At 71.7% G+C, this 114256-nt stretch carries 102 protein-coding genes and 1 pseudogene (2 of these 103 cut by a window edge); 61 read left to right on the top strand and 42 right to left on the bottom strand.

Features of this window, described 5'->3' with window-relative positions:
- Nucleotides 1-339, top strand: the end of a protein-coding gene (locus ACQPYD_RS20130; RefSeq protein WP_433697144.1) for an AfsR/SARP family transcriptional regulator. It extends 435 nt beyond the left edge of the window; 339 of the gene's 774 nt are visible here — the last part of the coding sequence; its start codon lies beyond the left edge, outside the window; it ends in the stop codon at nt 337-339.
- 92 nt (nt 340-431) lie between these two features.
- Here ACQPYD_RS20130 and ACQPYD_RS20125 read toward each other — a convergent pair whose 3' ends face one another.
- Nucleotides 432-1070 (bottom strand): TetR/AcrR family transcriptional regulator, encoded by a 639-nt coding sequence (locus ACQPYD_RS20125; protein ID WP_433697143.1) that lies wholly within the window; start codon nt 1068-1070, stop codon nt 432-434.
- Between the two features lie 60 nt (nt 1071-1130).
- Between ACQPYD_RS20125 and ACQPYD_RS20120 the strand changes: the two genes are divergently transcribed.
- From ACQPYD_RS20120 to ACQPYD_RS20090, 7 genes are all read left to right on the top strand, one after another.
- The gene (locus ACQPYD_RS20120) at nt 1131-1958 is read left to right on the top strand and encodes an ABC transporter ATP-binding protein (protein ID WP_433697142.1); all 828 of its coding nucleotides are present in this window, start codon (nt 1131-1133) and stop codon (nt 1956-1958) included.
- The gene (locus ACQPYD_RS20115; RefSeq protein ID WP_433697141.1) at nt 1948-2703 is read left to right on the top strand and encodes an ABC transporter permease; all 756 of its coding nucleotides are present in this window, start codon (nt 1948-1950) and stop codon (nt 2701-2703) included. Before ACQPYD_RS20120 ends, ACQPYD_RS20115 begins: the two co-directional genes overlap by 11 nt.
- 564 nt (nt 2704-3267) lie before the next feature.
- Nucleotides 3268-4074, top strand: a complete 807-nt coding sequence (locus ACQPYD_RS20110) for an AraC family transcriptional regulator (RefSeq protein ID WP_433697140.1) — start codon at nt 3268-3270, stop codon at nt 4072-4074.
- A 200-nt stretch (nt 4075-4274) separates the two neighbouring features.
- Nucleotides 4275-5153, top strand: coding sequence for an ABC transporter ATP-binding protein (locus ACQPYD_RS20105; protein WP_433697139.1), 879 nt, complete (start codon nt 4275-4277; stop codon nt 5151-5153).
- Complete coding sequence (locus ACQPYD_RS20100; RefSeq protein WP_433697138.1) at nt 5150-6205, top strand: iron-siderophore ABC transporter substrate-binding protein; 1056 nt, start codon at nt 5150-5152, stop codon at nt 6203-6205. Before ACQPYD_RS20105 ends, ACQPYD_RS20100 begins: the two co-directional genes overlap by 4 nt.
- On the top strand, nt 6202-8304 hold the full coding sequence (locus tag ACQPYD_RS20095) for an iron ABC transporter permease (RefSeq protein WP_433697137.1): 2103 nt from the start codon (nt 6202-6204) through the stop codon (nt 8302-8304). The genes ACQPYD_RS20100 and ACQPYD_RS20095 overlap by 4 nt, the downstream gene beginning before the upstream one ends.
- A gap of 33 nt (nt 8305-8337) precedes the next feature.
- Nucleotides 8338-9435 (top strand): peptidase C39 family protein, encoded by a 1098-nt coding sequence (locus ACQPYD_RS20090; RefSeq protein WP_433697136.1) that lies wholly within the window; start codon nt 8338-8340, stop codon nt 9433-9435.
- Nucleotides 9436-9463: 28 nt separating this feature from the next.
- Here the strand turns inward: ACQPYD_RS20090 and ACQPYD_RS20085 are convergent, their stop codons facing one another.
- Nucleotides 9464-11263, bottom strand: a complete 1800-nt coding sequence (locus ACQPYD_RS20085) for an ABC transporter ATP-binding protein (RefSeq protein WP_433697135.1) — start codon at nt 11261-11263, stop codon at nt 9464-9466.
- Nucleotides 11253-13106, bottom strand: a complete 1854-nt coding sequence (locus tag ACQPYD_RS20080) for an ABC transporter ATP-binding protein (RefSeq protein WP_433697134.1) — start codon at nt 13104-13106, stop codon at nt 11253-11255. Before ACQPYD_RS20080 ends, ACQPYD_RS20085 begins: the two co-directional genes overlap by 11 nt.
- 579 nt (nt 13107-13685) lie before the next feature.
- Here ACQPYD_RS20080 and ACQPYD_RS20075 point away from each other — a divergent pair.
- Nucleotides 13686-14240, top strand: a complete 555-nt coding sequence (locus tag ACQPYD_RS20075; protein WP_433697133.1) for a hypothetical protein — start codon at nt 13686-13688, stop codon at nt 14238-14240.
- Between the two features lie 218 nt (nt 14241-14458).
- Here ACQPYD_RS20075 and ACQPYD_RS20070 read toward each other — a convergent pair whose 3' ends face one another.
- Entirely contained in the window at nt 14459-15388 is a 930-nt protein-coding gene (locus ACQPYD_RS20070) for an NADP-dependent oxidoreductase (protein WP_433697132.1), read from the bottom strand.
- A 75-nt stretch (nt 15389-15463) separates the two neighbouring features.
- Between ACQPYD_RS20070 and ACQPYD_RS20065 the strand changes: the two genes are divergently transcribed.
- From ACQPYD_RS20065 to ACQPYD_RS20035, 7 genes are all read left to right on the top strand, one after another.
- A complete protein-coding gene (locus tag ACQPYD_RS20065) occupies nt 15464-15844 on the top strand; it encodes a winged helix-turn-helix transcriptional regulator (protein ID WP_433697131.1) in 381 nt (126 codons plus the stop codon).
- 170 nt (nt 15845-16014) lie between these two features.
- Nucleotides 16015-16137 carry a hypothetical protein gene (locus ACQPYD_RS20060; RefSeq protein ID WP_433697130.1) on the top strand — a complete coding sequence of 41 codons (123 nt, stop codon included), beginning with the start codon at nt 16015-16017 and terminating at the stop codon, nt 16135-16137.
- 41 nt (nt 16138-16178) lie between these two features.
- Nucleotides 16179-16808 carry a hypothetical protein gene (locus ACQPYD_RS20055; protein WP_433697129.1) on the top strand — a complete coding sequence of 210 codons (630 nt, stop codon included), beginning with the start codon at nt 16179-16181 and terminating at the stop codon, nt 16806-16808.
- A 265-nt stretch (nt 16809-17073) separates the two neighbouring features.
- Nucleotides 17074-19164, top strand: coding sequence for a serine/threonine-protein kinase (locus ACQPYD_RS20050; RefSeq protein WP_433697128.1), 2091 nt, complete (start codon nt 17074-17076; stop codon nt 19162-19164).
- 368 nt (nt 19165-19532) lie between these two features.
- Nucleotides 19533-20000 carry a DUF2690 domain-containing protein gene (locus tag ACQPYD_RS20045; RefSeq protein WP_433697127.1) on the top strand — a complete coding sequence of 156 codons (468 nt, stop codon included), beginning with the start codon at nt 19533-19535 and terminating at the stop codon, nt 19998-20000.
- A 296-nt stretch (nt 20001-20296) separates the two neighbouring features.
- The gene (locus tag ACQPYD_RS20040; RefSeq protein ID WP_433697126.1) at nt 20297-21097 is read left to right on the top strand and encodes a GNAT family N-acetyltransferase; all 801 of its coding nucleotides are present in this window, start codon (nt 20297-20299) and stop codon (nt 21095-21097) included.
- 299 nt (nt 21098-21396) lie between these two features.
- Nucleotides 21397-21933, top strand: a complete 537-nt coding sequence (locus ACQPYD_RS20035) for a class IV adenylate cyclase (protein ID WP_433697125.1) — start codon at nt 21397-21399, stop codon at nt 21931-21933.
- 109 nt (nt 21934-22042) lie between these two features.
- Here ACQPYD_RS20035 and ACQPYD_RS20030 read toward each other — a convergent pair whose 3' ends face one another.
- The 3 genes from ACQPYD_RS20030 to ACQPYD_RS20020 all read right to left on the bottom strand — a co-directional run bounded on the left by ACQPYD_RS20030 (nt 22043) and on the right by ACQPYD_RS20020 (nt 25367).
- The gene (locus ACQPYD_RS20030; RefSeq protein ID WP_433697124.1) at nt 22043-23062 is read right to left on the bottom strand and encodes a LacI family DNA-binding transcriptional regulator; all 1020 of its coding nucleotides are present in this window, start codon (nt 23060-23062) and stop codon (nt 22043-22045) included.
- Between the two features lie 580 nt (nt 23063-23642).
- Nucleotides 23643-24113, bottom strand: a complete 471-nt coding sequence (locus tag ACQPYD_RS20025; RefSeq protein ID WP_433697123.1) for an NUDIX domain-containing protein — start codon at nt 24111-24113, stop codon at nt 23643-23645.
- Between the two features lie 24 nt (nt 24114-24137).
- Nucleotides 24138-25367, bottom strand: coding sequence for a helix-turn-helix domain-containing protein (locus ACQPYD_RS20020; RefSeq protein WP_433697122.1), 1230 nt, complete (start codon nt 25365-25367; stop codon nt 24138-24140).
- Between the two features lie 217 nt (nt 25368-25584).
- Between ACQPYD_RS20020 and ACQPYD_RS20015 the strand changes: the two genes are divergently transcribed.
- On the top strand, nt 25585-26778 hold the full coding sequence (locus tag ACQPYD_RS20015; RefSeq protein WP_433697121.1) for a methionine adenosyltransferase: 1194 nt from the start codon (nt 25585-25587) through the stop codon (nt 26776-26778).
- Between the two features lie 4 nt (nt 26779-26782).
- Entirely contained in the window at nt 26783-27685 is a 903-nt protein-coding gene (locus ACQPYD_RS20010) for a sulfatase-like hydrolase/transferase (protein ID WP_433697120.1), read from the top strand.
- A 1271-nt stretch (nt 27686-28956) separates the two neighbouring features.
- Here the strand turns inward: ACQPYD_RS20010 and gltX are convergent.
- The 3 genes from gltX to ACQPYD_RS19995 all read right to left on the bottom strand — a co-directional run bounded on the left by gltX (nt 28957) and on the right by ACQPYD_RS19995 (nt 32091).
- On the bottom strand, nt 28957-30324 hold the full coding sequence (gene gltX / locus ACQPYD_RS20005) for a glutamate--tRNA ligase (RefSeq protein ID WP_433702091.1): 1368 nt from the start codon (nt 30322-30324) through the stop codon (nt 28957-28959).
- 202 nt (nt 30325-30526) lie between these two features.
- A complete protein-coding gene (locus ACQPYD_RS20000) occupies nt 30527-31594 on the bottom strand; it encodes a DUF2332 domain-containing protein (protein ID WP_433697119.1) in 1068 nt (355 codons plus the stop codon).
- Entirely contained in the window at nt 31591-32091 is a 501-nt protein-coding gene (locus ACQPYD_RS19995; RefSeq protein ID WP_433697118.1) for an NUDIX domain-containing protein, read from the bottom strand. The genes ACQPYD_RS20000 and ACQPYD_RS19995 overlap by 4 nt, the downstream gene beginning before the upstream one ends.
- Between ACQPYD_RS19995 and ACQPYD_RS19990 the strand changes: the two genes are divergently transcribed.
- The 3 genes from ACQPYD_RS19990 to ACQPYD_RS19980 are packed head-to-tail and all read left to right on the top strand — an operon-like array spanning nt 32078 to nt 34708.
- Nucleotides 32078-32461 (top strand): hypothetical protein, encoded by a 384-nt coding sequence (locus tag ACQPYD_RS19990; protein WP_433697117.1) that lies wholly within the window; start codon nt 32078-32080, stop codon nt 32459-32461. The two genes, ACQPYD_RS19995 and ACQPYD_RS19990, sit on opposite strands and share 14 nt — an antisense overlap.
- Nucleotides 32454-33215, top strand: coding sequence for a GNAT family N-acetyltransferase (locus ACQPYD_RS19985; protein WP_433697116.1), 762 nt, complete (start codon nt 32454-32456; stop codon nt 33213-33215). Before ACQPYD_RS19990 ends, ACQPYD_RS19985 begins: the two co-directional genes overlap by 8 nt.
- Nucleotides 33216-33244: 29 nt before the next feature.
- Nucleotides 33245-34708 (top strand): phytoene desaturase family protein, encoded by a 1464-nt coding sequence (locus ACQPYD_RS19980; protein ID WP_433697115.1) that lies wholly within the window; start codon nt 33245-33247, stop codon nt 34706-34708.
- Nucleotides 34709-34787: 79 nt separating this feature from the next.
- On the opposite strand, the gene ACQPYD_RS19975 is transcribed toward ACQPYD_RS19980, so the two are convergent.
- The 4 genes from ACQPYD_RS19975 to ACQPYD_RS19960 all read right to left on the bottom strand — a co-directional run bounded on the left by ACQPYD_RS19975 (nt 34788) and on the right by ACQPYD_RS19960 (nt 40257).
- Nucleotides 34788-35705, bottom strand: a complete 918-nt coding sequence (locus ACQPYD_RS19975) for a cupin domain-containing protein (RefSeq protein ID WP_433697114.1) — start codon at nt 35703-35705, stop codon at nt 34788-34790.
- A gap of 70 nt (nt 35706-35775) precedes the next feature.
- Nucleotides 35776-36684: a zinc-binding dehydrogenase gene (locus ACQPYD_RS19970; RefSeq protein ID WP_433697113.1), complete on the bottom strand. Its 909-nt coding sequence runs from the start codon at nt 36682-36684 to the stop codon at nt 35776-35778.
- Between the two features lie 581 nt (nt 36685-37265).
- The gene (locus tag ACQPYD_RS19965; RefSeq protein WP_433697112.1) at nt 37266-38771 is read right to left on the bottom strand and encodes a multicopper oxidase family protein; all 1506 of its coding nucleotides are present in this window, start codon (nt 38769-38771) and stop codon (nt 37266-37268) included.
- 289 nt (nt 38772-39060) lie between these two features.
- Nucleotides 39061-40257, bottom strand: a complete 1197-nt coding sequence (locus ACQPYD_RS19960; protein ID WP_433697111.1) for an MFS transporter — start codon at nt 40255-40257, stop codon at nt 39061-39063.
- A 120-nt stretch (nt 40258-40377) separates the two neighbouring features.
- On the opposite strand from ACQPYD_RS19960, the gene ACQPYD_RS19955 reads away from it, so the two are divergent.
- A complete protein-coding gene (locus ACQPYD_RS19955; RefSeq protein WP_267945060.1) occupies nt 40378-40935 on the top strand; it encodes a helix-turn-helix domain-containing protein in 558 nt (185 codons plus the stop codon).
- A 180-nt stretch (nt 40936-41115) separates the two neighbouring features.
- Here the strand turns inward: ACQPYD_RS19955 and ACQPYD_RS19950 are convergent, their stop codons facing one another.
- A complete protein-coding gene (locus tag ACQPYD_RS19950; RefSeq protein WP_433697110.1) occupies nt 41116-43815 on the bottom strand; it encodes an AAA family ATPase in 2700 nt (899 codons plus the stop codon).
- Nucleotides 43816-43983: 168 nt separating this feature from the next.
- The gene (locus ACQPYD_RS19945; RefSeq protein ID WP_433697109.1) at nt 43984-44721 is read right to left on the bottom strand and encodes an NADPH-dependent F420 reductase; all 738 of its coding nucleotides are present in this window, start codon (nt 44719-44721) and stop codon (nt 43984-43986) included.
- Between the two features lie 154 nt (nt 44722-44875).
- Between ACQPYD_RS19945 and ACQPYD_RS19940 the strand changes: the two genes are divergently transcribed.
- Nucleotides 44876-45724, top strand: a complete 849-nt coding sequence (locus ACQPYD_RS19940) for a LysR family transcriptional regulator (RefSeq protein WP_433697108.1) — start codon at nt 44876-44878, stop codon at nt 45722-45724.
- Nucleotides 45725-45991: 267 nt separating this feature from the next.
- On the opposite strand, the gene ACQPYD_RS19935 is transcribed toward ACQPYD_RS19940, so the two are convergent.
- Genes ACQPYD_RS19935 through ACQPYD_RS19925 form a run of 3 tightly spaced genes read right to left on the bottom strand, consistent with a single transcriptional unit; the run spans nt 45992 to nt 48644 of the window.
- Nucleotides 45992-46651, bottom strand: coding sequence for a response regulator (locus ACQPYD_RS19935; protein ID WP_433697107.1), 660 nt, complete (start codon nt 46649-46651; stop codon nt 45992-45994).
- A complete protein-coding gene (locus tag ACQPYD_RS19930; RefSeq protein WP_433697106.1) occupies nt 46648-47811 on the bottom strand; it encodes a sensor histidine kinase in 1164 nt (387 codons plus the stop codon). The genes ACQPYD_RS19935 and ACQPYD_RS19930 overlap by 4 nt, the downstream gene beginning before the upstream one ends.
- Nucleotides 47808-48644: a lysostaphin resistance A-like protein gene (locus ACQPYD_RS19925; protein ID WP_433697105.1), complete on the bottom strand. Its 837-nt coding sequence runs from the start codon at nt 48642-48644 to the stop codon at nt 47808-47810. Before ACQPYD_RS19925 ends, ACQPYD_RS19930 begins: the two co-directional genes overlap by 4 nt.
- A gap of 459 nt (nt 48645-49103) precedes the next feature.
- Here ACQPYD_RS19925 and ACQPYD_RS19920 point away from each other — a divergent pair, with 459 nt between their 5' ends.
- The 3 genes from ACQPYD_RS19920 (at nt 49104) to ACQPYD_RS19910 (ending at nt 52931) form a co-directional block, all read left to right on the top strand.
- Nucleotides 49104-49361, top strand: a complete 258-nt coding sequence (locus ACQPYD_RS19920; protein ID WP_433697104.1) for a carboxypeptidase regulatory-like domain-containing protein — start codon at nt 49104-49106, stop codon at nt 49359-49361.
- Between the two features lie 518 nt (nt 49362-49879).
- Nucleotides 49880-50707 (top strand): helix-turn-helix transcriptional regulator, encoded by an 828-nt coding sequence (locus tag ACQPYD_RS19915; protein WP_433697103.1) that lies wholly within the window; start codon nt 49880-49882, stop codon nt 50705-50707.
- Nucleotides 50708-50879: 172 nt separating this feature from the next.
- Entirely contained in the window at nt 50880-52931 is a 2052-nt protein-coding gene (locus ACQPYD_RS19910) for a HelD family protein (protein ID WP_433697102.1), read from the top strand.
- A 160-nt stretch (nt 52932-53091) separates the two neighbouring features.
- Here the strand turns inward: ACQPYD_RS19910 and ACQPYD_RS19905 are convergent, their stop codons facing one another.
- Nucleotides 53092-54090, bottom strand: a complete 999-nt coding sequence (locus ACQPYD_RS19905) for a helix-turn-helix transcriptional regulator (protein WP_433697101.1) — start codon at nt 54088-54090, stop codon at nt 53092-53094.
- Between the two features lie 97 nt (nt 54091-54187).
- On the opposite strand from ACQPYD_RS19905, the gene ACQPYD_RS19900 reads away from it, so the two are divergent.
- Nucleotides 54188-55435 carry an FAD-dependent oxidoreductase gene (locus ACQPYD_RS19900; RefSeq protein ID WP_433697100.1) on the top strand — a complete coding sequence of 416 codons (1248 nt, stop codon included), beginning with the start codon at nt 54188-54190 and terminating at the stop codon, nt 55433-55435.
- Between the two features lie 74 nt (nt 55436-55509).
- Here the strand turns inward: ACQPYD_RS19900 and ACQPYD_RS19895 are convergent, their stop codons facing one another.
- The 3 genes from ACQPYD_RS19895 to ACQPYD_RS19885 form a co-directional block, all read right to left on the bottom strand.
- Nucleotides 55510-56478, bottom strand: a complete 969-nt coding sequence (locus ACQPYD_RS19895) for an alpha/beta hydrolase (protein WP_433697099.1) — start codon at nt 56476-56478, stop codon at nt 55510-55512.
- A gap of 369 nt (nt 56479-56847) precedes the next feature.
- Complete coding sequence (locus tag ACQPYD_RS19890) at nt 56848-57705, bottom strand: maleylpyruvate isomerase family mycothiol-dependent enzyme (protein ID WP_433697098.1); 858 nt, start codon at nt 57703-57705, stop codon at nt 56848-56850.
- A gap of 264 nt (nt 57706-57969) precedes the next feature.
- Complete coding sequence (locus tag ACQPYD_RS19885) at nt 57970-58416, bottom strand: hypothetical protein (RefSeq protein WP_433697097.1); 447 nt, start codon at nt 58414-58416, stop codon at nt 57970-57972.
- Between the two features lie 513 nt (nt 58417-58929).
- Between ACQPYD_RS19885 and ACQPYD_RS19880 the strand changes: the two genes are divergently transcribed.
- Nucleotides 58930-61014 carry a hypothetical protein gene (locus ACQPYD_RS19880; protein ID WP_433697096.1) on the top strand — a complete coding sequence of 695 codons (2085 nt, stop codon included), beginning with the start codon at nt 58930-58932 and terminating at the stop codon, nt 61012-61014.
- A 24-nt stretch (nt 61015-61038) separates the two neighbouring features.
- On the opposite strand, the gene ACQPYD_RS19875 is transcribed toward ACQPYD_RS19880, so the two are convergent.
- Nucleotides 61039-61842, bottom strand: a complete 804-nt coding sequence (locus ACQPYD_RS19875; protein ID WP_433697095.1) for a PQQ-binding-like beta-propeller repeat protein — start codon at nt 61840-61842, stop codon at nt 61039-61041.
- 617 nt (nt 61843-62459) lie between these two features.
- Complete coding sequence (locus ACQPYD_RS19870; protein ID WP_433697094.1) at nt 62460-63089, bottom strand: TetR/AcrR family transcriptional regulator; 630 nt, start codon at nt 63087-63089, stop codon at nt 62460-62462.
- A 70-nt stretch (nt 63090-63159) separates the two neighbouring features.
- On the opposite strand from ACQPYD_RS19870, the gene ACQPYD_RS19865 reads away from it, so the two are divergent.
- The gene (locus tag ACQPYD_RS19865) at nt 63160-64032 is read left to right on the top strand and encodes a ketopantoate reductase family protein (RefSeq protein ID WP_433697093.1); all 873 of its coding nucleotides are present in this window, start codon (nt 63160-63162) and stop codon (nt 64030-64032) included.
- 213 nt (nt 64033-64245) lie between these two features.
- On the opposite strand, the gene ACQPYD_RS19860 is transcribed toward ACQPYD_RS19865, so the two are convergent.
- Nucleotides 64246-64947 (bottom strand): hypothetical protein, encoded by a 702-nt coding sequence (locus ACQPYD_RS19860; protein ID WP_433697092.1) that lies wholly within the window; start codon nt 64945-64947, stop codon nt 64246-64248.
- A gap of 167 nt (nt 64948-65114) precedes the next feature.
- Nucleotides 65115-65714 carry a TetR/AcrR family transcriptional regulator gene (locus tag ACQPYD_RS19855; RefSeq protein WP_433697091.1) on the bottom strand — a complete coding sequence of 200 codons (600 nt, stop codon included), beginning with the start codon at nt 65712-65714 and terminating at the stop codon, nt 65115-65117.
- A gap of 121 nt (nt 65715-65835) precedes the next feature.
- Between ACQPYD_RS19855 and ACQPYD_RS19850 the strand changes: the two genes are divergently transcribed.
- From ACQPYD_RS19850 to ACQPYD_RS19820, 7 genes are all read left to right on the top strand, one after another.
- Nucleotides 65836-66489 carry a hypothetical protein gene (locus ACQPYD_RS19850; protein WP_433697090.1) on the top strand — a complete coding sequence of 218 codons (654 nt, stop codon included), beginning with the start codon at nt 65836-65838 and terminating at the stop codon, nt 66487-66489.
- 22 nt (nt 66490-66511) lie between these two features.
- On the top strand, nt 66512-67744 hold the full coding sequence (locus tag ACQPYD_RS19845; protein WP_433697089.1) for a DUF418 domain-containing protein: 1233 nt from the start codon (nt 66512-66514) through the stop codon (nt 67742-67744).
- Nucleotides 67745-68070: 326 nt separating this feature from the next.
- Complete coding sequence (locus ACQPYD_RS19840; protein WP_433697088.1) at nt 68071-68604, top strand: hypothetical protein; 534 nt, start codon at nt 68071-68073, stop codon at nt 68602-68604.
- A gap of 228 nt (nt 68605-68832) precedes the next feature.
- Nucleotides 68833-69516: an FG-GAP repeat domain-containing protein gene (locus ACQPYD_RS19835; protein ID WP_433697087.1), complete on the top strand. Its 684-nt coding sequence runs from the start codon at nt 68833-68835 to the stop codon at nt 69514-69516.
- A gap of 272 nt (nt 69517-69788) precedes the next feature.
- On the top strand, nt 69789-70640 hold the full coding sequence (locus ACQPYD_RS19830) for an SAM-dependent methyltransferase (RefSeq protein WP_433697086.1): 852 nt from the start codon (nt 69789-69791) through the stop codon (nt 70638-70640).
- A 243-nt stretch (nt 70641-70883) separates the two neighbouring features.
- Entirely contained in the window at nt 70884-71159 is a 276-nt protein-coding gene (locus tag ACQPYD_RS19825) for a hypothetical protein (RefSeq protein ID WP_433697085.1), read from the top strand.
- A gap of 281 nt (nt 71160-71440) precedes the next feature.
- The gene (locus tag ACQPYD_RS19820; RefSeq protein WP_433697084.1) at nt 71441-73207 is read left to right on the top strand and encodes a tetratricopeptide repeat protein; all 1767 of its coding nucleotides are present in this window, start codon (nt 71441-71443) and stop codon (nt 73205-73207) included.
- 479 nt (nt 73208-73686) lie between these two features.
- Here ACQPYD_RS19820 and ACQPYD_RS19815 read toward each other — a convergent pair whose 3' ends face one another.
- Together ACQPYD_RS19815 and ACQPYD_RS19810 are read right to left on the bottom strand one after the other, a co-directional pair.
- On the bottom strand, nt 73687-74496 hold the full coding sequence (locus ACQPYD_RS19815) for an alpha/beta fold hydrolase (RefSeq protein ID WP_433697083.1): 810 nt from the start codon (nt 74494-74496) through the stop codon (nt 73687-73689).
- Between the two features lie 271 nt (nt 74497-74767).
- Nucleotides 74768-75682, bottom strand: coding sequence for a helix-turn-helix transcriptional regulator (locus ACQPYD_RS19810; RefSeq protein WP_433697082.1), 915 nt, complete (start codon nt 75680-75682; stop codon nt 74768-74770).
- 137 nt (nt 75683-75819) lie between these two features.
- Between ACQPYD_RS19810 and ACQPYD_RS19805 the strand changes: the two genes are divergently transcribed.
- The 5 genes from ACQPYD_RS19805 (at nt 75820) to ACQPYD_RS19785 (ending at nt 80241) form a co-directional block, all read left to right on the top strand.
- Nucleotides 75820-77055, top strand: a complete 1236-nt coding sequence (locus tag ACQPYD_RS19805; RefSeq protein WP_433697081.1) for an MFS transporter — start codon at nt 75820-75822, stop codon at nt 77053-77055.
- Between the two features lie 64 nt (nt 77056-77119).
- A complete protein-coding gene (locus ACQPYD_RS19800) occupies nt 77120-78163 on the top strand; it encodes a zinc-binding dehydrogenase (RefSeq protein ID WP_433697080.1) in 1044 nt (347 codons plus the stop codon).
- A 261-nt stretch (nt 78164-78424) separates the two neighbouring features.
- A complete protein-coding gene (locus tag ACQPYD_RS19795) occupies nt 78425-78667 on the top strand; it encodes a hypothetical protein (RefSeq protein WP_433697079.1) in 243 nt (80 codons plus the stop codon).
- 29 nt (nt 78668-78696) lie between these two features.
- Nucleotides 78697-79368 (top strand): enoyl-CoA hydratase-related protein, encoded by a 672-nt coding sequence (locus ACQPYD_RS19790; RefSeq protein ID WP_433697078.1) that lies wholly within the window; start codon nt 78697-78699, stop codon nt 79366-79368.
- 201 nt (nt 79369-79569) lie between these two features.
- On the top strand, nt 79570-80241 hold the full coding sequence (locus ACQPYD_RS19785; RefSeq protein ID WP_433697077.1) for a histidine phosphatase family protein: 672 nt from the start codon (nt 79570-79572) through the stop codon (nt 80239-80241).
- A 193-nt stretch (nt 80242-80434) separates the two neighbouring features.
- Here ACQPYD_RS19785 and ACQPYD_RS19780 read toward each other — a convergent pair whose 3' ends face one another.
- Entirely contained in the window at nt 80435-80962 is a 528-nt protein-coding gene (locus ACQPYD_RS19780) for a nuclear transport factor 2 family protein (RefSeq protein ID WP_433697076.1), read from the bottom strand.
- Nucleotides 80963-81011: 49 nt separating this feature from the next.
- On the opposite strand from ACQPYD_RS19780, the gene ACQPYD_RS19775 reads away from it, so the two are divergent.
- Entirely contained in the window at nt 81012-81605 is a 594-nt protein-coding gene (locus ACQPYD_RS19775) for a TetR/AcrR family transcriptional regulator (RefSeq protein WP_433697075.1), read from the top strand.
- 410 nt (nt 81606-82015) lie between these two features.
- Here the strand turns inward: ACQPYD_RS19775 and ACQPYD_RS19770 are convergent.
- The 3 genes and pseudogenes from ACQPYD_RS19770 to ACQPYD_RS19760 form a co-directional block, all read right to left on the bottom strand.
- A pseudogene (locus ACQPYD_RS19770) lies at nt 82016-82147 on the bottom strand (IS630 family transposase); the annotation flags it as partial.
- 105 nt (nt 82148-82252) lie between these two features.
- The gene (locus ACQPYD_RS19765; RefSeq protein ID WP_433697074.1) at nt 82253-84382 is read right to left on the bottom strand and encodes an insecticidal delta-endotoxin Cry8Ea1 family protein; all 2130 of its coding nucleotides are present in this window, start codon (nt 84380-84382) and stop codon (nt 82253-82255) included.
- Between the two features lie 468 nt (nt 84383-84850).
- On the bottom strand, nt 84851-85102 hold the full coding sequence (locus tag ACQPYD_RS19760; protein WP_433697073.1) for a hypothetical protein: 252 nt from the start codon (nt 85100-85102) through the stop codon (nt 84851-84853).
- Nucleotides 85103-85485: 383 nt separating this feature from the next.
- Here ACQPYD_RS19760 and ACQPYD_RS19755 point away from each other — a divergent pair, with 383 nt between their 5' ends.
- Nucleotides 85486-86499 (top strand): protein kinase domain-containing protein, encoded by a 1014-nt coding sequence (locus tag ACQPYD_RS19755; RefSeq protein WP_433697072.1) that lies wholly within the window; start codon nt 85486-85488, stop codon nt 86497-86499.
- Between the two features lie 332 nt (nt 86500-86831).
- Here ACQPYD_RS19755 and ACQPYD_RS19750 read toward each other — a convergent pair whose 3' ends face one another.
- The 5 genes from ACQPYD_RS19750 to ACQPYD_RS19730 all read right to left on the bottom strand — a co-directional run bounded on the left by ACQPYD_RS19750 (nt 86832) and on the right by ACQPYD_RS19730 (nt 91673).
- Nucleotides 86832-87500, bottom strand: coding sequence for a hypothetical protein (locus ACQPYD_RS19750; RefSeq protein WP_433697071.1), 669 nt, complete (start codon nt 87498-87500; stop codon nt 86832-86834).
- A gap of 287 nt (nt 87501-87787) precedes the next feature.
- The gene (gltS, locus tag ACQPYD_RS19745) at nt 87788-88987 is read right to left on the bottom strand and encodes a sodium/glutamate symporter (protein WP_433697070.1); all 1200 of its coding nucleotides are present in this window, start codon (nt 88985-88987) and stop codon (nt 87788-87790) included.
- A complete protein-coding gene (gene hutG / locus ACQPYD_RS19740) occupies nt 88984-89922 on the bottom strand; it encodes a formimidoylglutamase (protein ID WP_433702090.1) in 939 nt (312 codons plus the stop codon). The genes gltS and hutG overlap by 4 nt, the downstream gene beginning before the upstream one ends.
- 5 nt (nt 89923-89927) lie before the next feature.
- A complete protein-coding gene (locus ACQPYD_RS19735; protein ID WP_433697069.1) occupies nt 89928-90668 on the bottom strand; it encodes an IclR family transcriptional regulator in 741 nt (246 codons plus the stop codon).
- Between the two features lie 261 nt (nt 90669-90929).
- The gene (locus ACQPYD_RS19730) at nt 90930-91673 is read right to left on the bottom strand and encodes a hypothetical protein (protein WP_433697068.1); all 744 of its coding nucleotides are present in this window, start codon (nt 91671-91673) and stop codon (nt 90930-90932) included.
- A 675-nt stretch (nt 91674-92348) separates the two neighbouring features.
- Here ACQPYD_RS19730 and ACQPYD_RS19725 point away from each other — a divergent pair.
- Both ACQPYD_RS19725 and ACQPYD_RS19720 read left to right on the top strand, forming a co-directional pair.
- Nucleotides 92349-93401: an STM4015 family protein gene (locus ACQPYD_RS19725; RefSeq protein ID WP_433697067.1), complete on the top strand. Its 1053-nt coding sequence runs from the start codon at nt 92349-92351 to the stop codon at nt 93399-93401.
- A 331-nt stretch (nt 93402-93732) separates the two neighbouring features.
- On the top strand, nt 93733-94476 hold the full coding sequence (locus tag ACQPYD_RS19720; protein ID WP_433697066.1) for a class I SAM-dependent methyltransferase: 744 nt from the start codon (nt 93733-93735) through the stop codon (nt 94474-94476).
- A 40-nt stretch (nt 94477-94516) separates the two neighbouring features.
- Here the strand turns inward: ACQPYD_RS19720 and ACQPYD_RS19715 are convergent, their stop codons facing one another.
- Complete coding sequence (locus ACQPYD_RS19715; protein WP_433697065.1) at nt 94517-95716, bottom strand: helix-turn-helix domain-containing protein; 1200 nt, start codon at nt 95714-95716, stop codon at nt 94517-94519.
- 205 nt (nt 95717-95921) lie between these two features.
- Between ACQPYD_RS19715 and fxlM the strand changes: the two genes are divergently transcribed.
- The 7 genes from fxlM to ACQPYD_RS19680 all read left to right on the top strand — a co-directional run bounded on the left by fxlM (nt 95922) and on the right by ACQPYD_RS19680 (nt 105003).
- Entirely contained in the window at nt 95922-97175 is a 1254-nt protein-coding gene (gene fxlM / locus ACQPYD_RS19710; RefSeq protein WP_433697064.1) for a methyltransferase, FxLD system, read from the top strand.
- A 16-nt stretch (nt 97176-97191) separates the two neighbouring features.
- Nucleotides 97192-97416, top strand: a complete 225-nt coding sequence (locus tag ACQPYD_RS19705) for an FxLD family lanthipeptide (RefSeq protein ID WP_433697063.1) — start codon at nt 97192-97194, stop codon at nt 97414-97416.
- A 107-nt stretch (nt 97417-97523) separates the two neighbouring features.
- A complete protein-coding gene (locus tag ACQPYD_RS19700; protein ID WP_433697062.1) occupies nt 97524-100457 on the top strand; it encodes a lantibiotic dehydratase in 2934 nt (977 codons plus the stop codon).
- The gene (locus ACQPYD_RS19695; protein WP_433697061.1) at nt 100454-101632 is read left to right on the top strand and encodes a lanthionine synthetase C family protein; all 1179 of its coding nucleotides are present in this window, start codon (nt 100454-100456) and stop codon (nt 101630-101632) included. Before ACQPYD_RS19700 ends, ACQPYD_RS19695 begins: the two co-directional genes overlap by 4 nt.
- A 365-nt stretch (nt 101633-101997) precedes the next feature.
- Nucleotides 101998-103044 carry a protein-L-isoaspartate O-methyltransferase family protein gene (locus ACQPYD_RS19690; protein ID WP_433697060.1) on the top strand — a complete coding sequence of 349 codons (1047 nt, stop codon included), beginning with the start codon at nt 101998-102000 and terminating at the stop codon, nt 103042-103044.
- Between the two features lie 167 nt (nt 103045-103211).
- A complete protein-coding gene (locus tag ACQPYD_RS19685) occupies nt 103212-104147 on the top strand; it encodes an AraC family transcriptional regulator (protein WP_433697059.1) in 936 nt (311 codons plus the stop codon).
- Nucleotides 104148-104238: 91 nt separating this feature from the next.
- Nucleotides 104239-105003: an SDR family NAD(P)-dependent oxidoreductase gene (locus ACQPYD_RS19680; RefSeq protein ID WP_433697058.1), complete on the top strand. Its 765-nt coding sequence runs from the start codon at nt 104239-104241 to the stop codon at nt 105001-105003.
- Nucleotides 105004-105113: 110 nt separating this feature from the next.
- On the opposite strand, the gene ACQPYD_RS19675 is transcribed toward ACQPYD_RS19680, so the two are convergent.
- The 3 genes from ACQPYD_RS19675 to ACQPYD_RS19665 all read right to left on the bottom strand — a co-directional run bounded on the left by ACQPYD_RS19675 (nt 105114) and on the right by ACQPYD_RS19665 (nt 106954).
- Entirely contained in the window at nt 105114-105794 is a 681-nt protein-coding gene (locus ACQPYD_RS19675) for a hypothetical protein (protein ID WP_433697057.1), read from the bottom strand.
- A 106-nt stretch (nt 105795-105900) separates the two neighbouring features.
- Nucleotides 105901-106017, bottom strand: a complete 117-nt coding sequence (locus tag ACQPYD_RS19670) for a DUF397 domain-containing protein (RefSeq protein WP_433697056.1) — start codon at nt 106015-106017, stop codon at nt 105901-105903.
- A gap of 97 nt (nt 106018-106114) precedes the next feature.
- A complete protein-coding gene (locus ACQPYD_RS19665; RefSeq protein WP_433697055.1) occupies nt 106115-106954 on the bottom strand; it encodes a helix-turn-helix domain-containing protein in 840 nt (279 codons plus the stop codon).
- 432 nt (nt 106955-107386) lie between these two features.
- Between ACQPYD_RS19665 and ACQPYD_RS19660 the strand changes: the two genes are divergently transcribed.
- The 9 genes from ACQPYD_RS19660 to ACQPYD_RS19620 all read left to right on the top strand — a co-directional run.
- Nucleotides 107387-107932 carry a hypothetical protein gene (locus tag ACQPYD_RS19660; RefSeq protein WP_433697054.1) on the top strand — a complete coding sequence of 182 codons (546 nt, stop codon included), beginning with the start codon at nt 107387-107389 and terminating at the stop codon, nt 107930-107932.
- Nucleotides 107933-107946: 14 nt separating this feature from the next.
- Nucleotides 107947-108456, top strand: a complete 510-nt coding sequence (locus tag ACQPYD_RS19655; RefSeq protein WP_433697053.1) for an ATP-binding protein — start codon at nt 107947-107949, stop codon at nt 108454-108456.
- A gap of 405 nt (nt 108457-108861) precedes the next feature.
- Nucleotides 108862-109233: a hypothetical protein gene (locus ACQPYD_RS19650; RefSeq protein WP_433697052.1), complete on the top strand. Its 372-nt coding sequence runs from the start codon at nt 108862-108864 to the stop codon at nt 109231-109233.
- A gap of 365 nt (nt 109234-109598) precedes the next feature.
- Entirely contained in the window at nt 109599-110024 is a 426-nt protein-coding gene (locus tag ACQPYD_RS19645) for a hypothetical protein (RefSeq protein WP_433697051.1), read from the top strand.
- 21 nt (nt 110025-110045) lie between these two features.
- Nucleotides 110046-110666, top strand: a complete 621-nt coding sequence (locus ACQPYD_RS19640; protein WP_433697050.1) for an SAF domain-containing protein — start codon at nt 110046-110048, stop codon at nt 110664-110666.
- Between the two features lie 32 nt (nt 110667-110698).
- Nucleotides 110699-111529 (top strand): hypothetical protein, encoded by an 831-nt coding sequence (locus ACQPYD_RS19635; protein WP_433697049.1) that lies wholly within the window; start codon nt 110699-110701, stop codon nt 111527-111529.
- Nucleotides 111526-112848, top strand: coding sequence for a CpaF family protein (locus ACQPYD_RS19630; protein ID WP_433697048.1), 1323 nt, complete (start codon nt 111526-111528; stop codon nt 112846-112848). Before ACQPYD_RS19635 ends, ACQPYD_RS19630 begins: the two co-directional genes overlap by 4 nt.
- Entirely contained in the window at nt 112845-113690 is an 846-nt protein-coding gene (locus ACQPYD_RS19625) for a type II secretion system F family protein (RefSeq protein WP_433697047.1), read from the top strand. Before ACQPYD_RS19630 ends, ACQPYD_RS19625 begins: the two co-directional genes overlap by 4 nt.
- Nucleotides 113687-114256 carry the 5' portion of a type II secretion system F family protein gene (locus ACQPYD_RS19620; protein WP_433697046.1) on the top strand. It continues 309 nt past the right edge of the window, so only the first 570 of its 879 coding nucleotides appear in the window; it begins with the start codon at nt 113687-113689; the stop codon falls past the right edge of the window. The genes ACQPYD_RS19625 and ACQPYD_RS19620 overlap by 4 nt, the downstream gene beginning before the upstream one ends.

Here is a 114256-nt window from a genome sequence, read left to right as displayed (position 1 = left end):
TCGGTGGCGCTCTCCGGAGCCGCCAGGGCGCTCGAGGAGGAGCGGGACGCCGCATACGGAAGGCTCATCGAGATCGAGCTGAACCTCGGGCGGCACTCCATGGTCGTCGGAGAGCTGTACCAGATGATCGCCCGCTTCCCCGGACGGGAGAAGCTGTACGAACACCTCATGGTCGCCCTCTACCGCAGTGGGAGAACGGCCGAGGCGTTGGAGGTCTACGCAGGGCTTCGCTCCCACCTCACGGACGAGCTCGGCATCGAGCCGGCGGAGTCCCTCCGGAGGATCCACGTGTCCATCCTCTCCAGGGCGGACGAACTGGACCTGACGACGAGCGCGTAGGCGTCCCGGGGCCCTCACGCTGCTACGTCGGCCGCACGTGAGAGCCTCGGCGCAGCCGGGCCGGCACCGTGCGGCCCCGGTCGCCCGGCGCCTCATGCGGGCCCCGTGCCCTCCGCCCCGACCATCGCCACCAGTCTCGCCAGTCCCTCCTCGAACTCCGCGTCCCAGTCGACCGGGAGGTCCAGCACCTCTCCCAGACGGTGGTGCGCCGGCAGTTCCCGGGGGTCCAGGCGCTCACGCCGCTCCCGGGTCCCGAGGTTCCCCTCCCCGAAGCGGCCGCTCACCTCCGAGACGGCGAAGCCCAGCACGAACGTGCTGAACATCCGTTCCCAGCCCGCCACCCGCTCGTGGGGGATCCCCGCCTCCATCAGGGCGCCGTACAGGGGATCCACCACGCGCATCGCCTCCGGCAGCACCACGGGCCTGTTCAGGAGCACCGAGAACGTTCGCGGGTACCGGTGCGCCGCGGCTCTGGCCCCGCGGGCGCATGCGAGCAGCCGCTCGCGCCAGTCCGCCTCCGGATCGGGCCGGGGCACCTCTTGCAGTACTCGGCCCACCAGCCAGTCCAACAGCTCGTCCTTGCTCGCGAAGTACCCGTACAGGGCCATCGGCGTCAGGCCGACCTCGGCCCCGATCGCACGCATCGACATGGCTGCGAGGCCTCCGTTCTCAGCGATGCGCAGAGCAGCGGAGAGGATCTCTTCCCGTCTTTCTTGATTTATCTTTCCCATGGCTATACTTTACACCATAGACAATGTTTCTATACACCGAACAGAACGGATGGTCATGGCATGTTGGAGGCATTAGGACTGGTGAAGGGGTACGGGTCGGTCAAAGCCCTGGACGATTTCACTCTGGTCGCCCGGCCAGGTGAGATCGTCGGACTCGTCGGGCACAACGGGGCCGGTAAGACCACCTTCGCCAACATCGTCTCCGGGCTTCTGCGCCCCGACGGCGGGCGGGTCCTCGTCGACGGAAAAGCCCCCGGCGCCGCACGCCACCTCCTCGGGCTCGCGCCCCAGCACATCGCGCTGTACCCGACGGTCACCCCCCGTGAGACCCTGCGGCTGTTCGGTGGACTGCAGGGGTTGCGCCGGCGTGAGCTCGGCCGGGCCGTCACCGAGATCGCCGAGGCCCTCCAGATCACCGACTTCCTCGACCGCAGGGTCGGGATCCTCTCCGGCGGCCAGCAGCGCCGGGTCCAGGCCGCCGCCGCCATGGTCCACAAGCCCGCGCTCCTCCTCCTGGACGAACCCACCGCGGGTGTGGATCCCGAAACCCGCCAGTCCCTGTTGGAGGTCGTACGCGACCACGCCCGGACCGGGGCGACGGTCGTCTACACCACCCACTACCTCCCCGAGCTCACCGACCTGGGGGCCAGCATCGCCGTCGCCCGCCACGGGCGGGTCATCGCCAGGGGCGAGGCCGGCGAGCTGCTCCACGGTCTTCCCGGAGAGGTCCGGCTCACCTTCGAGGACGAGGAGATGTGCGTCCCCACGACCGATCCCACCGCCACCCTGGCCAAGATGCTGGTCGAGGCCACCAAGCCCGTGCGTTCGGTGGACCTGCGCCAGCCCACCCTCGACGACCTCTACCAGGCGGTGGCCCGTGCGCACTAACCTTCCCCACCGCCTGGCCCTGCTGGTCGGCCACAACACCACGCTCCGGTTGCGCGACCCCGGTCACCTGATCAGCTACCTGGTCATGCCGATGGTGCTCATGCTCGTCTTCAGTCCGCTCTACAGGGCCGCGCTTCCCCAGGGCGGTGAGGCCCAAGCGGTCATCGGCATGCTGGTGATGTTCTCCGTGCTCTCCCTGTCCGTCGTGGGCACCGCCTTGCTGACCGAACGCACATGGCGCACCTGGAACCGGATGCGGGTCACCCCGGTCTCGGTCGTGGAGATGCTCATCGGCAAGGCGCTGCCCGTCTTCGTGCTGCTGGTCGTGCAACAGACGATCCTCATCGTCTTCGGGGCCCAGGTCGTGGACATGCCCGTCACCGGCTCCTTCGCGCTGATCCTGTCGGCGGTCTGCGTGTGGTCCTTCGCCCTGCTGGCCATCGGCGTGGCCCTGGCCAGCGTCGTGCGCAGCCACGGCGAACTCGCGGCCATCTGCGACGTCGGTGCGCTGACGGTGAGTGCGTTGGGCGGAGCCCTGGCCCCGATCACGATGATGCCCGCCTGGGCGCAGGCAGTCGCGCCCGTTTCCCCCGGCTACTGGGCGGTGACCATGCTCAAGGCCGCGGTCGCGGGGGAGGCCGACACCGTCGCGCGGGCGGCGCTCATCCTCGTCGCGGTCGGAGTGGTGGCGGGCGTGCTGGCCTGTATCCGCATCAGCCGGGGCCTGAAGGAACTCCAGGGGTAGAGACGCGCCTCACCGTCGCGGCCCCTCGGGGGAGGGGGCGCGCGAACGGTCCCACCGCCGGCGCGAGAGGCGCCGCACGGGGCCGGCGGGCAGCCGGGACCGGTCCGCCGGGCCGACGACGGAGAAGGGGCCGAGGGGAGAGGCCCCGAGGGCCTGCCGCGGGGCCGCGGGGACCCGCGGCACGCGGGCGCCGCCCCCCGCGGACCGCGGGACGTCGACGTGCCGCTGCGCCACCCCGAACGCCGCACCCGTCACCGCCTGCGACAATAGGGACATGCCGTCCATCTCTCCGTTCCCGGGGCGCACCGCCCGTGCCCACCGGGAGCGGTCGCGCCGCCGCGCCCGCCACGGCGCTCTCCGGCCGACCCCGCCGGAGACGCGCCCCGCGACTGCGGCCCCTCCGCGCCGTGCCGCCCGGCGGGTGCTTCCGTCGGGCGTCGGGGCGTGCCGCCCGTGAGCGCGGCCGGGGCGGACCCGTCCGGACGCCGTCCTCCCTCCGGGGAGCCCCCGCCCCCCGGCGAGGGCGCGGGCCTGGGGGCCTGGCGGCGTGAGCCTAGCACCCTGGTGAAGCAGGCCGCCCCGCTTCCGGGGGGCGCCGACGCGCCCTTCGTCATCATCGCGGAGTCGCACGCCCCGGGCGCCCCCACGGAGTGGGAGCCGCACGCCCACCCCGCGCACGAGCTCGTGTGGGTGCGCTGCGGGGCCGTGACCGCCCGTGTCGGCGACCGCGTCTTCACCGTCTCCGAGGGGTGCGGGCTGTGGGTGCCCACGGGGGAGGTGCACGCCGGCCGGCTGACGGCCAGGGCCGAACTCCACACCGCCTTCTTCGCCCCGGACCGCACGCCGGTCGCCTTCGAGGGACCGACGGCCATCGCGATGAGCCCGGTGCTGGAGTCACTGCTCCTGCACCTGGCCCGCACCGACATCGACGCCGGGGCGCGGGCACGGGCCGAGGCGGTCGTGTTCGACGTGCTGGAGCCCTCGCGCCCCCAGCCCGCCCTGCAGCTGCCGGGCGACCCCCGGGCCGACGTGATCGCCGAGGCCCTGCTGCGCGACCCCGCCGACGACCGCTCCCTGGAGGAGTGGGCGCGCGACCTGGGGGTCAGCCCCCGCACGATCAGCCGCGCCTTCCGCACCGCCACCGGGCTGTCGTTCGCGCAGTGGCGACAGTCACTGCGCATCCACCGGGCGCTCACGCTGCTCAGCGAGGGGTGCGAGGTGCAGGACGCCTCCGAGCGCCTCGGATACGCCCAGACCAGCACGTTCATCGACGCTTTCCGGCGCGTGATGGGCACCACCCCGGGGACGTACTTCGGCACGCCCCGCGCGACCGCTGGCCGGAATTCCGTATCCGGGGTCCGGAAGTCCTGATTGCAGCCGCGGAGTAGCCGTACCTATCCTGAGTGAGTGAAGGCTAACCTAATCTCCTCCTCGGGCGGGCTCGCGTGCGCACGGCCGAAACCGCTGCTCACGGGGCCCGCGCACACCGACCCCGGCGCAGCCCGCGCCCTGCCGCGGCCCTCCTCCACCGCGGCCGCCGGGGCCCCGGCGCGCGCGCCGCGCACAGCGCCGTGACGCGCGCACACGCCCTGAGCGGGGAACAGCTGGTCCTGAGCTACGGCAGGTCCACGGTCGTCCACGGAGCCTCCCTCACCCTGGAGGCCGGCCGCGTGACCGCCCTGGTCGGACCCAACGGCAGCGGCAAGTCGACGCTCCTGCGCTCGCTCGCCCGACTGCACCGCGTCGACGACGGCCACGTCACCCTCGGCGGCCGCGACGGGCAGCCCGACCGCCCGGTGTCCCTGCTCAGCGCACGCCGCTTCGCCAGGGAGGTCACCCTCTTCTCCCAGTCCCGCCCCACCCCCGAGGGACTGGCGGTCAGCGAGGTCGTCGCCTTCGGGCGCCACCCCTACCGGCGCGGCTTCGCCGGCCTCTCCGCCGAGGACCGCCGCGCGATCGACCACGCCATGAGCGCCACCGGCGTGCAGGACATGGCCGCCCGGGCCGCCGGAGAGCTCTCCGGCGGGGAGATGCAGCGCGTCTGGCTCGCCGCCTGCCTGGCCCAGAACACCGGCGTCGTCCTGCTCGACGAGCCCACCAACCACCTCGACCTGCGCTACCAGATCGAGACCCTCGACCTGATCCGCGACCTCGCCGAGGACCACGGCGTCGCCGTGGGCGTCGTCCTGCACGACCTCGACCACGCGGCCCGCATCGCCGACACGCTGCTCCTGCTCAGCGCCGGCCGCGTCCGCGCCGCGGGCGACCCGGCCGAGGTCCTCACCACCCCGAACCTCAGCGAGGTCTACGGCATCCGGGTCGAGGTCGCCCAGGACCCCCGGACCGGCCGGCTCCGCATCGACCCCGTGGGCCGGCACACGGCCCGCGCCCGAACCACCGCCTCGGACCACCCGAGCACACAGGAACAGAGCAGAGAGAACCACCGATGACCCGTCTCCGCCACCTCGCGGCCGCGGCCTCCGCCGCCGCCGTCCTCGCCGCGACAGCATGCGGCACCACCAGCGTCGAGGAGGCCGACCCCGAGGCCGTCGCCGCACCCGCCTCCGAGAGCTGCGCCGACGACACCACGGCCACCTCCACCGACCCGGTCTCCCTCACCGACGGCGTCGGCCGGCAGGTCGAGCTCGACAAGCCCGCCGAACGCATCGCCGTCCTGGAATGGCAGCAGGTCGAGGACGCCCTCACCCTGTGCGTCACCCCCGTGGCCGTCTCCGACACCGAGGGCTACAGCACCTGGGTGAGCGCCGAGGAACTGCCCGAGGGCGTCACCGACATCGGCAGCCGCGAGGAGCCCGACCTCGACACCCTCTACGCGCAGAACCCCGACCTGGTCGTCGTGGAGGCCTTCAGCGCCGACGACGAGATCATCGCCCAGCTCGAGGAGCGCGGCGTGCCCGTCCTCGCCACCCTGGGCGCCGACCCGGCCGACCCCATCGGGAACATGCGCGAGGTCTTCGGGATGATCGGCGAGGCCACCGGCCGCACCGAGCGCGCCGAGCAGGAGCTCCAGAGGTTCGACGACCACCTCGCCGACGCCAAGGAGCAGGTGGCCGCCCTCGACCTGCCCACCACGGACTTCCTCTACTTCGACGGGTGGCTCCAGGGCGGCAACCTCACCATCCGCCCCTACGGCGAGGGCGCGCTGTTCACCGCGCTCGGCGAAGAGCTCGGCATGACCCCCGTCTGGACGGACGAGATCAACGAGGCCTACGGCGACGGCGGCGTCAACCCCTCCTACGGCCTCGCGCAGACCGACGTCGAGGGCCTCACCGCCGTGGGCGAGGCCAACCTCTTCTACGCCAACGACGAAGGCGTCGGCGGCTACGTCGAGGAGCTGGAGAAGAACCCCATCTGGACCTCCCTCCCCGCCGTCGAGGAGGAGCGCGCGCACGCCTTCCCCCCGCGGATCTGGGGCGCCGGCGGTCCGCGTTCGACGGAGCAGGCGATCGACGGGTTCGTCGACGCGCTCACCCAGGGATGAGCGGAACACTCCAGGCCCCGCCCCGGCGGTCCCCGCTGCCGCGCATCGGCATGCGCGGCGGCACCGCCGGGGCGGCGGTCGCCGCGACCCTCACCGCCGCGATCCTCGCCGTCGGCCTGTGGCACCTCACCCAGGGCACCTCCGGCGTGGGCTGGTGGGACCTGGCGCGCTACGCGCTCGGCGCGCGCGAGGACGTCGACGGGGTGCCGGTCGGCGACGTGCTCACCGGCTCGCGCCTCCCGCGCCTGTTCGCCGGCGTGGCAGTGGGCTTCGCCCTCGGCGTCGCCGGAGCGCTGCTGCAGTCGGTCACACGCAACGCGCTCGCCTCACCCGACACCCTCGCCGTCACGGCCGGCTCCTACTTCGCGCTCACCGCCGTGGCCGCCTTCGGCCTCGCCGTCCCGTTGTGGGCCTCCGGCCTGGTCGCCTTCACCGGCGGACTGCTCGCCGCCGCCGTCGTCCTGGGACTCGCCGGCCACGCCGCCGGAACTGCCACGACGCGGCTCATCCTGGCCGGCTCGGCCATGGCGATGGCCCTGGACGCGGCCACCGGCGTGATGCTCATCCTGTTCAAGGACAGCACCACCGGCCTCTACGCCTGGGGGAACGGCTCCCTCGTCCAGCTCAACATCGACGCCTCCCTGCGCGCCATGCCGCTCATCGCCGCGGTGCTGGTCGTCGCGCTGCTGCTGAGCCGGCGGCTGGACGTGCTCGGCCTGGGCGACGACACCGCCGCGTCGCTCGGCGTGCCCCTGCGCTCGACCCGGAACATCGCGGTGCTCTGCGCCGTGCTCCTCACCGGGGTCTCCGTCACGCTGGCCGGACCGATCGCCTTCATCGGCCTGGCCGCCCCCGTGCTCGCGCGCCTGATCGCCGGACGGATCCCCTCCCTGCGCCGCCACCTCCTCCTCGTCACCGTCTCCGGGCTCCTCGGCGCACTCCTGGTCCTGTTCGCCGACGCCTCCCTGCGCGCCGTGCTCGGCGCCGAGGGCGCCGCCTCCATCCCCACGGGTGTCCCCACGGCCGTGCTCGGCGGCCTCCTCATCGTCGTCCTCGCCCTGCGCCTGCGCGACGCGGGTCCCGTGCGCCGGCCGCCCGGCGCCAGGGCCGGGACGCGCACCCGCCGGCGCTTCCTCGGCGTCCTCCTCACCGCGGCGGTCCTGCTCGTCGCGGCCGTCCTCGTCGGCGTGCTCGCGGGCAGCCTGTGGCTGCGCACCGGCGACATCGCCCTCTGGCTCCAGGGAACCGCTCCCGACCTCATCGGCCGCGCCCTCGACGAACGGGTCCCCCGCGTGAGCGCCGCCGTCCTCGCCGGCGCGGCGCTCGCCCTGGCGGGCAGCCTCGTCCAGAGCACCGTGCGCAACCCCCTCGCGGAACCGGGCCTGCTCGGCATCACCGCCGGCGCGGGCCTGGGCGCGGTCATCGTCGTGACCTCCGCCGCGGGCAGCGGCCTGCCCTCCCTCGTCACCATGGCGATCCTCACCGGCCTGGCCACCTTCGCCGTGATCGCCGCCCTGGCCTGGAGGGGCGCACTGCGCCCGGACCGGTTCGTCCTCATCGGCATCGGGCTCAGCTACAGCCTGAGCGCCGTCACCACGTTCCTCCTCCTGCGCGCCGACCCCTGGCAGACCCCGCGCATCTTCACGTGGCTCTCCGGGACGACGTACGGGCGCACCTTCCCCGACGTCGTACCGGTCGCCGTGGTGCTCCTGGTCGCGGCGCCACTGGTCATCGGCCTGGCCCGCCATCTCGACCTGATCGCCGTCGACGAGGACACCCCCCGCATCCTCGGCATGCGGGTGGAGCGGACGCGGCTGGCGCTGCTCGGCGTCGCCGCGGTCCTCGCGGCCGTCAGCGTGGTCGCGGTCGGGGTCGTCGGCTTCGTCGGACTGGTGGCGCCCCACCTGGCCCGCGCACTGGTCGGCGCCCGGCACGGGCGCAGCATCCCCGTCTCGATCGTGCTCGGAGGACTGCTGGTCTGCGTCGCCGACACCCTCGGCCGCACGCTCATCGCTCCCTCCCAGATGCCGGCCGGGCTCATGATCGCCCTGGTCGGAGCCCCCTACCTCATCTGGCTGCTGCGCCGCTCCCACATCTGAGCCCCGCCGCCCGCACCCCACGAGGAGACCCCGATGCCACCCCGCCTCCCGGACGCGCCCGCCCACGGCACCGTCCTCCCGTTCGACCCCGAAGCCCGGCCCGCGCAGCTGGAGCGGATCGCGCCCGCCCAGGTGCTGGAGCGCTGGGCAGCGGTCGACCGCTCGAACCACGGGCCCCGGATCGTGGCCGTCCCCGACGCCGCAGGAGAGGGCTGGGCCGGCGCCGCGCTGGTGACGGCGCGCCCGCAGGCCGCCTACACCAAGATCGTCGATGCCGTCGGCGACGTCCCCGCCGCCGTGGAGGCGGTCCTCGCCCACGCCCGCGACCGGGGACTCGTGCAGGTCAAGTGGGAGGGGTGGACGGCCGCCGCCGCGGACGCCGCCGCCCTCGGCTTCAGCCCGATGGAGGCCCCGCGCGGGACGGCGGACGGCGTGGCCCGCCCGCCCGCGGGCTACGTGCGCTGGCTGGACGGAGACGGGGGCGGTGACGGGACGGCGGAGCCTCCGTACTACCGCCAGTCCACGAACTTCACCTGCGGCGCCGTCGTCGCCCTGCTCGCCCAGGTCCGGGCGGGGGCGGTGCCCCGCGACTCCCTCGACCGCACGGCGGAGCTCACGCTGTGGCGCGGCGCCACCAACTTCCCCGCCTGCGAACCCGTCGGCCTGGGCGTCGCCGTGCGCCGGACCTGGCCGGCCTCGCCCGTCACCGTCTTCCTCGACACGGACCGGCCCGTCCTCCTCGACTCCTACACCGAGGCCGAACAGGAGTGGCGCGCCCTCCTCCAGCAGGCGTCGCGCACGGACGCGGCCCGGGCCGGGGTCCCGATCGACCCGCACCGCCTCACCCTGCCCGGGATCCGCGGCGCGATCGACCGGGGCGACCGCGTCCTGCTCCTGCTCTCCCTGGAAGCGATGCTGGGCTTCGACGTGCCGCACTGGGTCCTCTGCCACGGCGCCGTACCCGGCGCCGTCGTGATCGAGGACCCGTGGACCAACGACGCCACCGGCGACACCTGGGTCGACGCCCACCTGCTGCCCGTGCCCGACGCCGCGCTCGACGCGATGGCGGCGGTGGAACGGGGCGGCCACCGCGGCGCCGTGGTCATCGGAGCGCCGGAGGCGGCGGGGTAGTACCGCCGGTGAAGCGGGGGCGGCCGGCTCACCCCTCGACGCGGTAGGCGCGGGCCTGGATCCCGTACAGCTCGGCGTAGCGTCCGCCGAGCTCCATGAGCTCGGCATGGGTGCCCTGCTCGATCACCCGCGCCCCGTCCATGACGACGACGAGGTCGGCCGTGCGCACGGTGGAGAAGCGGTGCGAGACCAGGAGCGTGACGCGGCCCCGGTCCTTGAGGGCTCGGGCGCGCTCCGCGTACCGCTCGAACAGCAGGTGCTCGGTCTCGGCGTCCAGGGCGGAGGCGGGCTCGTCCAGGAGCAGGAGCAGGGGTCGGTCGCGCATGTAGCCGCGGGCGAGCGCGACCTTCTGCCACTGCCCCTCGGAGAGCTCGGTCCCACCGGCCCAGGCACTGCCGAGCTGGGTGTCCAGCCCCCGGTCGAGCCGGTCGACCAAGGCGCCGGCGTCGGCGCGCTCGACCGCCCGCTCCACGGCCCCGCCCTCGCTGGACCCGGCCAGGTCACCCACCCCGATGGACAGGCGCAGCGGGTACTCGAAGCGGGCGAAGTCCTGGAAGGCTCCCGAGAGCCGTTTACGCCACGCGTCGGCAGGCATGTCGGCCAGGGGGACCCCGTCGACCAGGATCCTTCCGGAGTCGGGCTCGTACATCTTCGCCAGGAGCTTGACCAGCGTGGACTTGCCCGCTCCGTTCTCGCCGACGACGGCAACCACGGACCCTGCCGGCAGGTGGAGCGTGACGTCCTCCAAAACCCGCCGGTCCGTCCCGGGGTAGGTGAACGAGACCGCGTCCAAGGCGATGCCGGAGCTCATCCGTTCCGGCGGAGGGGTCGGGCTCCGTTCGGCCGCCATGGAGGCCAGCTCCTCGAGCCACAGCAGGCGGCGTCCTCCCTCCAGCCAGATCGTGCGGAGAAAGTGGACCTGGCTGAGCGCCTGGCCGAGGTACTGGGCCAGACGGCCGCCTGCGGTGAGGAGGAGGACGACCTCGGCCGCCGAGCCGCCGTTCAGCGCCACCCCGGCGACGGAGCCCGCGAACGCGCAGCCGAAGACCGTGAGCGCCGCAGCCTGCCACAGCGTGGTCGTCCAGCGGGCCCGGGCCATGGCACGGTGCCGTGCGGCCCAAGCCTGGTGGCGCCCTCGACGGACTCGTTCCCCGGCGCGGGCGACACGCAGCTCACGCCCGGGGGAGGCGTTCGTGCCCAGCAGGAAGAAGTGCCGTGCCAGGCGCTCGTGGTGTCCGAGCCTCTCCTCCAGCGCGTGCTCCGCCCCTCCCCGCCAGTGGGAGACCGCGGCGGTGGGCACCGCGAAGAGTCCCAGCAGTCCCAGCAGGGGATGGACGGTCATCAGCAGGGCCACGGTCAGGATCAGGCGCAGGACGGCGCCGACCACCTGGAACAGCTCCTGGTAGACCTCGCTCAACGTGTCCGCGTGGTCGCGGACGAGCTGGACCCGGTCGACGTAGGAGGGGCGTTCGTGGTGCTCCAGGGAGGGGAGGCCGCTCTGGAGCCGGACCACGTGCGCTTCCATGAACACGGCCGTGCGGTCGGCGAAACGGCGGTTGGCCCGCTCGCTCAGCAGGCGCAGCAGCCAGCTCATGACCGCCAGCGCGCCCAGGAGTACGGCGGCGGTGATCACGCCGAACTGCTCCCCGGACAGCACCGTGTCCGCGAGCAGAGCCAGGGCGGCGGCGATCAGGACGTCGGGGAGGGCGGCGGCGATCGTCGTGGCGAATGCGACGGCGATGAGTTCGGGGGAGGCGGTCCAGCCCAGGCGCAGTGTGCGGCCCAGGCCCCGCCAGGACGAGGGCAGGGGGTGGTCCTCAGCCGGCACTGTCGGCTCCGTCCTGGTCGTCGTCGAACCGTGCGGCCTGGAGCTGGAAGAGCCGCTTGTAGGCGCCCCCGAGGGCCATGAGTTCGTCGTGGCTCCCGAGCTCCACGACCCTGCCCCGGTCCACGACGCAGATCCGGTCGGCGCGGCGGACCGTGGAGAAGCGGTGGGAGATGAGCACGGTCGTGCACCCCCGGGTGGCCTCCAGGACGCGGTCGAAGACCTCGGCCTCGCCGCGTACGTCCAACTGGGCCGTGGGCTCGTCGAGGACGACCACTCCGGCTCCCGTGCTCACGGAGCACAGGACCCGGGCGAGGGCGACGCGCTGCCACTGCCCTCCGGAGAGGTCGGTGCCGTTCTCGTATCCGGGGGAGAGGACCCGGTCGGGGTCGCGCAGGTCCGCGGCGCCGGCGGCGGCCAGGGCTTCGAGGACCTCCTCGGGCGTGGCGCCCGGTGCGGCCACGTTGTCCGCGAGCGAGAGCTCGTAGCGGATGAAGTCCTGGAAGACCGCGCTGATCCGGCGGCGCCACGACTCCAGGTCCAGGTCCCGGAGATCGGTGCCGTCGACCTCGATCGTTCCCGAGACCGGATCGTAGAGGCGGCACAGGAGCTTGACCAGGGTCGACTTCCCGGCGCCGTTCACCCCGACCACGGCCAGCGAGCTCCCGGCCGGGACGGTGAGGTCCAGGCCGTCGAGGACCGGCGCGGACATGCCCGGATAGGCGAAGGTCACGTCCCGGAACCTGATCTCCGCCGCCGGCATCCCCTCTGCGGGGGCCCTGCCGGAGACCACGCTGCGGGCTTCGGCGCTCGACGACATCGTCCTCTCCACGCGCAGCACCGACGCGACCCCGTCGGCGGCCAGGGACAGGGCCCAGTTCAACCCGCCGAAGGCCAGTGCGCCGGCCCCCACCGCCGCGTAGGCGAAGGTGCTCACCTGGCCCAGGTCGACGGCGCCCGAGGCGGCGTCCCGTCCCAGGGACCAGAAGAACAGTCCTCCCGATACCGTCAGGACCACCACGGCCCAGCGCATGGGCCTCTGCCGCAGCCGGGTGGTGTGCCACCGCAGCTCGACCAGGGTCCGGCGTTCCGAGGCGAAGCGGTCCGTCAGCCAGCTCGCGAGGCCGAACAGTCGGATCTCCTTGGCGGCGGGGGAGTCCACCGCCAGCCGGTAGGAGTACTCGGCGCGGCGCTGGGCGTCCAGGACCTCCCCCGTGTGGCGGTCCCACCGGGTGCTCTCGCGGAGCAGCCAGTGGGTGGCGAGCCAGGCGCCTCCCACCAGGAGCGGCGCCCACCACGCGTAGGCGGCCAGGACCACCGCCTGCGCCAGGCCGGAGACCGCCTCCACCAGGCCGCCGGCGATGAAGCCCATCGACAGGTGCAGGGGCGGACCGGTCATGCCGAGGTCGAAGTCCCGGGCAGCGGCCAGCTCGTCCATGTGCGCACGGTTCTCCAGGTGCGCGACCCCTTCGGGGGCGCCCGCAGCGACGAGCAGCCGATCGTGCAGACGGTCGGAGACGTGCTCTCCCAGGAGGGAGCCGACCTGGGTGTGCAGGGGTGTTAGGAGCTGCATCAGGACGAAGACGGCGCCGATCAGGAGCAGCGGCGCCACCAGCGGGGCGCCGTCGGCGATGGCGCCGACGAGTGCTCCGACCGCCACGACGAAGCCGGCGGGAAGAACGCCCTGAAGAAGGATCAGCGCCCACCACAGGGCTGTCAACCTGGGGTGCGACTTCCACAGGGTGCCGAAGAAGACCCATTCCCTCCGCGCCTTGAGCAGGGCCGGCGGATTGCTCCTCCCGGGGCGCACCACTTCTTCGGTGTCAGGGGTGGGCACCCTGTGCACCAGCCTTTCTCTCGGTGGATCGTGATTCACGGGGAGATCGCTCGGTGCGACTGCCGGGTGGTGGAATGAAGGCATCAGGGAGTGCCCAGCTGCAATGGCTCGGCGATGTGGAACCTACCTTCGCCCTTGCCGGGAGGGCAACTCCATTCCGCGGGAAAGGCTGCTTCGGGAGTGCTTCCACCAGGCGGTTGATCAGATCTGAATTTTCCGCAGCACCGTTGTGGCCGTCCGTTCATCGGTGGGTTTTTCTCACGTCTTCGGGCCGGGACGTCTCAGGAGGAGCAGGGCGGCAGATGCGGTGATCTCCGGATGCGCCAGGGGACAGGCCGGATGCGGTGGGGGCCGGGTGGCCTCGGGCGATATTGTCGTGGTCGGAATGACGAAGCAGTTCGACGGCGAGTGCGCGCACGCCCCGACCACCTGATCCGGACAGGTACGCGCGGCCGACCACGACGCCACGCTCGGGGACGAGCCCGGTACGGCCGGTGCCGGGGAAACAACGGAGTTCGACCGGAATGCGGACGGGACCCGGGTCGGGCAGATCGGACCCGGACCGGCGATATCGAGGAATGCACCCGTATGACAGCCAGTGCCCAGCAGCTGATCGAAACGGCGCGTCCCGCACCGCCGGCCGGCCCTTTCGACTGGGGACAGGTCGAGTATCGGCTCGGGGCGTCCGTGCCGCAGGACTACCGCGAGCTTCTCGACGCCGGGGGCGGCGGACTGTGGCTCGGTTTCGTGAGGCTCTACGTTCCGGCGCCCGGCCCCGGTCTCCGGCACGTCGATCTCGAACGGTCGGGATTGGAGTTCGAACAGCTCCAGGACCTGTTCGAGGACGGGGTCGTGGGGCCGCCCGACGACCTCCGCCCCGGTTCCAGGCTGTTGCCCTGGGCCTCGACCGGCACGGGGGTCACGCTCTACTGGCAGGTCTCACCCGGGACGGCGGCCGAGGCGTACCCGGTCCGGGTCTCGGACCGCGACGGCGACGTGTGGGAGAGGTACGACCTGCCCACCACCGACCTCCTCCTGGGACTCGTCCGGGGCGAGGCGCGCGGTGAGCTGCTCGACGGGTCGTGGACGGACCGCGATGCGCTCTTCACGCCCTACACGGAGGAAGAGGCGCAAGGCGGATGACGGTCTGCGTGCCGGGGTTCTCCCATCCCGTTCCCCGGTGCGGTGATTCGCCTGCGGTCGGCGGTGCGGCCCGCTCCGGGGGCACCCGGCCCGAACCCCGGCGCGTCACCGGGATCGCCGCGGCCGTGCCCTCCTCCTGTTCCACCTGCAACGCCTCCACCCGTACGACGTGGGACGACCTCGGTGGGGCCTCGCTCGTACGAGGCCCCACGACGGGATCAGACGGTGAGGACGAGCTTGCCCCGGAGGTGACCGACCTCGAGCAGTCGGTGCGCGTCGGCGACGCGCTCGAAGGGGAACGTCTCCTGCACGTGGACCCGGAGCCTGCCCTGCTCGACGAGGTCGACGAGACCCAGGAGGGCGGCCGGATCGGGGTCGACCGCGATGCCGCTGAAGCGCATGCCGGCCGCCTCGTACGCGGCGGCGAGTCGCACGTCCCGCATGGCGGCCGCCGTCACCAGGTGACCGCCGGGCCGGAGCACGCCGAGCGACCTCTCGGCTGTCTCGCCGCCGATCGTGTCGAGTACGACGTCGATGTCGCGGACCGCCTCGGTGAAGTCGACCGCCGTGTAGTCGATCACCTCATCGGCGCCGAATCCCTCGACGAACTCCCGCTTGCTCCCGCCGGCGGTCGTCGTCACGTGTGCGCCGAGCGCTTTGGCGATCTGGATCGCGACGTGGCCGACCCCGCCGCCACCGCCGTGGACCAGGACGCGGTCGCCCTCGGTCACGCCGCCGAGGTCGACCAGACCCTGCCATGCCGTGAGCCCGACGGTCGGCAGCGCCGCCGCCTCGACGTGCGAGAGCGAGGCCGGCTTGCGTGCCAGGTGCAGCGCCGGCACGGACACGACCTCGGCGTACGCGCTCGCCGCCCGCGGGAACAGCGGCATTCCGAACACTTCTTCGCCGGGCTTGAACCGCCACGTCTGAGGCGCCTCCCCGACCACGCCGCTGATGTCCCAGCCGAGGGTGAACGGCGGCCGGCCGAACAAGGGGAACTCGCCGGCGCGCAGAAGCGCCTCCAGCGGGTTCAGCCCGATCGCCTCGACGAGGACGGGGACCTCGGTCGGGAGGGGCTGTGGTTCGGGCGCGTCCACGACGGTGAGCACTTCGGGACCGCCGAGCGTCTGCTGGGTGATGACTCGCATGACTCTCCTGGATTCGTTGGGAGGGAGAGCCCAAGCTAGATTTCCGCATAGGAACCAACAGGTACCTTTGGCGCCATGAGCGGATTCGGTCCCGGTGATCTCTTCCTCGCCGACTGTCCGGGGCGTCTGGCGGTCGAGCTCATCGCCGACAAGTGGACGGTGGTCGTGCTCTACGGCCTCAGCCAGGGCCCGGTGCGCCATGGCGAGCTGGTCGAGTTGATCGGCGGCATCTCCCGCAAGGTGCTCACCCAGACGCTGCGACGGCTCCAGGCGCACGGGATCGTCCGCCGCCACGCCTACGCCGAGGTGCCGCCCCGCGTCGAGTACGAGCTCACCCCGCTCGGGGCGACGCTGATCGATCCGATCCGCGTGCTGACCGAGTGGGCGATGGAGAACGGCGACGCAGTGCTCGACGCACTCGACGCCGGTCCCGAGCCGGTTGCCCGGAGCGACTGACCCGAACCCGTGTGATCCCGGTGCGGACGCCGTGCCGGAAACCATCCCGCTGTGCGGAGTGCGTGAGGTGCCTCGCCACGTCCTGTCGTCGCGCCGTGCGAGACTCCGTCGCGGAACCGGCCCCCGGCAGGCGACCGGTCCGCCGCACAACGGGAGGGGCACGGGGACCGGTGCGTATCGAGCTACACGATGTGCGGGACGAAGCCCTGGCCGAGTTCATGGAGGACTTCGCCGACCGGATCGGCAGGGTGGGTCACGGTTGGTGGCATTTCGTCCGGGAGTACCGGACCTGAATAGTCCTTTCGCGGTGGGAGGCCCTGATGGGCATGGCGATATGGGTGACGCCGATGGATTCCCACTGGACGAGCGGGAGGTTTTCCCTGTCTTGGAGCGAGAAAGATTGAGCGAAGAGTACTTCGACGAGGTCAGCAGGATGATCGGTTCGCCGTCCCCCGAGGCCATGTTCGATCCCGAACCGACGGAACAGGTTCTCGGGAGGAGGCTCCCCCGGGACTATGTCGCCTTGATGCGGGCCTACGGCGGTGTGGTGTCCACCATCGAGGACGCGTACCTCCTCCTTGCCGTCGGAGGGTGGGGGGACAAGGACGTCAAGAGTGTTGTCGAAGAGAGCAACTATGCCGTTTACTATCTAGCGGACTGCGTTGCGGAGTACCGTTTCATGGAGGATTCACGCAGGATCAGCACCTCATGGATCCTCTGTCGCGATCCGTACAACGTGTTCCGGATCGGCGAAGTCTTCGGAGAGACTCTTTATCTGTTTTTCGATCCGGATGTCTCGGACTGGACGGTGGTGTTCGGCAGTGGTTACCTGTGGTGGCAGTTTCGTGGCGGGATCTGTGAACTCCTGGTCAAAATGGTGAAGGGAGAGGTTGTGCTCCCCTATACAGAAGAGGACTATTTCATCGGATCGTCCTTCATGCAGGAACCGCGCCTGACCGAGTGATCTCCCGTGTCCGGAGGTCGGCGCCGGCGCTGCCGGGTCGAACTCGGAAGGCCCCGACCTCGGACAGGAACGTGCGTGCGGCACAGGTGAAAGGCGAGAGCCGGCGCGGATTTCTCCGTGCCTGCCTGATCACCGCTGGTCGAGGACGCGGTCGCGGACGGGAGGAGGAACCGGCCCTTCCGCACGGATCGCCGCGGCGCTATACACGTCTGAGGAGCGGATTTCGGGACCCCGCGAGGGGGCGGGCGACAGGGCGTGGTGGGTCATGGACGCGGAGACCGGCGAGCTCGGCGGATACCGGCTCCTGGAGGAGATCGGCCGGGGCGGCTTCGGCGTCGTCTACCGGGCGCAGGCCCCCGGCGGCGGCCCCGCGGCGGTGAAGCTCCTCCACGCCGGTGCGGGCGCGGACCCTGGCCTGAGGGAGACGTTCGCTCACGAGGTGGCGGCGGCACGCAGGGTCAGCCCGTTCTGCGTGGCGCGCGTCCTGGACGCCGACCCGCACGCCGAGCGGCCCTGGATCGCCAGTGAGTTCATCGAGGGCCGCACGCTCACGCAGGAGATCGGGGCGCGGGGCCCGCGCCGCGGCGCGGACCTGCACCGCCTGGCCGTGTCCACGGCCACCGCGCTGACGGCGATCCACCGGGCCGGCGTCGCCCACCGGGACTTCAAACCGGACAACATCATGATGGCGCCGGACGGCCCCAGGGTCATCGACTTCGGGATAGCGCGCTCCTTCGAGAACACGGTCTTCCAGGCCACGGCCAAGGTCGGAACCCTGCGCTACATGGCGCCCGAACGGCTGAACGACGCCCCGTACCTGACCCCCGCGGTGGACGTCTTCTCGTGGGGCGCGGTGATGGTCTACGCGGCGAGCGGGCGGCACGCGTTCGAGGGGCGCACCCCGGTCGCCGTGATCACGAGGATCCTGACGGGCGACCCCGACTGCTCGGCAGTCCCGGAGGAACTGCGCGGACTCGTCGTCCGGTGCCTGGACAGGGAGCCCGACCGGCGACCGACCGCCCACCAGGTGCTCAACTCCCTGCTGGGCCTCGGCGCGGACGACACGGACGTCGAGACCGCGCTGGTCTCGGGCAGGACCGCGGCGACCGGGGCGGCCGGGACGCTGCTGACGGAGGAGATCCGCGGCGTCCCGACCCTGCGGGAGACCCTGGAACTGACGGAGGAGCTGCCGCGTTCCGGGGCGCGGCCCGGGCGCCCGTACGGGTTCGCCGGCGGGTGGTACCGCTCGCTCGGCGGCCTGGCCGAGGCCTTCCAGGCGGACACGGACGCCGCGTGCGAGCTTTTCGGGGATCCCGACGAGCGGGCGGACCTGGCCGCGTGGATCGCCGAGGACCCGGAGGGCGCCGGGATCGACCCGGACCTGTTCCGCCGACAGCCGGTGGACGTCGAGCTGGCGGTCCTGCGGTTCGTCGCCCGGGTCCGACCGGACCTGCCGCCGAGGTACCGGGGGACCGACGTGGGACTGTCCGGAGCGCGGGCGACGGCCGCCGGGCGGGCGGACCCGTTGGGCGACGACATCGACCTGCCCCTGAACGCGGCCGAGGCGGCGGCCGGGTACGACTGCCGGGAACCCGGCCACCCGTGCCGCCCCGGGCAGGGGTGCGACGAGTACCGGCGCATGATCAGGGCGGCGCGGTCCGCGCTGGCCCTCTACCTCCGGGAGAGCGAGCGCTACGCCGCGGCGCTGTCCGCGGCCGAGCCCCGATCCCGGGCGGCGTTCGACCGCAGGGCGGACGGCGGCCTGTTCCTCCGGGCCGTCCTGGCCCCGGACGAATGGCGGCGCGCGGTCGGGCGGGAGCGCGACGCCCTGGACGCGCCGTTGCGGCGGCACCTGCCGCCCGGGCTTCCGTCCGGGACCCCGCAGCCGGTGTGGGCGTGCCACGGGCTGGTGGTCCGTGTCCTCCGCGAACTCCTCGTCCAGCTCGACTCCCGGCACCGGAAGCTGAGCGAGAGGATCGAACGGCGGGAGGCGTTCGCACTGGCGCTCAGACGCCGGAACACGCAGCACACGTGGGCCCGCCTGATCGCGGCGGGTGCGGCGTGCCTGTTCGCCCTCCCGCTCTACTTCGGCGACGACCGGGCGGTGGACGCGGTCACGGGGACGGCGCTGACGGCGTTGCTCTGGTCGGTCTTCTTCCTGCTCGGTTACGCCCTGGTGATGGTCGCCGCCGACTCCTACGAGATGCTGCACCCCCCGCCGTCGGACAGGATGAGGAAGAAGTACCGGTCCGCCAGGGGGTGGCGGAACAAGGCGCGCAAGGCGGAGGAGGACGCCGCCCGGCTCCGCCGGGAACTCGTGGAACTGGACGGGGTCCGCGAGCGGTTGCCCGCCTGAGGCGGCCTGGACCACTCGGGCCGGGAGCCGGGCTCGCGGGCGACGCCGCCTCCCGCGCCCCGGCGCGTCGCCCGGGGCGGGGGGACGCCGCCGGGGGTGGTCCTGTCCCGCAGAACATGGCGGTAGGCCGAGACGGGCGGGTGTGAAGGGCGTTTCCCCTCGTCGTGGGGTGTGCACTCAGGGCCAAGAAACCGAGGACCGTGGGTCAAGGACATTTCGGCGAGAAGTCCATAGCTTGGGTGGGCCGGGGAGGGACGGACTCCCCGGCGGTCCAGGGCCGAGGGGCGCGGCCCACGACGCGCGGCCCCGTTTCGCACGAGGCTGAGCACGCCCCGACCCCATCATCGCCATGAGTGAGGAAGAGCCCTATGTCCCCCACCCCCCGTGGAAACCGCTTTCGGCGCCTGGCGTCGGTCGCCGCGGCCGCTGCCGGTCTCCTGACCCTGACCGCGGTTCCGGCGTCAGCGCATGTCTACGACGGCGCCGACCCGCAGTCCACCGGATGCTCCGCCAACTCGACCACGGTGGACCAGATCTCCCGTGACGGTATGACCTTCCAGCTGAGGTGGTCCTCCACCTGCTCGACCAACTGGGTGCGCATCGTCGGCTATCCCGGGACGATCCCCGCCTCCCAGCGCGCCGGACTGTGGATGGACGTCAGGGACGTCGACCGCGGCGTCTCGGCGCTGTTCACCGGGAGCACGTCCATCAGCGGAACACGCTGGGGCAACATGGTCTACTCACCCGGAAGCAACTGCGCCCTGGGACGCGTCAACTACAAGGTCGGCGGCACCGACGGCAGCTACGACCTCGTCCTGTCCAGCAGCTCCTGCTGACACGGGCGGACCCCGTCACGGGTCATTCGGCGCCCCGGACCGCACCCGCGGCCCGGGGCGCGTCGGCGGTGGTGCGCGGCTCAGGGGCAGCTGCTCTCCCACATGGCCGACAGTGGCCCTCCACATGAGGCGGTATAACCGCATGCGGTCTTCAGGTCACAGATCGGACGAACCGGCCGGTAACCGGGGGACGGTCGGGGATCGTGGAGCCGGAGCACGCACGCGTCCACGGGCCGCGGGCGGTGCCCCACGCCCGGTCGGACGGGCTCCCCCTCCCCACCGCTCGAAGGGTTCCGATGACTGATCGCACGGAGTCGATCGAATCGATGCGGCAGCTCGCCGCGGCCTGGCGCACCATGGTGCTCGACCGCGACGCGGACGCCGACGTCCGGGACCTGCCCGGCATCGCCGTCCGCTGGGCCGACTGCCGGTTCGCGTTCTGGAACTGCGTCACGCTGACCGACGTCGGCGCGGACGCGGCGCTCGTCGAGGAGCGTCTGACCGGGGCGGCGGAGATCATGCGCTCCAAGGCCCGTCCGGGGTTCCTGTGGCTGTTCGAGGACCTCCTCGGCGAGGACGCGCGGGACGGGGTGCGGGCGGTCGCGGAGAGGGCCGGCCTGGAGTTCGCCTTCTCCGGCACCGGCATGGCCGGGGACCTCCTCCCCGTCGCCGAGCCCTCCCACCCCGACCTGGTCTTCGTGCGCGTGACCACCGAGGAGCAGCTCCGGGAGTACGCGGACCTCAACTCGCGCGCGTACGGGTTCCCGCTGGAGGACGGCCGGGACGGGCTCCTCGGGTCCGCGCTGTGGAAACAGGGGGTGTACGCCTACCTCGGCCTGCGCGACGGCGTCCCCGTGACGTGCGCCGCGACGGTGGAGGCGGAGGGCCGCCTGTTCGTGGCGCTCGTCGCCACGCACCCGGACTGGCAGCGCAGGGGCTACGGCGAGGCGGTCACGCGCAAGGCGCTGCACGAGGGCGGGCGGGCCACCGGCCTGACCCGCGCCACCCTGCACGCGACCGAGGCGGGGGCGCCCGTGTACCCCCGCATCGGCTTCCGGCCGAACTCCCCGGTGCACTTCTACGGCCTGAAGGGCTGAGCGCCCCGGCGGGTCCGAGGCGGGCCCCGCGCCCGGGCCGCGGCGAAGAGCGCCGGAACGAGGCGAGCGGCGGGCCAGGGTCCGAGGACCCCTGAGTGGCAAACCCGCCGCTCGCCGATCGAAAACCCGAGAGAGAGGGTCTCGGGAATCCCAGGGGGCTCCCGGTCGACGGGAAAGACATCCTGGGCACCCCGAAAGGGACATCCGTTTGCATTCCGGTGCCGGATGGGCCGAACCCCGGACGCCGTCGTGAGCCTTCACTACGCTCGCCCCGACAGCGCTGCGAGGAGAGGCAGAGGATGCGGGAGATCGAGGCGAAGTACCGGGTGCACGACCCGGAGGCGGTTCTGACCGCGCTCCGGGAGGCCGGGGTGTCCCTGGGGGAGCCGGTCCACCAGGACGACACGGCCTACGCGCCTCCCGGCTGGGATCCGGGGCAGGGCAAGCGCGGCTTCACCTTCGCACGCCTGCGCACCGAGGACGGCGTGCACATCGTGACGACCAAGACCCCGCTGGCGAACGCGATGGAGTGCGTGGAGCACGAGACGGCCGTCGCCGGCCGGGACGGGATGCACGGTGTCCTGACCGCGCTGGGCTACGTGCCGAGCGTGCGGATCGTCAAGAGCCGCCGGACGGGACGGGCCGGCCCGATCGCGGTGTGCCTCGACGACGTGCGGGGAGCCGGGGTGTTCCTGGAGCTCGAGGTGCTGGTCGACGACGACCGGGACGGACGTGCGGCCCAGGAGGAGCTGGACGCGTGGGCGCGCGGACTCGGTGCGGACCTGGAGCGGGTCACGCAGACCTACGACGTCCTGGTGCGCCCCGTGCCCGCCTGAGGCCCGCGGCGGCGCCCCGCGCTCAGCTCCCGTGCCGGGGACCGTCGTGCGGCGGGTGCGGGCCGGCCCGCACGGCGCTTCGCGACGCGATGGCGCTGTGCCGGGGGCCTCATCGGGGGAGGCGGAGGGGCCCGCTGCTCTCCCGGGGCACCAGCTCTCCGCCGGGGAGCATCTCCTCGGCCACCGGTGCGCCCTCGACGGCCCCGATGAGCAGGGTCGCCGCGCGGCGGCCGTATCCGACGATGTCGCGGCGGACCGCCGTCAGGGCCGGTCTCACCAGACGGCACAGGAGCGAGTCGTCCCAGGCCACGATGGACAGCTCGGAGGGGACCGCGACGCCCATCTCCTCGGCCACCGCCAGCCCGCCCACCGCCATCACGTCGTTGTCGTACACCAGGGCCGTCGGGCTCTCGGGCAGGGCCAGGAGGCGCCGGGTGGCACGCGCGCTGTGCTCCCCGCTGCCGTCGGTGTGCACGACTGCGGCCCGGTGTCCGAGGTCGCGCGCGGTCTGTTCGAAGGCCTTGGCCCGCGCGTGCGCGTGGGCGAGGTCGGCGGGCCCCGCGACGTGGGCCAGGCTCGTGTGCCCCAGGGCGACGAGGTAGTGCATGACCTCGTTCATCGTGGGGCGGTCGTCGACCGGCAGTGACAGCGTGCCGTTCCCGTCCACCGCGGCTCCGAGGACCAGGGCGGGCACGGCGGGCGGAGACGCGGGGGGCCGGCCCATGCGCTCCTCGGCCAGGATCACGCCGTCGACCCGGCCCCGGGTCTCCCAGCGGCGGCGCCGGGAATCCTCCGCGGCGGGGTCGGAGTGCACGATCATGTCCATCCCGGTGGAGGCGAGTGTGTGCTGGACCCCCTCGACCAGGAGCGCGAAGGACGAGTGGCTGCCCCAGAGGCGGCCCGCCCGGCGGGTCACCAGTCCGATGGTGGCGGTCCTGCCGCCCGAGGACAGGGCGCGCGCCGGACCGCTGGGCGACCAGCCGAAGTCGCGGGCGGTGGCCAGGATGCGCTCGCGGGTCTGTGCGGAGACACCGGGGCGGCCGTTGAGGGCGTAGGACACCGCTCCTTTGGAGACCCCCGCCGCTCTGGCGATGTCCATGATCGTCGGGCGCCGCATCATCGAGCCCATCGGTACTCCTGTCGGGTGTGTCCGGTCGCGGCACGGGGCCTGAGCGGGTCAGGGCGTGCGGGGTCAGGGCACGGTGATCTTCGCGACGGCCTCGCGGGTGAGTCCGCGGTCCGCGGGTTCGGGGTCCAGCGCCCGGTGGATCCCCGTCCCCTCGATGAGGGCGTCGAGCCGGCGGGCCGTGCGCGCGTCGAAGTGGCGCTCCAGAGGGAACGGACCGCTGTTCTGTCTCGGTTGAGGTCGTACAAGCGTGCCAGAACCTCAGCACGAACTTTCCCGACCCAGAGCCTCAGCGCTCCATACGAGGTGCTGAACCTGATGTGGCGGTCCAAGACCCGCGACAAGGGACGAAGCCTCGCTGGACAAGGCACGTGCGCTGGTGGGATCTCCTGCCGCTGGACAGTGCGTCGGCAGAGGTGACCACCTCGATGACCGCACATCGGAGCCCTGGGCCCGGGGGAGGCCGGGCCGGTTCCGCGGTTGTGGTGGCCCGCCCGGTTTTCATCGGTCCTCGCATGCGCACTTCACTCAGGAAGAACGGAGTGCTTCGTCAACGCGCCCCACCTCCCCTGTGAGTATGCGTCTACAGGACGGGCTCGCCGTTCTCCAGGTAGACCGTTGTGCCCTCCTGGCGCGCGCGTGCGCCATGGGTGATCCTGCGCGCGAGACGAAGGATCGTTGCCGCCTCGATCGTGGCTACGTCGTGGAACTCGTATCCGGTCAGCTCGGCCGGATCGAGGGTGATCTGGTCCAGCCACCCCTGACCCAGCACCCCCCCGTCGAAGACGAACAGCTGCTTGTCTCCTTCGGAGGGGTTGGGTGCCCAGTCCACGACCAATAGCCGTCCGATGGGTGGAGCGATCCCCAGTTCCTCCTTCACCTCGCGCACTGCGGCCTGGGTCGGTGTCTCACCGTGCTCGATGTAGCCGCCGGGGATATCCAGGTAGTCCTTGTAGGAGGGAACTACCATCATCACCTGACCGAGGTGATTGAAGAACAGGGCACCTGCGGCGACCCGGGGGCGGGAGAAGGATTCTGTGGGATCAGAGACCATGCTCCGACAATAACGGCCTTCGCGTCAGAACATCCCCATCCGGTGCGCCAGATCCGCCAGCCTCCGATCCCGCCTCCCCGCCTTGGTTCGCATCATGCGTACCACGATCTGATGGCTCATCACGTGCCGGTGGACATGGGAGACGGCCAGTCTCTCCGCCTCGAGCATGCGCTCAACGGCTGACGGAATCTGGTTGACGTCCGCGAACGCTCCGGCCACGTCGAAGAGATGACGTACCCGCCTCTCCCGTGGCAGGGCCGAGGTATCGACACCAACTCCCAGCTCGAGGACAGCACGCGGATCTCCGAGGCTGGCGGCAACGGTCGCTCTGTGCAGGAGCACGTTGGTCGGCCCGAACGCCGTCCACAGATGGTTGGCGTCTCGCCCGAGCCGGGAAGCAACGCGTTCGGCTTCCTTCAGGTACTCCATCGCGCTGGCACGATCCCCGTTGCGCGCTGCGGCCACGGCTCCCGGCAACAACAGGGTGCCATAGACGGATAACAGTCGCGTATTGGTGGGACGACTGCCCTGCTCCCGCCGCAGGTACGAAGCGGCTTCCCCTGTCAGCGCGACAGCCGTCTCATGTTGCCCGCGTGAGTGGAGGGAGTGCACCCCCGAACGCATCAGGGAACCCTGCAGGGGCAGATCGCCGTAGTCGAAGGCCGCCTTCATTCCTCGCTCCGTCGCGATCCAAGCCAAATCTGGTTCTCCGACCTTGGTGAGGATCATCGCGCACGCCTGACAAGCCAGGGCGAGCAGAGCTCCGGCCCGCCGCCTCTGCTCACCTTCGTAGACACGCACCGCGGTCTGCGCCTGAGCGAGGAGGTCGGGGAGCCCACGAAACACCCGGCTGTAGTCGGATGCTTGGTAGGCGCCCATGACTGTTTCCGCCTCGTTTCGAAGAAAGCGCAGGTCCGGTTGCTCACCGTTGTTTTCGGCGAACGGGAAAACCGGGCTGATCTGGCGGTAGTCCATCAAGACTGACCGGATCTGTGCGACATGCACGTCCGTTTCCTCATGGTGCCCATGGTGCGAGTGGTCTCCGATCAGAGCGATGAGGGGAACGCCGAGGGCCTCGGCCAGTGAGCTGATCACCGAGAGTCGGTCCAAGGGCGCCCGGTCGTTCTCGACCTTGCCCAGCCAGTCGGCCGTTCTCCCGACCAGACCCGCCAGCACCTCTTGAGAAAGGCCGCGTCGGAGCCGGTGCCAGGCGACCCGCTGGCCGGGGCTGAGCTGAGGGGAACTCGGCGGCATCAGAGCCCTTCCTGAACACCCCGGAATTTCTTTCCGGGTTACGCGGAGAACGTGGCCTTAACTTCCTAACACCCCGCCTGGCCGCAGAGAAGGTCCGGCCATCCCTCTTATCTGAAATTCCCTTGAAGCTCGTTAACGGACTCGATCAAAGAGGAGACAGTCAATGCACATAACCTGCCACGAAGTCCTCGTTCCCAGCACGGACTCCGGGTTCAACGTGGTCGAACGCAAGGGCATCGGCCACCCCGACTCGCTCGCTGACCTCATCGCGGAGGAGTTCTCCCGCCGCTACTCACTTCACGGACTCGACCGGTTCGGAGCGGTTCCGAACCACTGGGTGGACAAGGTCGCCCTGGTCGGCGCAGAGGCTGAGATCGTTTTCGGCCGCTACACGGTTCACAAGCCCATCAGCGCGTACCTGTTCGGCAAGGTGACGCGTTCAGTGGGTGACCGGTCTATCCCGATCGAGGGCATGTTTCGGGCGGTGGTCGAGGACGTCCTGGCCGAGGCGACCGGTAGTGAGGACATCGTCCGTTCCGTGCGCAGCTTCGTGGAGAACACCGCTGGCGTAGGCGCGGACCACCTCGCCTCGTTCTACCGTCCCTCCGCTGGCGACGAGTGCCGTGTTCCGGGTGGCGGCGCGCTGGCCAACGACACGGCCTTCTGTAGCGCCTACGCCCCTGCCGATCCCTTGGACGTCCTGGCAGTCGACGTGGAGAACCACGTCAACGGTTCCTCCTTCAAGGACGGGCTCGACGGCCTCGGTTCCGACGTCAAGGTGATGCTGGTCCGGTCGGGGAGCGTGTTGGAGGTGACGGTTTGCCTTCCGGTGCGCCCCGAGGCGGTCGGCTCGCACCGTGAGTACACGGCCCTGGTAGCCGAGGCGTATGGCCGCCTCGACGCCTTCATCAACGAGCATCCGATTGTCCGGCGGCAACCGTGGCTGACCCGGTTGAGCGTCAACACCAAGGACCACGGCCGTAACGCCTACCTGGCACCCTTTGGGACCTCGCTGGGCAAGGGCGATTGCGGGCTTGTCGGGCGCGGCAACAAGGCCAACGGCGTCATCTCCGCCAGCGGCGGTGCGGGAGTGGAGGCCCTGGCCGGGAAGAACCCCATGCACCACACCGGCAAGCTGTACACGCTGGCCGCTGCACGTCTGGCGGACCGAATCCACGCCAAGCTCGGTGTGCCCAACGAGGTCGTGCTCGTGTCGCGCAACGGCGATCGCCTGGAGGACCCGTCGTTCGTGGGCGTTCGACTGGCACCGCGTGACAGCCGTCTCGAACGCGATGCCGTCGAGGAGCTAACCATCGCGACTCTGGCCGAGCTTCCGCTGCTTTCCGAGCGCCTGCTCGCGCTGTCCCCGATGGATCGCTTCCACGACCCGTCGCTGGTCCTGGAGGTGTGAGCCGATGGCGAACATCGACCTGGCCGAGCGCAGCGTCGTTCTGGTCACCCTGGACTCGTGTCGCTACGACGTCGCGGCGAGCGCGCACACCCCGAATCTGGTGAAACTCGGCCCACTACTGAAGGCCGAGAGCCCGGGAACCTACACGCTCCCCGCCCACGCTGCCTTGTTCAACGGCTTCCTGCCCCGGCCGGTCTCAGGGCCCCTCACACTCGGCGAAAACAGCGTGGAGTCGATCTGGCGTTCGGCCGTCGCCCGACCCTCGAATCGCCATGCCGCCGTTCCCTTCGACGGGCCCACGCTGATGGCGCACTACAGCGGGAAGGGCTACCGGGTGGTGGGCGCTGGGGGCGTCACCTTCTTCGACTCCTCGGATCCGGCCAACGGCCTGCCGAGGTTGTTCCCGGAGTTCCACTACTTCGGACGGGCCTCCCGCGCCCCGGCCACTCCAGAGGCCCGTGTCGCCGAGCGCGGCAAAGACCTCCCGTTGGCCCACACCCGGACGCTTGCGGACCTGTGTCTGAAGGCCGCACGGTTCTTCCTGTTCGTCAACTGCTCCAGCACGCACATCCCCTACACGACCCCGTTCAGCCCTCTCACCGAACGGAACAGGGGCCTTCTTCGACGCCTCTACCAGCTGCACGACTCCCAGCAAGACGCTTCCGACGATGACCTCCTGACCGCTGAAGACATCGGAGTACTCCTGGACATGCAGAGGCGCGCCCTGGAGTGGGCCGACACCCGCTTGGGCGACCTGTTCTCACGGCTGAGCACACGACGCCCATTGGTGGTGGTCTGCGCCGACCACGGCGAGGAGTTCGGAGAGGGCAGCAGGTTCGGCCACGCACACCCGCATCCGACGGTCGCCACGGTGCCCCTGTGGTGCGGCGTGTTGGGCGGGGGATAAGCCGTGGCCGTCCTCCAACCCTGGTTCACGCATCCTGCACTCATCACGGCTTCCTCCGAGGGTGTCAGGACACGGTTGGGCGTCTCTCCCAACCACGCGTCCTTCCGCGCCGGCGTCCTTCGAACCCATCTACTCACCGCGCTTTTGGCCTACAGGGCCGCACAGCATCTCGGTGTCCGTACACGGGTAGCGGTCCGGTGGGACGACAGCGACAGCCTGCGCAGCCGCGACGAACACCGACCACGGCTTCTCCGAGAGCTCACACGGGTGGCTCAGATACCGGTCGAGGAAGAACAGCGGGTCTTCCGCCAGAGCCAGAGAGGAGACCGGTACCAGCAGGCCTTACAGCGGCTGGATATCCAAGGTCTCCTAGTGACGCGCCGAGGACTTCCCTGCCTCGATGTGGCGGCCGTGGACCGGCTCATGACCGCGCAGGGTGCCTGTCCAGGGGCTCTGGTTGCCTCCGTGGCCGTGAACGCAACCACGGCCCTCACTCCCGCACAAGAAACGATCCCACTCATGCGAAGTGACGGACGGGCACTATGGCACCTGGCCACGGTCGTGGACGACATCGAACAGCGCACGACCCTGATCGTCCGGGGCACCGACAAGCGCGACGCCACACCCGCCCAGGTCCGCCTGTACTGGGCCCTAGCCGGAGGAAGACACCCTCCAGTCCACCTGTTCCTCCCCAAACTACTGGAACCGGGGCCTGTCGTACCTCGCATCGCTGACCTTCTCGGACAAGGCATCAGGCCTTCGACGCTGCGTTACTTCTTCACGGAGCCGTACCTGGACCAGCCTCAGCCAACTATTCGACCGGTCGGCTTCTCGGCCCTGGTGGGCCAGGTCCGTACGGTTCTTCCCCGGCACGGGGACAGCCTTCTGGACGAACGACGTCTACGGTCTTTGGACCGGAAGGTGTCTGTCACCCTCACTCCAGAGGTGGCCAAACAGGAACTGGATGACCGCTGTCCGGGGGCATCCCCGCGCATCACCGCGTGGATCACCCGGTGCTACCCGCGGCCGCTGTCCCAACAGGTCCGGCTGTGCCGGGCACTCACCGACATCGAGATCAACCATGAACCGCCTCCCGACCAGGCGGAGGAGGCGTGCCGGTGGTTGAACGCCTGGACATGCGGTGTGGCGGAGGGCCCGCCCCCTGTTCCGGTGCGCTGGGTGCTCACCGGGCAGCGGAACGGGCCCCGGGTCTCGGAAATCCTGGAGGTCTTTCCTCCTGAGCTGGTGGCTTCGCGCCTGTTTTCGGCCCGTCAGGAGCTGAGCCGCTCCAACGCCGCGCGCAGGCGCTTCAGTGTGCGCTCCCGACCCAGCAGCTCCAATGATTCGAACAGGGGAAGTCCGACCGTACGCCCGGTCACCGCCACCCGTACAGGCGCCTGAGCTTTGCCGAGCTTGAGCCCTTGGGCGGCCCCGGCCTGCTCAAGGGCTCCCTTGAGGGTTTCAGCGTCCCAGGACAGGCTCTCGTCGGAGAAGGCCGCGATCGACGCGGTGAGCATTTCCGCGCCGATCCCGGGCTTCATGGCCTTGGACCAGCTCTTCTCGTCGAAGACCGGGGTGTCCAGGAACAGGAAGTCCACGTTCGGCACGATCTCGCTGAGCACCGTCAGGCGGCTCTGCGCCAACGGGGCGATAACGGCGAACACGTCCGGGTCGAAGTCCTCCGCGCGCCAGGGCACTCCCTCGCCTTCAAGGTAGGGGGCGCACCGTTCGGCGAACTCGTCTGCCTCCAGGGCGCGGATGTAGTCGCCGTTGAAGGCCCGCAGCTTCTTCTCGTCGAAGAACGCAGGGGAGGAATTGACGTCGGCCAGGTCGAAGAGCGGGATCATCTCCTCGATCGGCATGATCTCGCGGTCCTCACCGGGAGCCCATCCCAGCAGCATCAGGTAGTTGACCATGGCCTCGGGGAGGTAGCCCTCGGCCTGGTAGGACTCCATGGCGACCTTGTCACGCCGCTTGGACAGCTTCTGGCGCTTGTCGTTCACCAGCACCGGGGCGTGCGCCCATACCGGCGGGGTGTGTCCCAGCGCCTCCCACAGCAACTGCTGCTTGGGAGCGTTGGACAGGTGCTCCTCGCCCCGGATGACGTGTGTGATGCCCATCTCGACGTCGTCCACCACGTTCGCCAGGACGAACAGGGCGGTGCCGTCACCGCGGGCGATGACGAAGTCCTCCAGGGCCTCGTGCGGGAACTCCACCCGGCCCCGGATCCGGTCCTCGACCACGGCCGGTCCGCCCTCGGGGATGCGGAAACGCAGCGCCCGCCTGGGCCCGGCCTCCAGACCGCGGTCCCGGCAGAACCCGTCGTAGCCCAGGTTGGGGTTGTCCCGCCGGGCCTGGACCTGCTCGCGGGCGCAGTCGCAGTAGTAGGCCAGCCCTTCCTTCAACAGGCGCTGGGCGGCCTCGGTGTGCTTGTCCGCGTAATCGGTCTGGGAGTAGGGACCCTCGTACTGGGTAGCGTTCACGCCCATCCACGCCATCGCCGCCAGAATGCCCTCGGTCCACTCGGGACGGGAGCGGGCGGCGTCGGTGTCCTCGATCCGCAGCACCATGGTGCCGCCGGATTGTCGCGCGACCACCCAGTTCAGCAGCAGCGACCGGGCATTGCCCACGTGGAACATACCGGTCGGGGAAGGCGCGAACCTGGTGCGAATCGAGGTCTCAGTCACACGGGGGATCCTATCCCCGAGAATGCCGCCCCTGCTCAGTTGTCGTCACTTCGCCCTGTCGGGGACTTCGGGTGTGATCCGGGGACACTCCAGTCGCCACGGTCTTCCCGGCAGGGCCGCTGCCCGAAAGGCGCCCACCGCCGGTCGGCGGCCTTCACCCCCGGTGGTGCCATTCCAGCCAGGCGCCGTGCGGGTGGTAGTCGCCCAGTACGACCTCGGTGCGGGCCCGGCCGCTCTCCAGGTCGGTGAACCGCAGTCGCGGCTCCTCGCCGGGTTCGGCGCGCAGCCACAGGATGCGCCTGCGCGCCGAGAGCCTGTGCAGCAGGTCCCGGTGCTCGGCGCGCGCCCGGGACGTGAAGTGCGCGGTGACGGCGGTGTGGTAGACGCACACCACCGCGTCCGCGGGAGCCTGTTCGAGGAGGGCGGGCAGGTGCTGGGAGGCGGTGCCCCGGTGGAGGGTCGGGAGCTCCCCGGTACGGGCGGCGGCGAACGCGGTGTCCAGACGGGCCGCGCGGTCGGGGTGGTCCGGCCAGACGAGGGACCGCAGCCAGGTGCGGTCCTCGGCGTCGGCCAGGTTGAGGGGGTTGAGGTCGATCCCGGCACGCCAGGCGATCTCGGGGCCGCCGTCGAGCGGGGGGCGGTGGGGCCCGCGCAGTTCGCTGGTCAGGAGGAGGGGGGAGTCGGGCGCGCCGGCGGTGGCCCCGTCTCCGTAGGAGTAGGCGTAGCGGTCCGGGACCAGGGTGAGTCCGGCGGAGGGACCGATCTCGATCGCGGCGAGCGGCGCGCCGGCGTGGCGGCGGACGGCGGTCAGGGCCGGGTAGAGGTAGGAGCACCGGCCGACCTCGTGGGTCTGGACCAGGCGGGTGGTGACGGTCTCCGCGATCCGGTCGCGGTGCCGGGTGAGGAACGCCCGCAGGTCGGGCCACGGGTCGTCGACCCGCGGGTCGGGGGCCGGCCGCCCGGTGAGGGCGGGGTAGAAGCGGGCCAGCGCGTGGCCGGGGTCTCGGCGGGCGAGCAGGTACTGCACCGCGCCCAGCAGCAGGGAGGGCGGGTTCTGGCCGTCGGCGGCCCGGGAGGCCAGGTCCAGGGCGTGGGGGTCGGTGGCGCAGGCGGCGGCCATGGCCGCGTGGACGGGCGCGTACCCGCCGCCGGCGCGGCGCTCGGCGATGTCGGTGAAGGCCGCGGCCACCGCGGCGGCGCGGTCGGTGCCGGGCGCGGTCAACGGACCTCCTCCAGCGGGTGGCGGCCGTGCTCGAGGTAGACGGTGGTGCCGGACGCCCGGGCGGCCAGGGCCGCGGTGGCGCGGCGGGCCACGTGGGCGGGCAGCAGGTCGCCGAGGCGCTCGGGTTCCACCCACGCCCAGCCCGACAGTTCGTCCGGGGGGAGGCGCGGTTCGGCGCCCTCGGGCAGGTGGGCGGTGAACAGCCACTGGAGGGCGGCGGTGCGCTCGCCGGAGGGCGGGACCCAGTCGACGGCGGCCAGGTGCGTCACGGTGGCCCGGACGCCGAGTTCCTCGGCCAGTTCGCGGCGGCACGCGGCCAGCGGGGACTCGCCGTGTTCGACGATGCCGCCGGGGAGGCCCCAGGGCCGGTCGGGCTTGTAGGCGCGCTCCACCAGCAGTACCTGTCCGCCGGGGGCGAGGACGAGCGCGCCGGCCGCGCCCCGGGTGGCGGGCAGGCGCGCGTAGAACTGCCGCTCTGCTGCGGTGTCGTGGCTCACCAGGCTGAGCCTAGACGAGCCGTCCCCGGGCCGGTGGCCGTGGACCGCCGGGGAGCGCGGCACCGACCGCGGTCCGCTGTTCGACGTCGTGGTGGCGTTGGACCGGCCCGACCGAGCGCGGGCGCCGAGCGTCGGCGGTGTCTCCTTCGAGGCCCGGGAGCTGCCGCGGCGATCGAAGGAGGCCGACCCGCTGTTCGCCTTCGTGCTCTCCGGCGGCGAACCGGAGCCCGCCCCGACCTGCAACAGCGAGATCTTCCGCGCGCAGCGCGCCCGGGTCCTGTCGGAAGGCCTCTGCCCTATTCTCGACGCCATGGCCGACGACCGGCCGGTGGCCCGGATCCTGGACCGTGAGGAAACCCCGTATGAGTGACCACGACCTGTTGGCGGGACTCGACGGCGAGCGCCGGGCCTCGGGGGACAGCACCGGCCGTGGAGGCGTCGTCCGCGAGCACGCGGCGGACGGCTCCGAGCGCCGGATCGTCTACGCGCGCTGCGCCCCCGGTGAACTCGACGGGGTCATCCGGGAGGAGGCCGACCTCGCGCGCCGGACGGCCTACACCCTGGAGTGGAAGGTCTACGGCCACGACACCCCCGCGGACCTGGGCGAGCGGCTCACCGCCGCGGGTTTCGAGCCCGAGGACCGGGAGAGCGTGCTGGCGCTGGCGGTGGACGGGGCCGACCCGGCGGCCTTCGACCCGCAGGGGCGCGACATCCGGCGCGTCGTGGACGAGCGGGGCCTGGACGACTACGCCGAGATCGCCGCCGCCCTCGGCCGGCGCGACGTGGAGCAGGAGCGGCGCAGGCTCGCCGAGGGGCTGCGGAGCGCACCGGAGGCGATGAGCATCCACATCGCCTACGAGGACGGCCGCCCCGCGGCCTGCGGCCGGATCCACCTGCGGCCGGGCGGCCCCTACGCCGAGCTGGCGGGCGGGCGCACCCGGCCCGAGCACCGCAAGCGGGGCCTGTTCACCGCGCTGGTCGGCAGCAGGCTGGGGGAGGCGCGGGAGCGGGGGCGCACCCACGTCCTGGTCGACGCCCTGCCGACCTCGGAGCCCACGCTGCGCAGGCGCGGTTTCGAGCCGGTGACCTGGACTCGGCCCTACGTCTACGACCCCGGCGCCTGAAGGCCGGCAGGGATGCGGAAGGGGGACGCGTGAGCACCGACGTCGCCGTGGTGGGGAGCGGGCCCAACGGCCTGGCCGCAGCGGTCACCATGGCCCGGGCGGGCCTGTCCGTGGCCGTGTACGAGGCGGCGGAGGACATCGGCGGCGGCCTGCGCACCTCGCCGCTGTTCCGTGACGACGTGGTGCACGACCTCTGCTCGGCCGTGCACCCGATGGCGGCGGCGTCCGCGTTCTTCCGCGAGTTCGACCTGGCGGCCCGGGGCGTGGAGCTGCTCACGCCGCGGATCAGCTACGCCCACCCGCTGGAGGGCGGCCGGGCGGCGCTCGCCCACCACGACCTGGACGCCGCCTGCGCGGGCCTGGGCCGTGACGGGCGCGCCTGGCGGGCGCTGATGGAACCGCTGCTGGAGCACAGCCGCGCGGTGGTGGACTTCGCACTGGGCCGGCAGCGCAGCCTCCCCGCGGACCTGCGCGCCCCGCTGCTGCTGGGGCTGGGCATGCTGCGCCACGGCACCCCGTTGGCCCGGCACGCCTTCGCGGGTCCGGAGGCCGCGGCGCTGCTCGCGGGGGTGGGCGCCCACGTGGTCGGTCGCATGCCCACGCCCTCCTCGGCCGCGGTCGCCCTCCTGCTGGGCCACCTCGCCCACGGCTCCGGCTGGCCGGTCCCGCGTGGCGGGAGCGCGCGGATCGCCGAGGCGATGGCGGCCGACGTCCGGGCCCACGGCGGAACCCTCGCCACCGGGCAGCGGATCGACGACCTCGGGCAGGTCCGAGGCGCGCGGGCCGTGTTCCTGGACCTGTCCCCGAAGGAGTTCCTGAGGATCGCGGGCCCGCTGCTGCCCGGCGCCTACCGCGCGGGCCTGCGCGCCTTCCGGTACGGCCCCGGGGCCGCCAAGGTCGACTTCCTCACCTCTGAGCCGATCCCCTGGGCGAACCCGGAGGTGGGGGCGGCGGGGACGGTCCACCTCGGGGGCCGCCAGGGGACCGTGTTCAGGCAGGAGTCCCTGGTGGCCCGGGGCAGGCCGGGGGAGGCGCCGTTCGTCCTGGTCGTGGACCCGGCCGCGGCCGACCCCGGGCGCGTCGGCGCCGGGGGGCACCGGCCGGTGTGGGCCTACGCGCACGTGCCCCACGGGGACCCCGCCGACCCCGCCGAGCTCGTGACCGCCCGCATCGAGCGGTACGCGCCCGGTTTCGCCGACACCGTGGTGGCGCGGAGCTCCCGGAGCGCGGCCGACCTGGAGCGGTACAACCCCAACTACGTGGGCGGCGACATCGCCTCCGGTGCGATGACCCTCCGGCAGACGCTGCTGCGGCCCGTGCCCCGCTGGGACCCGCACCGCACCCCTGTGCGCGGCGTCTACCTGTGCTCGGCGTCCGCCCCGCCCGGACCCGGTGTGCACGGCATGGGGGGCTACCTGGCCGCCAGGTCGGCGCTGCGCCGCGAGTTCGGCGTGCGCACGCCTCCGGCGCTGTCGCCGGCGCCCCCGGGGTAGGGCGTGGCCGTACGAGCCCGGCCGGGGGCGGCCGGACCGCACCCGTGCTCACGTGCCGCCGGTGACCTCCTGTCCGCGATCACCGGCGGAACCGGGAACGGTACGCCCCGGGGGCCGTGCCCCGGGCGCGTCTGAAGGCACGGCTGAAGGCGTGCGGCGAGGCGTAGCCGACCGCGCCGGAGATCGACTCGACCGGCTCGTCGGTGTCGCGGAGCCGGACGGACGCCAGGTCGATGCGCCACTGCGTCACGTACGCGCCCGGCGTCTGTCCGAGGGCGGACCGGAAACGCCTGGACAGCGTCGCCCGGGAGACGCTCGTCGCGGCGGCCAGGGCCTCCGTGGTCCAGGGGTGCTCCGGTCGGGCGTGGACGCATGCCAGGGCGTCGCGCACGACCGGATCGCGCATCGCCCCCAGCCATGAGCCGGACCGCTCCTCCGGGTGGCGGGCCAGCCAGGCGCGGACGAACTGGACGAGCAGGAGGTCGACGATGCTGTTCACGGCGGCGGCGGTGCCGATCTGCGGCTGTGCGAGCTCCTCGGCGAGAAGTTCGGCGGTCCTTCCGAACTGCGTGTTCTGGCGGGCTGTGACGTGCATCGGCCGGGCGAGGGAGGTGAGTACCGGGGTGCTCACCTCCGGGTCCTGTCCGTAGTGCAGGACGATCACCTCCGTCCGTGCCGGCGCCGAGCCCAGCCGCAGGGCTCGGCCGTCGCCGAAAGACCGGGCCGCCGCCTCACGGTCGCAGGAACCCATGGCCACGCCGGCGCCGCCGGCTATCCCGTGTGCGGTGCCCGGCGGCACCAGGACGGCGTCCCCGGCCTGCACCTGCAGAGGCTTCCCGCCTGCGGTGTGCAGCCACATCGTGCCCCGGGAGACCACGTGCAGTGCCGCTCCCGGCGAGGAGTCCAGCCACAGGCCCCAGGTCCCTCCGGCCTTCACCACGACCCCGAGCGCCCCACGCGCACCCGAGACACGCAAGACCTCCGTCAACACGTCCATGGGTCCATTCTCGTCCGCGCCGCGGACCGCCCGTCGGCGGGCGGTGGCGCACGTGCCCTCGTCCGCAGCCTCAGGCCACGTCGAGAACGACCTTTCCGTGCACCTTCCGCGCGAACAGCGCCTGGACGGCGTCGTCCACGTCCCGCCAGTTGCCTCGCAGCCCGACCGGCGCCGAGAGCCTTCCGGCGGCCATGAGGTCCAGCAAGTCCGTCAGTTCCCCGCTGGTCGGTGTCATGTCGCCGTAGGTGGTGATGCTGCGGGGTTCGCCGAAGCCGAACAGGACCCCCGGCGGGAACGTGGTCTCCTGCCCCGAGGAGTAACCGACCAGGTGGATGGTGCCGCCCTCGGCGGGCGAGTTCCACGCCCGGGCCACCAGCGGCCCGCCGACCGTGTCCAGGACGAGGTCGAACCGGTCCCCGGTCCCGGCCAGGTCGGTCAGGACCTGGTCGGCGCCGAGTTCGCGCAGTCCGGCGGCCCGGTCCGGCGAACCGACGAGTGCCGTCACCCGGGCGCCCGCCAGCGCCGCCAGCTGGACGGCGAAGTGCCCCACGCCCCCGCTGGCGCCGGTGACCAGGACGTCGCGCGCCAGCAGGGAACGCTTGCGCAGCACCCGGAACGCGGTGACTCCGGCGATCCCCAGCGCGGCGGCGTCGGCCAGGTCCACGCCCTCGGGAACGGTACCGAGTGAGGCGGGGCCGACCGCCACACGCTCCGCCCACGCGTGGGGGGTCATTCCCAGGGCGACGCGCGTACCCTCGGGCGGCCCCGAGCCGTCGGACGCGGCGCGCACCACGACGCCGGCCGCGTCGTGACCGTGCACGGCGCCGGCCGGCCACTGGTGCACGTAGTTCAGCTCTCCGAAGTTGAGGCCGATGTGCCGTATCTCCACCAGCGCCTCACCGGTGGACGGTACGGGCTCATCGACATCGGCGAACCGGATGGGACCGGCCTCGCCGTGAGCGACCACGAGGGCGCGCATAGGGTGTGTTTCCTTCTGTCGTCAATACGTCGGAATTCTCGGCGCGGCAATGGGTCGAATGCATAAATACCGCACTGCCGACTTCTTGAAATCCTACGCAGGACCGGGGCGGCGGCCAGCCCCGGGAGAATCAATCAGTTGACGATCTGTGTCAGGGCGACTCGCGGCGCGACGAGCCCTGTGTCCCTCCGGCGGACGGCGCTGTGAGGGGCGAGGGACGGCCGGACGGCCCGGCGCGGCCGGTCTCCGGGCATACGTCCGGCGCCGGTGCTCCGTCGCAGTGAATTCCGTTATTGACTGAGACAACGCGTTTATCGGTCGCCGGTCCACGGAATTCCGACATTCCGAACCGAAAAGCAATCACCGCTGTCGCTGTCCGTCCACACCCGCCTGTAGCGAGGCCACGGGGCCGGGTGCGGCGACTCACCGGACTGCTGTGCGGCTCACCGCGGCTTCGGGAGAACCGGACCGTGTGCGGGTGCCGCACGCCTCGGGCGTCGGCGCGTGCGCGTACGGTTCCGCGGGCGCCCCTGCGGCGACGGGCCGACCGTCCCGGCGGCGACAAGCGCGCAGCGCGCCCCTCAGGCGTGGTCGTGCGCCGCAGGCACCGCGCCGACCTCCTCGCCCTCGCCCAGCACGACGAACTGGCCCATCATCCCGTCGTCCTCGTGCTGCAACAGGTGGCAGTGGTACATGTACGGCATGTCCGGATCGGTGTGGTCGCCGAAGCGCATCGCCAGCCGGTAGCGCCTGTCCTGGGCCACCATGACCGTGTCCTTCCACCCCCGCAGGTGGGGCGGCGGGGTCTCGCCGTCGACCGTCAGGACCTGGAACTGGACGTCGTGGACGTGGAAGTTGTGCAGGTAGCCGTTGTCGTTGGTCACCTCCCACACCTCCACCGTGCCCTCGCGGACGCCGAAGTCGATGCGGTCCATCGCCATCGAGCGGTCGTTGATCCGGTCCGAGGCGAGCAGGAAGGAGCGCTCCTGCGCCACCTCCTCGGCGGCCAGGTCCGGCGCTGGGCCGAGCGCCGCGGGGACCTCGGTGTCGTCGGACAGGGTGTCGGCGGCCCTGAACCGGCAGATGTCGAGCAGGTCCGCGAAGCCGTCGAGCCTCCCCGACGCCCCGCCGTACTCCGGGGAGGGGTAGGAGCGCAGCTCGACGGTCTCGCCGGGTTCGAAGGCCACGACGATCTCCGCCCGCTCGCCCGGCGACAGGTGCAGGCGGTCGGTCTCCCACGGCTCGGCGAGCAGGCCGCCGTCGGTGGCCACGAGCGAGAAGGCCCGGTCGTCCGAGAAACCGAAGTTGTACAGGCGGGCGTTGGACCCGTTGAGCAGTCGCAGCCGCACGAGCCCGGTCGTGACGTCGAAGTACGGGCCCAGCGTGCCGTTGACGAGGATCTCATCACCGATCACGCCCAGCGAGCCCGCCAGCGGGATCCTTTCCTCGAACTGGTTGTCCCGGTCGAACGCGCGGTCCTGGACGATCATCGGGATGTCGTCGACGCCGTACTCCGAGGGCAGGTTCAGCGCGTCGGTCGCGTCGTCGTCGACGATGAACAGCCCGGTCAGGCCCCGGTAGGTGTGGTCACCGGTCGCCCCGTGCACGTGGGGGTGGTACCAGAGCGTCGCCGCCCGCTGGTCGATCCTCCACCGCGGCTCCCACGTGGCGCCGGGGGCGACGGTCTGGTGCGGTCCGCCGTCCATGGCCGCGGGCAGGTGCATGCCGTGCCAGTGGAGCGAGGTCTCCCGGTCCAGTTCGTTGCGCACCGCGAAGGCGACCTCCTCGCCGCGCCGGGCGCGGACCGTGGGGCCGAGGTAGGTGCCGTTCACGCCCCAGGTGTGGGTGGCCGCCCCCTCCTTGAACGCCGTCTCGCCCGACCGGAGGGCGAGCGTGAACACCCGGGTCCCCGCCTCGCCGGGCGCGGCCTCGGCCAGGGGAGGGATGGCCAGCGCCGAGTCGAAGCCGATCCTCCCGACGGTGTCCCGCTTCGCGGCGGCGTAGTAGACGCCGAGGCCGCCCCCGGCGAGGGCGAACGCCCCGCCGATGCCGATACCGAGGACCTTGAGAGCTGTGCGACGTTCCATGGGACGAACATCCCGCGGGACGGGGCGCCGTCGCGTCGGCGATACCTACGTAGACGGTTCTCCCCGGGCCCCGGAGCCCCGGAGCCCCGGAGGACAGGGTGCGGGCCGACGCGACGATGCCCCGGCCAGCGAGCACACGGACACCTGCGTGGCCGCCGGCCCGGCCGTCCCCCGGCCGACGACGACCGGTCCCTGGTGCGGAACCCGGTCGGCCGGAAGTCCGGCGGCCTGTGTCCGTCGGTGTTCCCGTGAGCGCAGGCGCTGACGTCCTCGCGGCCGTCGACATGCGTCAGGGGCCGGGGCGGCGTCCGCGGCGGGCGAGGACGGCGTGGAGCGCGGCCAGGCACGACGCGAGCAGCAGGAGCGCCGCACTGCCGAGGAGCGCGGCCGGCAGGCCCCGGAGGGCGAGCAGGCCGCTGGTGGCGATGACGCCGAGCGAGTTCGCCGTGCGCAGGAAGGCGAACATCTCCGCACGGCGTCCGGGCGGGGCGAGTCCGTCGACGACCAGCGAGTAGAACGTCCCCAGGAGCGGCAGGAAGAACCCCAGGACCGCCGCTCCCGCGAGGGTCAGGGCGATGTGCCCTCCGGCGAGGATCACGCCGGAGGCCGCGGTGCTCATCACGAGGAAGAAGGCGACCTTCCAGCGCTCCGGCACACGGTTGCGGAGGCTGACCCAGACGCCGCCGGTCACGGCGCCGACGCACAGGACCGAGGCGAACAGGAACGCCCAGCCCGGGGCGAGCCCGAAGGAGAGGGCGAACGACACGGCGCCGACCTCGACGGCCGCGACCGCTGCGCCCCCCGCGGCCGCGCAGAACAGCCAGAGGAGCACTTCGGCGGGGATCCGTTCGCCCGTGCCGCTCGGTTGGCCGTCCTGGGGTCCGCGCGCCTGCGGAATCGGGGGCAGCAGGAGCATGGGCCCCACTCCGAGCACGGTGATCGCCGCCATCGCCCCGACGGGCGAGACCGCGCCGAGCAGGGACGCGAGCACGGGGGACAGCACGAAGTTGATCTCGTTGAGCGTCGCGGCCACGCCCAGTGCCCGGGGCAGCCGGTCCGGGGAGACCAGGTAGTTGAGGAGGAGCCGCTGGTAGCCGTAGGCGGCTCCGTTGACGAGGCCCGCGGCGACGACCGCGGCGACGAGGAACGCGAACGGGGCACCCACGGCCGCCAGCACGGTGACCGCGGCGAGGGCGATCGTGCGCACGGCGATCAGGGCCCGGAGGTAGTGCACACCGTTGAACCGTCTGCCCAGGCGCGAGACGGGGACGGCGCCCAGGACCTGGGCCGTGGTCATGGCGAAGACCATCGTGGCGCCGGACTCGACCGAGCCGGTGAGGGGGAGGGCCACCAGGCCGAAGGCGATGGGCGCGGCGGCCTGCGGCACGCCGAGGGTGCCATAGGCGAGCTGCCATCGTAGGATTCTGGCCCCGGCCCGCGGCGTACCCGTCTTCCGGAGCGGGGGAGTCACGTGCTTGAGGGTCATTCGCGCCTCTCACCTTCGTCTGTGCACACGGCGGACGGGCCGGCCCGGCAACCGAACAAGCATGTGTGAGCATTATAGTGCTCATCTTGGAGTCGTCCCGAGACACCGGCTGAGGAGCGCATGACCGAGCAGATCCGTCCCGAGGTGGTCGTCCTCCTCGGCAACCGCATCCGCGCGGTACGGCAGGGCAAGGACCTGAGCGTGGTGAAGCTCGCCGAACTCAGCGGTGTGAGCCGGCGGATGCTCACGCAGATCGAACTGGGCCAGGCCAACCCGAGCATCGCGACGGTCGACAGGATCGCCTCCGCGCTGGGCACGACCTTCCCGGCGCTCGCCGGCGTGCTGGGGGAGGGCCCGCCCGAGGGGGTAGAGGTGTGGTCGACGCCGAACGGGAGTTGGGCGAGCCTCCTGCAGGCGGTCCAGACGAGCCAGGTGTTCGTCGAGATGTGGAAGTGGCATCTGGTCGGGGGCGACCGCTACCACGTCTCTCCCGCCGCGGGCGCACCCGAGACCATGGCCCACGTCCTCCAGGGCCAGCTTCTCGTCCGGTCCGGCTCGTCGGACCTGCGCGTCGACGCAGGGGGATCGGCGCGGATCGGGAACACCGCGGACCACACGTTCGAGGCGGGCACCGACGTCGCCGTCTTCCTCGGGGTGGTGACGATGCCCCGCCTGTGACGGCCCACCGGCATCCCCGCCGCTCGGACGGCTGTCACCTCCACCGCGCCCGACACCCGCGCCGCCCGGGACCGGGCGGCGCGCCCCGGGGAACACACGCACCGGGGGCGCCCGCCCCCGCGGCGGCCTCCGTCGAGGACCGGTCCGACGCCTTCTCCGTCCCGAGCGGAGGAACCAGCCCTACGCGGAAGCGGTCAGGTCGGGCAGATCCTTGAGCTGTCGGCGGGAGGTGAGCCCCAGCTTGCGGAAGATGTTGCGCAGATGGGCGTCGACGGTGCGCGGGCTGATGAACAGCCGGGCCGCCACCTCGTTGGACGTCGCGCCGGTGGCGACCAGGCGGGCGATGTGGAGTTCCTGCATCGTGAGCCGGTCCCGGGTGTGCCCGGAGCGGCTGCGGGCCGTCTCGCCCGTGGCCCGCAGCTCGTCGGCGGCCCGCCGGGCGAACGCCTCCAACCCCGCGCCGGAGAGCAGCGCGTGCGCCGTGCGCAGGTGCGGGCGGCAGTCCCGGCGGCGCCCCTCGCGCCGCAGCCACTCCCCGTACAGGAGGTGGGCCCTGGCCCGGTAGGGGAGCAGCGGACTGTCCGCGAGGAGTGCGACGGCCTCCCGGTAGTCGTCCTCGGCGCCGCTCACCAGTCCCCGGGCGTAGGCCGCCACGCCCAGGCCCGTCGCCGTCCCGCTCGCCCGGGTCCGTTCGGTCAGCGACGCCAGCGCCTCGGCCGCAGCCTCGCGCTCGCCGCACCGCACGGCGGCCTCCACCAGCTCGGGCAGGGAGAACCCGGCGATGAAGAGGTCCCCGTGGGCGACGGCCCGCCGGGCCTCCGCCAGCGCGGCCCGGTAGTCGGCCAGGCCGTTGTGCAGCACCGCCCCGGCCCAGTGGACGTTGGCGACCAGCTGCCCCACGCCCTGCGTCGCCGCCGCTGCCGTGGCGGTCCCGAACAGCGCGAACGCCTCCTCGCGGCGGCCGCGCATCGCCGCCAGGTGCAACCGGTGGTAGGTGATCGAGGGGGCGCCGGTCGCGTCGGCGATCGCCTCCTCCTCCGCGATCGCGGCCATCGCCCGGTCCAGGTCGCCCGCCAGCGCGGCGCCGGAGGCCGCCTGCGCCAGACCGAGGCGCAGCACGAGCGGCGACCCCGACGCGCGGCCGTTCTTCATCAGCCACTCGATGATCGTCGCGTGGGTGTGCGGGTCCCACAGCTCGGCCGCCAGCGTGACCGCGAGCGCCGGGTGCCGGGTCCACAGCGCCTCGCCGGCTCCGTCGAGGGCCTCGCGGACGAGGGGGACCGCCGCGCGGTGCCCCCGGGCGGCCAGCACGGTCAGCGCGTCCAGGACGTCGGGCCCGTGCGGGGGCGGCGCGGAGTCCCGCGCCGCGTCCAGGACCGTGTCCATCACACCGCTCGCCTGGCCGACGAGCAGGCCCATCTCCAGCGCCTCCAGGTAGCACTCACGGGACCGGGCGGGGTCCAGGGGCGCGAGCCGGCGTGCGGCGCGCAGCATGAACACCGGGCCGTCGCCGTCGCCCGGGCGCACGAAGGCGATCTGCCCCCGCAGCAGGTCGGCCTCGGCGTTCCGGAGCTCGTCCGGGCCCGAGCCGTCCACGGCCGTGAGCAGCCGCGCGGCCCGGTCGGCGTCGCCTGCGGAGAGCGCGGCCCGCGCCGCCGCGAGGGTCCGTCCGATCCGCCGGTCGGCGTCCAGCGTCAGCTCCGCCGCACGTTCGAGGAACGCCGCGGCGGCCACGGCTCCGCCACGGGCCTCGGCGCGCGACGCCGAGCGCTCCAGGTCGTCGGCGACGCCGTCGTCGGGTCCCGCGCTCGCCTGGGCGCGGTGCCAGGCGCGCCGGTCCGGGTCCGCGACCGGGTCGGTGACCTCGGCGAGTGTGCGGTGGGCCAGCAGGAGCTCGTCCGCCTCGGCGGACCGGTAGACCGCCGTCCGGGCCAGCGGGTGGTAGAAGCGGATGCGGGTGCCGAACTCCACGAGCCCGGTGGCGGAGGCGGCGGCGCTGACGGTCGGCAGGTCGATGCCCAGCCGCTGCGCGGCCGGCCACAGCAGCCCGGGGTCGCCCGTCGGGTCGGCGCTCGCGACCGTCAGCAGCCGCCGCGCCCCGGCGGACAGGCCGGCCAGCGCCTCCCGGAAGCCCAGCTCGACACGGGTCGTCACCGAGGACGCCTCCGGCGGCGCGAAACCGCCGGCCCTGGGCAGGGCGAGCAGCGCCAGGGGGTTTCCGCGCGCCTCGGCCACGATCCGCTCCCGGACCTGCTCGTCCAGCACCTCGTGGCTCAGCGACGCGAGCAGCGTCCGGGCGTCGGCGTCGGCCAGCCCCTCGACGGTCAGGCCCGGCAGGTCGTCCAGCTCCCCGGCCGGGCAGGGCAGCCGCACCCCGAACACCAGGGCGACCGGTTCGGCGGCGACCCGGCGCGCGAGGAAGGCCAGGACCCTGGTCGAGGCCGCGTCCAGCCACTGGGCGTCCTCGACCAGGCACAGCAGCGGGCGCTCCCGCGCCGCGGCCGCCAGCAGCCCCAGGGCCGCCAGTCCGACACGGAACACGTCGGGGGTTCCCGTCGCGGTCCCGAACGCGACCAGGAGGGGGTCGCGGTGCTGGTCGGGCAGCTCGTCGAGGTGTCCCAGCACCGGCAGGCACAGCTGGTGCAGGGCGGCGAACGGCAGTTCCGCCTCGTACTGGGACCCGGACACGCGGACGACCCGGAACCCGGAGGCGGCGTCGCGGGCGTGGTCCAGCAGGGCGCTCTTGCCGATGCCCGCCTCGCCGCGCAGGACCAGCGCTCCGCCCCGGCCCGCCCGTGCGGACCCGGTCAGCTCCCCGAGGCGGTCGCTCTCGTGCCGCCGGCCGACGAGTGAACCGGGAGGGGGAGCTGGCGTTCGCATGGCACGTACGTTAGCAAGGGTGCGAATCCGGACGGGTCGGTCGGAACGTCGCTCTCCCGGCGGCCGGGACGCTGCGGCCTCCGGGCCCGCCCCCTGCCGTAGCGCCCGCAGGGGAGCGGCGGAGGGGGCGGGCGCACGCCCGGCCGTGCCGCCGGGGCGGATCACCCGCTAGGACATCCGGAAACCCGCGGGCCCTCGCACCGTGTCGGCGAGCTCCTCGATCCGGGCGGCGGACACGGGCACACCGGGCGCCTGCTGGACCCAGGCCACGAATTCCGTGGGGGTGAGGCCGGCCGGCGGCCGGCCCACGTACGGGAGGGCGTACAACGGGGTGTTGGGTTCGCTGCGCCAGCTGTCGGCCAGTGTGCCGAGGTCCACCGTGTCGAAGCCCAGGACGTCCAGCAGGTCGGCCACCTCCTTCTTGGCCTCCGGGTCGTCGCCGGAGAGCGGCACCGCGGTGCGGTCGGGGGCCCCGACCGGGCGGAACAGCTCCAACAACTGCTTGGGGCCGATGTTGTGCAGCGCCTTCACCACCCGGGCGTCCGCGAGGTGGCGCTGCACCAGTTCGCTGGAGGTCAGCTCTCCGCTGTCGAGTTCCGGCACGGCGAAGCCGGGGTACAGCGCGTAGTTCATCGGGTCGATCACGGTCTTGCCGACGAGCTCCGCCCGGGGCAGCCGCTCGTGGGCGGCCAGCGGCACGGAGGCGATGACCAGGTCACCGGCGCTCGCCGCTTCGGCCGGGGTGGCCGCACGGGCCCGCCCGCCGAGCTCCGCGACGGGACCGGCCAGCGTCCCGGGACCGCGTGAGTTGCTCAGGACGACGTTCAGGCCTGCGTCGACGGCGCGGCGGGCGGCCCCGAGGCCGACCATGCCGGTGCCGATGACGCCGAGGGTCGTGGTGCTCACTCTGTATTCTCCGTTCGCGTCTTCCGCGCGTCGCGGCCTCCGGCGGACGGGAGGACCGCTCCGGCGGGCTCGTATCCATCACAGCCTGAGCGGGCTACGCGAACAATGACCAGAAACGCCCGGCAGCGATCACATCATGTGATAGATCAGGCAGATGGAACTGAGGGCGCTGCAGTACTTCGTGACCGTCGCCGAGGAGCTGCACTTCGGGCGTGCGGCGCAACGGCTGGGCATAGTGCAGCCCGCGGTGAGCCAGCAGATCGCCAGGCTCGAACGCGAGCTCGGAGCGGGCCTGCTCGACCGCACCTCGCGCCGGGTACGGCTCACCCCGGCGGGCGAACGGGTGCTCGCCGAGGCCCGTAGGACCCTCGCCGCGGCGGCCCGCGTGCGGGTGGCCGCCGGAGAACCGGCGGCCGTCCTGCGGATCGGGGTCGCGTCCTGCGTCACCCGACGGCTCGACCGGGCGTTGGGCCGCCTCGGGGACGGCGAACGCCCCGCCGAGCCGAAACTGGTCGACCTGCCGGTGCCCGCGCGACTCGACGCCGTCCGCGACGGCGAGCTGGACCTCGCACTGGTGCGGGGCGCGTTCACCTCCGCGGCGATGACGGTCGTGCGCGCCTGGTCCGAGCCGCTGCACGCCGTGCTCGCGCGTGAGCACCCCGCCGCCGGCAGGCCCGCGGTGAGCCTGCACGACCTCGATCCGCGCGGCCTGCGGGTTCCCGCCCGCGCCGGTGACCCGCCGATGCACGACGCGATCCTCGCCGCCCTGCCCGTGGCCCCGCTGCGGCCGCCTGCCGGGGACGTGCTCAACGTGCTGTTCGAGGTGGGCCGGGACCCCGGGGGCTGGACGCTGATGCCGGCCGAGCAGTTCGACGGGACCCGCTCCGAGCGGCTGCTCCAGGTGCCGCTCGACCCTCCGGTGACCGTCGACGGCCACGTCGTCACCTCACCGGCCACCCCGGAGCCGTGCGTGGCGTCGTACGTGGCCGCGTTCGCGGATTGAACCCCCGCCCGGGTGAGCGGGTCTTGCGGGAAGGCACGGCCGCGTCCCGCCCCGAGCCGGCGGCGACACGCTGAGCTCGTCCGCCCCCTGCCGCCGAACCTGCCGCCGAAGCGGGGGCGGCCCGCCCCGCCCGGCCCGGCCGTCGGCCGCTGATTTCCGCCGCCCCGGGGAGAAGCGGGCCGGGACGGAGCTGCCCACCCCGGCCCGGACCCGCCGGGGGCCGGGAACCTCCGCCCGCGCCCGCCCCGCCCGTGCGCCGACGCAGGCTCAGGTGACCAGCCCGTGCCGGTAGGCGTAGACCACCGCCTGGACCCGGTCGCGCAGGCCGAGCTTGGCCAGGATCCGCGAGACGAACGTCTTCACCGTCTCCTGGCTGATGAACAGGGCCGCGGCGATCTCACCGTTGGACAGCCCGTCCGCGATCAGGCGCAGGACCTCCAGCTCGCGCGGTGTCAGCGGCACATCGGCCGGCTCGGCCCGGGAGGGCCGGATCCGGGTGGCGAACCTGCCGACCAGCCGGCGGGTGACGTCGGGGTCCAGCAGCGCCGCGCCCGAGGCCACGGTCCGGATCCCGTGCAGCAGCTGTCCGGGCGGCGCGTCCTTGAGCAGGAACCCGCTGGCGCCCGCGCGCAGCGCCTCGTAGACGTACTCGTCGAGGTTGAACGTCGTGACCACGAGGACCTTGACGGGGTGTTCCACCCCGGCTCCGGCCAGGCGCCGCGTGGCCCCGATGCCGTCGAGCACCGGCATGCGCACGTCCATCACCACGACGTCGGGGCGCAGCCGCTCGGCGAGCTCGACCGCCGCCCCGCCGTCCCCGCACTCGCCGACGGTCTCGAGGTCGGCCTGGGCGTCGATGATGGTGACCAGCCCGGTGCGGATCAGCACCTGGTCGTCGCAGACCAGGACCCGGATCGGCCCGCTCATGCCCGGCCGCCCGCCGGCGCGCGGGCGGGGATGCGCGCGTTCACGCCGAACCCCCCGCCCTCGCGCGGACCCGCGGTGAACTCGCCGCCCAGCACCTCGACGCGTTCGCGCAGGCCGGCCAGGCCGCGCCCGCCGCCCCCGGCCGGGAGGCCCGAAGGCCCGGAGCGGTCGGTGGTGACGTTCACGGTGATCTCCTCGGGGCGGTGGCGCACGCGGACGGTGGTGGGGCTGCCGTGCGCGTACTTGAGGGCGTTGGTCAGGGACTCCTGCACGACGCGGTGCGCGACGAGGTCGGCGCTGCCGCGCGAGGCGGCCGGGGCGCCCTCCTCGGTGAACTCCACCGGCTGCCCGGCCCTGCGGGTGCGCTCCACCACGGACAGCAGCCCTTCGTCGGACCCGGGCACGGGCGCGGAGTGGTCGGGGTCGAGGACGTCGAGCAGGTGGCGCATGTCGGTGATGGCCCGCCGACCGGTGTCGGTGACCGCGGTCAGGGTCTCGTCCAGCCGCTCGGGAGCGGCCGTCAGGTAGCGGGCCGCCTCGGCCTGCACGACCATCGCGGTCACGTGGTGGGTGACGACGTCGTGGAGCTCGCGGGCGATGCGGGTGCGTTCGGCGGTGCGGGTGGCCTCGGCGACGAAGCGGCGGCGTTCGGCCTCGGCGGCGCGGGTGGACCGCAGCCACGCCCCCGTCCCCCAGGCGAAGGCCAGCGTCGCGTAGAAAGCCAGGTAGGAGGGGAGGGACTCTCCCGCGCCGACCCGGGTCAACGCGACCGCCAGCACCACGTAGGCCGCCGAGCCCACCACCGCGGCGGTGGGCCGGTGCCGGTGGAGGTGGGCGCCGGCGCTCAACAGCGCGATGGGCAACGCGGTGCCCGCGACCAGGTGGTAGCCGCTCAGCTGGTCGAGGGCGAAGCCGCAGGCCACCACGGCCAGGGACAGGGCCGGCCACCGGCGCCGCACGGCCAGGGGCAGGCACTGCAGGGCGGCCGCGAGCAGTCCCAGGGCGTCGAAGGGGCGGTCCGCCACCCCGCCGAAATCGGTCCCGTAGCCGTGCGTCGACGGAATGAGGGAGACGGAGAGGAGCAGCAGGGCCAGGGGCAGGTCCTGGAGGGTGACGTCGAGCCGCCGCCACAGGTGGGAGAGCCGCTGGAGAGAGGTCACCGGGGAGGTGTGGCGGTGGTGGCGGGTCGCGCGTCACGCCGGCGGACGGGAACGATCCGGCCGCGGCGGCGGGCGATCCACATGAACACCACGGTGGCGATGACGCAGAACACCACGGAGTAGACGCTGCCCTCGGGGCCGAACCCGCCGCCGGTGATCAGGGTGTGGCCGGACATGGTGGCGTCCAGCAGCCCCGGGGGTGTGCCGTTGCCCGAGACCTCGGTGCCGAAGAGGGCGGATCCGGCGATGTTCCAGCCGAAGTGCAGGCCGATGGGCAGCCACAGGCTGCGGGTGGCGATGTAGGCGGCGGTGAGCATGCCGCCGGCCTCGATGGCGATGGCGATGGCGCCCCACAGGGTGGCGTGCGGGTTGGCCATGTGGACGAGGCCGAAGGCCAGGCCGGTCAGTCCGAGGGAGATCCAGGTGCCGGCGCGCTCCTCGATGATGCGGAACAGCACCCCGCGCCACATCAGTTCCTCGGTCACCGCGGCGGCGCCCATGAAGCCGACCAGGCCCAGGGCGCTCATCGGGGAGCCCAGACCGTGGACCTGGTAGCCGCCGAGGAAGGTGATGTTGGCGATGACCAGGGCGAACAGGCCGACCCCGAGGAGGGTGCCCCAGCTGGTGGCGGCGGTGGCGCCCTTCCAGGCCAGCTCGGTCACCTCGCGCTTCTCGGTGCGGCGCACCACCCACCGGTAGACGAACACCGAGATCACGACGGTGAGGAGGCCCAGGGCCAGGGTGAGCCAGGTGTTGTCCTGGACCGCGAAGGCCGCCTGTCCGCCGAGGAAGGCGACCGCGGCGACGGCCAGGAGCTGCCAGAGAAGTCTCATGGGGGTCTTTCATGACATCGGTGCGGCAGGGGAGCCGCGACTGGTGAGAACGCTACCGACCGGGGCGGGGCGAAGTCGTCACCATGGGGTGGACACCTGCGCGTAGCTCTTCCGGGGGACACGGGCCGGGGAGTATCCCGGCCCGGGCCGTCGGGCTCGCGGGCAAGGGGTGACGAACCGGGCCGCGCGGACCACTCCGGCGCGGTACGACCCCATGCCTGAGCCGGTGAATCCGCCCTGATACCGAAAGCCGTTAAAATGGGCCGGCGCCTTTACCGGTACCAGTCCGCTTCCGCTCCCTCGGGTAGGGCTGTTTCAGAAAAGACGGTGGTGTGCATGGCCGGTATGCGCGTGCGGGGAGTATGCGTCGTGGCAACGGCTCTCCTGGCCTCTTCGTGCGCTCCTCCCTGGACAATGGTCAGCAATGACGACCCCGGTCGAAGTCCCGGGGAAACCGGGATGACGGCCATCACGGGAACGGTGTACGACTCCTCGGGGCAGCCGGTCGAAGGAGTGGTCATCCAATGGTCGTCGAACGAGGACCCGCCCGTGCCCTCGCACGAGAAGGGTTCACGCACCATCGACGACGGAAGCTACCGACTCGTCCTGCACCAGGGCAGCTGGGACATCCACGGGACGAAGGACGCAACGAGGACCGAGACGGAAACAGTGGTTCTCGGGGCAGACGACGCCGTCGTCGACCTGCACTTCCCCTGACGGCCATTCACCACCTGACCGATTGCCCCGGCAGAGTGTTCGCCCGGCGGAGCAAGAGCCCGTCTCACGTGATCGGTCGGCGACGGCAGGCCGACGTGCGAGCGCTACCGGCGAAGGCGGGGAAGCGCTCGGCCCGGCGCCCGCGGCGGCGTAGCCGGCGACATCCGGACTGCCGAGCCCCGGTGCGCCCGACCTGCCATCGGTGCCCCCAGCCTCTGCGACTGCTCCACTCCCTTGTCCGCAGGGTGAGGAGCGATCCAACGTTCTCGAAGCCGTCGGCGCACGCCTCTCGGCGCGACCGGGCGCGGGACGCCTTCTGGACCCGCCGACCCGGGACGGGACCCCGATGCGGTGGAGGGCATGCGGGACCGCTCCGGGGGCCGGACTTCTTCCGGCGGTCGAGCTGTTGCAACTGCGCAAGATCGAGCAAGCCGACCGGAGGCGCCCCTGGCTAGCCTTGAAGGCGCCGGTGGACCGAACAGCTGACCACACCGGGAGGAGGCCCACGCGAGGAGATCATGCGTTCAACCGATCACGCGGCGGCGGTCGATTTCATCGAACGTTTCCTGCACACCGATCTGCGCCTGGACCGCGTCGCGGCAGGGGTCGGGTACTCCGCCCACCACCTGCACCGTTCGTTCCACCGCGCGCTCGGGCTGACCGTCCACTCCTACGTCCGACGCAGGCGGCTGACCGAGGCGGCGCGGGCGCTGGCCGCGACGCCGGACCCCGTCCTCGACATCGCGGTGGACCACGGGTTCGCCGACCAGCAGTCCTTCACCCACGCCTTCTCGTCGTTCTACGGCCTGCCGCCCGCCAGGTGGCGGCGCACCCGGCGGTTCTTCCCGCTCCTGCTGCCGTACACGTTCGACCGGGCCGAGTGGGGGTTCGGGCGCGCGGCCGACGGCTTCGAGGTCACCGACCGGATCGGCGCCGACCGGCTCCTTCCGCTGTCGCTAGCGGCGGTCGACATGCTTCCGGTGCTCGACCCGGAACAGCACACCGCCGCCCTAGACGCGCGGTCCGGTTCGCACCATGTGCTGACGGCCCACCGCGGGGGCCGGCCCGCGGCGGCGATGACCATCGATCCGGCGGACGGCCACATCGACTACCTGGCGGTGCACCCGCTGGCGCGCGGGTCATCGGTGGTGCGCACGCTCCTTCGGAAGGCGGGGGAGAGTCATCCGCGCTTGTCGGTGACGAGCTTCCGCGAGGGCGACCGGGCCGACCTCGGCCACCGCCGAACCCTGCTGGGCCTGGGGTTCCGGCCCGCGCCTCTGAGCGTCGAGTTCGGCTATCCGACCCAGCGGTTCGAGCTCGTCCACGCCCTACCTACCGATAGGTAGACTGAGGTTCGGGCGTGGTACCTCCGCCCGACCACAGGGCGGGGACCCTTCGCACACACGACACGGCGGCCCTTCGACGAGACGGCCGCCGCCCCGACCCGTGCCCGGGGCGCACCGCCGCGGGTCCGGGTCGCCCCGCCTGCCATCCGCATCGAACCCCAGGAGCACCACTGTGACCTCAGCACCACCGGACCCGTATTCCGAGGAACGCGACCGCCTCGCCGCCACCCTGCGCGGCCTGGAGAACAGGATCGGGGCGCTGACCGAGTCCCTCGGCTCCCACGACTCCGACTACCGCGAGGTCAAGTCCTACATGGCGGAGAACCGGGGCGAGATCGACCCGACCGAGATGTACCAGAACGAACTGATCCTGCGCGACATCGACGCCAGGGGCGCCCACGCCGTGCGCTTGCGCGAACGACTGCAGTCGATGCGCAGCTCGCCCTACTTCGCCCGACTCGACTTCACGGCGGACTCGACGGGCACACCCGAACCCCACTACATCGGACGCCAGGGGCTGCAGGACTCCGGCCGCACGGCGGTGGTGGACTGGCGCTCACCCCTCGGCGGGATGTTCTACGAGGCCGAGCCCGGCCGGGCCGAGTACGAAGCGCCCTCGGGACGGATCACCGGGCGGATCGAGCGCAAACGCCAGATCAAGATCGAGGACGGCGAGCTGCGGTTCGTCGTCGACACGGCGGACGCCATCCGCGACGACATCCTGCTGGAGGAGATCGGGCGCACGAGCGACGCCCACATGCGCTCGATCATCGCCACGATCCAGCGCGAGCAGAACGCGATCATCCGCAACGAGTCGGACAGCACGCTCGTGATCCAGGGGGTCGCCGGCTCCGGGAAGACCTCCATCGCGCTGCACCGCATCGCCTACCTGCTGTTCCGACAGCGCGGTCGGCTGAAGGCGCACAACATCGCCATCGTCTCCCCCAACGGGCTCTTCGCCGAGTACGTCTCCGAGGTGCTTCCCGAACTGGGCGAAGAAGCGGTCGTCGCCCTCGACCTCGCCGGCATCGCGCGCCGCCGGCTCGAGGGGCACCGGACGGGCTTCACCGACCCGGTCGACCCCGTCGAGCCGTGCGACGGTGCCGCACACGAGCGGGCGCGCGCCAAGTCGACCCTGGCGTTCCACCGGTGGCTGGAGCAGGCCGTGGCCGAGACGGTCCGGAACTGCTTCGTGCCCCGTGACCTGCGCGTCAGAAGCTTCCGGGTCGAGGCCGAGGAGCTGCGCACCCGGTTCGACCACATGGCGTCCGTGCCGGTCAGGGCGCGCCTTCGCGGGATCGCCGAACACCTCTGTCAGCGGGCCCGCCTCGAGGACCCCACCGCCGCGTCCCTGCCCAAGGCCGGGGAGGTGAACAGGGAACTCACCTCCATGCTGACCGTCAAGAGCACGCGGGCGCTCTACCGCGACCTGTACCGGCGCGCCGACGCGCCGACGGTCTTCCGGGCGCCGTCGCCGGGAACCCTGGAGTGGGCGGACGTGTACCCCTACCTCTTCGCCGCGGCCGCGTTCACGGGACTGGACGGCGACAGGGAGATCCGGCACCTGGTGATCGACGAGATGCAGGACCACTCGCCGACGCAGTACGCGGTGCTCCGGAAGCTCTTCCGGTGCAACATGACCGTTCTCGGCGACGTGGCCCAGGCCCTGGGCAACACCGAGGACTACGCGCCGGAGGACCTCGGGGGGCTGTTCGAGGACGCACGCGTGATGGAGCTGAACCGCAGTTACCGCTCCACGAGCGAGATCATGGGGTTCGCCTCCCGCATCCGCGGCACCCACGTCGCGACCATCGACCGCCACGGCGACGAACCCGGGGTGCTGGGCTTCGACACGTCCGAGGCGGAGGCCGGGTGGCTCACCGAGGAGGTCGGCCGGTTCCGCGCCGCGCGGGAGGGCCGGCTCGCGATCGTGACCCGGTCGCGCTCGCAGGCGCAGGACCTGCACCGGCTGTTGTCGGAGAAGCTGGAGGGCCTCGCCCTGGCGACCGGCGGATCCCGGGGCGTGCTCGCCAACGACGTCACCGTGCTGCCCGTAAGCCTGGCCAAGGGGCTGGAGTTCGACGAGGTGATCGTCGCCCGGGCCTCGGCGGAGGAGTACGGCTCCGAGGCCGACCGGTCGCTGCTCTACATCGCCTGCACCCGTGCCCTGCACCGGCTCACGGTGACCCACAGCGGCCGGCCGAGCCCGCACCTGCCGGTCTGAGGGCCGGCGCCCGCCCGGACGTCCGGCCGGGGCGCGGAGGAGGGCTTCGGGCACGTCGGGCAGGCGCGGAAGCCCAGGCGGAACCGGGACCGTGCCGGCGGCGGGTGTGCGGCGGGGCGCGACCACGGTTGGCGCCCCCGCCGGGGGCCGCGCCCGCTCCCTACGCGGTCGGCCCCGTGACGGCGGACCACCGTCCGGCGAGGCGGTGGCAGGCGCCGACCAGCTCCGCCGGGGTCACCTCGGTGATCCCGGTGTCGAAGGTGGCGAGGATCCCGGCGACACCGGCCCACGACCACGCTCCCAGCGTGAGCCGGCAGTGGCCGGCGTCCAGGTGCTCGATGACCGACCCGCCGGGCGCCCAGCGGGCGACGACGTGGGCGGGCAGGTCCAGGCGCGCGGTTCCCATGCACGGCCAGTCGGCGGGGACGTCGCCCCGGTCGTGGCTGGTCATGACGAACCGGGCGACGTCGCCACCGGGGAGGGCGCGGTCGGTGAAGGGCTGTGTCGTCGGGCGGGGGACCAGCCGGTCCACACGGTGGATGCGCCAGGCCTCCTCCGCGAGGTCGTAGGCGACCAGGTACCAGCGTGCGGCCCACACGACCAGGTGATGCGGCTCCACGCGCCGGGCGGGGACGAAGTCCCCGTCCCCGGGCACGGCCCGCGACCCGTCGGAGCGCAGGGTCTGGACGGTGAGCACGTGCCGGTGGCGTACCGCCCCGCCGACCGCGGTGAGCGCGTCCGGGTCGACGGGCGGGGTGGGGAACTCCCAGTAGTTCTGCAACCTGGTCAGGTGCAAGGCCTCCATGGACGCCCGCACGCGGGCCGGCATCACCTGGGTGAGCGTGTCCAGTGCCCTGGCCGCGTCCTCGGCCAGGCCGAACACCGTGCTCGGAGCGGTCTGCAGGGCCACCGAGACCGCGAGCGCCTGATCGTCGTCGAACAGCAGCGGGGGGAGGGTGTGGCCGGAGCCGAGCCGGTACCCCCCGTCGGGCCCGCGGACGGTGGTGATCGGGTAGTCGAGCCCGCGCAGGGTCTCGATGTCGCGCCGCGCCGTGCGTTCGCTGACGCCGAGCCGGGACGCGAGCTCGCCCAGCGGCCACTGGCGCCGGGCCATGAGCAGTGAGAGCAGCCGCAGCGCCCGCCGTGAAGTATCCGCCACCACCCCATTATGGGCAGTAGTGGACATTCGATGGCCACTACATGCCCCATCCTCCTGCATGACCGGGACGAGCCCGGAACGGAGAAGGAGCAGGAACATGGTGCGTGTCGTCGTTGTCGGTGGCGGAATCGGTGGACTCGCGGTGGGGGCCGGACTGCGCCGCCGCGGGATCGAGGTGGCGGTGTTCGACCGCGACACCGACGTCGCGGCCACGGGCGGATACCACATCACACTCGACCAGCGGGCCCAGACGGCGCTGGGGGAACTGCTCCCACCGGAGGTCTTCGAGCGGCTGCTGGCCTCGTCCTCGGCGCTGCGGCTGCGCGACCGCGACGCGTTCTGGGACCGGCGCGGCCGCCTGCTGGGACACGGCCCGGACCTCGGAGCCGACCCGAGCGTGGACATCGACCGCATCACCCTGCGCACGCTGCTCGCCGAAGCGGTCGGCGACGACCTCCACCTGGGCCGGACGGCGACAGGGGTCGGCCACGACGACCACGGGACACCGCGCGTGGAGTTCGCCGACGCCGCACCCGTCACCGGCGACCTGCTGGTCGGAGCGGACGGCACCCACTCCCTGGTGGCCCGGCACCTGGCCGGCGGTCCCACGAACACCCCGGCGGGCATCATCGGCTTCTCCGGACGGACACCGCTTCCCGCACTGAGCCGGAGCGAGCGGGAACGGCTGGGGCCGCGATCGGGCCTGGCGCTCGGCGGCCACGGCGCCGCACTCTACGTGGGCTACCTCGACCCCGTCGGCAACGCCGCACTGGACAGGCCCGAACTGTGCATGGCGCTCACCACGGGCCCCACCTACATCTGGGGGGCCATGCTCCCCGAGTCCTCCGCCACCGACGCCCTGCGCGGCCTGCACGGCGAAGCACTGCAGGCGGCGCTGACGGCCCGGTTCGCCGAGCTGGGCTGGAGCGAGCACGTGCTCGAGGTCCTCGACCGCGCCGACCCCAGCACCGTGGCCGCCTTCCGCTTCAACGCCGCCTCACCACGGGCACGGGAGCTCGCACCGTGGCCCGCCGGCCGGATCACGGCGCTGGGGGACGCGGTCCACGCCACCCCGCCGACCGCCGGCATGGGGGCCGGCGCCGCCGTCCGCGACGCGGCCGACCTGGTCGGGAACCTCGGCGGGGCCGGAGACGACCCCGCCGAGCTCACCGCGGCCGTCGACCGGTTCGAGGCGGCCATGCGCCTGCGGGGCAGCGAGGCCATCACCCGGGGGATGATGACCGTCCGCTGGATCCTGGCCACCGACACCGTGCTCGGCGCGGCCGCCACCACCCTCACCACCCCGCTCCTGGCCGCCGCCACCCGGCTGCTCCACCGCCGCTGAGACCGATCAGCGCCGGCGGACCGGTGGGAGCAGCGGAAGGGGCCGCGCGCTCTCGACCCGGTCCGCTCCTTCGATCAGAGGGGGCGTCGGAAGGCCGAGCCCAGGTGCTCGCCCATCAGGGAGATGGCGGCGCGGGCGGGCCCGGCTGGTCGGTGGTAGATGAATCCGTGGTCGACGCCCTCGAACACGCGGTGCACGACCTCGACGCCCGCGCGTTCGAGGGCGTCCGCGAACCGGTCCGCCTCGTCCCTGAGGGTGTCGTGCTCGGCGGTGATGACCAGGGTCGGGGGAAGCCGGTCGAGTGCCGGGTGCAGCGCGGGTGAGACCAGCGGGAGGCTGGTGTCCGCTCCGGCGAAGTAGGTGTTCATGACGAGGTCCATCAACGCCTTTCCGACGACGGGCCGGGACCGGGGCGAGGTCCGCCGCGCATTCGGCAGCGTCAGGTCGACCGGGGCGAACTCCACGGACAGGGCCGCAGGGGAGGGGGCTCCGAGTTCGATGGCCGTCAGGGCAACGCCCAGGGAGAGGTGTCCGCCGGCGCTGGGTCCGCCGACGGAGACCCGGTCGCCGTCCCAGCCGTGGGCCGCGCCGCTGCCGCGGACCCAGAGGTAGGAGTCGTAGCACTCCTGTTCGGCCACCGGATGGCAGACCTGGGGGGCGGCACGGTAGTCGGGCATGACGACGTAGCAGCCCAGTTCGGAGGCGAGATAGCGTGCGACGTTGCCTTCACCGAGCGGATAGCGGGTGATGAACCCCCCGCCGTGGATCAGCATGTGCACCGGAGGGCTGCGACCGTCGGCGAGCTGCGACTCGATGTCCTCGGAGGTGGGGCTGAAGACCAGGGCGCCGATATCGCCGTGGCGGGTCGGGACCCGCACGGTCGCAGGCGCGGCGATCGGCTTGGTCGCGAACTCCACCTCCGGCGGGAGCAGCAGAAAGCGGTTCATCGCGGGGTAGGCCAGTTGGAGCGCCCGTGCGGCGAGTGCGGGCCGCCAGGCGATACGGGGGTCCTTCTTCATGAGCTTGGTCCTGTCGGGTGGCAAGGGGGGCAGTGGGGGAGAGCCCGCGCCGACGGAACTGCCTCCCCAGGTGTGGGGCCGCCTGGACGAGCACGGACGTCTCCGCGCGGAGACGTCCTGGGCAACGGGTCGGGAAAACAGCGACGCGCACTCAAGGGTAGGGCGGTCGTCGTCGCCGTGGAGGGCGGTCGCGGTGACCCGGCCGGTGCCCCGGGAGTTCGAGGTGCTCAGGAAGAGCGGCGGTCCGGCAACGGTGTTCCAGCCCGTCCCGGTAGCCGCGGCAGAGTTCGCGGGTCAGGGGCGGCGGGGAGGGCATCGACCACGGGCGGCCATCACCGGCGCGGCCGAGGTCCTGCCGGGAGCGGATCACCGCCTCCTGGTGGGGCCGGGGCGTCAGTGGATGACGGAGACGATCCGGCAGGCGGCCCCGGCCAGGCGGGGGTCGCCCTCGACGCGGGCGCGGGCCAGGGCGGTGTCCGGCTCGATGCCGCGGGTGCAGAGCCGCCAGGCGGTCTCGGCGTCCAGGTGGAGGGTCGCGTCCGGGTGCCGGACGCCGGGTTCGGCCAGGGACCAGCGGTCCCCGGTGGCCGTGGCGGTCCAGAGGCCGCCGGCCGGGCCGTCGACGCTCACCCGGACCTGCGTTCCCACCGGTGCGTCGACCTCGCGCAAGGTGTGGGGCAGGGCCCGCATGAAGGTGTCCAGGACCAGCGACAGGGGCCGGGGGTCGGGATCGGTGTCCTGGCCGGCGGCGTGGCGGATCTGCTGGCGGTGGGTCCAGAACTCGGTCAGATCGCGGGCGCTGTCCAGCCACATGGGCGCCGGGTCGACACCGGCCCAGGACACCCCCGTCGACGGAGCGTCCGGGGCCGCCGTCTCGAAGAAGCGGACGACCTGCCGGCCGATCAGCCCCAGGGTGTCCGTGAGCGCGGCCGGGCTCACCCGGCGGCAGGCGTCCACCCATTCCTGGTTGATGCGGTGGATGAACGCCTCCAGCGTCTCGCCCGCGGCGAAGGAGGGCCCCTCCCGGTGGCCGTCGCGGCCGCGGGCGAGCCGTCCGTAGCAGTCTCCGAGAAGGTGCGCGGCGAGATCGCGCACGGTCCATCCCGGCACCGCCTCCTCACGCCAGTCGGCGGGTGTCAGCCCCCGAAGCGTGGCCATCAGCGCGGTGTGCTCAGGGGCGAAGAAGGGACGGGCGTCGATCGGGGCGCCGAGCCAGGAGTGGTCCGGCAGCCCGCTGGACTGGGAGTTCATGTCCGTAGCCTGCCGCGCGCAGGGTTGTTCCTCCATCGGATATCCCGTCGTTGCGCCACTCCGGGAAGCGTCGGGCCCCAACGGGGCAGGGGAGGCTCACGACAGGTTGTGGCGTCGGCCCTTCGGCCGGTGACGGAGACCACCCGGTGAACGCGGTGAGCCCTGTCACCGGGCCGCTGGGAAGGTTGAGAGCCCTGGTGAGAAGGGGTTTTCGAGAACTCCATGCGCGATAGGCTCATCCAACGCGGCCCCAACGCGGACCTGTCAGAGTTCGCCCTCGTAATACCGGGCGGTGGCACCGAAGAGGTAGAGCTCCAGTCTCTCCCCCGCCAAGCCCTCCTGCTTCGCGGTGTACAAGGTGAGTAGGGACATCGGGGTGAACACGTCCGAGCCCACCAGCAGGCGGGTCTGCCCCGGGGGTGGCGCTCCAGGGCCGATCTGCTCCAGGACGAACAGCGCCATGCGGGCTGGTTCCAGGGAGTGCAGCTCCGAGGGATAGCAGCGCTTGAGGTCCTCAAGGTAGGCGTGAACCTGGGCGGCTGGCTCATGGCCGGTGAACGCGTACTCCATGACGTTCCTGAAGAACGCGGACAGCACTCCCAGAAAGGCCTCGCCCGCGGTCGTGATGTCCGCCTTGTGGTTCTCAGGAAGCCCATCGTGGAGCAGTAAGCCCCGCAGCGCTCGGTGCGCCGCCTCGATCTCTGGTGTCACCGATATCCCCCTCGTGTTCGCCAGCGTGTCGAAGCATCATGCAGTGGCGTTCCCCTGAACAGGCGAAAACCGGGAAAGATGTCCGGAGGTGGCCATGCGGGGCTCGTCAGGGCCCTTTGCCTGTCGCCCGCTGTGTGTTCGACCGCTTTCCCGGGGGTGGGGGGTACTCCAAAACTCACCGGACGGAGCCGCGCGGGGTCGCGATCAGATCACGAAGCCCTTCGCGCAACGGGAGGCGCAGCGTTGAATTCTCCGCGAGAACTACCGGAACCCCTGGGTGTTGTGTTCCCAGACAGACTCGGGATGTTCGAGGGGCCCCTGGTCCCCGCTCCCCTCTGGCCGAGTTCGGTCACCTTATGACCGCAAATGGTCACCCAGTGTTGCAATGCGTCCGATGTCCCGCGCCTCGTCCCCGTATCCGCTGCGAAGGCCGAGCCCGCGAGAACTTCGACCACTCATGCCCCACTATCGTCGTCGCGGACCCTTCGCCCACCGATAGATCGGCGCATCCCCATGACCGAGGCCCCCACGGAACCGCGGGCTTCCCTCTCGGACCCCTTCATCGAGCGGGTCCGCTGGACCCTGTATCCCGTGGTGCTGGCGGTGTTCGCCCTGCCCCTGCTGCCCGCGAGCCTGGTCCTGGCGATCCTTGCTCCGCGCCTGGTGGCCCACCACGGCCTGGTCATCAACCACCAGCCCTGGCTGCGCGTACCCCTGGACACCCTGCTGCCCTCCTGGGCCGGATGGGCCGCGGGCATCGCCCTGGCCCTGTGCCTCGCCCTGTCCTGGGGCGCCGCGGTACACCTGGTCGCCGAGGAACTGGGCGGTCGTCCCATGCGGGTACGGGCCGCACTGAGGCGTTCGGTGATGCGGCTGCCGCTGACCCTGGCCGCCGTCGCGGTCCCGGCCCTGGTCCTGGTGGCCGTGGACACGGCCCTGCTCCAGGTCTACGACCAGGCGGACCCGGCCGTACGGTTCCTGGTGGGCGCGGCGGTGTTCTGCGCCCTGCCTCCCGTGTGGGCGCCCCTGGTCGGCGTGCACGCCAAGGACAGACCCCTCGCCTTCGCCTCGGCTCTGCGCGGACGAGGACTGATCACCGGCGCTGAGGCGCTCGGCCCGCTGGCCGTGGTCGCCGCCTGCGCGGGAGCGGTCGTCTTCGGCGCCCTCATGTCCACGACGACGAGCGGATTGGTCGTCACCGCTCTGGCGGCTGTGGCGGGGCTCGCCGTGTCCGCGGCGTCCCTGACACTGGCCGTCCTGGGCCCCGGGCCGGCCGCGCAGGACCCGGCGCCGGGGCGGCCGGTACTCGCCGCTGTACTGACCGGACTGGTGCTCGCCCAGGTCGCGGTGCCCCTGGCCCTGTACGAGCGCCTGATCACCGACGGACCCTGGCCGATACTGCGCTACGAGCACCTGTCCACCGAGCCCTGGGGCGACCGCGAGTCCAACCCCCAGCCCATCCTGTTGCCCCCCGACGGCGACTCGGTGCTGCTGGGCACCCGGGAGGTGCTGTGCGAGAGGGAGCGGTGCGCGCAGGAGGAGACCGCCGTCGACGGAGCAGGCCCCGTGCTCGCCACCACCGGATTCCACCGTGACTACCTGCGGACGGTGCGCGCCTCCCTGAACCCTGACCTACCCCAGGGCACGATCGTCCTGTCCGATGAGTGCCTGGACTCCGAGGAGTGCAGGGACCGCGACCGGAACCTCGAGCCCGAGGTCGAGGTCGCCGGTGAGTGGAACGCCGAGGAGGAGGACCGCGAGGAGCAGCGCACCACCAGTCGGCTGGACCGCCAGATCGCTGCCTGGGGCGGGCAGGCGGGCGGACGCGACCTGATCGTGACCGCCACCCCCTCCGTCGGCCGGGAGGAGACCTTCCTGACGCTGTTCAGCTGCGATCCCCTCGGGTGCCGTGATCAGGCCACCACCCTGCTCGACCGCCTGCCCGGGAGCACCTTCGCCAACGGTTTCTACCCGCACCTGTCCCACCCGGACCTGATCAGCGTGACCGCCGACGAGCACGGCGCTCCGCGGGTGGCCGTGCACGACCCCGTCAGCGGGGAGCTGAGCCTGTACGTGTGCCAGGACCAGGCCTGCGAAGACTTCACCCGCTCCGTGCCGGTGCCCTCCACGGGTGCGGCACGCGGCCCCGACCGTGCCCACTTCACCGGCGCGTCGATGCAGGTGCGCCCCGACGGCACCCCGGTCCTGGTCTACCTCGACACCACCGACGGCTCCGTCAGGCTCCTGGACTGCGCCGACACCGGATGCGCCGAGTCGGAGAACGTACAGGTCATGGGCCCCGCATGGCAGCGCCGCGCTCCCGCACTGGCTCTGGACTCCCACGGGCTGCCGCAGATCGCCACGGTGGACGTGACCACCCAGGAGGTGGTCTACCTGGCCTGCGCCGACCAGAGGTGCCAGGAGGTCGAACGTACCGCTGTGGGCGTCTACGACCGCGCCCCCGGGTGGACGGACCTGGCGCTGGACGAGCAGGACCGCCCCCATATCGCCTGGCGGCAGGTCGAGGACGAGGGCACGGGCCGGGAGGAGTCGATCGAGCTCGTGCGCTGCGCGCGAGCGCACTGCGAACCCTCCTAGGCGAGCAGTTCCAGTGACCAGCGCTCAGCCGGTGTTGACCGCGTACAGGCGCGGCTCGTGGCACACAACCCCCGGTGAGGGCGCGTCCGGGCGCGCCCGACCCACCCCGTCGGGGGCGCACGCCACAGCCACCGTCACCGCTTCCTCCTCCGAGTCCGCCTCCACGCGGGTCAGGCCGAGCGTGCCCAGTCCGGCCGGCCCCGGGCTGAAGCCGCCCAGGGACACCGCGCTGGTGGGTCCCTCGCCGATGTCGAGTGCCGCCACCCTCGCGCTTCCCCGGAACGGCACCTCCTCCTCGGGGGCCTGGTCCTGGAACTCCCACAGCATTTGCCCGGCGGACACGTCCAGCGCCGAATAGGTGTCCTCGTCACGGCCGCAGTCGCGCACCACGACCTGGTCCTCGGCGAGGAGTCCGCTGAGTCGGCCTGTGCACCGTGTCAGGGGTGCCGAGCCCGCCACGGAGCCGTCCTCGGAGTCGATCCGCACGAACCCGCTGTTGAAGTGCAGCAGGACGTGGTCGGATGTGGAATAGATGTCTCGCAGGCCGCTGCTCACGAACGTCAGGTCCGGGTCCTGGCGCAGGTCGGTGGTCCACACCAGCTCCCCGGTGTCCACGTCCACCATGCGCAGCAGGGCGTTCTCCGCGTAGAGCACACCCGGATCGGCTTCAACGGCATGGAACGAGGTCTCCTCCATGCTGTCGATCGCACCGGTCTCGGGGTGGTGCAGGGCCATGGCGCCGCGCAGGTAGTACTCGCCCTCCAACGGCACAGACCACCGCAGCTCCCCCCGGTCCTCGCACTCGGGGGCTCGTTCACCGAGGCACAACAGTTCCTGTCGTGGGCTGATCGGAGAGGGCTCTGGCTCGTACCCCGTGTCCTGCAGATAGGCCGAAGCAGGATCGGGTGCGCTCACCGGGGCGGGCAGGACCGAGCACCCACTGCCCACCACAACGGCCGGAATCAGTACAGCCAGCAAACCTCTACGCATTGCGGCAATCTATCGCCCCTGTCGCCCTGGTCCCCTGAGCAAGGGGAGGGCAGGTGCCGCCTCGGTCGTCCGGTTCACTTCCGGGCTGCGGTCGACGCGGGCCCGGGAGGGGGCGAACCAAGTACGCCGGAAAGCGGCAATGGGCCGGAGTTTCCTCAGGTCAGGAGGTAGACCAATCCGCCCGCTCGGAGTGGTCTAGCAATCCGGCGTGTTTCGCCCTGGTATCGCCCGTCTCTGGCTGCCGGTAACTGCCTTTGTCGGCAGGTCGGCAACCCAGGTCGGCTGGTCCGGGCACAGGGCGGCCCCCGCACCATGCCATGGTGCGCGGGGGCGTCGTGGTCGGTCCGTGGCCTTCGGTGGGATCTGTCGCCAACGGCTTCGGCAATCCCCCTCACTTCTCGGTGCCACCCCGGGGCGCCCCGATGGCGACGGTCGACCGCGGCCGTTCCGGGGTGTCAGGTCCCCGTCGGCGGTGCGCTCATCGCCGCCGTCAGGAACGTGATCGCCCAGTGCCGGGCTGCCTCGCCCGCTACCGGGGACGGGCAGTCCGGGGCGGGCCGCTGGTAGACCTCGACGCGGTCCACGGCCGTCACGGCGAGGATCCCCCGCATCCGGAACCGCAGTTCCTCCGGGGAAAGGCCGGGCAGTGCGCGCCCGAAGGCCGCCAGGTAGCGCTCACGGACCGTGTTTTCGGCCGTGCCGGTCCAGCTGCGCACCTCCTCGGCCGGGTCGCCGAGGATCGTCACGATCAGCCGGGACGTCCGGGCGCCGCCCTCGTCGCCGGCCTGCATCTCGTCGAACAGCGGCCCCGCGAAGGCCTCCACCAGTTCGGCGACCGCAGGGTCCGGAGTTCTGGCGAGTAGCCGGTCGAGCCCGGCGCACTGCGCGGCGTTGATGGGCTCGACCACGCGGCGGGCGACCGCGGCCATGAGTTCCGCCTTCGAGCCGAAGTGGTATCCGACGGCGGCCAGGTTCGCTCCGGCGAGGTCGGTGATCGCGCGGACCGAGGTGCCGCGGTAACCGCGCTCGGCGAAGAGGTGTTCGGCCGCGTCGAGGAGCTGCGTGCGGGTGTCAGGTGACGCCATGTCTGCGTACACTACAGACGTTTGATTCAAACGAACGTTTGATTGAAATGAGCGTACGGAGAAGATCGCCATGAAACTGCTCGTGTACGGCGCCGGGGTTCTCGGCAGCCTGTTCGCCGTCCGTCTGCATGAGGCCGGGCACGACGTCGCGCTCCTGGCCCGGGGCGAGCGCCTGGCCGCCCTGCGCCGACACGGCGTGCAGCTCGCCGAGGAGGACGGCCCAGCCGTCAGGCGGGTACCGGTGCCCGTGGTCGAGCACCCGGACGGCGGGTACGACCTGACCGCGGTCCTGGTCCGCGCCCATCAGGTGGACGCGGTGCTGGAGTCGCTCGCCGGTCTCGAAGGCGACGTGCTGTTCCTGCACAACTGGGCGGGCGGCCCGGAGCCGCTGGGCTCGGTGATCGGCCATGAGCGGGTGCTGCTCGGCTTCGGCACGGACGGCGGCACGATGGACGGCGACGTGGTCCGCCACCGCGCGGACAGCTTCATCACCCGCCGGGTGGCGATGCCGATCGGCGAACCCGACGGCCGGACCACCCCGCGGCTCGAACGGATCGTGCGGACGTTCCGCACCGCCGGGATCAACGCCAGGGCCGAGCCGAGGATGGATGCCTGGCTCAGGACGCATGCCGCGTTCGCGATGCCGCTCGAGCAGGCGGTATACGCGGCGGGCGGTCCGGCGGCGCTGGCCGACGATCCGGACGCGGTCCGCGGCATGCTCCGCCTCATACGGCAGAACCTGGCCGCCATGCCGACGCCGCCGGTCCCTCGCGGGTTCTCTGCGTTGCGGTCCCTACCGGAAGGACTGCTCGTGGCCGTGCTGCGGCGCTTCCTGCGAAGCCCGGCGGCCGTGTACAGCGGACTCAGCAGCGCCTCGCCCGCGACGGCGGCCGAACTCGCGCGGCTGGCCGAACAGCTCCGCGCCCATGCGAAAGACCGGTAGGCGGTAGGCGGCCGCGCCTCTTCGGTCGGATCACGCCTGAGCGGGGAGCGAACCGAGTGCGGTGGAAAGGGGCGATGGGACGACGGCTCCCCAGGGCAGGAGGCGGACCGATCCGGCCGTGCGGAGTGCTCCAGCGTTCCAGAGTGGTTCGTCCAGGTGTCACACGGCTCTGGCCGCCGGGCATGCAGCCGATATCGGCGGGCGGGACGGCGATCAGTCCCCGCCGTCCCCTCCGTCGCCCCCGTCACCGGAGCCGCCGCTGTAGCCCGCGCCGCCGCTGCGGTCGATGCCGTGCTTGCGCTTGTACTCCCGCCACTCCCGCTGCTGCCGGTTCCACACCTGCCTGCTCATCCCCTTGGGGCGCCGAGGAGTGTTCTGGTCCTCGCTGCTCATGAGGATCACGAACCCGAGTGTCACGACGATCGTCACGACTACGGCCACCAGGGTCAGCAGACCCTCGAGAAGCGCTCCGACCGCGCCGACCACGGCGCCGACCACCTCCTGGGCGCCTGGACCGGTGACGGCCCCGAGCAGGGCCAGGAACGCGGCTCCGGCGGCAGCCCACATCGCAATGGTCAGGAGGTCGCGGATGCGGTTCCGGTGGCGGGCCTCGTCCAGGTAGTCGGTCGCCCAGACACACCCGGCGCAGACGAGCACGTACACGGCCAGTATCGCCAGGAAGCCCTTCGTGCCGGTGCTCTCCGGCTGCGCGTACGCGTGCGCGAGCAGGATCAGGGTCATGGCCGCGCTGCCGCCGGAGGTCGCCGCAGCCACCTGCGTGAGTGTGTCGTCGCGGTCCTTGAGGCGCTTCTCCTGGGAGGCGCTGACCATCTTGCTGTAGGAGCCGACCACGACCCACAGCAGCCAGGCGGACGCGAGCGCGCATCCGGCCACGATCAGCAACATCACAGGCATAGCGGTCCTCCGCGGAGTGACGGTGGTCCGCTCCTTACCCGGTCCCACCCTTCCGACGACCAACGGGGGTGGCCGGATCAGGACACCGGCCGATCCTGCGTCAGGGCCGCCCTCCGGCGGCCCACGCTCACGGGCGGGCGGCTCGCGTGACGCACGGCGCATGGTCCTCAGCCGCGCAGAACGCTGTCGGCGGCGGTGAAGAGGGTCGCGGTCTCCGCGGCGAGCAGGGCCTCCGTACTCGGAAGCGCCCGCTCCAACGTCAGGCCGTTGACGACGGTGAGCAGGAACCTCGCGCGTGGGGCGTTGTCGCCGCGGGGCAGCACCCCTTCGTCGACCAGGACCGACAGCCAGTGCTCCACGCGGTGCCGCATCTGGCGCTCGATGCCCAGGTAGGCCTGCCGGGCCTCCTCGGTCGGCTCGCGGGCGATGTACGTCTCGTACATCGTGGCCCAGGTCTTCCGCGCCTCCTCGCCGGTCGCGGGTGCGAGGAGCTGTCGCAGGCAGGCGACCAGCCGGTCCCGTGCGGGCAGCGCCGTGTCGTGGATGGGGTCGCCGGGGAACACCGTCGCGTAGATCCCCGCGAGCACCGCGTCCTGCAGGGCGTGCTGCGTCGGGAAGTGGTGCCGCAGGGAGCCGGTGCTGACCCCGGCCCTGGCGGCGACCGCCCGCACGCTCAGCCGTGCCGTCGGATCCTCGCCCAGCATCGCCGCGGCCGCAATCAGGATCTTGTCGCGAGAACTCGTCTTCGCGCTGGTCGTCTCAGTCATCGGACCTCCTTCGTCCATCTTACCAATACACCGTACTAATACACTGTGTTAGTCTGCCGACGACACCAACACAGTGTGTTGGTGGGGATCGGGCCGGGACACGGGAAGACGGGGGAGGGGCATGCTCGACCACTGGCGGAACCGACTGGCGGCACGGCGTCTGCGGGAGGGGGACGGACACGCACTGCGGCGCTTCCGCTGGTGGCAGCTGTTCGGACGCTCCCTGTTCCACCTGCGCCTCACCGGCGACGACGGCCGCGAGGCCGAGTACACGATCGACGTCCGGCACCAGGGTGAGCCCGAGGACGGAGTGGTCAGGGCACACCTGTACCTCGAGGGCCGACACAGCGCCCGGTCCAAGACCCCCGCGTCCTTCCCCGTCCCCGGAGGCCGCATCGAGGTCTCCACGAGCGGCTTCGGGCTCAAGCGCTGCCACTACGTCACCGACGACGGCGCGGAGCGTCGGCTCATACCCGACCCCCGGACCGGCGCGGGGCGCCGCGCCCGCCTGGACCGCGAGCACCCGGCCCTGAGCCGCTGGATCGGGGCCGCCTCGGTGGTCCTGCTCATCCTCGGCGTCGGCCTGAACCTCCTCCAGATCATCGAACCGGTCTCACAGATCCCCCCGGTCCAGGAGGCCGTCGGAGCCTTCGCCTCCCCCGTCCGGCTGCCGCTCTGGCTCAACATCGCGCTCGGCGCCGGCGCCGCCCTGGGCAGCGCCGAGCGCGCGCTCCGGCTCCGCTACTCCTGGCTGCTCGACGGCGCAGCCAACTGACGCCCTCTTCGAAAGGACGCCCATGACCATCCGCGACCCCGATCGCCCCCCGGCGCCGTCCACCGGCCCCGTGCGCCCGACCCCGCTGTCGGAGCGGTCCCTGGCACCCGACCTGGCCCGGGGCATGATGCTGCTGCTGATCGCCCTGGCCCACGTGCCCTACTTCCTGTACACCGCGCAGGCGGGCACGGTCGGGGTGCACCCGGTGGAGGGGGGTGCGGCCGACAGGATCGCCCAGGCCTTCACACTGATCGTGGTGGACGCCCGGGTCTACACGATGTTCGGGTTCCTGTTCGCCTACGGCATCGGACAGATGTACGCGCGCCAGACGGCCAAGGGCGCCGGCGCCGTCCAGACCCGGAGACTGCTGCACCGGCGCCACCTGTGGATGATCGTGTTTGGGGCGGTGCACGCGCTGCTGCTCTGGCAGGGCGACATCATCGGCATGTACGGGCTGATCGGCCTGGTCATGGTGCCGCTGTTCTTCCACCGCTCGGACCGCACGCTCAAGGTCTGGATCGGGGTTCTGCTGGGGCTGGCCGCGCTGGTCAGCCTGGCGGGCGCGCTGGCCACGACCGACGCCGGCGGCGCGGTGGCGGCCGAGGTGCAGCGGGCCGGCATCGCCGAGTCGTCCTATCCGGTCTCGGCGGCCGCGCGGCTCCCGGTGTGGGTGGTCCAGACGCTCAGCGGCATCCCGCAGGGCGCGCTGCCGGCGGCTTTCCTCATGGGGGTGCTGGCGGCGCGGCACCGGCTGCTGGACGAGCCGGGGCGGCACCTGGTGCTGCTGCGACGGCTGGCGCTGTGGGGCATCGCCGCGGGGTGGACCACCGGCGCGGTTCTGGCCCTCCAGCACACCACGTCCCTCGAGTTCGGCCCGGTGTCGGTGCTGACGGGGGTGCACTTCGTCGCCGGGACCTTCACCGGGGTCGGGTACGCGGCGCTTTTCGGTCTGGTGGCGCACCGGTTGAGCGGGCGTGCGGAGGCCACGGCGCGGCCGGTGCGGTGGATCGGGGCGCTGGGACGGCGGTCGATGAGCGGGTACCTGGCGCAGTCGCTGGTGTGGGGTCCGGTGCTGGCCGCCTGGGGGCTGGGCCTGGGCGCGCACCTGTCGAGCTGGTCGGTTTCGTTGCTGGCGGTGGTCACCTGGGCGGCGACCGTGGCCGGGGCGGCCGTGCTGGAGCGGTCGGGCCGACGGGGCCCGGCGGAGGTACTGCTGCGCAAGCTGACCTATCGCCCGGCACGGTCCCGGGGCTGAGGGAGGCCGGCCGTCGGGACCCTCCCGCGGGGTCCCGGCGGCCCGGGGCCGGCCACGGTTCGCCGGGGTGCGCCCGGTTTTCCCGAACACCCGGTGAGCGGGGGAGGCGACCCGCGCCGTGTCGGCCTGGTCGCGCCGGTACCCGTAGGCGAGGGCCTCGGCCGCCCCGCAGGGCTGTGGGTCCCCCGGAGGCGTGAGGCAGGCCCGCGGTTCTCCCTCCCGCGGGGGAGGCACCGACGACGGGATCCGTGTTGGCTTCTGCAATGGCCTCCTCCGCTGTTTCCACAGCCGATCGTTCCCCTGCCCCTTCACCACCCGGCGCTGCCATGACCGCGATCGGATGGCTGATGGCCCTGTGGTGCGTCGGGTTCGCCGTCTTCAACGTCGTCTTCGAGATCACCGACCGTTTCGCCGACGGCGCCTATGCCGACTACAGTTCCGCGATCACCGTGATGAACTGGCTCGTCGTCGGACTGAAGGCGCTGGGGGCGGCCGTGGCGCTGCTGTCGGTCGCCAAGCGCCCCACATTCGTCCCTCCCGGTCTCCTGAACGTGTCGGTGTGGGCGGTTTTCGCGACGCTCGGCCTGTACGCCGCGGGCAGCGTCGTACAGGTGGTCGGCATGGTTTCCGGCCTGGCGGGCGGGGTCGACCAGATCGACGCCGCCGGTGTCGGCTACGTGCTCCTCTTCCTGCTGGCCGCGGCCGGTTTCGGGATCCTGGCGGTCTCCCACTCGCGGCGGAACGGCCTCCGGAAGGGCTTCGCCGTCCTCGGCGTGCTCGGCGCGCCTGCCGTGCTGGGCCTCGTCCTGCTGGCCGTCCCAGCGCTGCTGGCCGCCCTCGGCCTCATGCCGGCACCCTGACGACCCCTGACCGGCCTCCACCGCCCGAGGACGACCGGGAAGGGGAGAACGCGAACCCACGTCGACCGGGCGGCTGCGCCCGACGCGCGGCCCCGGCGCGGATGTCCGCGCCGGGGCCGCCCGGTTTGCGGGCGGCCCCGCACTCGGTGACACTCTTCTCTTCTGGCCGATACCCACCGAGGACGGACACACGAGATGATCACCAGCCGACGGCACCGAGGACTCTGGGTGGCAGCCGGCCTGGGTCTGGCACTCACCGGCTGTACCAGTCCGGCTCCGCTCGAGCCGTCCGGGCCCAGCGACTTCCCCCCGTGTTCGGACCTCAACGGCCGACTGATCGCCGATGTGGACAACGACGGCCACCCCGACCGCGTCTCCGGCACCGAGGGCACAGGCGCCGACCTGGCCATCGCCTTCGGCGAGGAATCCGGGTTCGGGGAACCGCGGACCACGGGCGTCCTGCTCGGAAGCTCGCGTGAAGCAGGAGAGGAGGTCATGGCGGCGGTGGCCGACTTCGACGGCGACGGGTGGCTCGACCTGGCGATCGCGGCCACCGCCCCCGTGGGAGGAGACGACCCGGTCCCCTCCAGGGTGGCCGAACTGCGCCTGGGCCCCTTCTCGGACCGGGGGACCGGACAGCGCACCGACGAACTGGACCTGGGAACCACGTTCGGCCTGCGCGTGGTCGACTTCGACGACGACGAGCACCCCGACCTCGCGTCGTACCGCTACGAAGGGGACGGCGTGTACGGGACGGTCGCCCTGCTGGGCGGTGTCGAAGGCGGGCTGAGCGACCAGGATGCACGCTTCTCCGACTCCGACTTCCCCGGCTACAACCTTCCCAGAGCAGGACCCGAAGAACATCTTCCTCCCTCGGCCTCGGACCGGTTCCACCCGGACTGCGATGCCTGACCCGGGCGCGCTCACCAGCTGACCCCTGCGGCACCGGCCCCGCCACCGGGTCGAGTGATGATCCGACCGGTGGCCCGGTGGCCCCGCGGCCGACCAGGTCGAGAGCCCGAGGAGCCATCAGGCCCGCCACCGTTCCCCGCGGGGCTCATCCGCTGGGTACGATGACCGGCATGTCCTTCTGAACGTGTGCACAGCTCTTCTCCACCGCCGGGCCCGGGTGAGTCGCCCCGGACATCCCCGCCGGTGGTCCCACACGTACCCGGAGGAACTCCGTGAACTCTCTCTTCACCGCCCTGTCCGCCATGGCCGAGCGCCCCGCTCCCTACGCCCGCGTCACCACGGCGGACCTGTGGACCGACCCGCACATCTCCGAGCGCATGCTCGCCAACCACCTCGCCCCCGAGGTCGAGGCCGCCTCCCACCGGGGCGAGTTCGTCGACCGCGCCACGGACTGGATGGTCGGGCACTTCGGCCTGGGTGCCGGTTCCCGCGTGGCCGACCTCGGCTGCGGCCCGGGTTTGTACACCACCCGCCTGGCGCGCGCCGGAGCGTACGCGCTGGGGGTGGACTTCGCCCGGCTCTCCGTCGACCACGCCGAGAAGACCGCGCGGGCGGAGGGCCTGGACGCCCACCACCTGTGCCGCGACTACCTGTCCCTGGACCTGGGGGAGCGCTTCGACCTGATCGTGATGGTGATGCGCGACTACTGCGCGATGGCGCCCGAGGACCGTTCCCGGCTGCTCGGGGTGGTCCGCCGACACCTCGCCGACGGAGGCGTCTTCCTGTTCGACGTGGACGCCGAACCGGCACTGGACCCGGTCCGCGAGGGGTCCGTCTACGCCCCCGACCTCATGGGCGGGTTCTGGGCGGACCGGCCCTACCACGGCTTCCGGCACACCTTCCGGTACGACGACGAGCGGGTGAGCCTGGACCGCTACGACATCGTCACAGCGGATGACACGAGGGTCTTCTGCAACTGGGTCCGCTACTTCACGCCCGACACGCTCGCCGCCGAACTGGCCGACAGCGGGTTCGGGGTCGCTGAGGTGCACGGCGACCTGGCGGGCGCTCCCTACGATCCGGCTTCGGGGCAGTTCGCCGTGGTGGCCCGCCTGTCGGCCTGATCGTTCAGGGGAGTACCGGTCCGGGTTCTGGCGGCAGTACTCGTCCGTGATGATCGTGTTCTTCCGTGGCCAGGCGTGCGCCGGTCTGGTCCCGGTCCAGCTCGGGGCGGAGCTGTGCTGTGAGGTGGGGGAGAGGCCCGTTCCGATGTTCCTCACATCTTCGCCCCCCTTCTGTTACGAAGGCCGGCGCCCTTTCCGGGGAGTGGACAGGATACGTCGGAAAGGGGCAACCGAGATCGTCCGTTGCCTCTTTCCGGCGTACTCGGATCGCCCCCCGAGAACACCGACTACTCGAACACCGGCCTCCACCGGATTTGCCCTTCGGAGGGACTGATCGTCCTCGACGACCTGTTCCAGCGCGGCATCGCCGTCAAAGTACTGGACGGTATCGCCGCCGGGGACAAGGGCTCGGTCGACGTCGTTCACAAGACCCTCGCAACCGCCAAGAAGGTCTCGTGGGCTACTGCTGGGCGATATGGCCGATTCTGGAGCGCGAAGGCCGCGTTCGCCCTACCGTGAACGCCATGGCCATTTCTCCCCCGCCCTTCGACCCCTCCTCCGAGCCGTCTGACACCGTGCGCGGTGACATCTCGGAACCGTGGGCGCCGCGCGGCTCCTCTCCCACCTCGGGGCCCGAGACTCCCGGTGAACGGGTTCGCAACCGTATCGAGGGCAGTGTGTCGGGAGTGGCGGTGCAGGCAGGCGCCGCCACGGTCACGGTCCACCCCCCGACGCCGGATGGTGGCCGGGGCTCGGGATGGGGGTGGTCGGCCCCAGTGGCGCGGGTGGATCCGTCATGGGTGGGGGTGCATCGCTCGGAGGGCGGCCTGGCCCCGTATGTGCCGCGCGACCGCGACACCGTCCTGGCCGAGCGGATCGCCGAGGCCGCAGAACGGGGCGGTCTGGTGCTGGCGGTGGGCGGCTCCACCGCAGGCAAGACCCGCGCGGCGTGGCACGCGGTCGCCACCCACCTGCCCCAGCGGCGCGTGTTCGTCCCCACCCTGGGTGCAGACCTGCGCTACCTGGCCGTCGCGGTCGCCGAACACGCCCGCGACGCGGGGCGGGCAGTGGTGTGGCTGGACGACCTGGACAAGCACCTCAACGCCAGCAGCGGCCTGGACCCAGCCCTCGTCCAGCGGCTCGGCGAGGCCGAGGCGGTGGTGGTGGCGACCATGCGCCGCGGCGCCTACGACCGGATCAACACCCCCTCGTCCTTCACTGGTGAAGGACGGGAGTTCGGTATGGAGACGGGGCGGCTGCTGCTGCGCGGCACCACCCCGATTCCGATCGAGCGCCTGTGGAGCGCAGAGGAGCTGGAACGCGCCACCCAGGTCGCGACGCGCACCGGACGCCGGGAACTGGCCGACGCCACCGCACGCCAGCGCGCCAAGGGCGGTCACGGGGTGGGCGAGTACCTGGCCTCGGCGCCCCGACTGGCCGACATGTGGGCGGCCAACGCCACCCTGACACGAGGCGAGGGCGGGTTTCCGCGCGGGCACCGCCTGGTCGCCGCCGCGGTGGACCTGGCCCGCATCGGCGTCGAGCACGCCCCACCGGAGTTGTTGGAGCACACGCACCGCGTCTACCCACTGTCGGCGCTGCTGCGCCCCGAGCCCTTCGAACTGGCCCTGGAATGGGCCACCCGCGAAGGCGAGGGCACCTGCGGGCTGCTGTTGCCCGCCGATGCCGACGGTTGCTGGCGGCCCTTCGACTACCTCGTCGACACCACCACGACCCCCATTCCCGAGAGTCTGTGGGGCGCGGCCCTGGCCCGCACCACTGACCCCAACTCCCTCAACGCGATCGGTGTCGCCGCCCACCAGCGCGGCTTTTTCACCACCGCCGAAACCGCATGGCGCGAAGCTGCCGAACACGGTCACATCCACGCCATGACCTTCCTCGGCTACCGACTTCGGGAGCGGGGTGAGGCGGTCGAGGCCGAGCGGTGGACGCGGCGCGGAGCCGAGGGTGGCAACCCCCTTGCCATGACGTTGCTCGGCTTCCTGCTTCGGGAGCGGGGTGAGGCGGTCGAGGCCGAGCGGTGGGCACGGCGCGGAGCCGAGGACGGCGAGCCCCAAGCCATGGCGCTCCTCGGCCTCCTGCTCTGGGAACGGGATGAGACGGCCGAGGCCCAGACCTGGTACCGGCGCGTCGCCGAGAACGGCGACATCGGAGCCATGGTCAACCTCGGCCTTCTGCTGGAGCAGCGGGGCGAGGCCGTCGAGGCCGCGTCGTGGTACCGCAGAGCCTCGGAGAGCGACAGCACCCTCGCCACGGGGGTCTTCGGCTTCCTGCTTCGGGAGCGGGGCGGGATGGTCGAGGCCGAGCGGTGGGCACGGCGCGGAGCCGAGGGTGGCAACCCCCTTGCCATGACGTTCCTCGGCTTCCTGCTTCGGGAGCGGGGTGAGACGGCCGAGGCCGAGTGGTGGACGCGGCGCGGCGCCGAGAACGGCGAGCCCTACGCCATGTTCGACCTCGCGATCCTGCTGGAGCAGCGGGGCGAAACCGTCGAGGCCGAGGCGTGGCAGCGTCGGGCAGCCGAGGCGGAGAGGGACGCGGAGGCGTGAACGCTTCCCCTGCGTGTGTCGGCTGCGGGTCGGTGTCGGGGACGAACCTGTCCCGCTCTCACGCCATCTGGACATGTGACCTGCGAAGGTGGCGGGTTCATGGAGACCGGACAGGTGCCTTGTGGCTTCACCCGACGAAATAGCGGTTCCTTGGAGAATCGCCACGGGATTCAGCGGTAGGGCCCGCCTGTGTCGCGCCTCGGCCGGAGGTTCCGGGTGGGGTCTGCCGCGCCCTCTGCGGTCTTCGCGGGGAGGACTGGGACCGAAGGTGGCGCGAGCTGCCGCCCGGCGCCGTATCACGTGCGGCCTGCCGGGGGACCTCTCGTCCCCCGGAGCCGTGCTCCACCAGGGCAGGCGGCGCCGGACCGCCGGTCCGCTCCGCACGGCCGGACCGGCCTGCCCTCCGAGCAGCGAGAACGTTGCACCGCGGTCCGTTTCCGGCTCCCCGGCAGGGCACCGCCCTCTCGCCGGACGGCCTGTCAGGCCCGCGTCGCCTCCAGCACCTCGTCGAGCGCCTGGCGGATCGCCTCGGGCTGCTCGTAGGGGATCTGGTGGTCGGCCCGCTCGGCGACGGTCACCCGGCCCTGCGGGGACTGCTCGGCCAGGGCGCGGTGGTCGGCGTTCAGGTGCTCCAGGTGTGCCCGGGGCATACGCGGCCGTCTGCCCGCCGTCACGACGTGGACGGGTACCGGCGGCAGCCCGATCTCCCGCCGTACCCGGGCGGCCTCCTCCATGGCCTGCGGCATCCCGGCCAGGGTGGTCGCCAGTTCGCGCAGCCCCTGTGCGTTCCGGCCGCCGAACGCGGCACGCAGGCGCAGCAGCCGCGACACCGCACCGAACGACAGGCGGCGTACCGGGTCCGAGCCCGGAGGGGTTCCGGCGGCGGTCGGGTCCACGAACACCAGCCCTGACACGTCCTCGGGGTGGCGGGCCGTGTGGACCTGGGTGACGAGCCCGCCGTAGGACCAGCCGAGGAACACCGCGGGCAGTTCCAGGCCCAGGGCGTGCACGAGCCGGTGCAGGCGGTCGGCTGCCTCGGTGACGGTGGCGGCCTGTGTTCCGCCGGACCGGCCGACGCCGGCGCGGTCGTAGGTCACCACGGTGGCGCGCTCGGCCAGCATCCGTTCCAGGTCCCGGCCCCAGGCGCCCACGCCCTGGCCGGAGCCCCCGCTCTCCAGGACCACCGTGGGGCCCTCGCCGACGATGCGTACGCACAGCGCGTGCCCGCCCACGTCGACGGTGATCGGCGTCGGTGCGCCGTTGCTTTCGAAACCCTCGTCGTCCGCCATGGAGTCAACCTATGTTGACTCACGCCAGTGGTCAATCCCAGTTGACTTTCTCGGGTGTGCGGGGATCCCTGTGTGCCAAAAGGTGGCGAGGGGACCACCGCAGGACGTGGCGGTGGTGCCTCGCCGCCCCCGGTCGGCGGCGGGCCCGGCCGCTGGACAGGGCAGTGGTGTGGTGCGGCCGCGCGGTCCGTGTGTTTCCGGAAGCCCGCCGGCGGTCCGCTTCCGCGAACGAAGGACTTCGGAAGGTCGCCCCCCGAGGACTTCCCGGGCGTCAGTTCCGGCCCGGCCCGGCCTCGGGAGCGGTCAGCGGATCCAGGCTCTCCCGCCTGCGGGGCGCGGACCAGCTCGCGAGGAGCTTGAGCCGTTCCTCGTGCGAAGTTCCCGGTTCGGCGGTGTAGAGCGAGAGGTCGTGCACGGCCCGCGGGGAGGTCGGCAGGTCCAGGGACCGGAAGGTCAGCTCCAGATCGCCCGCCTGCGGGTGGTGGAGGCGTTTGACGCCGTCGTGACGGATGCGCACGTCGTGCGAGGCCCACAAGGTACGGAAGTCGTCGCTGAGGGTCGACAGCTCACCGATGAGTTCACGCAGCGCCCGGTCGTGGGGTTCGCGTCCGGCCTCGGCGCGCAGCAGCGCCACGGTCATCGCGGCCCCCGCCTGCCAGTCCGCGAAGAAGTCACGGGAGGCCGGGTCGAGGAAGTGGTAGCGGGCGAAGTTGGCCCGTCCGTGGGCGGCCGTCGTCGGGCTGGCGAACATCGGCGCGTGCAGGGCCCTGGCGAGGGCGTTCGTCGCGACCACGTCGAGTCGGCCGTTGCGCACGAACGCCGCCGACATCGTGATGGAGTCCAGCATCCACTGCACGGGCGGCGCGAGGGCGACCTCGCGGCGGCGGGTCGCCTTGCGGTGGGCCGGACGTGCGGCGCGGGCCAGGTCGAACAGGTGGGTGCGCTCCTCGTCGTCGAGGCGCAGCGCGTGGGCGACCGCGTCGAGCACCTCTTCGGACACGCCCGCGATGTGCCCTTTCTCCAGACGGGTGTACCACTCGATACTCACACCGGCCAGGACGGCGACCTCCTCGCGACGCAGCCCGGGAACACGGCGGCGGGTACCGGGGGGAAGTCCGACCTGTTCCGGGGACAACTTGGCCCGTCGACTGGCGAGGAAGCCCCTGATGTCCGCGCGATTGTCCATGCCGCCCACGATAGGCGCAGGTGAGCGCCTCAGGGGGGTTGAGGTTGTACCCCCACAAACGCAACCTTCTCCGCGTCGGCGGCGGCCGGTGAAGTGGGTGGTGACAGCGAAGGCTCCACCACGACACGAGGTTCACCATGCACGACGAAGCCACACGGGTTTCCCACCGGGGCCGTTCGTCCCGTCTCCCCTTCGTCGTCTACGCCCTGGCGCTGGGAACGTTCCTGATGCTCACGACGGAGTTCGTCGTGGCCGGGATCCTGCCCGACATCGCCGCCGACGTGCAGGTGAGCGTCGCCCGGGCGGGCATGCTCATCACGGTTTTCGCGGTCGGCATGATCGTGGGCGCGCCGCTCATGGCGATGCTGACCCTGCGGATGCCGCAGCGGGTGACGCTCGTGCTCGCCCTGGGCGTGTTCGCCCTCGGGCACGTGATCGTCGCCGTCGGCTCCGACTTCGGGGTGCTGCTCGCCGCACGCTTCCTCACAGCGCTGGCGACCGGTGCGTTCTGGGCCGTGGCCGCGGTGGTCGCCACCCGCGTCGCCGGCCCGGGCGCGGGCTCGCGCGCCGTGGGCGTCGTCAACGCCGGAGGGATGCTCGCGACCGTCCTGGGCGTTCCGCTCGGCGCGTTCGCCGGACAGCTCGTCGGCTGGCGCGGCACGTTCTGGGCGCTGGCGGTGCTCGCGGTCGTCGCGATGCCCGTGATCGCCCGCCATGTCCCCCGCGGCGGCGCCGGGAGCCGGTCGGTGTCGATCCGCTCGGAGCTGACCGCCCTGCGCTCCGGACGGCTGTGGCTGGTGTTGGCGGCCTGCGCTGCCACGACCGGCGGTGTCCTGGCCGCGTACTCCTACGTCGCCCCGCTGCTCACCGAGCAGACGGGCATCCCCGCCGACCTCGTTCCACTGGTGCTCGCCGGTTTCGGCCTCGGCTCGCTCCTCGGGTCCGTCCTGGGCGGCCGACTCGGCGACACCCGCCCGCACACGGTGACGATCGTCGCGCCGTCGGCGACCGCCCTGATCCTGGTGGCGCTCTGCCTCGTCTCCAGTGCGCCGATCCCGACCACGATCCTCCTCGTCCTGCTCGGGCTGTTCGGCCTCGGCGCGAACCCGGTGCTGATCTCGCTGGCGGTCCGCTACGCCGCCCACGCGCCCACCCTGGGGTCCTCCCTCAGCGTCGCGGCCTTCAACTTCGGCACCGCGGCCGCCTCCTGGATCGGCGGCATCGCCCTCGGCACCGGCCTGGGCGCCACGGGCCCCCTCGTCGTCGGAACGGCCATCGCCGCCCTGACGCTCATCCCCGCGACCGCACTGGCCGTGATCCGGCGCCGCCGTGACACGGCGGCGCGCCCCGAGGCCGCGAACGCCCTGTCCTGACCCGCACACCTCCGCCGCACCCGGCGGTTCCCGACGAAGAACACCACCGAAAGAGAGAGCCACCATGCGCGCCACACTCATGTACCGAGCCGGAGACGTCCGCGTCGAGAACGTGCCCGACTCCCGGATCAAGCACTCCACCGACGCCCTGGTCCGCATCACCGCGTCCTGTGTCTGCGGCAGCGACCTGCACCCCTACCGCTCCATGACCGCCGACCAGGGCCCCGCCCGGATGGGGCACGAACTCATCGGCGTCGTCGAGGAGGTCGGCCCGGACGTGGCCACGCTCACCAGGGGCGACCTGGTCGTCTCGCCCTTCGCCGTCTCCGACAACGTGTGCGAGTTCTGCCGGGAGAACATGCAGACCTCCTGCTCCCACCACGAGGCCGGCTTCTGGGACGGCATCGACGACGAGGGCGGCCAGGCCGAGGCGGTCCGTGTGCCGCTGGCCGACGGCACCCTGGTGAAGCTGCCGGTCGCGCCCGACTCGGCCCTGATCCCTTCGCTGCTCACCCTGGCCGACGTGCTGGGCACCGGCTACCACGCCGCCAGGGCCGCAGGCGTGGCCCCCGGCCAGAGCGTCACCGTGATCGGTGACGGCGCGGTGGGCCTGATGGCGGTGCTCTCGGCCAAGCGCCTGGGGGCCGAGCAGATCGTCCTCATGGGCCGCCACACCGACCGCACCGACCTGGGCCGGGAGTTCGGCGCGACCGACGTCGTCGCCGAGCGCGGCGAGGAGGGCATCGCCAGGGTCCGCGAGCTCACCGGCGGCCACGGTTCGCACGCCGTCCTCGAAGCGGTCGGACACATGCCCGCCTACGAGCAGGCGCTCGGTGTGGTGCGCCCCGGCGGCGTGATCAGCCGGGTGGGCGTCCCGCAGTACGAGCAGGCGCCGATCGGCTTCGCGAGCCTGTTCCGGCACAACATCCGCCTGGCCGGCGGGCCCGCGCCGGTACGCGCCTACATCGAGGAGCTGCTGCCCGACATCCTGGACGGGACCATCGAGCCGGGCAGGGTCTTCGACGCCGCCACCGACCTGGACGGCGTGCCCGCCGGCTACAAGGACATGGACGACCGCACGAGCCTGAAGGTCCTCATCAGGCCCTGACGCACAGATCACCGGGTCCGCCCACGGCCGTAGCGGGGGCGGACCCGGCTCCCTCCGTGCCCTCACACCGCCCCCGGCGGTGAGCGCCGAGCTGGTGCCCAAACCTTCGGCGGTGGTGCTGGCGGGGCCGCGTCCGCGGGTTCCGCGGCCTCGGGATGAACTTCTCTGCTCTATGCTGTCCGTCATAAGTTACTTGCCGGTAGCATCCCGGGTGCGGCGCATACCCACCAGCGGGGAGTCCTACGCCCGGAAAGATGGCACATGGGGCCGGGAGAGAGCCGCGGTCGCGAGGCGGCGGTGCGCAGCGCCGCACCGTCCCGGAGCCGCGGGCTGCCCGCGCCGCGCAGCGAACGCCCGGCCGCCGCCGTCGAGGGCGCAACGGTCATGCGCCGCGCCGGGCACGGCACCGCGCCGCTCCGAGCCTCCGGCGCGGAGGTCCACGGCCTGCCGACCCGCGTTCCGCACCCGTACCGGACCACCGGCGAGGGGCAGTCCCGCCCCTGACACCGTCCGCCACCACGACAAGGAGCACCATGCCCACACTCGAACGCCACGACGAGGTCCTCGTTCTCGACCTGGGCGACGGCGAGAACCGCTTCCACCCGGACTGGATCGCCTCGGTCAACGCCGCCCTGGACGAGGCCGAGCAGGTCCAGGGCCCCCGCGCCCTGGTCACCGCTGCCACCGGGAAGTTCTACTCCAACGGCCTGGACCTGGACTGGCTCATGGCCAACGCCGACCACTACGAGGGCTACGTCGCCGACGTCCACCACCTGTTCGCGCGCATGCTGGCCCTGCCGATGCCCACGGTGGCGGCCCTGCAGGGCCACACCTTCGCCGCCGGCGCCATGTTCTCCCTCGCCCACGACCTGCGCGTGATGCGCGCCGACCGCGGCTTCTGGTGTCTGCCCGAGGCCGACATCAACATCCCCTTCACCCCGGGCATGTCGGCGCTCATCCAGGCGCGTCTGGCGCCGCAGACCGCGCACGAGGCCATGCTGACCGCCCGCCGCTACGGCGGCCACGACGCCGAGGCGGCAGGCATTGTGGACCGGGCCGTGTCCGAGCAGGACGTGCGTCCCACCGCCGTCGAACTGGCCCGCTCCCTGGCCGCCAAGGACGCCGCCACCATGGGCACCATCAAGTCCCGCATGTACGCCCCCGTCCTGGACGTACTGCGGGACAAGGACGCCCCCCTCGGCTGATGCCGCAGGGGGTCCGCGCCCGGCCCCGGGACCGCGCAGTACGGACCCGGGGCCGGGGCGGGCGAGCGGCAGAGCACGGCCGCGCCGACCCCGCCCCCCTGCGCCCCGGCCGGGTTGCCGGAACCCGCCGACACGGGCCTGTCGCACGGATGCCAGAGTGGGACCACCACGACCGCCCTCTCTGGAGACCGATCCGTTCACATGCGCTTGCTGCTCGTCCGCCACGGCCAGACCCCGTCCAACCTCAAGCACCTCCTGGACACGGCAGAACCGGGTCCGGGGCTGACCCCGTTGGGCCAGCAGCAGGCGGCGGCCCTCCCCGAAGTGCTGGAGGGCGAGGAGATCGACGCCCTCTACGCCTCCACGCTGATCCGCACCCAGCTCACCGCCGCACCGCTGGCGGCCAGTACGGGGCTCGAGGTCCGGGTGCGGGACGGCATCCGGGAGTTGGCCGCCGGCGACCTGGAGATGCGGGGTGACGAGCTCGCCGCCGAGACGTACCTGAGCACCGCCTTCGCCTGGTCCGCGGGGGAGACCGGGCTCCGTATGCCTGGCGGGGAGAACGGGGTCGAGGCCCTCCGGCGCTTCGACGCCGTGGTCGAGGAGGCCGCGGCCACCGGGGCGCGGACGGTGGCCATGGTCAGCCACGGCGCCGTCATCCGCATGTGGACGGCGGCCCGCGCCGAGAACGTCGACGTCGCGTTCGCGTCGGCCCACGTACTGGAGAACACCGGCGTCGTCGTCCTCTCCGGCACCCCCGCCGAAGGGTGGCGAGCGGAGACGTGGATGGGCAAGACCGTCGGTCCCGACAGCAGTGTTCCCGGAGCGCAGAGCGGGCCCGCCGGCGAGGCCGTGGACGGCGTCGAGGCCTGACCGACTTTCCGGAGGGCCGTCGGTCGGGGCTCCCGTGCGTGCCGACGGCCGCGGTCCTGCCGGGGCCGGAGGCTCTCGCGGTCCTGGCCCCGGCGGGACCGGCGGACACTGCGCCGGAGGCCGTCTTCGTGGTCGCACCGTGGCCGTCACGCGTCCCGGATGGCTGCGGGGCGGCGCGGTGCTGTGCCGCCCGTCAGCTGCCCGAGTGGGCTGGCGCGGGCTCGGCCTCCGGGGTGAGGGCCGTCTGGAAGACGCCGAAGTTCCCGGTCATCCACAGGGCCGTCAGCTTGACCCCGCAGATCCGCCAGCCGGCCGGGGTCCGCTCGAACCGGTTCGTGTAGTACCCGTAGACGGTCTGCTCGCTGTCGCCGGTGCTGTTCGGCAGGTGGTGGCCGGCTCGGACGTAGGCGACGCACGTGGCGTGATCGTCGTCGTCGAAGGTGACCACGTGGTTCGTGATCATGTGCTGCGTCGCCTTGAACGACTCCATTCTCGGTGCGGTCCCCCTGACCCAGTCGTCGGCCGCGAGGCGCACGGCGGGCTGGCCGAAGCCGTCACTGAAGTCGACCTCGACCTCGTCGGTGAAGCAGCTCCGGAACAGCTCCCAGTCGCGGGAGTCGGTTCCCGTGGCGTAGCGGAGCTGGACGTCGCTGATCTCGGCGCGGTCCATCAGGCGGCGCAGGCGGTTCTCGTCGACGGGCAATTCGTGTGACTGTGTCATGCGAACACTGTGGAGTACTGATGTGACACTGTCAAGTAGACTGTGCGCCATGGTGACGCGAACCGAAGCAGCCGCTGCGACCCGGAGCGCCCTCGTGCGCGCCGCCTCCGAACTGCTCGACGAGGGGGGACCCGACGCGGTGACGCTCCGGGGGGTAGGGGCCCGAGCCGGGGTCTCCCGCGGCGCCCCCTACGGGCACTTCGAGAACAAGGAGCACCTGCTGACCCGGCTCGCCATCGACGCCTGGAACTCCCTGGCGGACAAGGTCGAACAGCTGCGGGCCGCCCCGGACGCGCCTCCCGCTGAACGGCTCGAGCGCGCCGTGCTGGAGCTCATCGGGGTCGGTCGCCGACAACCGCACCTGTACGCGCTGATGTTCAGCGCCCCGGTGGACGACCCGGAGGCCGCCGAGGCCGCGAGCCGCCTGGAGAACGCGTTCCTCGCCATCGTCGCCGACGTGGTCGGCGAGGCGGACGCCCTCCGCTACGGCGCCCTGCTGATGTCGAGCGCGCACGGCATCGCCGGACTGGAGCTCAGCGGCCACCTGGCGAAGGAGAAGTGGAAGACCGACGGGGACCAGCTCGTACGCATGATGATCGACTCCATCCGGTCCGGCGTCGGGAACACCGACGCACGCGGCTGAGGAGCTGAAGATTCCGCCTACCGCGCGCCACATCCTGACCGGCTCGGCTCCGGTGCGACCATGGAGCCCCGGCCGATGTGCGGGGTGAAGCCGGGCACGCGCGCCACCCCGTCGGGTAGCACCGCGGCCAGGTGCGGCCGCTCCCACGGGGAGCCCCGGCGGAACTGCACCCCGGTGTGGAACTCGGTCAGGGGTCGGTCCAGGGCGGTGCGGATCGCGTCGCGGTCGACGTCCTGCCCGGAAGCTTCGAGGCACCTCGGTCACCCGAGCCGGACCACCGGTTCCGGTCCGGCAGGGCGGTGCCGGACCGGAACAGTCCTCTCATCCCCGGCTCATGGAGAACCCGGCGGGGTCACGGCCGAGCTGCGCCACCAGACGGTCCCCCGGCCTGTTCGACAGGGTCGCGACAGGCGGGGCGAACAACGAACGCCTTTCTCTCTATGCACCTGCGCCCTCTCGCGACGCTGGACCACGAGCACGGCCGGGGCGAGGGTGTTGGCGTTGCGCCACCGCAGATAGGCATGCAGCGCCCGGGTCTGCACCACTTGCATGCACGAACGTTCTGACGGCAGGGCCGACTCATGAGAACTTCGGCAGCGCGTGGAGTCGGCTATGGGCCAGTGCGCCGCAGGACGGCGGGCTGGAGCTCAGCCGCTGACATGTGTTCCGTTGAGGCGGACATCGGCCAGCGCCAGAGCGCGGTCGCGGGCACGCCCGGACATCGGCGCTGTCACGGTGAACTCCACAGTCGTCCCTGCGGCCAAAGACCGGCGCCGGGGTTCCTGTGCGGCCACCGTGACGCGCAGGCCACGCTCGTCACGGTCTGTGGCGACCACGGCTGCGCCTTGCACGTCAATCTGGTCCTCGGCCTCGCTGGGCAGGTAGAACGAGACGTTCCAATCCGGTACTTCTTCGCCGTCCCGGGGCACCGTCACCCGCACCCGGCTGCGGCCGGGGCTTGACTCGGTGTCGAGCGCAGGTGCGGCGGGAAGGCGCAGGGAGCCGGCGGCGACCGCAGGGACAGCGACCCACCGGGTGCCCTCCGCGCCGCCAAGGACGACCATGTCACGGTCGACGCTCAACCTCGCACTGTCGTCACCGGGGTCTGCCAGGGACAACAGGCCCCCATCACCGTGCACCTGGCGCCACAGGGCCTCAGCGGCATGATGGTCGGCATCGCCTTGACGGATCCCCTGGGGGGTGCGGATCAGGTATTGGCGGCTGTACCGGTTGACGAGGTGGACCAACCCCTTTCCTGCATCCTGGAATAGCCACTGCTGAGCCAGGCTCCCATCCGCTTGACTCATACTGAGTTCTGTTTCTCCGGAGACACTGTACGTCTGCGGCGCGAGTACATGGTCCATGTCTTCGGGTTGGCACAGCACCATATTCTGCAAAGGAGCTTTGATCTCCTTGTACTTGACTTTGGTGCTCACCGGTCGGAAGGAGAAAATCATCGCGCTGGGGTGTTTCCGATGGTCGAATTCGATGATTCTGGCCTGGGACACCTCGAAGTCCTGGATTCCGCAGTCAACGTGCTCATCATTCGGATATCCCAAGCTTCCCAGGTATTCGGTATCTGTCCCAGTGCTGTCCTGGAACGTGACGTAGTTGAAAATCCCGTTCTTAGGGTCGTGGTAGACGTGGAAGCCCTGGAAGTATTTACCCTCTCCCGGGCAGTAGGGAGGCTTCTCGTCGCAACCGTAGCAATCGCCAGTCTGACTTCCGTCGATGGTCTGCCAACTGCTGCCCTGGCGCATCTGCATACCGTGCAAGAGGCGGTACTTGTGCCCGGTTTTCTCGTTTTCGTACTCCTTGCACCACGCCTTCACGCCCGTGAGGCGGCTATTTTTGGCCGGGCGGTGAATAAAATCATCCTTGGTGAAGAAGCTGTCGAGACTGCCAGCCCATTGCTTTCCGAAAGGACCCCAGAAAATTTCGACGTCCCGGTCCACCGTATCGTACTTCTTCTGCCAGTCCCCGAAGGGGCGCCAATAGACCTGGGCGTACTCGACTGCGGCGAACCACATCTCCCTATGGAATTCCACCTTCTTGGCGAGAGTGTCGATCTCGTCCCATCCGGCCTTGTAGGTATCCATTACGTAGTCAATGTAAGTGGGAGAACTCCCCTGTGTGAGATTACTGAGGGTCGTTTTGCAGTCATTAATTTTTTGATCACCGAAGCCGAGCTTCTGCCCGTTGATGCACATGTCGCGCAAGATGAACAGGTGAATGTTGGCGACCTGGACAAACAGCGGAAGGGTGGCGACCTTGTAATCTTTGTCCTGGAAAGAGGGAAGGTCTTTGATGATTGCCGTCTCGATGGCTTTCCAGTCTGTTCTGGCGTCTTCCTTGTCCTTGTTGCTCGCGCCGCTCTTGTATGCGACCTCGGCTGACTTCTTGTAACGTGTGCAGAGGCCGTAGAGGCCCTTGAGCTGGTTCTCCATCAATTTCCGATAGAGATCCTTGATCTCCTGCTTCACTAGTTTTTTGACGCGTTCCTCGATCTCAAGCCATACGTCGTCTTTTCCGGACGGCCACAGGTAGGAAAGCCCAATTCCCAACCCGACGCCGATCAGGGTCCCCCACCCCGGAACGACACTGCATATGCCCATGATGAGTTGCTTCATTGCGGCCAGGGCGGTATCCATGTCCTTCTTGCCCTGTGGCTGGGCAGGAGCTGAAAGCCCGAAGGCTTCTTGGGCTTGACGTGGGATAAATGCTGCTCTCTCCTCTTCGAGAGTGGCTTCTGTGCGGGTGTCCTCCGGACGATTCATCACAGGCCTCCATCTGGCATTAAACAGGAAGAATCGATTTGTGGATTCCACAGAAATGCCGTAGTGCTGTTCTGTGGCGTCGACATGACTACCCGACGGCCTCTTGCTGACACTTGACCTGTGTTCTGTTGGCCAGAACTAGAAGGCGGACATGCCTGGGCGGGAAAATAATTTCCATACCCACTGTTGACTAGAGAAGGACTGATCATGCACTTTCTTCGGCCATGGCGGACCACGCGTCAAGTGTCGAAAGGGGTCCTGTGCGGCTCGACTCCGATCGCGGCCTCTGGCGGAATGACCTGCACTACATCAACCGATCAGGCCGGTGCGGGACCCGCTGCGTCGGGTGAGGAACAGGGGGACACGTCCTTCAGGTCCCGACCCGTATGGGCGCGGCCAGACCCAGTCGCCGCGTTCCTGGAACCTTTGGGCATGCAGTCGGTCAAGGCCGTTCCCCGAGAGGCCGGATCACACGGCGAGCAGGTCGTGTGCGAATGCGCGCGCGTACGGGGCCAGTCTCCGATGGAGCGGGTCCCGTTGAGCGGCTTGGACGATCTCGGCGCAGAAGATCAGGTGCGCCAGCCGCCCCTCCCCGGTGTCCAGCACGTCGGAGAAGACCTCGCGGACCATGGCAGCTGCACCGGGTTCGGCCAGGGCGTAGGCGTGCAGGACCGCGGCGTCATACCCCAGCGGTGCCGCAGCCCACTCCTCCCAGTCCATGAGTACCAGTGGGGACGCCGGGGTTCCCGGCCCGGCCCCCTGATGGGAGACGGTCGCGGAATGGGGCCTGTGCGCCCGCCTATGAGCCCCGAGGCCCGACCGGTGTTGTCGGTGGACTGCGCGATCCCGGTGCCATGACCGACGGGACCGGAACCACCGCCGCCGCGTCCGCCCCCGATGTCGAGCACCTGGCCGCGACCCGGGTCCCGCGAGGAGTCGGCCGGCGCCGCAGGGATGCGGATCGGACACGGTCAGGTGGCGCACCGTCCGGCCACGCACCTGCGTGCGAGGACGGCTGCGGGGGTGGCTCGCCCCGGCGGAAGGCCTGTGCGAACCTCCCGGCCCGCGCGGGACTCTCACCGGTATCCGTGAAGGGGAGGGACATGGCGGGCGTCGGGGAAAGCGTGGACGGCTACCGGCTCGTGGGCGACCTCGGCACGGACCCCCGAGGCGCGCACTTCCGGGCGGTGGACGCCGGGGGCGCCCCGCATGTGCTCACGCTCGTGTCGGGAGAAACGGCGCGCACACCCGGGTTCCGCGAACGACTGGAACGGTCGGTGGCGCGGTCGCTGCGGGTGTCCTCCTTCTCCCTGCTGACGGCGGTGGACGCCGACCCGTGGGCCGATACGCCGTGGGTCGCCTTCAGGGACGCCGGGCACGCCGAATCCCTGAGCGAGCGGATCGCCGACGGAGACCTGCTCGCGGACCGGGAGCTGTACCGGTTCGCCGTGCACACCGTCACCGCGCTGGCGGTCCTGCACGACGAGGGCATTGTCCACCACGGGGTCACCGGCGAGAACATCCTGGTGGGCGCGGACGGCGCGGTCCTCGTCGACCGTGTCGTCGCCCGAGCGGTGGAGAGCACCGCCGACGGCCGCCGGTCTCTCCTGACACCGCAGCAGCCGGAGCCGGAGCGGCGGGGCGGTGACCGGGGCACCGGCGCCGACGACGTCTTCGGGTGGGCGGCGACCGTGGTCCGGGCGGCCACGGGGAGGTCGGCGTTCCCCGGGCCGACGCCCCCAGGGACGGCCGCCCGCGCGGTGACGGGGCGACCGGACCTGGAGGGTGTGCCTCGACCGCTGTCGTCGGTGCTGGAAAGCTGCCTGGTCCGCGACCCCGCGCGTCGGCCCGGCGCGTACCGGGTGCTGGCGGTCCTGCTCGGATACACGGGGGAAGACGTGCGTCCCGACCTGGGGGAGCTCCACGAGCGGTCCCTCCGGTTCGGGGCCAGGAAGAGGTGGATGCCCCTGGAGGTCGACCTCGGAGTCCTGGAGGGCGGGTTCAGGGTCCGTGCCCGGGAGGTACGGAGGCGGGTTGCGGCGTCCGAGCCGGACAATCCCGGTGGACTGAACCTCATCTGGCAGCCGCCGGACATGGACGGTGGCGATGGGGACTGAACCGGCGTAGCGGCCGCGCCCGGTCTCGGCCGGGACCGCTCACCGTAGGGCCGCCCCCACCGCGGTGCGGGTCGGTACTGGCATGTACCGGGTCTGGCTCCCGGGAACGTCTTCCGGGACACCGTGGCCCACAACAACACCGACGACGGCTCGGACCTCTGCACCGAGTCCGACACCGGCCCCATCGGCGCCGTGACCGTCGAGGACCCCCTCGCCCACGGGAACGACACCCTCGGCGACGGCTCCCGGGCTGGCGCCCGCTCCCGCCCCGTCCCGCCGCCGTCCGTCGCCCCGACCGGACCCGGGGCGACGGACGGCGGCACGGTCACCGGTCAGACCACGAAGAAGGTGAACGCCCCGTACATCGAGATGCTCAGGGTGTACTCGTCGACCTCCCCGGTCTCCTCGTCCAGCGCCTGGCACGTGAACGGCGCGTCCGTGTCGGGCTCGCCGCGCACGAGGTCGGCCTCCATGTCGCAGAGCACGTACTCGGTGTCCGCCTGCACGCGCAGGGTGTCCTCGACCGCCTCGCGGATCAGCGGCCCGTTCACGAGCTGCGGCTGGTAGGAGACGAGGATGCCGGAGGACTCCACCGTGATCGCGTACTCGAACTCCTCCCCGAGGAAGTTCACCGTGCACGTGGCGGTCTCCCCCTCGGTGCCCGCGATCTCCGGGCACTCGGAGGTGGCGTCCGGGTCCACGACCGACGCGAAGACGGAGACCTGCTCCAGGGCCTCCCAGGCGATGCGGTCGCCCAGCGGCGCGGAGCTGTCCGGCTCGGCGGGCAGGTCCTCCGCGGTCACCTCCGGCGCGGCGTCGGGGATCGGGCCCTGGTTGAAGTCGGCGGTGTCGACCTCCGGGGTCTCCTCCTCGATCACCTCGGCGGGCTCAGGAGCCGCTTCCGGCTCGGGATCGGCCCCGCCGCAAGCGGCGAGGACGAGGGCGGATCCGGCGGCGGCCACGCCCAGGGTGATGCGGCGCGTGAGGGCAGGGTTCAGCATGTGTACCTCGGGGGTTCGGCGGAGGATGGGAGTCCCGCGTGGCGCAGGAGGCTCATGTAAAGGGAGTGCTCAGACGCCGGATTTGTTGCACGCCGACGCCATGTTGTGACCCAAGGCCCCCGCGACTCCCCGGTTGAGCCCGCTCCACAGCCGCTCCTGAACCCCGCCTGACCTGACCGAAGACGCCCCTCCGGCTCGGGTGTTCTTTGTGGCTCCTTCCCCCCGGGCCCAAACGACGAGGGATCCCCGGGTCGGTGACCTGGGGATCCCTCAGGAGGCGGCTCGGGTCAGGCCACCGCGTTGATGCACCACACGATCCACGGCAGCGCCACGATGTCGATCAGCACCGCACCGGCCAGCGGGACGATCAGGAAGGCCTTCTCCGAACGGACCCCGAAACGCCGGTTGAAGGCGTCCATGTTCGCCATCGCGTTGGGGGTGCCGCCCAGGCCGTGGCCGACCATGCCGGCCGCCATCGTCGCGGCGTCGTAGCCCTTCCCCAGCAGGCGGAACACGACCAGCGCGACGAACAGCAGCAGGACGATCACCTGGACCGCCAGGAGCAGCAACAGCGGCAGGGCCAGCGCGTACAGGTCCCAGATCCGCAGGCCCATCATGGCCATGGTGAGGAACAGGCCCAGCGACAGCGACGACACCAGCGACAGGGCGCCCTGGTGCGTGCGCAGCCCGAACCGGTCACCGACGTTGCGCGCGACGGCCGCCACCACCATGGCGCCCACGTACGCGGGCAGCACGAACCCGGTCGTCTCGCTGAACCACGTGCCCAGCGCGACCCCGGCCACCATCACCACGCCGATCAGCACGGCGGTGTTCACCAGCGGGCCGTAGCCCACCGGCTCCTCCTTCTCCTGCGCCTCGACGGCGGCGGACGCGGCGGTGTCGGCGGCCGCGGGCACCTCCACCTTGTGGCGCCGCATCAGCCAGGAGGCCATCGGACCGCCCAGCAGACCACCCGCGACCAGGCCGAAGGTGGCCGCGGCGATCGCGATCGCGGTGGCGCCGTCGGTTCCCAGGGCCTCGGCGGTGGGACCGAACGCCGCCGCGGCGCCGTGGCCGCCCTCCAGGGCGACGGCGCCGGCCATCACGCCCAGCACCGGGTCGATGCCCAGGGCCGTGGCCATGCCGATGCCCACCACGTTCTGGAGGATCGCCAGGGTCCAGCACGCCAGCAGGTAGACGATCAGCAGCTTGCCGCCCTTGCGGAGCAGACTGACGCTGGCGCCGAGACCGATGGTGGTGAAGAACGCGATCATCGCGGGCTCTTGCAGCGTGGTGTCCAGCTCCAGCTGGGCCACGCCGGTCTCCCGCAGCGCCAGGACGGCCAGCGCGAACGCGAAACCGCCGATCACCGGGCCGGGGATGCTGAACCGCTGGAGGAAGCCGATGTGGCGCCGGGCGAACTCGCCCAGGAGCAGCAGGACGACGGCCAGGGTGGTGGTCTGGATCAGGTCCAGGGAGATGTTCACGAGTTCCGTCCTCTGGCCGCGCGCACGCGGTCCACCATGCGCGCGGCGACGCGCGCGGTCCGGCCGTCCACGTCCAGGGACGGGTTGAGCTCGGCCACGTCGAACAGGGCCAGCCGTCCCGAGGCGGCGACCTCCTCGACCACGGCCTGCACCACCTCGGTCGGAACGCCGAGCGGGGAGGGGGCGCTCACCCCGGGCGCCACCCACACGGGCAGGGCGTCCAGGTCGAGCGTGAGGTAGACGTCGTCCACCGTGTCCAGGAAGGAACGGACGAAGGCCAGCACCCGCTCCATGTGGGCGGCGGTGCACCGGTCGTCGGTGAGGTACTCGACGCCGAGCCGGTCTGCGCGGTCGAACAGCACGGGGGTGTTCCCGGCCTCGTTGATCCCGACGACGGCGTACCGGAAGTCGCGTCCCCGGGCCCGCTCGGCCTCGGCGATCTGGAGGAACGGCGTTCCGGAGGTGGGCTCCGGCTCCTCGCGCAGGTCGAAGTGGGCGTCGATGTTGAGCACGCCCAGGGTGCGGGTCCGGTCCCGGCCCAGGCCCTCGTCCAGGCCCAGGTAGCTGGCGTAGGCGACCTCGTGGCCACCACCGAGCACGACGGGGAAGTGCCCGGCCCGCATGGCCCCGGCCACCACCGAGCCCAGCGCGCGCTGGCCGGTCTCCAGGTCGCCGTCGTCCACGCGGACGTCCCCGGCGTCGTACAGCGCCTCGTCCCGGTGCAGGGCGAGCGGGGCGAGCGCGCGGCGCAGGGCGGCGGGGCCCTCGGCGGCGCCGGTGCGGCCCCTGTTCCTGCGCACGCCCTCGTCGGAGGCGAAGCCGACGATCGCGGTTCCGGCCCGGCCGGCGTCGTCGAGCGGGCGCACGGTGGTGTGCCAGCGCCGGTGTTCGGCGCCGGGGCCGTCGTCGCGCCCGGTCCAGACGGGGGGATCCACCCTGTTCAAATCGTTCCTCCACTCAGGTCACGCGCCGCCTCTTTGACGAGGCGGATGTAGTAGGGGCGCCGGCGCTCGGTCAGCGCCGCCGGGGCCATCACGGTGACGACCCCGTTCAGGGAGCCCGAGCCGCCGAGCACGGGGGCGCTCGCGCCCCACACACCCTCGTCGAGGGCGCTCTCGCTGACCGCCACGCCCTGCTCCCGCACCAGGGGGTGCGCGGCCTCCAGGGCCCGCACCCGTTCGGCGGGGAGCCGGTAGGCGGCGTACACCTGCCGGCGCCGTGACTCGGGGAGGTGGGCCAGCAGCGCCTCGGCCGTGGCCCCGCGCAGCAGCGGCTGCGCGGCTCCGCGGGTGTAGCAGCAGCGCAGCACCCGGGCCCCCTCGACGGCGTCCACGCACAGGGCCTCGGTGCCGACCGGCACCATGAAGGCCGCCAGTTCGCCGGACTCGTGCGAGAGCCGTTCCAGCCGTGGGCCGATGGAGGTGCGCTCCAGCGCGCCGTTGCGGTACTTCTCCGCGAACCGGACCGCCACGGGACCGGCCCCGTAGGCGGTGCCGACGCGCTGCACGAACCCGGTCGCGGACAGCCGGTCCAGCATCCGGTAGACGGTGCTGACCGGGATGCCGGTGGCCTCGGAGACCTCCGAGGCGGTGGCGCGTTCCGTTTCGGCGAAGACCATCAGCACGCCGAGCAGGCGGTCGGTGGTCCGACCCGCGTTGCCGGACGTCGCGTCGGCTGACATGGCGCCCCCTCTCCCGGACCTGGCCAGCTCCGAGCGGCGCTCGGGACCGGCTCACTCTATGGATCGGACAAAAGGTATGAAAAGGGCAAATTCTCATCCAATGAGAAGGCTACGTTCCGATCCGCGCCCGGGGCCCCGACCGGTTCTGTGAGGCTGCACCCATCCGTCACCCCTGGTGGAGGCATGCAAAAAGGCCCTGCTGGGCAGGGCCTTCGCCGGATGTCCGAGGGGGCGTATGCCGCCCCCTCGGCAGGACCGGTCCTAGTACTCGGTGATCGTCTGGGCGATGCCCTCGACGACCTGGACCTCGGCCGTGATGGAGGTCCCGTTCGCCAGGGTGGCGTCGAACTCGTCGAAGTCGCAGATGACGTCGCCGGTGTCGGGGTCCTGGACGCCCCCGGCGCAGGCGTAGATGCCCGCGTAGATCACGGTGTCCTCGGCCACGAAGAACGCCGTCCTGTCGATCATGTACTCACCCGGGGCGATGTACTCCAGCTCGCCCCGCAGGAGGGCGGAGCCCTCGGCTGCCTCGTCGGTCCCCGCGGCGCCGTCGCCGGGGGCCGCTCCGGGCTCCGACCCGACCTGGCCGTCGACGTCGTACTCGGTGATCGAGAGGGCGTTCCCGGTCTCCTCCACCTCGGCCTCGACGTACACCGGCGCGTCGCCCTGGGCCGCGGCCTCGAGCGACTCCAGATCGCAGTCCACGACGCCGAAGCCGTTCTCGTCGAGGCCGTCCTCGGCGGGGCAGGCGTTGAGTCCGCCCAGGATCTGCGTCTCCTCGGTGACGAAGAAGGCCTGGTTGTCGATGCTGAACTCGCCCGGTGCGATGTACTCCAGCAGGCCGCTCCGGGGTTCTGTCACCACCGTGGCCTCGTTGCCCTCACCCGCGTCCGAACCGCTTGCCACCGCCTCGATCACTTCCTCGGAGGAGCACGCGGCGGAGCCGAGGACCACCAGGCCGGAGGTCGCGAGGGCCAGGACGGTGGTACGGAAATTGCGGTTCATGGGATTCCTTTCTCCCCGAGGAAGGAGATGTCTTATTGAAGGTGAGGGTTTTCGGGTATGGCTGTGGCAGGGATTTCGGGAATGGAGAACACGCGCGGTGGGGGAGGCGCGGTGTCTCCTGCACTCCGGGAAAAATGCCCTCCGACGGGCGCTTCCCCGCCGGTCGGTCTCGTCGAGAGGTGCTGTGACCTCTAACTATGCCTCATCGACGTCGGGGGCAGATGTGTCGGGCTCATTCCGTCATCGACGCGTGTCCGAGTTTGTGTATTTCGGTCGCCCGGCAATGCGGATCGCTCTTTTTCCTGTGCTCGGCGCCGCTCTCGGCGCCGCTCCTCTTGTGTCCGTGGTTGCTTTCTGTGACTTCTGATGGCAGAGACAGCAGAGGAGTTCTCCCGAATCGCGAAGTTTTTTCGACACAGGGCCGAGACGACTGCTCTTCAGGACGAAGAGCCTGGTCAGACCGGTACGGCGATCCCGGCCCGGGAGGACCGGTGCGGCGTCCCCGGGTTCGGGGCTGAGCGGGGCGGCTCCTACGTGCCGCCACGGCTCGCCGGAGACCGGACTCATGGCAGACATCGAACCGACCGGCCTCCTCGACCGCCACCGCTGCCCCTGCCTGTCCGTGCGCACTGCTAGACATGTCGCACACCCCTCGAGCAGCACGGAAGAGACATCGTGATCAAGGAACACCTCACCGAGTACGCCGGCCTCCCCGTGGTCGAGTTCCTCGACCAGGACGCGGAGGAGCACTACCTCCGGGAGGCCGCCTACAGCGCGCGCAGGAACCAGGCGGAGGCCCCGGCCTCGACCCCACACCGGGAAAGGATGGACAAGGCCAGGCTCGCCCCGGGCTCGGTGGCGTGGCGGCTCCGCCTCTCCAGCTACACCGAGGAGTTCGTCCCCTACCTGGCCAGGTTCGTCGAGGAGGTGGACACCTCCCAGGTGGTCGCGCTGGTGATCGGCGACTGGGGGTTCGAGGAGGGCAGCGACATCTCCTCCCGCGAGCTCCGCGACGCCCTGATCGCCCACGCCCCGGCCCTGCCCGCACTGCGCTCGCTCTTCCTCGGCGACATCACGTTCCACGAGAACGAGATCTCCTGGATCCAGCACTGCGACATGGCTCCGCTGCTGGCCGCCTACCCGAGACTGGAGGAGTTCACCGTCCGCGGGGTGGGGGAGACCTACGAGGGGGCCGAAAGGCTCTCCCTGCACGTACCCGAACACGGCGCCCTGCGCTCTCTCACCCTCCAGAGCGGCGGCCTGCCCGCCGAGGTGGTGCGCCAGGTGCTGGCTTCGGGGCTGCCCGCACTGCAGCGCCTGGAACTGTGGCTGGGCGTGGAGCACTACGGCGGCGACGCCACCCCCGACGACCTGGCGCCCCTGCTGTCCGGGGAGGCCCTGCCCGGACTCGGGCACCTGGGCCTGCGCAACTCCCGCCACACCGGGGAGTGGGTGCGGGCCCTGGCCCAGGCCCCGATCACGGCCCGCCTGTCCTCGCTCGACCTGTCCCTGGGCGCCCTGCGCGAGGACGACGTCGAGGACCTGCTCGCCGCCGTGCCGGCGTTCTCCCACCTGAAGCGCCTGGACCTGCACCACCACTACCTCGGTGAGGAGGCCGCCGAGCGGGTGCGGGCGGCCTTCTCCGAGGCGGGGGTGGAGGTCGACGTCTCCGACCCGCAGGAGGCCCAGAGCAAGGACGACATCTACTACCCGGCTGTCGGCGAGTGAGCACGCCCCGGCTCCGGACCGGCTGAGTCCGTGCTGCCGGTGGCTCCTTCCATCCCGCTGCGTCTGCCGCCACGAGGGGAGAGGACACCGGTGCTCAGGAACAGGGGTGAGCCTCCCGGACGCGGGGATCGGCCGCCGTGGTCGGCAGTGCCCCCACCCGGGTCACGGTCGCCACGTCGGTCGGCCCTCGCGTCCCCACGGTGTTGACACTGCCGACCGGGCATGGACCAGGACCCGGCCCCTGGGCGTGAGCCGTTCCTGGGATGCGGAACACCACCGGCCGAAAGAAAGCCGGTGCACCGACTGGCGCCACCTGGCAGGCTCACACGGTATGGCACACGACGAACCCCGCCTCGGAGACGCCTTCGGGCTCACCCTTCAACGCTGCTGGGCTGCCGACGCCGCACCGGGAGCCGCCTGCGAGGTCATCGAGCGCGACGACGGCCACATCAACGCGGCCTGCGCCAGCCGCTACTTCACCCCGGCCGACGCACTGGCCCCGCTCGACCGCGAGGCCGTGGACCTGGCCGAGGGCAGGATCCTGGACGTGGGCGTCGGCGCCGGACGCCACGCCCTGGCCCTCCAGGCCTCGGGCAAGGACGTGGTCGGCCTCGACCCCTCACCCGGCGCGGTCGAGGTCGCCCGCCAACGTGGTGTGGACGCCCGCCTGGGCTCCATTGCCGCCCCGCCCGCGGACATCGGCCGCTTCGACGCCCTCCTGCTCCTGGGAAACAACCTGGGACTCCTCCAAGGACCTGAGCGGGCCCCCGAGGTCCTCGCACACCTGGCGTCCCTGGCCGGGCCGGGAGCCCTCCTGATCGGCACCGGCATGGACCCGAGCACCGCTGACGCCGACCACCGCGCCTACCAGGAGCGCAACCGGCGCTCCGGACGGCTCTCGGGGCAGATCCGCATGCGCAACAGGCAGGGAGTGCTGGCCACGGACTGGTTCGACTACCTGCTGGCCGGCGTGGACGATCTGCGCGCACTGGTGCGCCGGTCCCCGTGGCACGTCGTCTCCGTCCGGGAGGAGGGACGCAACTACCTGGCCGTCCTGCGGTTGCAGGCTTGGTGAGCGAAGGGCTGTGAGACCTTCCGTCCGAGGAAAGGCATGGTCAGGTGTGCAGTCCGAGCCAGTGGGCGAAGCCCGCGGCGCTAGAGGTGGAGCGGCGTTGGGCGGAGACGATGACGTGCATGGTCTCGTGGACCTGTGGGTGGTAGCGGGTCTGTCGGGGGGCGATGGCCCGGGCCTTGCCCAGTGCGCGCAAGGCAGCCTGGTGGTCACCGTCCATGGTCCAGGCGCGTGCCACGTCCTGCCAGTGTCGTCCGGCGCGGGTCGCCTTCACATCCTGGGGTAGCCGCAGCTGGGAACCGGTGCGCGCCGCTCGCCCGGGGTCCCCGCATTCCAGTTCCACCGACACCTGGTGGATCAGGACGTTGCCCGGGCCGAAGTTGGTGTCGAACGCAGAGGACTCGTGCCCGACCAGGGCCGCCAAACGCTCGGCTTCGGCCAGATGGTCCAAGGCTCGGTCGGCGTCCCGGCCACGGGCGGCCAGGATCGCACCGCGCAGGTGCGCCGAACCGGCCAGTGCGATCGAGCTCTCGCCGGAGGGCTCGCCGATGAGGTCCAAGGAGCGCTGCACACATCCGCGGCCGGTGTCGTAAGCGGCGTGGGATGCCAGCAGCAGGGCCCGGTGCTGGAGAGCGTGGGCGGCCAGCAGAGGTTGGCCGGCCTGCGCGGCCGCCAGTTCCATGCGGTCCAGGAGAGCGCTGGCCATGGTCAGACCCCCGAGCCGGTACGTGAGCTGTGAGGCGTTGCCCCAGGTGCTCGCCAACAAGGCGAAGAGGTGCTCTCGCGCGGTGAAGGAGGAAGTGGCCTCCAGTGCGCCGTGCAGATGACGCACCAGGCCGGGGATCTGATCCAGCGCGCGGTGGGAGCGGTCGCTGTGCCGCTCCTGGCGGATCGAGTCCAGGGTGCGCACCAGCTCCTGAGTAGGCGGGGGCTCGGTGCCTCGCACGTAGGAGCCCTCGGCGAGCAGCGCTTGGAGGGCCGCCAGCCCCGCCGGAGCGCCGCCGTCCTGGTGCAACAGCTCGTGGAAGGGTTGGCCGTACACCTCCTGGGGGCGGATGCCCAGTGCTTCGGCGACGGCGGCGACGAAAGCGGCCGAGGCGGGCTGGCGGCCCTGCTCGACTGCCCTGACCATGCTCAGGCTGTAGTTGGTACGCAGGGCCAGCTTTTGCTGGCTCAGCCCGGCGAGCTTGCGCGCGACGGCTACGCGTTCACCGATGGATCCGCCGCGGTCGGTGTCGGTCATCGGCTCCGGTCCCTTCAATGCCTGGCACTTCCTGGCGACAGATTACGCAATCCGCTCGGTGTCGGAGCACGGCACTGTCACTTCACTGGCACTTCAGAGGGTCCTGGCTCGGTTACCTTCAGTAGAGACCTAGTGGCGTCCGTCACAAAATGGCGATGGCCCTGTTTGCTTCGTATCCGTCGCGACCGCTCAACGAAAAGGTGTCATGACGAGCACAACCACTGCTGATTCGACCGCCCTGCGCGAGGCCCTGGTCCGCGAAGTGGTCGCCAACCGCGCCCACGTCGGTGCTCCCCTGTCCCCGGCCGTGGAGAAAGCACTGTCCCAGGTGCCCCGCGAGGCGTTCCTGCCCGGCCTGGAGCTGAGCGAGGTCTACGCCGACCAGGCGGTGGTCACCAAACGCGACGCCGAACGCGGCGTGGCGCTGAGCTCGGTGTCCGCGCCCACCGTCATCGCGCTCATGCTCGACCGCGCCGAGATCCGCCCAGGACACCGGGTCCTGGAGGTGGGGTCCGGCGGCTACAACGCTGCCCTGATCAGGGAACTCGTCGGACTGGACGGGCAAGTCACCTCGATCGACATCGATCCTGACGTCATCGAACGGGCCCAGCGCTGCCTGTCCGGCACCGGGTATGACGGCGTGCACCTGGCGGTCGTCGACGGCGAACACGGCTTTGCCGACCGGGCACCGTTCGACCGCATCATCGTCACCGCCGGTGCCTGGGACGTGCCCTCCGCCTGGGCCGAGCAGCTCGTGGCCGGAGGGCGCCTGGTCGTACCCATGCGTATCCGCGGGCTGACCCGGTGCCTGACCCTGGAGCACACCGGCGAAGGACACTGGTGCGCCCTGGCTCAGGACATGTGCGGATTCGTACGCATCACCGGGGCGGGCGAGCACTGGGAGGACATGCCCTACCTCAACGACACCGACGGTCAACGGGTCGGGTTGCGCCTGGAGGACGGCCCCGACGTCGACACCGAGGCACTGCGCGCGGCGCTCACCCAGGAGCCCGTCACCGCATGGTCACAAGTCCTGGTGGCCTACGACGAAGCCACCGACGCCCAGGACCTATGGCTCGCCACGGTGATCGACGCCTGGGCCCTGCTCACCGCCGACCCCGGAGCGGTCAAGGCCAAGCTGGTCAAGCCCACCTGGAACCACGGCACCCCCGCCCTCATCGCCCCGGACAGTGCGAGCTTCGCCTACCGCACCCTGCGCCGTCACCCCGATCGGGAGGACCGGTGGCAGTTCGGGGCCATCGGCCACGGCCCCAGCGGTCTCGCCGCAGCAGAGCGGCTGTGCGCGCTGATGCAGGAGTGGGACCGCGACCACCGCAACGGCCCCGACCCGGACATCACCCTGGTACCCGCCGACACCCCCGACGACCAGCTCCCACCCGGGCGTGCCGTGAACAAGCGACACACCCGCATGGTCCTGCACTGGACCGGCACCCCTTAAAGAAGAGGAGAAGCAGATGCCCACCCGAGAAGCCCTCGACGTCCTGGAAACCCCCACCGGTGAGTTCACCCTCCTGCCCCGGGCGGGGCAGGAGGACCCCTTCGACCTCGGCCTGCAGACACGGACTCTGGCCTCCACCGCCTTCGTATGGTCGATGACCAACGACGGGTGCAACCCCACCTGTCAGAGCGCCTGCCCTCCTTCCTGCACTGACGCGGGCACCGAGAACGACGACGACTGACCTCCGGCCCAAGTCTCGCCTTGACGGCCGCCCCCGGACACCCGCACACCGTCCGGGGGCGGCTCCCTTCCCGCCCTGCTTCTCTTCGGTTCGAGGAGACATCCCGCGTGTACCGCCTCCTGCACCCCACAGCCCTCACCCTGCGCGCCGCCACCCTGCCTCCTACCGAAGGCCCCACGTGGCCCGACCCGGTCACCACCGACCCCGCGCACCTGCGCTCCTGGACGGTGCACACCTGGCACAACACCCCCGGATTCGTCGACACACTGGAAGTGGCCAGCCCCTCCCTCACCCACCGACTCCACACCCTGGCTGGTTCCGAAGCGGTTCCCGCCCGAAGAATTCGACGCACGGCCGTGTCCCTCATGCGGTACCTGCTGCGCGCACGCACCCGCCCCACCCCGACGGGGCTCTTCGCCGGAGTCGCCCCCCTGACCGTGGGCGAGCGGACCCGAGTCCGGTGGGGGAGCGCACACCTGCCCATCGCACGTCCGGACCCGCGGTGGATCAGCGCGATGGCCCGCGAACACGCCGACCGCCATGACCACGACCCTCTCGTCGTCGCCGCGCCCACCACCTACGTGCAGGGCGATCGGCTGGTGCTGCCCTGGGCACCGCACGAGAGCGACCCCCGGGCTGCGGAGTCGGTGTCGGTACGCCACACCCCCGTGGTCGCCCACCTCATGGCCGAAGCCCGCAGCCCCATCCCGGTCGGCCTCCTTCTCCAGAGCCTGGCCGAGCTCTACCCCGACGCCAGGACGACGATGATCTCCACGGCCGTCGACCGGCTCATGGAACGCCGCATCCTCCTCAGCGCCACCCGGCCCCCGACGTGGGCCACCGACCCCCTGCGTCACCTGGCCGACCATCTCCCGGGGAACCAAGCACTCCAGGACGCCCTCTCCGCCCTGGACCGCCACAACCACCCCGACACGCCGGCCGCACAGCGCCGAGCCCTGCGCGCCGAGGGGACCGTGCGATTGATCCAGGCCTACCCCGGCTCCGCAGGGCTGGCGCTCGACACCCGACTGGACGCCGACCTCACCGTGCCCGCCCCCACCTTCGACCAGGTCCCCCGGGCCGCCCGGGAACTCGCCCGGCTGGCCCCCGACCACCAGGGATCCCCCGCTTGGATCGATTACCACCACCGGTGCCTGGAGGCCTACGGGCCCGGTGCCCGGGTGCGGTTGCTCGAGCTCATCGGCCCCACCGGGATCGGCCTCCCGGCCACCTACCGCGGATCCCACCTACCTCTGCCGCCCACCTCGGCGAACAACCGGAAACGCAACCGGGCGCTCCTCGCCGCCGTACACGACGCCTCCCTCAACGGCGACACGGAGATCGTCGTGGAAAACACCCCAGCCTTGGCGCCCCTGACCGAGCCGGCACACCCCACACCCCATATGGAAGTGCGCCTCCAACTCCACGCCCCCACACCCGCCGCCGTTGACGCGGGGGAGTGCACCCTGTGGGTCACCGGTGTCTCCCGCGGCGCGGGTACGCTCACCGGCCGGTTCTCCCACCTGCCCGACATGGCCCACTCACAGGCCTTTCACGTCCTGCCGACCATGACCCGTGATGCCTTGCCGGTGCAGATCCTGGCACCGCCGATGGCGGAGACAGCCACGCACATCAACCGCACCACTGCGGTGGCGGCCCATGTGCTGCCCATCGACGAACACCCCCCGGCCAACACCCAGACGGTCCAGCTCGAACACCTCGTGGTGCACATCGACACCGACCGGCTCCACCTCATCGACACCGCTCGGAACCGCGTCATCGAACCCTTCCAGGCCTCGGCCCTGGAACCCCACCACTACACCCATCCGCTCGCCCGCTTCTGCTACGAGCTCCCACGCGCACACACGGCCCCACACCTGATGTTCACCTGGCCCGCCACCACCAGCGGGCACCGGTTCCTACCTCGCGTGCGCGCCGACCGCACCGTCCTGGCCCCCGCCCAGTGGCGCCTGGCCCCCGCGGACCTGGACGACCTCAGCGGAGTTCGACCCGCACTGCCCGACCGTGTCCTCCTCGTCGACGGCGAACGCCACCTCGGCCTGGAACTGGACCAGGCCGCGCACCGCCACCTCCTGGGCGCACACCTGGACCGCCATGGAACCGCCACCGTGACCGAAGCCCCCGGGGCCGACGCCTTCGGCTGGTGCCAGGGCCGCGCCCACGAGATCGTCGTGCCCCTGGCAAGCACCGCTGACCCGGCCCCACCACCCCGCCCGGAACTCTCGACCCCCACTGCGCGCACCACCTCCGGCGTGGAGGAGGCCAGGTGGGTCAGCATCCACCTGTACACCGACCCGCACCTGCTCACACCACTGCTCACCGACCGCCTCCCCGAGCTATGGCAGCTGCTCGACCACAACCCCGACTGGTGGTTCGTGCGCTACACCGACTCCACCGGACCACACCTGCGCCTGCGCCTGCCTGCCCCCACGAACCCCGAGCCAGCCCTACGCGCCTGGGCCGGACGACTGAGCCACACAGGAATGCTGCGCTTCTGGAGTCTGCGCCCCTACCAGCCCGAGACCGGGCGCTACGGCCACGGCCCGGCGATGGTCGCCGCCGAGACGTTCTTCGCCGCTGATTCCACCGCGGCCCTCACCCAACTCGGCACCGCAGGCGAAGACCCCATCCGTTCCCACGCCCTGACCGCCGTCTCCCTGCTCCACCTGACCACCACCGCCCAGAAGACCACCTGGGCACTCCACCACCTGCCCCGCCCCCGCACGCCTCTGCACCGGCCCACCCGTGCCGCAACCACCGGCCTGTGGGAACAGCTGCGCACGCGGACCTTGCCCGTATCGCTGCTCCACGCCTGGGAGCAACGCGCTGAAGCACTGACCGCCTACCTCACCCACCACACCGACCCCGGCGCGGCCACCACCGTGCTGCCGTCCCTGCTCCACATGCATCACAACCGCGCCCACGGCCCCGATCGCGACGACGAACACCACGCACACGCCCTGGCCCGCGCCCTCGCTCACACCCACCTTCGACGCCACGAGGGGCCTGTGCGCCGATGACCACCCGCCTCGCCGACCTCCTCCACACCCTGTCCACCCCTGACGCCGACACCACCGGCCCACCGCTGTGCCTGGCCACCGGGCCTTTGGGACCGGCCCTGCTCCACCTGATGCACGACCCCGACACCGCCCACCCCTGGATTCAGGCCGCCACCACCGACGGCCTCGACCCAGACGACCGTGCCACCCTCTTCTACGGGTTGCCCGCCCTGGCCTGCGTCCTGTCCTACGCCCCCCAGGACCGCTACATGCGCGACCGGGCAATACTCACCAGCCACCTGAACGCCCTCACCCAACACCGCCTGCGCGTCGCCCACCACCGCATCGATCAACGGCGAATGCCCTCGTACGGCGAGTACGACCTCATCAGCGGTCTGACCGGCATCGGCGTCGCCCTGATGCGCACCGACCCCCACGGAACAGCCCTGGAACAGGTACTGACCTACCTCGTCCGCCTTACCGAACCACTGCGCACCGACGACGGATGGCTGCCCGGATGGTGGGTCCACCACGACCCCCGCATGGGCCACAGCTCCGCCTTTCCCCGCGGACATATGAATCTGGGCATGGCACACGGCATCAGCGGAGTCCTGGCCCTCCTCGCCCTCAACCACCGCAAGGGGCGACATGTCCCCGGACACGAGGACGCGATGCGGAGACTGTGCGCCACGCTGGACACCTGGCAGCGGACCGACCGCTACGGCCCCTGGTGGCCCGGATGGACCACTGTCCCCCGCCCCGACAGCAGTCCCCAACCCCTGACCCGCCCCGGGCCGCCGTCCTGGTGCTACGGCACCCCAGGGCCGGCCCGAGCCCAACAACTCGCCGGCCTCGCACTGGAAGACACCGATTCGCAGCGCACTGCTGAACGAGCGTTGCTCGCCTGTGTCCGACGCTCAGCACGACAGCCACAGAAGGCCGACCACGGGCTGTGTCACGGCCGTGCCGGGCTCTTGCAGACACTCAGGCGGGCAGCTCACGACCAACAGCCGGCTATCGGCACCGAACCGCTGTCCGACTCCATCCGAGAGGTACACGCTCGTTCCGTGGCAGACGACGTACCCATATCGGAGGAGCCGGGCCTGCTGGAGGGCCAAGCCGGACTGGCCCTAGCCTTACTGAACACTCCACGCCCGGCTCACCTGTGGGACACCCTGTTGCTCCTGGACGCCTGACCACCACTACGGAAACGCACCGAAGAGCACTTTCCGAGCATTCGATCTTGCGCGAAAGCGGAGCCCGATGACGCGGACTGCGAATACGGCCCACCCCGCTGTCTACGATCTGGAATGGACACCACCCGATGAACTCAGGATCGCGTTGCTCGGCTCGCCGACCCACGAATGTCGATCGTTGGCAGTTGCGGGTCCTGGCTGTCTCAACGGCTCCGTAGGAGCCGTCCACGTTGAAGGGACCCACCCGCCACCCATGCCTGGGCCCAGAGTCCCGAGGGCACCCCTGTAGGAGAAGGCGACACCACCGCCTGGCCGTGGACCACGGCACTGTGCATCTGACCCGCCCACAACGAACCGGACCCGCGATGATCGGCACCACGACCACCCCGCCCGCCGTCACAGCAGCCCTGACCCGGGTGGACGAGGCCCACTACCGCGGCACCGACAAACGCGCAGTCCGCCAGACCACACCGCCCTCGGTCATCGAGCGGCACCTTCCCCTCCTCGACATCCAGCGGGGGATGCGGGTGTTGGAGATCGGCACCGGCTCCGGGTACTCCACGGCGCTCCTGGCCGAACTCACCGGACCCCACGGAGCCGTCGTGTCGGTGGACGTCGAAGCCGACCTCGTCACCCGCGCCGCCGGACTCCACCACCGGGCCGGGTACACCACCATCACCTCACTGGCCGCAGACGGCTACGCCGGCGCCCCCGGCCAGGAGCCGTTCGACCGGCTCATCGCCTGGACCACCCCACCCCACATGCCGACCGCCTGGGCCGAACAGGTCCGCCCCGGCGGGCTCATCCTGGCTCCGCTGGTGTGCGCCCCGATCGCCTACTCCACCGCGATGGCCCGCATGACCGTGACCGACGACCACACCCTCGGGTACATCACACTGCACCGGGGCCAGTACGTGCCCATGACCACCCCCGCCCTGGACCGGTCCCGGTACGCCACCGTCTCCCGGATCATCGACGGCGAACGCGGCCCCTCCTACATCTCCGCTCCCTGGATCACCGTCACGGGTGACCGCGCGTTGGCGGAAGCGGTGTTCACCCGTGTGCTCGGCGCTCCCTACACGGAGCCTGTCGATGTCGGATGGCCGGAGATCGAGCACCTCAAACTCTGGGTCGTCGCTCACCAACCTGCCGGGCTGACCATGGCCCATCGCGGTAAGGAAACCATGGTCGGCATCACCACCCCCGACCACGCCGGATTCGTCGCCCTGTTCCCCGAGCCCCGGTTCGTCGCTGACTCCGCGACCTCGCCGGCCCTGGAGCACATGCGCGGACTCCTGCAGGAGTGGAAGGCGCACGGACGACCCACGATCGACACCTTGAGCGTTCGCACCACCCCCATCGACCAGGGATGGACCCTCGCACTGAGCCCCGGTCAAAGGCGTACGGAGTGAACACCGCCTTTTCGCACAGCGGTCTCGCAGACCTCGAATGTTCCAGCCCCACCGGCGGCTGGAGCCGTGGTCCGTGAGGTGGACGCCGACCGGAGAGGACTCCGTGGTCCTGCACAGAGGGGCGCGGACGTTGACCGGATGTCGTCTCTTTCGCGATAGTTCCGGACATGACCGATGACCAACTCTCCGAGGTGATCGACCTCGTCGGGATTCGCGGGCACGTGACCGGCGGCTTCGCGGTACGGGGGCCGTGGGTGTCGCGCGCCTCGGTCGATGAAGCGATGAAGCTCATCGTGATGGTGCGCGGCCGCTCCCGGCTCACCGCCGACGGCGGCGAGCCGATCGTGCTCGGACCGGGCGACGTCGCCATCCTGAACGACCGGTCGTGGCTGGAGGTCGAGGGCGGCGCCGGCGACGGGCCGCGCCGTGAGATCGTACCTGATCCGGACACCCTCCTCCTGCGCACCGCCGACGCCGACCACGACGACGTCGTCATCGGCATCCGGGTCGACCTCAACCGTGTCGGTCGCGAGCTCCTGCTCCAGACGCTCCCTCCGGTGGGGCACGTCCGGGCCGCGGACACCGAAGCCCTGCGGTTGCGCGGCGCCCTCGACCTGCTGATCGCCGAGGTGGCGGGAGGCCGGCCGGGGGCGGAGTTCGCGATCCGGCAACACGGCCGGCTCCTGGTGCTCGAAGTCCTGCGCGCCTACCTCGGCCGACTCGAACTGCCCCCGGGGTGGCTGCGGGCGCTGGCCGATGAGCAGCTGCGTCCCGCGCTCGGGCTCATGCACGGCGCACCCGGGAAACCCTGGCGCCTGGAGGAGCTGGCGCGTGCCGCCGCGATGTCGCGGACCTCGTTCACGGAACGCTTCGGCTCCCTGGCGGGCGTACCGCCGCTGACCTACCTCTCCCGCTGGCGGATGCTCCTGGCGCAGCGCGCCCTGCGCGACAGCGACGTGCGCGTCGGTTCGCTGGCGTCCGAACTGGGCTACGCATCGGAGAGCGCGTTCAGCAGCGCGTTCAGGCGGCAGGTGGGCGAGTCGCCGCTGCGCTACCGCTCCCGGGTGCGCGACGCACCCTCCGCCGACCCGGAAGCTCCGTGATCGGACCCGGACAGGCCGCTCGGGACGATCGGGCAGAAAATACGGACTCGGAGGCATGGAGGGCCCGACCGGCTCCCGCGAGGATGGGCCCATGCCACAGAACGAACACCTCACCACCTCCCGCGCCACGGTTTCCGGAACCGCGACGACGGCCCTGATCACCGGTGCCGCACGCGGGATCGGCCTGGAGGTCGCCCGACAACTGGCCCTGACCGGGGTCCGTGTGCTGATCACCGCACGGGACTCCCGCCAGGCGGCCGAGGCGGCGAGCCCCATCGAGGGGGTCGAAGCACTCCCGGTCGATCTCGACGTCGCCGACCCCGCGGCGGTCGGAGCCGCGGTGGAAGCGCTCACCGCGCGCACCGGGCGACTCGACATCCTGATCAACAACGCCGCAGCTTCCCCCGACCGGACCGACACCGCCACCGGGGCTGACCTGGGGGCCGCCGCCGATGTCCTACAAGTGAACCTGTTCGGTGCATGGCGCATGACCCAGGCCCTCCTCCCGCTCCTGCGCGCCTCGGACCACCCGCGCATCGTCAACGTGGGCTCCGGCGCCGGGTCCCATGCCGATGAGCGGTTCGGTCTTTCCCTGATGGGCGGCTCGGCGGCGACCCACGCCGTCAGCAAGGCAGCACTGAACGCCTTCACAGCGGTGCTGGCCGCCGAACTGGCCGACACCCCGGTCATCGTCAACGCGGTCTGCCCCGGTGTCACCGCGACCGCACCCGGTGCTGAGCACCTGGGCGCGCGCCCGGTCGAGGCCAGCGCCCCCGGTGTCGTATGGGCCGCGACCCTGCCCGACGACGGGCCGCGCGGCGGGTTCTTCCGCGATTTCCACCCTCTCGGCTGGTAGCCCGTGTCCGGATGCTTCAGTGTCCGGGGACGCTCCCGAGCACCGGCAGCCCGCGGCGGGTGTTCCGGAGCGGACAGGATTCGGTCGTGGACCGTGACCGCTCCGTGTGCCTACGCCGCGTTGCCGGGTGCCTCCCCGTCGGCGTCGTCGTAGGCGTCGCGGAACGCCTTCGAACGGCGGCGCTGTCGTGGCACCAGGAAGAGGACCGAGACGGAGAGTCCGCTCAGGAGGATGGCCAGTCCCAGGAGGACGACGACAAAGGGCGAGACTCCCTCCGCCAGGAGGCGGCTGATGCCCAGGAAGGCGTTGAAAAAGGCCACCATCCCTATCAGGACGAAGGAAGGGGTCGTCGACGTGCTGCTCAGTTCCTTCTCGACGACGATCCGTCCCAGCCGGTTGGCCTCCGGGTCCGGGCCGAGCCTGCCCCGCCGTACGAGCCGCCAGGCCTCCGCGAGCTTGGCGGGGTCGGTGTCCGCGGGGAAGCGAGTGAACCCGGGATCCTGGCGGGCGCGCTCGGTCACCCTGGCGGGCGATGAGAACACGATGATCAGTGCCGTGGGGATCGTGAACACCGCCAGCAGGATCACGGCGATGACGACGCTCAGCTGCCACGGGCGGCCGGCTGTCACGAACGCGATGATCCCGCTTGCGCCCATGAGGAGGAACAGGAGGCCCGAGAAGCGGAGGGTGTACGCGCGGGGGTGGTTGTCGCGGTAGATCTGCATTCGGGCTCCCCAGAGGAAGCGCTGGGGGCGAGGGGCCTGGGTGTGGGGGTCTCCCTGGGGGGTCATGCCCGCAATGTATCGGTATGCGGTGCCAACGGCCGACGATGACCGTACATGCGGAGGTGCCCGGGGGAGGCCCCGGTCGGGTCGGCGGGCCCCTTGTCGGCTGCGGCTAATTCCTCGGGATCGTGCCCAGGAGGGCCGCCCATGACGGGGCGTCGAACTCGATGTGCCCGAGTCTGCGGTTCTGGGTGTCGCGCACTGCCGTCTTCCCGAGCAGAGCTGCCACTTCGACGCACTGGGGACCATCGGGGTTGCTGTAGCTGGACTTGCGCCATTCCGCCGCGCTGTCGTTCACGTGATCCTCGATTTCGGGTCGCTCGTCATCAGATCAGGCCTTCCAGGAAAGTGGTTGTGTCCTGCACGGACAGTGCGCTTTCCCGGGTGCGGCTGAATACCAGACTATGGCGGGCGATCTCGGCCTCTGACTCCAGGTAGAAGCCGTCCCCGCGCGACTCGAGAAAAACAACGCTGTCAGCGCTGTTGTCGTCGCTGAAGCCCAGGATGGTGAACGGTAGCCCTGCTGCTGCGTGTGCTCCGGAGGAGAACGGGAGCACCTGGATCTCGACGTTCGAGCGTTGGCCGATGTCCAGTAGGTGGTGGATCTGCTCACTCATCACCGTTCCTCCTCCGATCTGGCGTCGGACGGCGGCCTCGTCCATCACGACGGTGAGCAGTGGAGGTTTTTCGCGTTCGAGGAGGGTGCGCTGCCGTTCGAGCCTGCTCTGTAGCCTCTGCTCGGCTTGGTTGCTCGTGCTCCCGACGGCGGCCTCCAGCAGCGCGGAGATGTAGGCCGGGGTCTGCAGCAACCCCGGAATCAGGCCGATGTTGAACTCCTGGATCACCGTGGCCTCGGCCTCCAGACCGACGAAGGCTCCGGGGAGAACGTCCTCGTATTGGAGCCACCACGGTCGCTGGGTACGCGAGTCCCGGGCGATCTGGATGAGCTCTTGGGCTACGTCGACGGGTGCGCTGTAGAGCTGGCACAGGGCCATGATGTCGCCGGCCTTCACACGCTGGAAGTTGCCAGCTTCGAGTCGCTGGATCTTGGCCCTGCTCCAACCCAAGGCCCTCCAGACCTCGTCCTGAGTCAGCTCGGCGGCGGTGCGCAGCCTCCTGAGCTGGATGGCCAGGTATCGCCGTCGGACGGGCAAGCCGGTTGCCATGAAGCCCCCTCTGTTGTGACCACTGCCAGCGGGTCACAGTCTTCCACGACCAAAACGAACAAATGTGACTTTGATGCTTATATTATATGAGGCTCTTGAGAAATGAGGCCGCCTCACTTATTTTTAGAGCATCGAGATCTCCGAGGTCGGAAGGGGTTCCGTGGTTGGCCCTTGTCTCCCGGGGGTGGGTGCCGGTGAGGGTGGGGCTTCGGGGTGTTCTGGCGCATGTATGCGAGGGGTGCTCTGAAATCCGACATATCAACCAAAGCTGGAATATTGACATCTCTTTCGCAAAATATGCTCGTGATGCGGAAAGAGGCCTTTCGAGGACCTCAGTCCAGTTGAAGGCGACAGAAAAGAAGATGCCCCGCTCAAGTGCTTAGGACCACTCGAGCGGGGCTTGATCACCACCTGAGAACGCAGGAGGAGACCGTGGAACACCCTAATGGACGACACCGCAGGCCCCGCCACAGCGCGGCCGGTCGGATGTGGGTCATCGCCGCCGCGCTGATCGCCATGGCGTTGACCTACGTCCTTGTCCCCCGCAAGGCGCTGAAGGCACGGGCCGCGATCGCCCAGGCACCACACCGCCCTGCGCTGTCGGCGGGGCTGCCTCGACGCGTACTGCGGGAGGGCGCACCGGAACTGCCGGGACTCCCCGGGAAGCGGACGCAGATGAGCTCAGTCGTGCTGAACTCCCAGCGTTGGGGGAGCGGCTACCACCAGGAACGCCCCGGAAGCCTGCCCTATGGCGACTGCCTCTGGCCGGATCCGGACGAGATCGCGGACACCCTCGTACGCCCTTACCTGGCGTCGGTCGCGGAGCAGAGCGTGCCGAGGATTCCCCGGCCGCGAGGCCCTGTAGGAGATCCTCGTGCCGAGCCCTGTGGCAGGGGAGGGGCGGGCGATCCGGAGGGCCTCAGTGAGCTCGCGGCAGTGGTCCGGATCTACCTCGACAAGGTCGGGGGAGCGTCATGAGGAACCCTCTTCCCTTGCCGTACTCGACCTCGGCTCCGGAACTGTCTCCGCCCAGGAGGGCGTCCACCTGGTGGGAGCACCGCTCCTACCCTTCGGAACTCGCCTCCGCAGGCGAGGTCCGTGCGCACCTGAGGACCGATCTGCAGGGCTTCGCACGCGACCTGGTCGACAGTGTCGTCCTGTGCGCGGCCGAGTTGGTCGCCAACGCGGTCAAGTACGCGCCCGGCGGCGACAGCGTTCTCCGAGCCCTGGCACTCGTGAACGAGCGCACCCTGTGGCTGGCGATCGTCGACGGAGGCGGCGGAGCGAGCGTTCCCCGCATCCCGACCGGGCGCAGCGCTGCGGAGTGGGACTGGGCAGAAGGTCAGCGCGGCCTGATGCTCGTGGACGCCCTCGCGGAGCGTTGGGGCCACTACCGGGTGGGTCCGGGGCGGCAGAGCATGGGCCTGGGTGTCTGGGCCTCCTTCTCGGTGGCATCCGAGCAGGTCCCACTCGGGCTGCCGAGGTTCCGCCTCGCGGATTGACCGGGTGGTGATCACGGTGGGCGGCGTCCGAAGCGGACGCCGCCCACCGTCGTGCGCAGACGTCGTTCCGACGGCGTTCCGCCTGTTGGGGCAGTGTTTTCGCAGGTAGCCGACTTGGACATCGGGGGTCGGTGAGCTTGCCGACAGTTTTCGGCGCTGCCATCCATCGAGAACGACTTGTGCGGAGGGTAACTGAGGGACTACGTTCTCCTTGATCACTAAGAGTGATCATCATGATACTCCAAGGAGTCTTTTGTGGTGCCTCGCTTCTCCCTGCCCGCCTTGGGGTTGGTGCTGGTCACGGGATGCTCCGTCGGAGTAGACGAAAGACCCGAACCGGTCGTTCAGTCGTCCGTGGCACCTGCGGAATCGGAAGATCCGGAAGGCACTCCCGAGGAAGAGGCCGTGGCGGTCTACCTGGATTTCTGGGACGCCATCGTTCTGGCCTCGGCCGAGATGGACCCGGAGCACCCGGCTCTGGAGGAACATGCGGTCGGACAAGCTCTGGACCTTTCCCAGGAAGGTGTCCAGGGAGTCAAGGATGCCGGTCTTGGCATGGAAGGTGAGCCGGTGCTGCGACCTGAGGTGATCTCCGCTGAACCGCCGGATGATCCGAGGTCGGTCGTGATCAGGGACTGCAAAGGTGCGGGGGACTGGAAGGTCGTGGGTGAGGCCGAACCTCGCACGGACAACGTCCGTGTGGACGCTCGTGTGAACCAGGACGTCTTCGGGTGGTGGGTCGTGGAGATGCAGATCTGGGGACCCGGGACGTGTTGAGCTCTATAGGCACTCTTGCGCTCGGTTTGACTGCACCACTGCTTGCGGGCGTGATGCCAGCAGCGCCGCTGCCTCAAGGACCGGATTTCGAGGGTCGAGTCTCTTGTCAGGGAGACGAGTGCAACGCCTTCGCCGAGTCCACCCAACGTGGTGCATCCGGCGGCGGAACCGTCCACCCACGCCCCACCAGTGGCGCCCCGGTCTCCCTCTCCGCCGAGTCGCCCTGCGTCGAGTGGGACCGCGAGGACCCCGGGTGGTCGTGCGGCGCCTCCACCCGCTCCGGACCGGCCGGTGGCGGCGCGGCCGTCGATCCCCGGACCGCTGCGGAGCGCGCGCGGGCGTCGATGGTCCTGCCCGACCCGACGGTGGGTTCTTCTCCGGCGGCCGAGACGGTCGTGGGCTTCCCGCTCTGGTTGTGGGTGGACCGCTCCGGCTGGGAGCCGGTAAGCGCGACCGCGGCTGTCTCCTCGGGTTCGGTGACGGTGACGGCGACCCCGGGCGGGGCCCGCTGGGCGATGGGCGACGGTACGACCCTCGACTGTCCGGGGCCCGGGACCGTGTTCGTCCCGGATCACCACGATGCGGACGCCCCGTCGCCGGACTGCGGCCACACCTATGCCCGCCCCTCCCGGGGGCAGGCCGCGGGGCGGTTCCCGGTCACCGTGACGGTGACCTGGTCGGTGGAGTGGTCGAGCACCGCGGGCGGTGGCGGGAGCCTCGACCCGTTGACGACGAGCGCCTCCCGCGCGGTGCGGGTGGCCGAGGTCCACGCGCTGGTCACCGATGGCTGAGCGCGCAGAGACGGAGAGAGCGTGACGACGACGTTGTCCGGACCCCACGTGTCCGAACGAAAGACGGGGAGGTCCCGGCTGTCCCTGCCGCGCCGCAAGGGCTGGAAGCGGCCCTTCGCCGGGGTCGCGGCGGTGGTCGTCGGAGGGGTGGTCGCGGCGTGGGCGGCGGGGCACGAGGAGGAGCGCGTCCCCATGGTCGTCACTGCGGAGGACGTGGCCGCCGGTGAGGCCCTGACCATCGCGGACCTGCGGATCGTTCCGGTCCTGGGGGTGGAGGACCTGGATCTGGCGCCGGTCGACGAGGCCCTCGGGGGGCGCGTGGCGATGCCGGTTCCGGCGGGCACGGTGCTGACCGGGGCGATGCTCGCGGACACCTCGGGCTGGCCGGGTCCCGGTCAGGCGGTGGTGGCGGTGCAGACCCAGCCGGGCATGCTTCCGGCTTCGGCGCGGGAGGGCGCCCTGCTGTTGGTGCTGGGCTCCGAGGAGGGAGGGCCCCACAGCGTTCGGCTGCACTCGTTGGGGGAGGAAGGCGATCTCGCGGGTTCCCGTGTGGTGGAGCTCGTGGTCGCCGAGGACGAGGTGGCCGAGGTGGTCGGGGCAGTGGACGAGGGCGTGCGGATGGCGCTCATGTCCGCGCGATAGGGCGACGGACACAGGAATCAAGGGGGAGAAGCATGATCATCGCGGTCTGTTCGCTGTCGGGGGCGCCGGGGGTCACGACGTTGGCCACGGCTTTGGCGGCGGTGTGGCCCACGGGTCCGCTCACGGTTCCGGTGCTGGTGGAGGCCGACGCGAGCGGGGGTGACCTGGCGGCCTGGCACCGGCTTGCCGGGCGTCCGGGGCTGGTCTCGCTGGCGGCCTCGGTGCGGGCGGGCACGGACCTGTCCCTGGTGCAGGAGCCGGGGACGCACGGGGTCCTGCTCCGGCACGGTACCGAGCTTCCCGGCGGGCTGAGGGCGGTGACCGCGCCGACGACCGCGCACGAGGCCTCGGCGGTGGTGGCGGCGCTGGCGCACCGGAGCCAGGTTCTGCGGAGCGGTGTGAGTGTGGTGGATCTGGGGCGGGTGATGCCGGGGACCGCCGGTGCGCACCTGCTGTCCCTGGCGGACGTGGCGGTCTTCGCCGTGGCTGGTGGGGACGCCGCGCAGATTCACCGGCTCGCCCGGTGCCGGGACGTCCTGGACGCGCTGGCCGAGAACGGGACGGCGGTCGGTGTGGCGGTGCGCGGCTCCCGGTTCCCCGCGGCGGAGGTCTCGGCGGTGACCGGTTATCCGGTGTGGGCGGAGGTGCCGCACGATCCCGCCGGGGCGGCCTTCCTGCGGGGGGAGGCCTTCCGGCCCCGCGGGCTCCGGGAGCGTTTCGCCGCCTGGTCGCACGCCCGCCAGGATCCGGAGGCGGTGGACTGGATGCCGCTGTTGGCGTGTGCCCGGCGGTTGGCCAACCATGTCGAGGACCTGCCGCCGGCTCCCGTGCCCCTGGGTCACCGGGCGGAGGTGGCTGCGTGAACCCCACGATCCACGCCCCGCGGGCGCTCTCCCCGCACGGGGCGGCCGAGCACCTGGAGGGGTTGGCCCGCCGGCTGGCCGACCGGGTCACCGACGCCCTGGTCCGCCAGGACGCCGGCTCTGTCGCCGAACACGACCGCGGGGCGCAGCGCGAGCGGGCCGACGCGATGCTCTCCGCCCTGTTGGAGGAGCACGCCTGCCACGCCCTGACCGGTGCCGCCCGTCCCCTGGCCGAGCAGGACGAGGCGTGGGTCCACGCCCGCGCCCTGGCCCAGGTCTGCGGGCTGGGTCCGCTGGAGCTGCTGCTGGGCGAACCGGGTGTGCGCGACATCCACATCAACGGCACCCGTGTGTGGGTCGACCTCGGCGACGGTCGGCGCGAGGAGCGCCCGCCGGTCACCTCCTCCGACGCCGAGCTGGTGGCCCTGGTGCAGCGCCTGGCCGGTGAGGCGCCGGGAGGAGAGCGCCGTTTCGACGCCTCGGCGCCGCTGCTCAGCATGGAGCTCGGTGACGGCGCCCGCCTGTCCGCGGTCATGGGGGTCTCCCGGCGTCCGGCGGTCACGATCCGCCGCCACCCCGAGCGCGAACTCACCCTCACCGACCTGACCGCGTCGGGGATGCTCACCCGCCCGGTGCGCTCCCTGCTCACCGCGGCCGTGCGCGCCCGCCTGAACGTGGTGATCGGCGGGGCGACCGGTTCGGGCAAGACCACCCTGCTGCGCGCCCTGGCCCGCCACATCCCGCCCTCCGAGCGCGTCGTCACCATCGAGGACGCCTTCGAGCTGGGCCTGGACTCCGACGCCGACCTCAACTGCCTGGCACTCCAGGGGCGGCCGCCCAACACCGAGGGGGCCGGGGAGATCACCCTGGCCGACCTGGTCCGGCACGCCCTGCGGATGTCCCCGGACCGGGTGATCGTCGGTGAGACCCGCGGCCAGGAGACCGTGGCGCTCCTGCACGCCATGACGATGGGCACCGACGGTTCCATGGCCACGGTCCACGCCTCCTCCTCCGCGCAGATCCTCACCAAGCTCGCCACGTACGCCAACCAGGCCGGGGAACGGCTCTCCCTGGAGGAGGGCGCGGTGCTGATCTCCTCCGCCGTCCACCTGGCCGTGCACATCGACACCGACGACCGCGGCAACGGGCACGTGTCCAGCGTCCGCGAGGTCGTGGGGGTCGACGGCCCCCAGGTGGTGACCAACGAGCTCTACGCCGTGGAGCACGGCGGGTTCACCACGTCGCCGAGCCCGCAGTACGCCCGCAAGCTCCTGCGCGCCGGCCTGGACCCGGCCACCCTGTTCGGGGAGGCGACGTGAGCGCGGTCCTCGTCGCGAGCCTGGGCGGGGCGGCGGTCGGCCTGGGGCTGGTGCTCCTGCTGCCCGCGCTCACCAGCGGTCTGCCCGGGGTGCGCGAGCGCCTGGAGCGGGGCCGCCACCTGTGGTGGAAGGCCGCCGCGGCGGCCGGGGCGGGGATGCTCACCTGGGGCATCACCGGCTGGCCCGTCGCCGCGGCCCTGGCCGCCGGGGCCGCGTGGTGGCTGCCCTCCGTCCTGGGCCCGGACCGGGCCACACCCGCCGAGGTCGCGCGCATCGAGGCCGTGGCCGGCTGGACCGAGCAGCTCCGCGACCTGATCACCGCCTCCTCCGGGCTGCGGCAGGCGGTCCGGGCCTCAGCGGTCATCGCCCCCGCCGCCGTCCGCGACGACGTGCGGACCCTGTCCCGCGACCTCACCGCCGGGGCGGACCAGGAGGAGGCGCTCACCGCCTTCGCCCACCGCGTCGGCAACGAGACCGCCGACCTGGTCGCCACCGCGCTGTCGATGGCCTCCCAGCGCCACGCCGCCGACCTGGGGCCGCTCCTCACCAGCCTGGCCGAAGCGGCCCGCGACCGCGCGGCCATGCTCGTGCGCACCTCCGCGACCCGGGCGCGCACCCGCACCTCGGTCCGCATCATCATCACCACCGCGGCCGCCATGGTCGTCGGCATGGCCGTCCTCAACGGCCCCTACTTCGCCCCGTTCGACTCGACCGCCGGCCAGCTCGTCCTCGCACTGATCGGCGCCGTATGGGCCGCGGCGCTGGGGTGGCTGACGCGGCTGTCGAACCCGCCGCGCACGCAACGCGTGCTCGCGGCCCACCCGCAGGAGGCAAGGACATGAACACCCTCATCGCCGGGCTCGGCGGCGCCACGGCCGGCGCAGGCCTGTACTGGACCGTGTGGACCCTGCGCCGCCCGACCCTCGCCGAACTCCTCCCGCCGTCGGAGGAGCAACAGGCGCGGCCCGCGCCCGTCAGCCCCCTGCGGGCGGTGACGGCCGCCGGCGCGGGGGCCCTCGCCCGCACCGGGTGGCCGGGGGAGCGCACCGGGCGCGACCTGGCCGCGTGCGGTACCGACGCCGACGTCCACCGGATGGACACCTGCGTCGCCGCCCTCGCCGGCCTGGCCCTGGGGGTGCTCGCGTTCGCCGCCGCGGCGCCGCCGCAGTCCCCGCTGCCGACCCACTACGCCCTGGGCCTGGCCGCCTGCCTGGTGGTCCTGGGGGCGTGGACCCCGACCCTGGTCCTGCGCCGCAGGGCGGCCCGCCACAGGGAAGAGCTGTGCGCGGCCACCTCCGTCATCGCCGACCTGGTCGGCGTCGCCCTCGCCGGGGGAGCGGGCGTCACCGAAGCGCTCACCGCCGCCACCCGGCGGGGCCACGGGACCGCGTTCACCCGCATCCGGCGG

This window comes from Nocardiopsis sp. CA-288880 (assembly GCF_050955985.1).
Taxonomy (GTDB): Bacteria; Actinomycetota; Actinomycetes; order Streptosporangiales; family Streptosporangiaceae; genus Nocardiopsis; species Nocardiopsis tropica.
Note: the sequence above shows the minus strand (reverse complement) of the source record. Positions and strands in the feature narration are given on the sequence as shown.

Bases quoted from the DNA above. Each gene is read 5' to 3' on its own strand.
- ACQPYD_RS20125 (WP_433697143.1), bottom strand. From the start codon at position 1,070: ATGGGAAAGATAAATCAAGAAAGACGGGAAGAGATCCTCTCCGCTGCT.
- ACQPYD_RS20120 (WP_433697142.1), top strand. From the start codon at position 1,131: ATGTTGGAGGCATTAGGACTGGTGAAGGGGTACGGGTCGGTCAAAGCC.
- ACQPYD_RS20100 (WP_433697138.1), top strand. From the start codon at position 5,150: ATGACCCGTCTCCGCCACCTCGCGGCCGCGGCCTCCGCCGCCGCCGTC.
- ACQPYD_RS20095 (WP_433697137.1), top strand. From the start codon at position 6,202: ATGAGCGGAACACTCCAGGCCCCGCCCCGGCGGTCCCCGCTGCCGCGC.
- ACQPYD_RS20090 (WP_433697136.1), top strand. From the start codon at position 8,338: ATGCCACCCCGCCTCCCGGACGCGCCCGCCCACGGCACCGTCCTCCCG.
- ACQPYD_RS20075 (WP_433697133.1), top strand. From the start codon at position 13,686: ATGACAGCCAGTGCCCAGCAGCTGATCGAAACGGCGCGTCCCGCACCG.
- ACQPYD_RS20070 (WP_433697132.1), bottom strand. From the start codon at position 15,388: ATGCGAGTCATCACCCAGCAGACGCTCGGCGGTCCCGAAGTGCTCACC.
- ACQPYD_RS20065 (WP_433697131.1), top strand. From the start codon at position 15,464: ATGAGCGGATTCGGTCCCGGTGATCTCTTCCTCGCCGACTGTCCGGGG.
- ACQPYD_RS20055 (WP_433697129.1), top strand. From the start codon at position 16,179: ATGGGTGACGCCGATGGATTCCCACTGGACGAGCGGGAGGTTTTCCCT.
- ACQPYD_RS20050 (WP_433697128.1), top strand. From the start codon at position 17,074: ATGGACGCGGAGACCGGCGAGCTCGGCGGATACCGGCTCCTGGAGGAG.
- ACQPYD_RS20045 (WP_433697127.1), top strand. From the start codon at position 19,533: ATGTCCCCCACCCCCCGTGGAAACCGCTTTCGGCGCCTGGCGTCGGTC.
- ACQPYD_RS20040 (WP_433697126.1), top strand. From the start codon at position 20,297: ATGACTGATCGCACGGAGTCGATCGAATCGATGCGGCAGCTCGCCGCG.
- ACQPYD_RS20035 (WP_433697125.1), top strand. From the start codon at position 21,397: ATGCGGGAGATCGAGGCGAAGTACCGGGTGCACGACCCGGAGGCGGTT.
- ACQPYD_RS20030 (WP_433697124.1), bottom strand. From the start codon at position 23,062: ATGGGCTCGATGATGCGGCGCCCGACGATCATGGACATCGCCAGAGCG.
- ACQPYD_RS20025 (WP_433697123.1), bottom strand. From the start codon at position 24,113: ATGGTCTCTGATCCCACAGAATCCTTCTCCCGCCCCCGGGTCGCCGCA.
- ACQPYD_RS20020 (WP_433697122.1), bottom strand. From the start codon at position 25,367: ATGCCGCCGAGTTCCCCTCAGCTCAGCCCCGGCCAGCGGGTCGCCTGG.
- ACQPYD_RS20010 (WP_433697120.1), top strand. From the start codon at position 26,783: ATGGCGAACATCGACCTGGCCGAGCGCAGCGTCGTTCTGGTCACCCTG.
- gltX (WP_433702091.1), bottom strand. From the start codon at position 30,324: ATGTTCCACGTGGGCAATGCCCGGTCGCTGCTGCTGAACTGGGTGGTC.
- ACQPYD_RS19985 (WP_433697116.1), top strand. From the start codon at position 32,454: ATGAGTGACCACGACCTGTTGGCGGGACTCGACGGCGAGCGCCGGGCC.
- ACQPYD_RS19975 (WP_433697114.1), bottom strand. From the start codon at position 35,705: ATGGACGTGTTGACGGAGGTCTTGCGTGTCTCGGGTGCGCGTGGGGCG.
- ACQPYD_RS19970 (WP_433697113.1), bottom strand. From the start codon at position 36,684: ATGCGCGCCCTCGTGGTCGCTCACGGCGAGGCCGGTCCCATCCGGTTC.
- ACQPYD_RS19965 (WP_433697112.1), bottom strand. From the start codon at position 38,771: ATGGAACGTCGCACAGCTCTCAAGGTCCTCGGTATCGGCATCGGCGGG.
- ACQPYD_RS19960 (WP_433697111.1), bottom strand. From the start codon at position 40,257: ATGACCCTCAAGCACGTGACTCCCCCGCTCCGGAAGACGGGTACGCCG.
- ACQPYD_RS19955 (WP_267945060.1), top strand. From the start codon at position 40,378: ATGACCGAGCAGATCCGTCCCGAGGTGGTCGTCCTCCTCGGCAACCGC.
- ACQPYD_RS19950 (WP_433697110.1), bottom strand. From the start codon at position 43,815: ATGCGAACGCCAGCTCCCCCTCCCGGTTCACTCGTCGGCCGGCGGCAC.
- ACQPYD_RS19940 (WP_433697108.1), top strand. From the start codon at position 44,876: ATGGAACTGAGGGCGCTGCAGTACTTCGTGACCGTCGCCGAGGAGCTG.
- ACQPYD_RS19935 (WP_433697107.1), bottom strand. From the start codon at position 46,651: ATGAGCGGGCCGATCCGGGTCCTGGTCTGCGACGACCAGGTGCTGATC.
- ACQPYD_RS19925 (WP_433697105.1), bottom strand. From the start codon at position 48,644: ATGAGACTTCTCTGGCAGCTCCTGGCCGTCGCCGCGGTCGCCTTCCTC.
- ACQPYD_RS19920 (WP_433697104.1), top strand. From the start codon at position 49,104: ATGACGGCCATCACGGGAACGGTGTACGACTCCTCGGGGCAGCCGGTC.
- ACQPYD_RS19915 (WP_433697103.1), top strand. From the start codon at position 49,880: ATGCGTTCAACCGATCACGCGGCGGCGGTCGATTTCATCGAACGTTTC.
- ACQPYD_RS19900 (WP_433697100.1), top strand. From the start codon at position 54,188: ATGGTGCGTGTCGTCGTTGTCGGTGGCGGAATCGGTGGACTCGCGGTG.
- ACQPYD_RS19890 (WP_433697098.1), bottom strand. From the start codon at position 57,705: ATGAACTCCCAGTCCAGCGGGCTGCCGGACCACTCCTGGCTCGGCGCC.
- ACQPYD_RS19880 (WP_433697096.1), top strand. From the start codon at position 58,930: ATGACCGAGGCCCCCACGGAACCGCGGGCTTCCCTCTCGGACCCCTTC.
- ACQPYD_RS19870 (WP_433697094.1), bottom strand. From the start codon at position 63,089: ATGGCGTCACCTGACACCCGCACGCAGCTCCTCGACGCGGCCGAACAC.
- ACQPYD_RS19865 (WP_433697093.1), top strand. From the start codon at position 63,160: ATGAAACTGCTCGTGTACGGCGCCGGGGTTCTCGGCAGCCTGTTCGCC.
- ACQPYD_RS19860 (WP_433697092.1), bottom strand. From the start codon at position 64,947: ATGCCTGTGATGTTGCTGATCGTGGCCGGATGCGCGCTCGCGTCCGCC.
- ACQPYD_RS19855 (WP_433697091.1), bottom strand. From the start codon at position 65,714: ATGACTGAGACGACCAGCGCGAAGACGAGTTCTCGCGACAAGATCCTG.
- ACQPYD_RS19850 (WP_433697090.1), top strand. From the start codon at position 65,836: ATGCTCGACCACTGGCGGAACCGACTGGCGGCACGGCGTCTGCGGGAG.
- ACQPYD_RS19845 (WP_433697089.1), top strand. From the start codon at position 66,512: ATGACCATCCGCGACCCCGATCGCCCCCCGGCGCCGTCCACCGGCCCC.
- ACQPYD_RS19840 (WP_433697088.1), top strand. From the start codon at position 68,071: ATGACCGCGATCGGATGGCTGATGGCCCTGTGGTGCGTCGGGTTCGCC.
- ACQPYD_RS19815 (WP_433697083.1), bottom strand. From the start codon at position 74,496: ATGGCGGACGACGAGGGTTTCGAAAGCAACGGCGCACCGACGCCGATC.
- ACQPYD_RS19810 (WP_433697082.1), bottom strand. From the start codon at position 75,682: ATGGACAATCGCGCGGACATCAGGGGCTTCCTCGCCAGTCGACGGGCC.
- ACQPYD_RS19805 (WP_433697081.1), top strand. From the start codon at position 75,820: ATGCACGACGAAGCCACACGGGTTTCCCACCGGGGCCGTTCGTCCCGT.
- ACQPYD_RS19800 (WP_433697080.1), top strand. From the start codon at position 77,120: ATGCGCGCCACACTCATGTACCGAGCCGGAGACGTCCGCGTCGAGAAC.
- ACQPYD_RS19795 (WP_433697079.1), top strand. From the start codon at position 78,425: ATGGGGCCGGGAGAGAGCCGCGGTCGCGAGGCGGCGGTGCGCAGCGCC.
- ACQPYD_RS19790 (WP_433697078.1), top strand. From the start codon at position 78,697: ATGCCCACACTCGAACGCCACGACGAGGTCCTCGTTCTCGACCTGGGC.
- ACQPYD_RS19785 (WP_433697077.1), top strand. From the start codon at position 79,570: ATGCGCTTGCTGCTCGTCCGCCACGGCCAGACCCCGTCCAACCTCAAG.
- ACQPYD_RS19780 (WP_433697076.1), bottom strand. From the start codon at position 80,962: ATGACACAGTCACACGAATTGCCCGTCGACGAGAACCGCCTGCGCCGC.
- ACQPYD_RS19775 (WP_433697075.1), top strand. From the start codon at position 81,012: ATGGTGACGCGAACCGAAGCAGCCGCTGCGACCCGGAGCGCCCTCGTG.
- ACQPYD_RS19765 (WP_433697074.1), bottom strand. From the start codon at position 84,382: ATGAATCGTCCGGAGGACACCCGCACAGAAGCCACTCTCGAAGAGGAG.
- ACQPYD_RS19760 (WP_433697073.1), bottom strand. From the start codon at position 85,102: ATGGACTGGGAGGAGTGGGCTGCGGCACCGCTGGGGTATGACGCCGCG.
- ACQPYD_RS19755 (WP_433697072.1), top strand. From the start codon at position 85,486: ATGGCGGGCGTCGGGGAAAGCGTGGACGGCTACCGGCTCGTGGGCGAC.
- ACQPYD_RS19750 (WP_433697071.1), bottom strand. From the start codon at position 87,500: ATGCTGAACCCTGCCCTCACGCGCCGCATCACCCTGGGCGTGGCCGCC.
- ACQPYD_RS19735 (WP_433697069.1), bottom strand. From the start codon at position 90,668: ATGTCAGCCGACGCGACGTCCGGCAACGCGGGTCGGACCACCGACCGC.
- ACQPYD_RS19730 (WP_433697068.1), bottom strand. From the start codon at position 91,673: ATGAACCGCAATTTCCGTACCACCGTCCTGGCCCTCGCGACCTCCGGC.
- ACQPYD_RS19720 (WP_433697066.1), top strand. From the start codon at position 93,733: ATGGCACACGACGAACCCCGCCTCGGAGACGCCTTCGGGCTCACCCTT.
- ACQPYD_RS19715 (WP_433697065.1), bottom strand. From the start codon at position 95,716: ATGACCGACACCGACCGCGGCGGATCCATCGGTGAACGCGTAGCCGTC.
- fxlM (WP_433697064.1), top strand. From the start codon at position 95,922: ATGACGAGCACAACCACTGCTGATTCGACCGCCCTGCGCGAGGCCCTG.
- ACQPYD_RS19705 (WP_433697063.1), top strand. From the start codon at position 97,192: ATGCCCACCCGAGAAGCCCTCGACGTCCTGGAAACCCCCACCGGTGAG.
- ACQPYD_RS19695 (WP_433697061.1), top strand. From the start codon at position 100,454: ATGACCACCCGCCTCGCCGACCTCCTCCACACCCTGTCCACCCCTGAC.
- ACQPYD_RS19690 (WP_433697060.1), top strand. From the start codon at position 101,998: ATGATCGGCACCACGACCACCCCGCCCGCCGTCACAGCAGCCCTGACC.
- ACQPYD_RS19685 (WP_433697059.1), top strand. From the start codon at position 103,212: ATGACCGATGACCAACTCTCCGAGGTGATCGACCTCGTCGGGATTCGC.
- ACQPYD_RS19680 (WP_433697058.1), top strand. From the start codon at position 104,239: ATGCCACAGAACGAACACCTCACCACCTCCCGCGCCACGGTTTCCGGA.
- ACQPYD_RS19675 (WP_433697057.1), bottom strand. From the start codon at position 105,794: ATGACCCCCCAGGGAGACCCCCACACCCAGGCCCCTCGCCCCCAGCGC.
- ACQPYD_RS19665 (WP_433697055.1), bottom strand. From the start codon at position 106,954: ATGGCAACCGGCTTGCCCGTCCGACGGCGATACCTGGCCATCCAGCTC.
- ACQPYD_RS19635 (WP_433697049.1), top strand. From the start codon at position 110,699: ATGATCATCGCGGTCTGTTCGCTGTCGGGGGCGCCGGGGGTCACGACG.